This window comes from Paraburkholderia sp. SUR17 (assembly GCF_029536165.1).
In the GTDB taxonomy this organism is placed as follows: domain Bacteria; phylum Pseudomonadota; class Gammaproteobacteria; order Burkholderiales; family Burkholderiaceae; genus Paraburkholderia; species Paraburkholderia kururiensis.
The window spans coordinates 1-113662 of sequence record NZ_CP120509.1 but is presented as its reverse complement, the minus strand read 5'-3'; the positions used below and the strand labels follow the sequence as shown (position 1 = coordinate 113662).

Sequence of the window (113662 nt, the reverse complement as noted above, 5' to 3'; positions counted from 1 at the left end):
GCGACCCGCAGTTGACTTCGGTGCTCACGAAGGTCGGCGCGCTCGCGTCGAAACAGTTGCAGCCCACGACGATCGTCGTTTCCGCGCTGCCGCAGGACTTTGCGTATCTGAACCAGTCCGTGAAGCGCGGCATTGCTTCGCAGCGAGCCGGGTCGGTGCGGATGGAAAACGTGGCCGTAGGCAGTTGCCAGCCCTACAGCATCCAGCTCAAACCGACCGAGTAACCGGAGGCCGACCTATGCTTCGATTCCTGATCTGCACGGCCACACTCGCATGCGGCACCGCATTCGCGGCCGACCCTGCAAACGTTAGCGCGCCGCCTTCACAGACGCAGGCCGCGTCAGGTGGCTCGTCGTCGGCCTTCGTCATCAAGCCGACCACGGCCGCCGCCGCGCCGAACCAGCTCTTTCCGCCGGTGCCGTCGCTCGCCTCGCTGCCGGGCTCGGGCTCGGCCAGCGACGACGAAGACACGTCGGCGCCGGTTGCCACCACGGGCTCGTCGCGTCGCTCGAAGAAATCGCGCCATGTGGTCGCGAAGAAAGCGCCGGAAGTCCAGGTGCGCGTCGTCGTCACCGACGAATCACGCACGCAGCTTGCCGCGATGGAAAAGAAGCTGGACGCCGCGTTGCTGGAACGGCCGCACGACAAACGGTCGGTTGCGACCGAAGGCGTTTCGGTCGCCATGACGCGCTGAGGGTGGAGGGTGGCCGTTCGTTAGCGGCAAGAAATCATCGACGGCAAGAAACCGTCAGGCAATATTGGGGGTCCCCGCCATGCAACACGTTCTGTTCGCGGCGAAGCGCTTCGCCGCATCCAGTCTCGTTTCGCTCGCCATGACCGTCGCCGTGCTGTCGCCCGCCGCCGCACATGCGGACGACAACCACGCGGACGACAACTGCTTCGAACGCGCGGGCACCTATCAAGGCGTGAACCCGCTCATCCTGCGTGCCATCGCGTGGTTCGAATCGAAGGGCAATCCGAATGCCGTGCATCGAAATGCGGACGGCAGCGTGGACGTAGGCCAGACGCAGATCAATTCCGTGCACTTCGGCGAGTTGCGCCGCTATGGCGTGCCGCCCAATGCGCTCAAGGACGCGTGCGTGAACATCTACGTAGCGGCGTGGATGCTCAAGCAGAAGATGATTCGCCACGGAAACACGTGGCAGGCGATTGGTGCCTACCACTCGGAAACGCCGCAGCTACGCGACCAGTACGCGCGCAACATTCATTCGGTACTGGTCTCGTGGGGGATGTCGGATTAAGCCTCCCCATCAAGCCTCCACATCCTCCAGACTAAAAATCTCGGTCTGGTCGTTATACGAGAAGATCTCGGCATAACGGCTCCAGTCGATCACCGTATCGAGCGTCTCCTCCGCCGCCTGGTCCGACAGGAAGTCTTCCAGCTCCTGCTCGAAGCGCACGCGCGGCGCGCGGTGACCCGGCCGCTCGTTGAGCACCTTCCTGATCCGCGCCGCCAGCGGCACGTTGCGCAGCAGGTGCTCCGCGAACATCATCTTGCGCTCCTGCGTCCCGAACTCCGCGAACACCCGCCCCGGCGGCGTCAGGAACACGTCCCCCTCGCGCACGTCCGCAAACCCCAGGTGCTGCAGCATCTCCGCGATCGGGAACAGGTCGTCCACCTCCAGGTGCAGCGAGCGCGCAATCTCCGGCATGTCCGCCCGCCCGTGGTACGGCGGCATCGCCAGCGTCTCGATCAGCCCCGCCATCAGGTTCGTCGACACCTGCGGCAGCCAGCTGCCCAGCTCCAGCTCCAGCTCCTTCTTGCCCCACCCGCCCGTCTGCCGCGCCGTCATCTTCGCGTAGATGTCGTCCACCAACCGCCGGAACGCCGGGTCCAGCCGGTTGCGCGGATGTCTGAACGGCACCCTGATCTCCGCCAGCACCCGCCCCGGGTTCGACGACAGCACCAGGATCCGGTCGCACATGAACACCGCTTCCTCGATGTTGTGCGTCACGATCAGCACCGAGCGGATCGGCAGCCGGCCCTGCGTCCACAGGTCCAGCAGGTCCGTGCGCAGCGTCTCGGCCGTCAGCACGTCCAGCGCCGAGAACGGCTCGTCCATCAGCAGCAGCGTCGGGTCCACCACCAGCGCACGTGCAAACCCCACCCGCTGCCGCATGCCCCCCGACAGCTCCCGCGGGTACGCGTTCTCGAACCCGTCCAGACCAATCAGGTCGATCGCCGCCAGCGCCCGCTCCCGGCGCTCGCGCGCCGCCACCCCGCGCGCCTCCAGCCCCGCCTCCACGTTCTGCAGCACCGTCAGCCACGGAAACAGCGCAAACGTCTGGAACACCATCGCCACCCCCTCGGCCGGGCCCTTCAGCGGCCGCCCCAGGTACTCCACCTCCCCCGAGGTCGGCTCGATCAGCCCCGAGATGATGCGCAGCAGCGTCGACTTGCCCGAGCCCGAGCGGCCCAGCAGCCCCACGATCTCCCCCTCGCGCAGCGTCAGGTTCGCGTCGTCGAGCACCAGCAGCTCGCCCTGCGCCTTGTTGAAGCCACGGCTCACGTGCTTCACGTTCAGGATCTCGGCGCCCGGCACCGGCGCCACGTTCGCCGCAGCGGTCTGTCCGCCTGCGGCCGTTACAGTTTTCGGTTCCTGCATGATTCGCTCTCCGCTTCGCCCATTCAGTCGAGCCGCAGCCTCGACCCGGCGTACGCGTACAGCGGACGCCACAACAGCCGGTTGAACAGGGTGACGAACAGCGACATCACCGCCACCCCAAGGATGATCTTCGGGAAGTCCCCGTCGGCCGTGGTCTGCGCGATGTACGCCCCCAGCCCGTGCGCCACCAGCTTCGTGTCGCCCCACTGCACCGCCTCCGCGACGATGCTCGCGTTCCATGCCCCGCCCGAGGCCGTGATCGCCCCCGTGATGTAGTACGGCAGCACGCCCGGCAGCATCGCCTGGCGCCACCACTGCCAGCCGCGGATGCGGAAGTTCGTGGCCGCCTCGCGGTAGTCGTTCGGATACGCGCTCGCGCCCGCCACCACGTTGAACAGGATGTACCACTGCGTGCCCAGCACCACCAGCGGCGAGAGCCAGATGTCCGGGTTCAGGTGAAAGCGCACGATCGCCATCACGAACACCGGAAACAGCAGGTTGGCCGGAAACGCCGCGAGGAACTGCGCGAGCGGCTGGATCTTCTGGGCCAGCGCCGGGCGCAGCCCGATCAGCACCCCCAGCGGCACCCACACCAGCGACGACAGCGCGATCAGCACCACCACCCGCAGCAGCGTGATGAAGCCCAGCACGAACACGTGCAGCACCTCGTCCATGCCTACGCCCGTGTGCACGTACGCAATCACCCGGTACAGCACGTAGGCGGTGAGCAGCACCACGACGATGCCCCACACGATGTCGGCCGTGCGCGTGCCCAGCGTGCGCGTCACGCCGAACGGGCTGGGCCGCTCGAACGCGGGCAGCTTGAGCGGCACGCGCGCAAGGCGCGCCAGCAGCCAGCCGAACGGCACCAGCATGCGGTGGATGAGCCGAGTGCGCCGGATCAGGTCCAGCAGCCAGGAGCCGGGCGCCGTGCCCGAACTGGTGGTCTCCATGCGGAACTTGTCGGCCCAGGCCACCAGCGGGCGGAACAGCAACTGGTCGTAGGCGAGGATCACCACCGTCATGGCGAGGATCACCCAGCCCACCGCGTGCAGGTTCTTCTGCGCGATGGCCTGCGCCAGGTACGCGCCGATGCCCGGCAGCGTGATGGTGCTGTTGCCCACCGTGATGGCCTCGGAGGCCACCACGAAGAACCAGCCGCCCGACATCGACATCATCATGTTCCAGATCAGCCCCGGCATCGAGAACGGCACCTCGAGCTTCCAGAAGCGCTGCCAGGCGGTCAGGTGAAAGCCGCGCGAGACCTCGTCCAGGTCGCGCGGCACGGTGCGCAGCGACTGGTAGAAGCTGAAGGTCATGTTCCAGGCCTGGCTCGTGAAGATGGCGAAGATGGCCGCCAGCTCCGCACCCAGCACGCGCCCCGGAAAGAGCGCGAGGAAGAACGTCACGGTGAACGAGATGTAGCCCAGCACCGGCACCGACTGCAGGATGTCGAGCACCGGCACCAGCACCATGCCCGCGCGCCGGCTCTTGGCCGCCAGCGTGCCGTAGGTGAAGGTGAACGCCAGCGACGCCACCATCGCCGCGAGCATGCGCAGCGTGGTGCGCATGGCGTACTCGGGCAGCATCGACGGCTCCAGCACGATCGCCTGGGTCTGCAGCGTGGACATCGGCGCCAGCGTCTGGTGAAAACCGATCGCCGCCATCGCGATCAGGCACAGGATCAGCGGGAACGCCACAAAGTCCCAGCCGTTCGGCAGCAGCCGCCACGCCGACGCGTTCGCCGTGCGGTTCAGGTTGAAACGAAAATCCACCATGACTCAATAAAGACAATCGCCCAGGAACTGGCCACGCTGGCGTGGACTCGCGTCGAGCCCTCGCGCTTGCGTTTTGCCGGATCCTTGCTGCTGGCTGATGTTTTCCGCGAGAGTCCATACGCACGGAGCACGCGCTCAGGCAAGCGCGATACGTGCGAACGAACGGACTCGCAGCCGGACCATTCAGGCGACGCGGCACGCAAGCCAGCAAACAAGCATGCGAGCGCAACGCCAGATGGCGCGAATCAAAGGTGCACGGGGAGAATGACTGCGACGCGCACCGTCTGCCTGCTGGCAAGACGGCGGCCGGAAAAAGGGAGCGCGGACGTCTTGCCGGTCAGGCGATAAAACCGTTCGAAGATCGACAACTGCTACTGTCCAAGGCATCGGCCCCTTTTGTGACGAAGCCGGAATTCTAGACATTCCGCGAACGGGAAGTCAACACGCGATTCAGCCCCGGCGCGGCTCACCGCAGGCCGTTCCGGCACCGAACGCAGCGCGCCACCACCTGCACAACCCTTGATCTCGAACAAGCCCGCAGGGCGTCCGCTCGAATACACCACTGTGATAACGTCGCAGGACATCGGGCCGGCCCCGCCCTCGCCGGCCCAAGCCTCTTCGCAAGGACTTTTCATGCGCTTTCAAGTTCGACACGCTCTCGCCACAATTGCCGCCGCGCTCGCGTTCGCCGCCGCGCACACGGCCGTGGCGCAGATGCCCAAAACGGTACAGCTCGAAGACCTCACGTGGACCGAGTTGCGCGACGAGATTCGCGCCGGCAAGACCACGATCCTGATTCCTATCGGCGGCACGGAACAGAGCGGGCCTTACGTCGCGCTCGGCAAGCACAACGTGCGCGCGAAGATACTCGCCGAACGCATCGCGCAAGGTCTCGGCAACGCTATCGTCGCGCCCGTGATCGCTTATGTGCCCGAAGGCGGCTATGCGCCCGCCACCTCGCACATGCGCTTTCCCGGCACCATCACCGTGCCCGACGACGTGTTCGAGAAGACGCTCGAGTCCGCCGCCAACAGCTTCAAGGTGCACGGCTTCACCAACATCGTGTTCCTCGGCGATCACGGTGGGTATCAGAACGACATCCGGCGCGCGGTTACGCAGCTCAACAAGTCGTGGGCCGGTTCGGCGCGCGCCTTCGTGCCGGCCGAGTATTACGGCATGAGTTCCGACGGCTACGCGCAAATCCTGCGTCAGCACGGCGTCACGGATGCCGAGATCGGCACGCACGCCGGACTCGCGGACACGTCGCTGCTGCTCGCGGTCGCGCCGCAGATGGTGCGGCTCGACAAGCTGCGCACCGCCCCGAAACCCAGCGCGGCCGACGGCGTCTACGGCGGCGACCCGCGCCGCTCCAGCGTCGAACTCGGACAGCTGGGCATCGACGCCATCGTTTCGCGCACCATCGAAGCAATCAAGAAAGACACCGCGGGCCGCTGAAGCCCTGCGCCGCACACACGCGCCCGTTTATCCACCGTCTACCCATCCAACAACCGACAAACGGACTCCACCATGCAATTGCGTCAACCCTTCTTTCCCCGTCGGTCCCGGCTCATTGCCTTCGCCGCGTTCACCGCTTTCGCCGCCGCCTCGTTCGCCGGCCTCGGAGCCGGCCATGCCGTCGCGGCGTCCACGGCTTCGGCCACGTCGGCCACTTCGGCCGTCACCACTGTGCCCGGCATGCCGCCCGTGCCGAACGCCGGCAACCTGTACAGCGAAGCGGAGTCCGGTCACATGAGTTCGGCCGTTGCCGGTGCGCTCGCGCGCGTCTATGTGCCGAACCTGCGCTCCAACGACGTCTACGTGATCGACCCCGCTACCTACAAGGTGGTCGATAAATTCCCGGTAGGCCGCAGCCCGCAGCACGTCGTGCCCTCGTGGGACTTGCAGACGCTGTGGGTCGCCAACAATGCCGAAGGCCGTAACGACGGCAGCCTCACGCCCATCGATCCCAAAACCGGCAAGCCGGGCAACGCCGTACTGGTCGACGACCCGTACAACATGTACTTCACGCCCGACGGCAAGGAAGCCATCGTGGTAGCCGAAGCGCACGCGCGCCTCGACTTCCGCGACGCGCACACCATGGCGCTCAAATCGAGCCTCGACGTGCCGCAGTGCAAGGGCATCAACCACGCGGACTTTTCCATCGACGGCAAGTACGCGCTCTTCACCTGCGAATTCGGCGGCAAGCTCGCGAAGATCGACCTCGTGAACCGCAAGGTGGTGGGTTACCTGGAACTGGACCGCAAGGGCATGCCGCAGGACATCCGCATCTCGCCCGACGGCAAGGTCTTCTATGTGGCCGACATGATGGCCGACGGCGTATTCGTCGTAGACGGCGACAGCTTCACGAAGGTCGGCTTCGTCAAAACCGGCGTGGGCACGCACGGCCTCTATCCGAGCCGCGACGGCACGAAGCTCTATGTGGCCAATCGCGGATCGAACCTCGTGCACGGCCCGCGTCACGGCAAGGGCAGCGTCTCTGTGATCGACTTCGCCACGCGCAAGGTCGTCGCGAACTGGCCGATTCCGGGCGGCGGCAGCCCCGACATGGGCAACGTCAGTGCAGACGGCAAGACGCTGTGGCTCTCGGGCCGCTTCGACGACGTGGTCTATGCGTTCGACACGACCACGGGTGCAGTGAAGTCGATTCCCGTGGGCATGGAGCCGCACGGCCTCACGGTGTGGCCGCAGCCCGGCCGCTATTCGCTGGGCCACACGGGCAACATGCGCTAAGCGACGGCAACCCTCGGCCGAAGGCGGAAGCGCTGAAACGGCGTGTCCGCCTTCGCGATTACGCCGCGGCCTCAGGCGCGCTTGTTGCGCCAAAGCGGAAAGCAACCCTCGCCAACGGAGCACGCCATGCCGTACGCCTCGAACGACGACCTTCCGCCATCCGTGCGCAATCACTTGCCGCCTCACGCGCAGGACATCTATCGCGAGGCCTTCAATCACGCCTTCGCCGCGCACGCCGGCGACCCGGACCACGAAGAGATCGCGCACCGCATCGCGTGGGCTGCGGTGAAGCGCTCGTACGTCAAAGACGGAGATGTGTGGGTGCGGCGCTGACCGGCGTTATGCCTCTGCCAGTCAGGCCTTCAATGCAGACGATTCACGCCCGTACCGCACGTGCCGCGTTGCGGCCACGCAGCCATTCGAGCGCGAGCAGCAGCGACGTCGAAAAAAGAATCAGGATGGTCGCGAGCGCCGCAATGGTCGGCGTGATGTTCTCGCGGATGCCGGTGAACATCTGACGCGGCAGCGTGGTTTGGTCCGCGCCGGCCAGGAACAGCGTGACCACCACTTCGTCGAACGACGTCGCGAACGCGAACAACGCCCCCGAAATCACGCCGGGCGCGATGACGGGCAGCGTGATGCGGAAGAACGTCTTCACCGGATTCGCCCCCAGCGAAAGGCTGGCGCGCACGAGGTTGTGATTGAAGCCTTGCAGCGTCGCGGCCACCGTCGTCACCACGAACGGCACACCCAGCGACGCATGCGCGAGGATCAGCCCCGTGTACGTATTCGCGAGACCGAGCGGCGCGAAGAAGAGGTACATGCCCACGCCCACCACGACCACCGGCACGATCATCGGCGAAATGAGGATGGCCATGAGCAGCGCCTTGCCGCGGAACTCGGCCTTCGTGAGACCGATGGCGGCGAGCGTACCGAGCACCGTCGCCACGATGGTGGCGGAAGGCGCAATGATGAAGCTGTTCTTCGCCGCCATGCGCCAGTCGTCGGAGGTGATCAGGTTCTCGTACCAGCGCAGCGACCAGCCCGGCATCGGATAAACGAGGAACGTGCTCGACGAGAACGACAGCGGCACGATGGCGAGCACCGGCATGACGAGGTACAGCAGCGTGAGCACGGCCATGCCGCGCAGCACGAAATACCACACGCGTTCAACCAGCGACGTATGCGGCGCGAACAGGGGTCTGGCGAGTTTCATTGCATGGTTCTCCGTCGCCGGGTTCAGCCGAGGCTCAGCTGCGAACGCGTGAAGCGTCCGTAGATCACGTACAGCACGGTGGTGGCCGCGAGCAGCAGCCCGCCGAGCGCACACGCCATGCCCCAGTTGATCGTCACGTTCGTGAAGTACGCAACGTAGTAGCTGACCATCTGGTCGTTCGGTCCGCCGAGCAGCGCCGGCGTGATGTAGTAGCCGATCGCGAGAATGAACACGAGCAGCGCGCCGGCCCCGATGCCCGGGTACGTCTGCGGCACGTACACGCGCCAGAACGCCGCGAAAGGATGGCTGCCGAGCGAAACCGCCGCGCGCTGATAGGTGGGCGGAATCGACTTCATCACGCTGTAGAGTGGCAGGATCATGAACGGCAGCAGGATGTGCGTCATCGAGATATAGACGCCCACGCGGTTGAACAGCAGCGAAAGCGGCGAGGAAATCAGACCGCTGCCCATCAACGCCTTGTTGACGAGCCCCTCGCCCTGGAGGATCACGATCCATGCGGCCACGCGCACGAGAATCGACGTCCAGAACGGGATCAGCACGAGAATCATCACGAGGTTCGCGCGCCGTTCCGAGAGCGTGGAAATCCAGTACGCGAGCGGATAACCGAGCAGCAGCGCGAGCAGCGTCACGGCCACGCTGATCGTGAAGGTGCGTGTGAACACCGTGAGGTAGATCTGCTGATCAGGGTCCGCGGGAATGATGTGGCCGAACGCGTCCTGGCGATGGTCGAGCGAGGCCAGCAGATAGAACGGCGAGTACATGCTGCTGTTCTTCGCGATGGCCTGCCAGTACGTGACGTCGTTCCAGCGGTCGTCGATTTCCGCGATTTTCGCGTGGACCTGGGCGGGCGCGAGCGCATGGCCGGCGTCGTCGGTGAGCGGCATCGCGCGCGTGGTCTTCGCGACCAGCGAACGGAAGCCGGGAATCTCGGTGTTCAGCCGGCGCGCGAGCGCACCCATCGCCTCGCCGTCCTGGATCGCGGTGAGGTCGGTGGCAAGCGCGGCGTAGGCGGCGTCGGAGGGCGGGCTCTTGCGGTCCCAGTCGTGTAGCACGCCAATCGTGTGCGGCAGGGCCGTGGCCACTTCGGGGTTCTGCACGGCGCGCGTCAAGAGCGCGGCAATCGGCACGACGAAAATCAGCAGCAGAAAAATTGCGAGCGGCGCCACGAGCAGCAGCGCCATCGTCCGCTTGCGCGCCTCGGCAGCCTTCAGCTCGCGCTTGAGCCGCGCAGTCGATCCGCCGGCCTCGTCGGCGGGCATCGTCATCGTCGTCACACCCTGACTCCTCTCATGCTCTTCACTGCGCGAACCGCTCGCCTTTCAGCGAAGGTTCGCACCGTTGCTTCCCGGGCGCAGCGCGGCCGCGCCCGGTCCTTCCTGGTTACTTGCGGGTTACTTGCTGCTTACTTCGACGCCCACGACGCGAAGCGCTGCTCCAGCTCGTCGCCGTGGTCGGTCCAGAACGAGATGTTTTGCAGCACTGCGTTCTTGCCGTTGGCGGGCGAGTTCGGCAGGTTCTCCAGCGTCTTTTCGTCGAGCGCCTTGATGGCGGCCACGTTCACCGGACCGTACGCGATGTGCTTCGCGTATTCCTGCTGCGGCTTCGGCGAGAGCGAGTAAGCGATGTACTTCTCAGCCAGATCCTTGTTCGGCGAGCCCTTGGGAATGGCCCAGTAGTCCAGGTCGTAGATGCTGCCGTTCCACACCACCTTCAGGTTCTTGCCTTCCTTCTGCGCGGCGCTGATGCGGCCGTTATAGGCGGTGGACATCACCACGTCGCCGGCCACGAGGAACTGCGGCGGCTGCGCGCCGGCTTCCCACCACTGGATGTTCGGCTTCAGCTCGTCGAGCTTCTTGAACGCGCGGTCCTGGCCAGCCTTCGTGGCCAGCACCTTGTAGACGTCTTTCGGTGCCACGCCGTCGGCCATCAGCGCGAATTCGAGGTTGTAGCGCGCACCCTTGCGCATGCCGCGCTTGCCCGGGAATTTCTTCACGTCCCAGAAGTCGGCCCAGCTGGCGGGCGCGGTCTTCAGCTTGTCGGCGTTATAGGCGAGCGCCGTGGACCACACGAAAATGCCGGCGCCGCACGTTTGCGGCGCTTCGGGAATGAGATCCGACTTCTTCGCGATCTTCGACCAGTCGAGCTTCTCGTAGAGGCCTTCGTCACAGCCGCGGCCCAGGTCGCCCGATTCCACTTCCACCACGTCCCAGTTCACGTGCTTCGCTTCGACCATGGCCTTCACCTTGGCCTGCTCGCCGTTGTATTCGACGGCGGTCACCTTGTTGCCCGTCTGCGCCTCGAACGGCTGGTTGAAGGCGGCCTTCTGCGCGTCGCCATTGGCGCCGCCGAAGTTGACGACAGTCACTTCCGCCGCAGCGGCGGCCGTTGCGCCGAATGCCAGGGCAAGCGTAGCGGCGGCTGCCGCGAAGCGCGTCATCCCGATCGTTTTCATGTCAGTTCCTCTCTGGTGGTCTTTGGTACAGGGTTGTTGTGTACAACTGGGACTCAGGCGAACACGCGCAGATGCTCCGGCGCGAATTCGAGTGCGACCGGGCGGCCGGGCGCAAAAGCGTCGAGCGCATCGGTGCCGAGCGGCACCTTCACGAAGCACTCGTCCTGTTCCGGCAGGCCGCAGCGCATGCGCACGTGGTCGCCGAAATAGATGAGACCGCGCGCCTCGCCGGCGAGCGTGTTGCCGTTCTGGCCTGCGGCACCTGCAATACCGGACGCGAGCTTCATGCGCTCGGGGCGAATGCACGCCACCGCGGGCACGCCTGCCTTCGCACCGCCCACGTTGCGGCCCACGAGCCGCGTGCCGTCTGCAAGACGGAACGCGCAGAACTCGCCGTCGACGCTCTCCACCGTGCCGCGCAGCCGGTTGCTGTCGCCGATGAAGTTCGCGACGAATTCGTTGCAGGGCGATTCGTAGAGGCGGTCGACGGTATCGAGCTGCTGCACCACGCCCTTGTCGAACACCGCGACGCGGTCGGACATGGTGAGCGCCTCGCCCTGGTCGTGCGTGACGTAGACGAAAGTGACGCCGAGCTTCTCGTGCAGCGACTTGAGTTCGTACTGCATGTGCTCGCGCAGCTGCTTGTCGAGCGCGCCGAGCGGTTCGTCCATCAGCACGAGCTTCGGTTCGAACACGAGCGCGCGGGCAAGCGCAATACGCTGCTGCTGGCCGCCCGAAAGCTGCGCCGGATAGCGTTTTGCGAAACTTTCCATGCGCACCATCTTCAGCGCGTTGTTGACGCGCTGCGCGCGTTCTTCCGCCGATACCTTGCGTACCGAAAGCGGATAGCCCACGTTCTGCTCAACGGTCAGGTGCGGGAACAGCGCGTAGTTCTGAAACACCATGCCGATGTTTCGCTTGTGCGGCGGCACGTTGTTGAGCAGCTTGCCGTCAAGCCAGATTTCGCCGCCGGTCGGAAATTCGAAGCCGGCCAGCATCATCAGGCAGGTCGTCTTGCCCGAGCCCGACGGGCCGAGCAGCGTGAGGAATTCGCCCTGGTAGATGTCGAGGTCAAGTTGCTTGACCACGAGCGATTCGCCGTCATAGGTCTTTCGCACACCGCGAAAGCTGACGATCACGTCCCCTTTTTTCATTGCCCCAGTCTCCTCCTCACAATGCAGTTTCCTTACCATTGGCTCCCTCCGCAAGGCGGGTTTGAGCTAATGGCGTGATCCACTATAGCCGCTTACGGTTCTACAATATGGAACCATTTCATTATTCTGGATAGAGCCACTTGGACACGATCATTCTCGCGGACTGGCTGTCGGCGCGGATCGACCGCGCATGCGGAGAGCCGATGTATCGCCAGGTGCTGCGGCTCATGCAGCAGGCCATCCTCACGGGCCAGCTCGCGCCGGGCACCAAGCTGCCGAGTTCGCGCACGCTCGCAACCGACCTCGGCATTGCGCGCAACACGGTGCTGCACGTGTACGACCAGCTCACCGCCGAGGGCTACGTGATCTCGACGACGGGCAGCGGCACGTACGTGGCGGACACGCGGCCGGACAAAGCCGCGGTGAACGTGCGGCGGGAGCAAGGGACTGCGGGCGGGCCGGCTTCGGCAAGTGGCTCCACAGCGCCAGCAGCAGGAACGGCAAGCAAGGCAGCACCCGCCCCAGGCACGGCCACCGAACGCTCGACGGACGCTACGACTGCAACGCTATGCACGCCGCAAGCCGCCGTGCGCCACGAGCCAGGCGCCATGTCGATGCGCGGGCAACGTCTGATCGATCAGGCTGGCGTCTCGCCCAAGCAGTGGGGCGCCTTCATGCCGGGCGTGCCCGACGTTGCCGAATTTCCCGCGCGCACGTGGAGCCGCCTGCAAGCGCGGCTATGGAAAGAGGCGAACGCAGACCTGCTCACCTACGCGCCCGGCGGCGGCTATCGGCCGTTGCGGCGCGCGCTCTCCGACTACCTGCGCGTGGCGCGGTCGGTGAACTGCACACCGGACCAGATCATCATCACGACCGGCATCCATCAATCGATGGACCTTGCCGTGCGCCTGCTCACCGACGTGGGCGATCGCGTATGGGTGGAAGAGCCGTGCTACTGGGGCGCGCGCAGCGTGCTGCAATCGTCGGGGCTCACGCTCGTGCCGGTGCCCGTGGACAGCGAAGGGCTGAACCCGCGCGAATCCGATCTGCTCGATCCACCGCGGCTCGCGCTCGTCACGCCTTCGCACCAGTATCCGCTCGGCATGGTGATGAGCCTCGCGCGCCGCCGCACGCTGCTCGAATACGCGCGGCAGCACAAGGTGTGGATCATCGAAGACGATTACGACAGCGAGTTCCGCTATGGCAGCCGTCCGCTCGCGTCGCTGCAAGGGCTCGACGAAGCGGGCCAGGTGATCTACGTGGGCAGCCTCGGCAAGATGCTGTTTCCGGGCCTGCGCATCGGCTACATGATCGCGCCGCCGCACCTCGTCGACGTGTTCCGCACGGGCGTGGCCGAGCTTTATCGTGAAGGCCAGCTGATGCAGCAGGCCGTGCTCGCCGAATTCATCATGGACGGCTACCTGACCTCGCACGTGCGCCGCATGCGGGCGCTCTACGGCGAGCGTCGCCAAATGCTGATCGACGCCATTACGCGGCACTTTGGCGACGCGCTGCCCGTGATGGGCGACGAAGCCGGGCTGCACCTCGTACTCGGCCTGCCCGACCACGCCGACGACCGCGCGGTGGCCGCGGCCGCATTCGACGCGGGCGTGATCGTGCGTCCGCTCGCGGCGTATTACAGCGGCAACGGCGACATGAGCGGCGCCGGCAAGCGCGATGCAGGCGGCAACGGCTCTGCACCGCAGCGCGGCCTGCTGCTCGGCTACGCGTGCGTGCCCAACGAGAAGATCGATCCTGCCTTCGCCACGCTTGCCGGCGTGATCGAGCAGCATGCATTCGGACGCACACGAGCAGCGTCAAATCGGGCGTCGGGCCGAACAACCCAGGCAACGGCGAGGCACGACAACACCGAAAACGAAGCCGTAAGAACCGAAGCATCGACCGAAGCCCAAACCGGCCCGGCATAAAAAAATCGCGCCGCCGGGCATTCGCCCGTGCGGCGCGATGCTTCGCCTCGCGCGGGGCGCTCTACTTCAAACCGAAGTCCACGCGCGTAGGCGCGCCCTTGTCGCTGATACCGTCGGCGTTGAGCTTCGGCGCGACGATGAACACGCGGCTCGAATCCACCTTGCCTTCGAAATACTGCTGCACGCTCTGTGCGCGACGTTGTGCGAGATCGCGCAGGCTGGCCTCGTTGATGGGCGCGTGTTCCGCGAGCGCGCTCTTCATCTCGTCGGCGGGCAGGGACTTCGTGAGACCGATGAAATTGCGCGGCTTCTTGAAGTCCGCCGCCTTGTAGACCTTCGCGAGATAGCTTTCGTACTCGGCCGGGTCCACCTTGATCGACATCGGGTCCACGCTTTCTCCCTTACCGATCGTGTCCTTGAGCTTTTGCTGGCGCACGAGGCGGTCCACGTACAGGTTGCGCAGCGCGGGCTCGTCCACGGCCGGATCGACACGGCCAATCAGATCGATCTTCACCGACGGTTTGTCTGCCAGCGCCTTCGCGATCTTGTCGAGCTTCTGGTTGTCGGCCTCCGTGAGATCGGCCGACCCCGGCGCAAATTCGACGTAGCCCAGTTCCTCGCCGCCCCCGCCGAACGCATTCGCGAGCAGCGTGAACGGCGAAGTCACGGCCTTCTGCAAAAGGTTGAGCACCGCATGCCAGATCAGGCTGCCGAAGCTGAACTGCGGATTGTCGAGCGAGCCCGACACCGGAATGTTCACGTCGATCTGCCCTTTCGAATTCTTGAGCAGCGAGATGGCGAGGCGCACCGGCAGCTTCGTCGCCGTGTCGTTCTCGACGTGGTCGCCGAACGTGAGCTGGTCGATGAACAGGTGATTGTTCGCAGTCAGCTGGTTGTTCTCGAGCTTGTAGTGCAGATCGACATTGAGCTTGCCCTTCGTGATCGGATAGCCCGCGTACTTCGTGGAATACGGCGTGAGGTTCGTGAGTTCCACGTCGTGCGCCGTGGCCGTGAGGTCGAGCTGCGGTTTTTCGATGAGCGGATTCACCGAGCCGCGAATGGCCACCGGCCCGTTGGCCGCCAGCTTCGCGGCCACGTCCACGGGCGCGGGCGTGGTGGACTGCGTGCCGAATGCGCCCACCTTGCCCTGAATGTCGACCAGGTTCGCCGTGTAGTTCGGCTTCACGAAGTTGTCCGTGTAGGTCACGCGGCCGCTACGCAGCAGCAGTTCGCCGAAGTGCATGCGCACCGGGCTTTCCGGCTCTTTCGCCGCCACCACGGTGACCGGCGGCGCCGACGCGGGCCGCGCGCCCGAGGCCTGCTTTGCCGTTGCCGCCGTCGTTGCCGCGGCAGCCGATGCCGCCGCCGCTTCCGCCGCCGTGGGCGGCGAGAGCGGCACGGGCGCCTTGCCGCTGTTGTCGCGCGTGAGCGACTGCGCCTCGCCCGTCTGATGCGCCACCACGTCCTTGAGATTGAGCTTGCCTTGTGCATCGAGCAGCACGCGGCCATAGAAGTTCGAGAACGTGACGCGCGCTGCGTCCACGTCGGTGCCGCGCTCGTCGTAGTTCGCCTTCAGGTTCGTGAGCGCGAGCGAGCGCCAGCCCGCGAACGGGTCCGACGTCGCCTTGTCCAGCATCCGCACGTCCACGAGCGCCGCGTCGCCGCGATACGACGCCTTGAGGGCCTTGCCCTGCGTCGCGGCGAGGTCGCCGTTCGCGGTGACGAACGCGCTCGCAATCGTCACGTTGAGTACGTTGCCGAAGTACGGCTCCAGCGCGGCCACGTCGAGACGGTCCGCGTTCACGCGCACCGCGGCTTTCAGCGGCGTGGGCGTCACGTCGCCGGTCACGCCGAGCGTGCCCTTGCGGTTCACGGTGGCATGCAGTTCAACGGGCAGCGCGTGACTCATGTTGTCCGTGATCTGCTGCACCTTGAGTTGCAGCGGCGCGACGTTGAGCTTCACCGGGCGTGCGGTGGTGCTGTCCGTGAAGTTCGCTTCGGAATCCGCGAGCGAGAGCGTGCCGATGCGGTAGTGCCATTCGGGCGCACCCGGTTGGGCGGTCTTTCCGGTTGAGTGGGCCGCGGGATGCGCCGGGGCCGCTTCATGCGCGGTTTCGTGCGTGCCCGCGAGGTCGGCCAGGTCGATGCTGCCGTCCTTGCGACGCTCAGCGTTCACCTTCAGGCCCTTGAGGTCGACGGCGTCGATGTCCGCTGTTTGGGCGGCCAGATCCACTTTCTTCACCTGGACGCGGCCGTCTGCCAGTGCGATGACGGGCTCGTTGCTCGTGCCGCTTGATCCGCGTGCAGCGCCTCGCATGGCAACCTTCAGCGACTTCAGTTGCATGTCGCTCGCGCCTACCTGGAGCTGGAACGGCGTGGCGCTCCAGTTCGCGCTGACGTTCGCGTTGGCGGTAAGCGTGCCGTCCAGCACCTGAGCGGCCGTCACACTGTCGAGATACGGCTGGCGCGGGGCGAGCGGCAATGCGTTGACGTCGATCTTGGCGTCCGCCGTCTTCGCCACGAGGCCCAACGCGCCGCTCACGGCGAGCGAGCCGCCGCCGTCGAATGCCAGGTTCAGCCCGTAGTGCGCGTTCGTTTTGGCGAGCGTCGAAAAATCCGTGAGCGTGGCCGAGACTTGGGTAGGCCCGAACACGACAGGCCTCGACGGCGTTTCGTCGGTGAAGCGCAGGATGCTGTCGTTAAGCGCGAAGCGCTTGATGGCGAGGTCGAGCGGCGCGGCGGTGGTGGTGGCCGCTTCGGATTTCGGTGCAGACGCGGCGGCAGCGGCCGAAGCAGCGCCCGACGACGCGGACGCACCCGAAGCGCCAGTAGAAGTAGCAGTAGAAGCGGAAGCAGTAGCAGCAGCACCCGGCGCCGCCCCCGCAGCCGGCGCGCTGGCACTACGCGGCGCACTCGCCGACGTCTGCGGCGAGCCCGCGAACATCCGCTGCACGCTCAGCACGCCGGCCTTGTCACGCGTGAGCGTTGCGTCCGCGCCGTCCAGCCGGATCTCGTCGAAGTGATAGACGCTCTTGAGCGGCTCGAGTGTGGACGCCGCCACGTGCACCGCGCGCGCCGCGAAGAACGGCGCCTTGTTCGGGTCCAGCACGTTGGCGTCGTCCAGGTCCACCGTGCCGGAAACCGTGAGCGAAGGCGTATCGCCCGACATCAGGAAGTTGAGCTTGAGGTCCGTGGAAAGCTTGCCGGACTCCACCGTCACCGGCAGTTTGGCCGGCACGTACGAGATGAGGCGCGGCACGTCGAGCGCATCGAGCCGCAGCGACACCTGCGACTGGCGCGACGCCGCAAACGGCAGCGTCTTGCCGTCGATGGCGAGCTGACTGCCGTCGATACGCGCGCGCAGCAGCGGCTCCACGAAGATGTCCGTCTTCGAAGCCAGCGTTGCAATGAACGGCACGCCGAGCGACCAGCGGTCCACCACGTGCTGCTCGCCAAGCAGCCGGTCGTCGAACTCGACGCGACCGTTCTCCAGATGAATGTTGGAAATGGAAAACGGCGTGGGCTTGCTGGAGGGCTGCGACGGCGTGGAGAACTTCTCGATCAGGTCGCTGAAATTGAAGCGCTGGGCGTCATAGCGAACGATGTGAAAACGTGGCGAATCGATCTGGAGTTCGTCCACGATCGCGGCGCCGCGAAAGAGCGACGTCCAGGAAGGCTTCACGATGAGCCGCTCCACGTCCGCGAAATCGCCCGAGCCGCCGCGCTCGCCGATATGCACGCGGTCCGCCTCGAATCGCAGCGTGTACGGATTGAGCGCAATACGTCCGATGGAAACCGGCCGGTCGAGCTGCTTGCTCAGTTGCTGGGCGGCAATATTGCGGATCAGCGGCGGCGCCGCGAAGAAGCCGAGCAGGCCGAACAGCACGAGAAAGACGACGAGCCCGATCGTGATACGCCGGGCCCGCCGGCTGTGCGCTGCATCGCGCACGGCGCGCAGCGAGGAAGTGAGAGATGCTTTGTTGATGCTTGCCATGCCTCGGATGTGGTCACAGGTGGAACGCGTGGGCGTTGCCCGCGAAGGGCGGGTCCGCGAAGACAGCCGCGCCGGCCAGGCCGGCGAGCCAGCGAGGCTCGCCGCACGGCGGCGGCAGACATGTCGCAACCAGGGCAAACCGTTGGTGGTTCAGGTTCGTGGAAGTATATGTCGCGGGCTTGCAGGGGGACAGCGTGAGCATTGTGAATAAATGCAAAACGCAAGCCGGAAGGGGGAGCCGGCCACCGAGGCGAGCGGTGGCCGGGCAGCGCGGTGGCCGGGCAGCGCGGTGGCCGGGGCAGCGCGCCGGGCGCTGTGTACTGGGCTATTTGCCCGGCTGTCTGTTGCGGTATGCGGTCCGTCGTCGCGCGCCTTATTGCCGCTCGACGGCGGGCGGCTCCCAACTGCCGTCCGTCGCCTGCGGCTTCGGCGCGTAGAGCCGCAGCACGAGCTTGAAGTCGCTGCGCGGCGCGGGAACCCAGTTGGGCGTTTTCTTCGAGCCCACCGCGGAAACGTAGACGTCCACGGACCCGTCGCGGCTGCGTCGCAGGCCGTAGCGGTCGCTCAGCGAAACGTGCGCCGGCGCGCTTTCGCCGAGCGCGCCGTCCTTCGTGTACGCCGTAATGGACCAGAAGCCGCGCACCGGCGGCAACTGCTTCGCGGCGAAGTGGATGACGTAGCGGTTCGCGCCGTTCAGCGCGTGGCCGTCGCTGTCCTGCGAGACCACCGCTCGCACTTCGTCGTCTTTCGTTCCGAGGCCCAGTTCCGTGAAAGCCGTGTAGGCACGCAGCGCGTAATCCGAGCCGTACGCACCCGCGTTGTCGCTGGCCCAGCTCCAGCCATTGGCCGACAGCAGATTCGACGGCGCCGTTGCCACGCGATCGCGGCCATCGCTGAAGCCGGCGGCCACGGCATCGCTCGCGGCGGCGGGCAGCGCCACCGGCTGCCCCGGCGTCACGCCGAGGTCCGAGAGAATCTTGAGCGCGTGCGGGTCGTCGGGGGCGGGCGGATTGTCGGGCAGCGCCTGCGCAAGGCGGCTGAAGAACCCGTTCGCGTCCAGCGCGGCGGCGCGGGCCACCGGGTTCACGGTGGCAGCCGAATCTGTGCCGGCGCCGCTGTTGCGCGCCACCTGGGGTGCGGGACGCGCGTCGCCCGTGTACGCCGAAAGCGGCGCCACGCGGATGGCGCGCTGGAGCTTGCGCACGGCGGCAAGGTCGCGGCCACGCGCAGTCTGGATGCGCACGGAGAGCCACACGTAGCGGGTCGGCACGTCGATGCGCTTGACGCCCGCCGGCAGGTCGCCCTTCCAGCCCGCCGCCGCAAAGGCGACCGTCTGGGCCTTGATGCCGGTCACCCGCGTGGTACCGGCGTCGCCAGTGGACCACACCACGTTCGTCCACATGTCGAGCGCGCGGGCATCCACGTAGCGGCCGCGCGAGTCGGGCAGGGAGACGATCACGGGCTCGTCTGCGACGTCGAGCCAACCTGTGGAATCGAAGGTATCCAGGCTCGGCATGGTCGGATTCGCTGCGCCAACGGGCGGCAGCGCCTGGGCATGGCGCAGCGTGTTGACCGCCGCCTGGCCCGGCCCGCTGCCTACGGCGGCGTCGCGCGCAATGTCCATGACGACGAGCGGATAGCCGAACACATAAGAGTCGGACACTTCGTCCTTGACCCAGCCAGTGCTTTTTTCGGTGGGCGCGGGCGCGGAAGCGCATCCCGCCAGAAAGGCAAAACCTGCGAGCGCAGCGCAAGTCCATTGAAACGAGTAGGGTTCGCGACGATTTTTTATCATTCGTTGATTGTGCGGATCAGTCTGGTCCATAAGATGACGCCGATGGAAACAGGCTGCGCCGCGCGGCCCCGCGGCCGTCTCCTCGCCTCGCCTCGATCTTCTCCCATCGCGCCGGGTTGTATCGTATCCCTCGCGACCAGGCATGAAAAGGCGTCAATACGGAATTATCCCTGCCTCGCCAGCGCAAAAATGAGGCGCTCCCGGCATGTGGGTCCCCACTTACCTGCTATCCATGCGTCAGTTAGGTTGACCGACGCGGCTTGACCTTCCCATGACTGGAAGGTCGATACTTGCGTTTTATGTGCTGTTCATGCGGGCGGTTTCCCGTCTGCGCGCTCAGCGGCCAACACCGCTTGCTACTGTGGCATTGCCACCCTCCAATCGCCATGACCGACCTCTCCGCCGAACTTCCCACCGAGGCGCGCGCCGAACCCACGGTGTCAGAACTGGAAATTACCGGCATGACCTGCGCGAGTTGCGCCACGCGCGTCGAGAAGGCGCTGGCGAAGGTGCCTGGCGTGGCGCGTGCGTCGGTGAACCTCGCCACGGAAAAAGCCACCGTCGAGACCAACCGCGAAGTTGCGCCCGACGCGCTCGTAGCGGCCGTGACGAAGGCGGGCTACGGCGCCGTTCCGCTCTCCACCGCCGTCGCCGAATTGGCCATCGGTGGCATGACCTGCGCGAGCTGCGCCACGCGCGTCGAGAAGGCGCTGGCGCGAGTGCCTGGCGTGGCGGGCGCCTCGGTCAACCTCGCGACGGAACGCGCCACCGTCAATCTGCGCGGACCGGCCAGCGCGAGCGAACTCGACGCGCTGGTCGCCGCCGTGCAGAAGGCGGGCTATGAGGCAACGCCGGTCGTAGAAACCGAAGCGGCACCCGCCGCCGACGGCACCGATCGCGCACGCGCCGCCGTGCGTCGCGAACTCGCCTGGGTCCTGATGTCCGCGCTGCTGACCCTGCCGCTCGTCGTTCCCATGATTGCCGCGTCGCTCGGCGCGGACGTGATGCTGCCCGCCCTGCTGCAACTGGCGCTCGCGAGCGTCGTGCAATTCGTGTTCGGCGCGCGTTTCTACCGTGCCGCCTGGAAAGCCGCGCGCGCCGGCGCCGGCAACATGGATCTGCTCGTCGCGCTCGGCACGTCTGCCGCGTATGGCGTGAGCGTCTACCAGATGGTGGTCCATCCGGACGATGCCATGCACCTGTACTTCGAGGCCTCCGCGGTGGTCATCACGCTGGTGCGCTTCGGCAAATGGCTGGAAGCGCGCGCGAAGCGCCAGACCACGGACGCCATCCGCGCACTCAACGCGCTGCGCCCCGACCGCGCCCGCATCCGCACAGGCAACGAGGAGCGCGAGGTGCCGCTCGCGCAGGTGCGTGTGGGCACGGTGGTCGTGGTGCGGCCCGGCGAGCGCGTGCCGGTGGACGGCGCCGTGCTGGAAGGCCGCACGCATATCGACGAGTCACTGATCACCGGCGAAAGCCTGCCCGTGCCGAAGCAGCCCGACGATCCGGTCACGGCGGGGTCGATCAACGGCGAAGGCGCCATCGCGGTCAAAACCACGGCGATTGGCGCGGAAACCACGCTTGCCCGCATCATCCGTCTGGTCGAAACCGCTCAGGCAGGCAAGGCGCCCATCCAGCGGCTAGTGGACCGCGTGAGCGCCGTGTTCGTGCCGGCGATTCTCGTCGTGGCCGCCGTGACACTGGGCGGCTGGCTGCTCGCCGGCGCGTCCGCGGAGACTGCGATCCTCAACGCCGTGGCGGTGCTCGTGATTGCGTGCCCGTGCGCGCTCGGGCTCGCCACGCCGGCCGCGATCATGGCCGGCACCGGCGTCGCCGCGCGCCAGGGCGTGCTGATCAAAGATGCCGAGGCGCTCGAAATCGCGCATCGCATCAACGTGGTCGCGTTCGACAAGACCGGCACGCTGACCGTGGGACAACCCAGCGTCACGGTCTTCGAACCCGCGCCCGACACTTCGGCCGACGAAGCACTGGCGCTCGCCGCCGCCGTGCAGCGCCAGAGCGACCATCCGCTGGCGAAAGCGGTGATGCGGCGCTGGGAAGAGGCCGTTGGCGGCGCGCACGAGTCGTCTTCGGCGGTCGCGCTCCGGGCGGCCGCGTCTCTGACGGCGGCGCCTCTGACGGCTGCATCTCTGACCGCCGCGTCTCTGACGGCCACACCTCTGCCGGCCACCCACGCCCGCGCTGTGCCCGGCCGCGGCGTGGAAGCCGAGGTGGACGGACGGCGCATCGCCATCGGCAGCGGCGTCTGGCTCGATGAACTCGGCATCGCGATTCCCGCACAGCTTGCCGCGCGTGCGGCCGAACTCGAGCATGCGGGTCAGACGGTCTCGTGGCTCTTCGCGCACGGCGCGGCTTCGGCAGCGCCGTCGCCTTCTACGCCAACGCCCAGGCCGCAGCCCGCCGCCGTGCTCGCGTTGATCGGCTTCGGCGATACCGTGAAGCCGTCCGCGCGCGCCGCCGTTGCGCAACTGCGGCGCCTCGGCATTCGCAGCGTGCTGATTACCGGCGACAACCCGGGCAGCGCGGCGGCAGTGGCCAACAATCTCGGCATCGACGAAGTCCACGCGCGCGTGCTGCCCGACGACAAGGCACGCGTGATCGGCGACCTGAAAATCCGCACCGCAGGCATCGTGGCCATGGCCGGCGACGGCATCAACGACGCGCCCGCGCTCGCCGCCGCCGACCTCGGCATTGCCATGGCCACCGGCACGGACGTCGCCATGCACGCAGCGGGCATCACGTTGATGCGCGGCGACCCGCTGCTCGTCGCCGCCGCCATCGACATTTCGCGGCGCACCTGGCGCAAGATCCGGCAGAACCTCTTCTGGGCCTTCGTCTACAACCTGATCGGCATTCCGCTCGCTGCTTTCGGGCTGCTCAATCCGATGCTCGCGGGCGCCGCAATGGCGTTCTCGAGCGTGAGCGTCGTCACCAACGCCTTGCTGCTGCGCGCCTGGCGTCCGCAGAGCCAGGGGTAAGGGCTCGCCTGGTTCCGGCCAGAACCGGGCGTGGTTCTGGCTTGCTTTGGTCCTCGCCCTGGTTGTGGCCAGGGCTTCCACCCTGCCCCTGGTCGGTCCCGCATTCAAGAACCGCCGCGGTCTGCCGTAATTGACAAGATCGTGACGTAACCCTGCGGGGCTGCCGCGCGCGCCGTCGGCCCAACCACCGGGCCGACGTACTGGGCGCCGCGCGGCCATGCGGCGCCCGCCGCTCCCCGCGTCTTCCGAGCGCCCAGGAGGCCCATGAAAGTTCTGTTCCCGCGCGGCATGAGTGTCGGTGCGCGGCTTGCCGCGTTGTCCTGCGTTCTGGTGGCGTCGATATTCGTCGTCTTCACGTGGGCGCTCACCCACACGGCTGGCCAGCAGGTGAGCCGCCAGGTGCTGGCCCGTATCGACGACCGCGACCGCTCCGTCGCCGCGATGATCCATCTCTTCGACGACGCCCTTTCCGCCGAAGTGGGCCGCGCGATGTCGCTCTTCGCGAGCTTTTTGCCCGGCGAGATCAGCGTCGACGAATCCCAGAAAGTAGACATCAACGGTGTCGCCACGCCGACGATGAAGGCCGGCGACAAAGTGCTGAACCTCGATTTCTCGATTCCCGACCAGTTCCTCGCGAAGAGCGGCGCTATCGCCACGCTCTTCGTGCGCAGCGGCGACGACTTCGTGCGCGTGACCACCTCGCTCAAGAAGCAGGACGGCTCGCGCGCCATCGGCACACTGCTGGACCGCAAGGGCCCCGCGTATGGCCCTGTGCTCGCGGGCCGCACCTTCACCGGGCTCGCGCCGCTCTTCGGCAAGCGCTATATCACGCAGTACAAACCGGTCATGGATGCCGCGGGTCGCGTGATCGGCGCGTTGTTCGTGGGCGTGGACGTGGGCGCGCAGATTCAGTCTGTGGAAGACGGCATCCGGCAGATGAAGATCGGCAACAGCGGCTACTACTTCGTGGTGGACGCATCGAAAGGCCCGAACAACGGCAAGTTCATCGTTCATCCGGCCGCCGCTGGCCAGCACTTCGACGACGCGAACGCGCCCTACTCGCAGATGCTGGAGGCGAAGGAAGGCCGCATCACCTACACCTCCGCCGACGCAACGCTCGGCGAAACGAGCCCGCGCGAAAAGAGCGTCTCGTTCATCACCGTGCCGGAATGGCAGTGGCTCGTGGGCGGCGTCGCGATTCACGACGAAGTGATGGCCGACGTGACCGCGACGCGCGACCGCTTCGCCGCACTGGGCTTCGCGCTCGTGATCGCGTTCGCGGTGATCTTCCTCGTGGCGGCGCGGCGACTCGTGAGCCGGCCGCTTGACGAAGCGGCCAAGGCCGCGGCACGCCTCGCGGCGGGGGACCTGAGCGTGCGTCTCGCACATGGCAAGGGCCGCGCGGAGCGAGGCTTCACTGCCGGCGATGCGGCAGGCGCCGACGCTTCGCACGCTCGCGCGGACGAGATCGGGCGGCTCATGCACGCCATCGATGGCATTGGCGAAGGGCTCGCGCGCATCGTCACGCAGGTGCGCCACGCATCGTCCGATATGGCCGACGGCACCACGCGCATCGCGGCCACGAGCGGCGAGATCGCTTCGCGCATCGCGACCCAGGCGAGCAGCGTGGAAGAAACGGCTGCCAGCATGGAACAGATCACCTCGACGGTTCAGCAGAACGCGGACCACGCGGCGCGCGCGAATTCCGTGGTGAGCACCGCCGCCGACGCCGCGCTGAACGGCGGCCGCGCGGTGGAACGCGTGGTGGCCACGATGAGCGACATCAACCGCTCGTCGCAGAAGATCGCCGACATCACGAACATGATTGAAGGCATCGCGTTCCAGACCAACATCCTCGCGCTCAACGCAGCCGTGGAAGCGGCACGCGCCGGCGACCACGGCAAGGGCTTCGCGGTGGTCGCCGCGGAAGTCCGCGCGCTCGCGCAACGCAGCGCGGCGGCGGCGAAGGAGATCGACGCGGTCATCGCCGAATCCACCGCCACGGTGCAGAGCGGCTACCGCATCGCCGAAGAGGCGAGCACGACGATGCAGGGCATTGTCGAGCGCGTGGACGAAGTGCGCCAGATCATTGCGGACATCAGTGTCGCTTCGCGCGAGCAGTCGGGTGGCATCGAGCAGGTGAACCTCGCGGTCACGCAGATCGGCGAGGCGACACAGCAGAATGCGTCGATGGTCTCCGAGGCGGAGAATGCGGCCGCCGGCTTGCGCGACCAGGCTGCGCAGCTTGCACAACTGGTGAGCGTGTTCAAGGTGGATCCGCAGGCGCGCGGCTGATTCGATTCTCCACATCAATATAGTGCGCGGCGGCTTCGGGCCGCGCACGGTCTTGTCCGTTGCCGCTACATGACAAGGCGATGACATCTTCGTTCCAACCTGAGCAAGACTGTTCTCCATGCACAGCGGCTTTTCTCGCGCGGCCGCCTTCTTACACTCCTGACGCAGTTTCATTTCCCCTGCAGCACAGTTCAGGAGCTATTCCAGTGAAGAAAAAGATTTCGTTTGCGCTTGCGACCGCGGGTGCATTCGCCGCATCGGCCGCGCATGCACAGAGCTCGGTCACGCTCTACGGGTTGATCGACGCCGGCATCATGTACACGAACAACGTGGTGAGCGGCAAAACGAGCGGCCCGCTCTGGCAAGCGACGAGCGGCAACATCAACGGCAGCCGTTTCGGCGTGCGCGGCAGCGAAGACCTGGGCGGCGGCCTCAAGGCGCTGTTCGTCCTCGAAAACGGCTTCAACGTGCAAAGCGGCAAGCTGGGCCAGGACAGTCGCTTCTTCGGCCGCCAGGCCTACGTCGGTCTTTCGAGCAGCCAGCTCGGCACGCTCACGCTGGGCCGCCAGTACGACTCGCTGGTTGACTACGTGGCGCCGCTCTCGGCTACCGCGGGCACCTTCGGCGACGCGAGCTTTGCGCACCCGTTCGACAACGACAACCTGAACCACTCGCTGCGTATCAGCAACGCGGTCAAGTTCGCGAGCAACGACTACGCGGGCATCAAGTTCGGCGGCCTGTACGCGTTCTCGAACAACACGGACTTCGCGATGAACCGCGCCTACAGCTTCGGCGCGAGCTATACGAACGGCCCGCTTTCGGTAGCCGGCGGCTTTTTGCAGATCAATGGCTCGAAGGGCGCCACGGCGAGCAGCTCGGGTGCCGTGGACCTCGCCGAATCGGCGGCGAACGGCAAGGGCGGCTTCGCGCTCGGCGCGGACCGCATGCGTTCGTTCGGCGGCGGCATCAACTATGCGTTCGGACCGTTCGTGACGGGCTTCGTCTACACCCGCAGCGAGTACGAGAACTCGGGCTCGTTCGGTTCGACGGGCGGCACGGTGAGCTTCAACAACTTCGAAGTGAACGGCAAGTACGCTGTCACGCCGGCGCTGAGCCTCGGCCTCGCATACACGTACACGAACGGGCACGTGGACAACACGTCGACGTTCGGCGCAGATCCGAAGTGGCACCAGGTCGACCTCCAGACGGTCTACAAGCTCTCGAAGCGTACGGACGTCTACCTCGAAGCGATGTACCAGCACGCGTCGGGCAAGAACTACGTGGCATTCATCAATACGGCCGTCGGCGCGTCTTCGACGGCGAACCAGGTGGTCGGCACGGTGGGCATGCGCACGCGGTTCTGATCGTTGTGGGCGACCGCAGCGCAGGCTTGTGCGACGGGTAGTATCGCGACGCCTGCGCGCGGCGACCGGTTGCGAGGCGCCGGCTTGCCGGTGCCTCGCATGACCTCGTCCGCCGCGTTTCATGCGACGACGATCGCGGCGACGATGGACAGCCACATCGCGATCACGCCCGCCAGAAACGCGCGACGCGCAATCGCCACCCGCGACTCGTCGGTCTCATGCCGCATGGGCGAGGTGGCCAGCCACGGCACGAAACCGAGGCACGCGAACCCGAAGAGCGCGAGCAGCGTGACCACCACGTCGCCGGCGCGCCACGGCGTGGGTTCGTGAATGCCCCACCAGGTGAGCGAAATCATACCGATGGAAAACACCGTCGATGCCGCCGAGCTCAGCGCGACAACAGATCCCGTGGGAAATTGCATGGACGCCTCCGTGATGGGGCCGCAGGAAGGTACGGCCTGATTATCGGTGCGCCCGTTCGTCACCGACAATCGGCCCAACGGCTAACGGAGTTATCCCCATTTTTTGTTGGCAAGGCTGTGGAAAACGCTCGGACATGCCGGGCAAGACACTGATGGGCAACGATTTTTGTGTCGCGTTGCAGCGACGGGCAGACGGTCGCCAAGAGGCAGCAGACGGCAAGCGCTGACGGGTTTTGGACGCAGCCGCACCACTCGACGTACGGAAGAAAATACGCCTCCACCTGGCGCATGCCGGTTTTCCACATATTTTGTTGGCAAGGGTGTGGAAAACCTGGGCACAGCGACCGCAAGTGTATGAACCGTAAGCGAACGTGCCGACGGCGTGTCTCGCGAGCAGCCACACGAGGCCGCTCGATTTGAAGACACCGGAAGGGACCAACAATTAAAAAGGCCGGCTTCCCCTCAGCGGGAAAGCCGGCCTTGCGGCGTTCTTGCCGTGTCTATCTACCCGGCCCTACGGTGAGCCAAACGCGCAGTTCGACAAAGACGGCTGCGCGGGAGCCAATGCGCCCGCGCAAAACGGGGAATCGATTCGATCAGTCGCCAAGAATGCCGAACAGCGAGACCTGCGAGCGGCGCAGGCGCTCGGCTTCGCGGTGGCGCGCTTCGTACGAATAGTCGGAGTCCATCGGCAGGTGCGGCGACGCGAAGAGATCGCTCACCTTCTGGAACAGTGCGAGGATAAAGCTCATGGCGACTCCCGGTTGGTGCTGAGTGATTAAGGGTTTTCCCTGACCTATGAAGTATAGGGTTTTCCCTAGTTAGACGCTAGTGCGCCGCAGCATTTTTTTGGAGATCTTTGAAAAAGCCGGCGTAGACGAGATTGACGCGTTGCAGCGATACAACATACAGGCACCATGGATCGCGGCTGGGCTCGCGCACCCGAAACAGGGACAAATCTCTTTATTTCGCGCCCTTTTTCCAGACGGTCTGCACTCCACCGAATGGCCGACTGTCGTCACGTCACGCCGTCGATGTATCGTTGCGTCTCGCCGCCCAATTGCCGTTTCAATGGATCCTCAGTCTCATGCAAGCCCCTCCGAATTCCCGCCCGAGTCTTCACCTGAATGCCGCATTCACGGCACTTTTGGCCGCCGCGCTCTTCGGTGCCACGACTCCGCTTGCCAAGGCGTTGCTCGGGTCGATTTCTCCGTTCATGGTGGCGGGGCTCTTCTATCTGGGCAGCGGCATCGGGCTCGCCGCCGTCATGTCGATACAGCGAGCAAGGCGGCAGGCAAAGGAAGCCACGCGTAACGACCACATCGCGTCCGCTGAGATTCCATGGCTGGCGGGCGCGATCGCCGCGGGCGGTGTGGCCGGCCCCGCCCTTCTCATGCTCGGCCTCACCACGACACCGGCCGCCACGGCGTCGCTGCTGCTGAACCTGGAAGGGGTGTTCACCGCGGTAATCGCGTGGGTGGTGTTCCGCGAGAACGTCGATCTGTCGGTCTTTCTGGGTATGGTCGCCATCGTGGCGGGCGGCCTGTTGCTCTCCTGGCAACCGGGTGCAGGCGGCATGACAACGGGCGCACTCTTCGTGGCGGCCGCGTGTGCCTGCTGGGCCATCGACAACAACCTCACCCGCAAAATCTCCGCCCACGACGCAACGATGATTGCCTGCCTCAAAGGACTGGTGGCCGGCTCGGTCAATCTGGCGATCTCGCTGGGATCAGGCACCCATCTGCCCGAACCCGCAACGGCGCTCGCGGCAATGGTCACCGGCTTCGCAGGATATGGCGTAAGCCTTGCGCTCTTCGTTGTGGCGTTGCGCCACCTCGGCACCGCGCGCACTGGCGCGTATTTCTCGGTTGCCCCGCTGTTCGGCGTGGCGTTGGCCCTCATCTTCTGGCCGCAGATGCCGCCGTGGCCGTTCTGGGCCGCCGCCGTTCTCATGGGGCTGGGCGTCTGGTTGCATCTGCGCGAGCGTCACGAACATGCTCACACGCATGAGCCGATGCAGCACAGCCATCGTCACCGGCATGACGAACATCACCGGCACACGCACGACTTCGACTGGGACGGCAACGAGCCGCATACCCACCCACATCAGCACGATGCGATCGCCCATACGCATGCGCACTACCCGGATATCCATCACCGGCATTCGCACTGAGGAAGGCCGTTGGGCGCAGCGGCGTATCTGCGTGACTCGCCGTACATCGGCCGCTGGCGGAATTGAAAAAGGCCGCACACGGCGGCCTCGGAACAGCATCGACGGAAAGAAACGTTACGCGTTGGCGGGGCGCCCGGTCTTGACGAGTTCGACCGCCGAAACGGCGTCCACGAGCCCCTTTTCATCTTTGGCAGCGAGCAGCAGCAAGCCCGCACGCAGCAGTTCGCTCTTCTTCGCCTGCACGCCCGCGGACAAACAACGCTGCTTGAGTTCGGCAATCTTCGCGTAGTCCGACTTCGGCATCGTGAAGCTGTCGCGCACCACCTTTTCCTTCTTCGCGCGGCGCGCCTTTTCTTCTGCAGCCGCCTTCGCGGTGGGTTCGTTCGCGGCTTTGGTGGCTCCGGTGGCTTCGGTGGTCCTGGCAGCCTTGGTGGGTTTCTTCGATGCGGCCTCGGCAGCCTTCTTCTTCGCCGGCGTCTGCGCAGTCTTTTCCGCGTTCTTTTTCGCGACGGCTTGCGCGGCAGCCTCGGCTACCGCTTCAGTGACCGCTTTGCCCGCCTTCTTCTGCCCCGTAGCCGGCGCCTTCTTCCCCTTCACCGGCGCGGCCTTCACCGATGTCGCCTGCTTCGCCGTCGCGGCGTCGGCCGCCGGCTTCGACGTGGCGGCGCGGCGGCTCGCCTTGGCGGCAGGCTGCTCGCTGTTGCCCGTTGCCGGTTCCTCTGCGCCTTTCGGGAGCTGGAACGCCTTCTTCGTTGGCTGCTTGCTTTGCGGTGTGCTCATCACGATCCCCGTCGTTAATTGGTATAAACAGTATATACGGTTTCTGGCGCGAACTTTTCCGGCCCAGGTCCGGTTCAGGCAACGCGGGCCGGATCATCCGCGAGGCACCGGAAAAAGCATGGCAGGCCGACACGGACTCGCCACGTCGAGCCCGTGGGACGAGTCGCGATTGAGAGGTAGGCAGAAACCGCCACGCGAAAGCGTCGCGCGGCATCCGGCGGACACAATCGGCGGTCAAGGCAAGGCAGGCAAGGAGCAACGCGAGCGCCAACCCTTCCAGCACGCAAGCCGCAAGCCGAAAACCGAAAGGTGCCAGCGATCCGACGATCAAGGCCTCGATAGACCACAGACATCTAATGTCGCGTGCCTTCCGCCATCGACATGAGAAGCGCCGTCACGTTCACGTCTTCGTCGAGTTCCGGCCAGTACAACTGCTTGCGGTCCATCGATATCGCGAAGTGCTCGCGCTCCGCCTGGGTCGCCGCTTCCAGCACGGGAAACCAGTGCAGCGGAAACTGAATGGCCCGCCCGTCCAACAGGTCGAGCACCAGGTGTGTCCTGTCGAAGTGCACATTGACTGCGTCGCCGCCCATGGTCGTCTCCGGAAGGAGGAAAGCGACTTAAAAGATAGGCGGCAGCGGCGGGCGGTTCAAGGCGAATATCGCGTGGCGGCGCGGGCCGGGTCAATGCGTCGCCGACGACGCTTTCGTCTTATGCGCGTGCTGGGATTTCGCGCTGTGCCGCGCGCTTGTCGCGGCGGAATGTTGCGTGGCCTGCGCGGGTCCACCGGCTCCCACGGAAGGCGCAGTCGCGGCGTTCGTCCGCGCAGCCGTCAGTGCGGCCGGCTGCGGCACAGCGACCGTCGCCGAATCGGTATCGAGCAGCGTAGCGAGCGTCGCTTGCTGGCTCATCAGCATTTGCTCCATGCGCTGCTGCTGCGCGGTGGTGTCGCGCGTGAGCCGCATCAGCAGCAGCGTCTGCGCGATGCCGATCGCCACCGTTGCGAGCAGCGCGCCCACCACGATGGAAAGCATCCACTTCATTCGCCGCGAATGATCTGCGGCGGCGCGGCGCTGATCGGCGATCACGCCATAGAGCGCATCCACCGTATCGGCAAACGCCGTCGTGCGGGCGCGGTCCAGTTCCGGGCTGACGTGATGCGCGGTATTGCCCGCGACTGTCTCCAGCGGCGCACCTGCCGTGCGCGGCGCAGCGAACCGCTGCGCCGAAACACCGGGTTTGGCGGTCGTCGACCCATTCGCGGCCATGGCCTGCTGACGCGCCTGAAGCACCGATCGCAATGCGTCCGACGCCGGCGCAGCGGTGTTCGCGATCGAAGCGAGCGTCTGCGCACGCGAGGAGGCATTGCGTTGCGTTACGGTCGGCGGCGACGCACTACTCGCGTCCTTGCTCGCAGAACGTTCGAGGGCGTGGGCGGCCGGCCCGTCGGGGGAAGAAGGTTCGGGGTCCGCATCGCTCGGCGCAGTGGCCGCACGATCATTGGCAACCGCGGTTTCATTTGCATGTCGTCCGGTACTGGCGGCGAGCGTGGCCGTCGCCGGAGCTTCGCTGCGAGGTGCGCCGCGAGTCGTATCGTTTGCCCGGGCGGCAGTCACCGCATCCGCGCCCTCATCCTCAGCGGCTTTCTCGCTCACCTCATTCGCGACACCCCGGGCAACCGTGGCGGGCACCACCTGCTCGTCTTGCGCACCATCGATCTGCTCCGCAGCAACGGCTTCCGCTTTCGACGCACGCATCGAGCGCCGTGCCGGCTTCGCCTGCTCGGCCGTTACGGCGGCCGATGCATCGTGCTGGGTCGCCGTCACCGCCGCCAGCACGACCTCCGGCAATTCGAAACCCGAGAGCGTGCCCTGCCTCACGTCGATCTGCATCGCTTCGACCAGTTCGCGCGTGGGGTCGTCGGGAAAGAGGTCGAGCGTGCTGTCGTCGCGCGGCACGTCGGTGAGTTGTGCCAGACGCTGCACCGACTGGGCGGCGCGCGCGAGCTTGTTTTCGGTATCCGTGGAAACGGTGGAAGCGCGCCGTTTCGTGGACGCGGCGCGCGAGGTGCGAGTGGTTCTGGGTGCTGCGGAATCTGCCATAGGGAACGTGCGATTGTCGCCGCGCGGCGGCCTCACCGTGGCCCATGCCTCGGTTGGGCCGTCCCGCAATGCTGTCTGGACTTGCTGCAATTTCAAGGCGGCATTGTCGCACGTAGCCGCGCTTCTGCCGACCTCATTCGGCACTCGCTTGCCAGTCGTTTGCCACTCGCTTGGCATTCCAGCATCCTCCGAAACACCGCCAGCACCATGCCGCTGAGGCCCGCCCACAGGCGTCGCGCGCCATGCCCGCGATGAGACGCGCAAACCGAACGGCGTACAATCGCAACCTTCCCGATCTACCGCCGTTCGCATGCGTGCGCGCAGTTCCCACGCACGCGCCGACGCGACGCTAATCCAGATGAACGCATCCACGCCGGCAGCCGCGCTGCGCGATCATTTCTCTCAGGTGATTCTGCCGCTGTGGCGCAACGCCGGCTTCAACGCCGCGCTGCGTCTGCCCTACGAAGCGGTGACGGCGGACGATCACCGTCCGCTGCCCGTCACCCGCTATCGCGCGATGGCGTGCGCGCGCCAGCTGTTCGTCTTCTCGCTCGCCAACGACGCCGCCCACGCGCACACGCTCTTCGACGCCCTGCGCCACACGTTCGAAGATCGCCGTCACGGCGGCTGGTTCTACAGCGTCGGCCCGGACGGCGCGCCGCTCGACACCACGAAAGATCTCTACACGCACGCGTTCGTCGTCTTCGCGTGCTCCGTGTATGGCGCGCAGTTCGGCAATCGCGACGCGCTGGGTATCGTGCACAGCACGTCCGCGCTGATCGAAGAGCGCTTCGCCGCGCACGGCGGCCTCTTCAATGCGGCGCTGGGCGAAGACTTTCGCAGCGTCACCGGCACGCCGCTGCAGAATCCGCTGATGCATCTCACGGAAGCCTGGCTTGCCGCGCGCGAAGCCACGCGCGATGCCGCGTTCGACGGCGCCATCACGCGCCTCACGCAAGCCATCGCGCGCACGTTCGTGCACGCACCCACGGGCTGCATCGCGGAGTTGCCCGTCGGCGCCGAGGGCAATCGCCTCGAGCCGGGACATCAGTTCGAATGGTTCTATCTGGTCTCGCGCGCAAAAGGTCTGCTTGGCGACTCGGGCCTCTACGAGGCCATGTCGCGCGCCTTCACGTTCGCGCAACAGCACGGCGTGGACGCGTCGACAGGCGGCGTCGCCGCGGCGCTCGATGAACACGGCGGCATGCTCGATGCCACGCAGCGCATCTGGGCGCAGACCGAATATCTGCGCGCGCTCGCCACGCACAGCGACGCCGCGGTGCGCGCAGCGCTGCCGCAGCAGATCGAGCGCTTTCGCGAGCGCTTTCTGCATGCGCGCGGTTGGTTCGAGTGCAAGACGCCCGCAGGCGACGTCGCGCGCGCGGACATGCCGTCCACCACGCCGTACCATCTCGCCACCGCTTACGCCGCGCTGCCTTGAGCGCCGTCAGCGCAACGACAGTCACATGAGGGCGCTCTTATCGAGTGCCCTCATCTAGCGGACTAAAACTCAAGCCAGCGCTTCGATTCAACGCACAAGCTCGCCCCGCTGAAGTCCGCTAGCGTCAACTAAACGAGCCCACCGCACGCAAACGAAACGCGTGGGGCCATTCGCGCTCAAGCCGCCGCGAACGCGCCCGCGGGCTCCACTCGCCGCCCTGCCGACATGCCGCCGCTGCGCGCGTCGCCCAGCACGGCCTCCGAAATCTCGAACACCGAAACCGCCTGCTTCAACTGCTGCGTCTGCTGATGCAGCGACGCCGCGGCGGCCGCGGCCTCTTCCACCAACGCCGCGTTCTGCTGCGTCATCTCGTCCATCTGCACCACGGCCTGGTTGACCTGCTCGATGCCGGTGCTCTGCTCCATCGACGACGCGGTGATGTCCGCCATCATCTGCGTCACGCGCGAAATCGACGCCGACACGTTGCTCATCGCTTCGCCCGCGCGCTCGACCAATTCCGAGCCGCCCTGAATCTGCGCGACGGATTCGCTGATCAGCGTCTTGATCTCCTTGGCCGATTGCGCGCTGCGCTGGGCCAGCCCGCGCACTTCGCCGGCCACCACGGCGAAGCCGCGGCCTTGCTCGCCCGCGCGCGCCGCTTCCACGGCGGCATTCAGCGCGAGGATGTTGGTCTGGAACGCAATGCCGTCGATCACGCCGATGATCTCCGCGATCTTGTCCGAGCTGCGCGCAATGCCGCGCATTTTGTCGACCACTTCGTTCACGACTTCGCTGCCGCGCGACGTGGCATCGAGCGCCGTGTTCGCGAGTTCGTTCGCCTCGCGCGCGTGGTCGGCGTTGCGGCGCACGGTGGAGGTCAGCTCCTCCATGCTCGCCGCGGTTTCTTCCAGCGACGCCGCCTGGTTCTCGGTGCGCGCCGAAAGATCCGCGTTGCCCGTGGCGATTTCGTCGGCGCCGATATGGATGGAGTCCGCCACTTCACGCACCACCTTCACCGTGCGCGCCACGCTGGCCTGCATTCTCGCGAGCCCGGAGAAGAGACGGCCGATCTCGTTGGTGCCCTGAGCCACGACCGGTTCGTTCAGCTTGCCTTGCGCGATGCGCTCGAAGTGACGTCCCGCGTCTTCGAGCGGACCCACCACGCCGCGCCGCAACGCGATGTAGACCGCAACCGTCAACGCGACGAGCACGAAGAGAATCGCGAGGCCCACGCCGTCGAACAACGCAAGACGGCTGTCGATGGAATCGAGCGACGCGCGGCTCGCCGCCGTGCTGAACTGCACGAAATTGTGTTGCTCGGCGAGATACGCGTCCTGGAAGGACTGCGTCGGTTGATCGAGGAACGCCTGGATGTTGCCCGCGTCGAGAAACTGCGCGAGTTCGGTCAGCGCGCCATGCAGCTTCTGAAAGCGCTCGGCGAGTGCCTCCGCGCGCGCGGTGTTTTCGGCGCTCATCTTGCGTGCGCCCGTAAATGTGGCGAACGATTTTTCCGCGAGCGCGAGCTGCTCGCGCGCGTGCTGAACGATTTCGGTGGGCTCGGTCCCGCCGCGAACCATCCGCGTGCCCGCACGCGAGAGGTTGATGCGTGCGTCCATCAGATGCTGGGTGGTCTCGTTCACCGCATCCATCTGCCGCAGCGCGATGTTGGAGAGATCGCCTACGTCATCGTGCGTGCGCGTGAGCGACCAGAATCCCAGCCCCTCGGTCACCACCTGCAACACGCAAAAAGCGGCCAGAACACATAACAGACCGGATGCGACCTTGATCTTGCTGAACATTGAACACCTGACTTGCGAGGAATAGGAAAGCGGTGAGACGCCGCAGCGCGACCCGCCACCAGCGCTCACGCCCCGGTTTACGGCAACGCAAACGTTGGCTTGAGCACAAAAAACGGGGCGGCATGGAGAGTGCGCGAAGCGGACGCTGCGACCAAGCCGTCCTTGTCCGATCGCAACGCGCCTCCTATAGTCCTGAGAACGTCAACAGGGCCAGTGTGAGGGACGTCGCAGCGGACGGACCGGCCCCGAGGAACGACAATGACCGATTTACTGGATCGCGCGCGCGGCGCGCTGCATGCCCAACCGTTCAGCATGCTGCTCGGCGCCGAACTCACGCATGTGGGGACGAGGGATCTGACGCTGTGCCTTCCCGTGCGCGACGAATTGAGGCAGCAGCACGGCTTCGTGCATGGTGGCGTGCTGAGTTATCTGGCGGACAACGCGCTGACGTTCGCGGGCGCGCTGGCGCTGGGGCCGAAGGTCGTGACGGGCGAATACAAGATCAACTATCTGAGGCCCGCGGTGAGCGGCGTGCTGCTTGCGCGTGCGCAGGTCATCTACGCCAGCCGTCAACAGGCGACGTGCCAGTGCAGCGTGTTCGTGGTGGACGCGGGCGAGGAAAAACTGGTGGCCGTCGCGCAAGGCACCATTAACCGGCTGCCGGAAGAAAACGGGCGCCTCGCCGCTTCGGCGTAGGCGCCCATGCATCGCGTGCCCGCTCACGTAACCGCGACAGTTGCCGCGAACGCTTGCTCGCTTATTTGTTCGATTATTTGCTCGTTCACTTACTCGATTACTTGCTCGACTGCGTGCCGCTACTTATTGCGGCCGCTCATTCAGCGGCATACGTGCGCTGCTGCTGCTCGCCCAACCCTTGAATGCCGAGGCGCATGGTCTGCCCCGCCTTCAGATACACGGGGTTCGGCTTCACGCCCATGCCCACGCCGGGTGGCGTGCCCGTGGAGATGACATCGCCGGGTTGAAGGCTCATACATTGCGAGAGATACGAGACGAGCTTCGCCACGGTGAACACCATCGTGCGCGTGTTGCCGTTCTGGTAGCGATGGCCGTCCACTTCGAGCCACAGGTCCAGGTTCTGCGGGTTCGCCACTTCGTCGCGCGTCACGAGCCACGGGCCGATGGGGCCGAACGTGTCGAAGCCCTTGCCCTTGTCCCACTGCCCCGCGCGCTCGATCTGCCACTCGCGCTCGGAGACGTCGTTCACCACGCAATAGCCCGCCACATAGTCGAGCGCATTCGCTTCGTCGATGTACTTCGCGGGCTTGCCGATCACCACGCCCAGTTCCACTTCCCAGTCGGTCTTCTTCGAGCCGCGCGGAATCTCCACGTCGTCGTTCGGACCCACCACGGCGCTCGTCCACTTGTTGAAGACGACGGGCTCCGTGGGCACCGGCAGGTTCGATTCGGCCGCATGGTCCGCATAGTTGAGGCCGATGCAGACGAACTTGCCGATGCGCCCCACGCACGGCCCGATACGCGGATTGCCTTCCACCACGGGCAGCGAGGCGACGTCGACCGCGCGCAGCTTCGCGAGGCCCGCGTCGGTGAGCACGTCGCCTGCAATGTCGGGCACTACGCTGGACAGGTCGCGAATCTTGCCCTCGGCATCCAGCAAGCCCGGTTTTTCCTGGCCTTTCGGCCCATAACGAAGCAGTTTCATCGTTGCGTGTCCTGTGTGTTCAGTGGAGAAAAGTGCTCAATTCGCCCAGCCGCCGTCGATCACATGGGCCTGGCCGGTGGTGAAGCCCGATTCGTCCGAAGCCAGATACAACGCCAGCGCCGCGATTTCCTCGGCCTTGCCGACGCGGCCCATCGGCTGGCGCGCGACGAAGGCCGCGCGCGCGGCGTCTACCGTGATGCCCTGCGCCTTGGCCTGCGCGGCGATCCGCTCTTCGAGCGAGGGCGACGCCACGGTGCCCGGACAGATCGCGTTGCAGCGAATGCCGCGCGTCACGAAGTCGGCCGCGACAGACTTGGTCAACCCTATCACAGCCGCTTTCGACGCGCCGTAGACGAACCGGTTCGGCACGCCCTTGATGCTCGACGCCGCCGACGACATGTTGATGATCGACCCGCCGCCCTTCTCCAGCATGCCGGGCAGAAACGCGCGAATGGTGCGGTACATCGCCTTCGCGTTGAGGTTGAACGCGAAGTCCCAGTCCTCTTCGCTCGCTTCCAGAATGGAGCCTGCGTGCACGAAGCCCGCGCAGTTGAACAGCACGTCGATGGGCCCCACGTCGCGCGCCAGCGCTTCGATGGCCGCTGCATCGAGCACATCGAGTTTGTGCGCCTCCACGGGCTTGCCCGCGAGGCCATCGATGCGAATGTCGGTGGCAATCACGCGCGCGCCTTCGCGCGCAAACAGCTCGGCAGTGGCGAGCCCGATGCCCTGGCCCGCTGCGGTAATCAATGCCGTCTTTCCGTTGAGTCTTTGTACCATGCACGGCTCCACTCGAAATTGCGCGCGCGACATACTGGCTATTGCAGCACGCGCTCCACGCGAGACATACGTCAGCGAGCTGACAGACGATAGAACGCAGCGGCATTGCCGCCGAATACGGCGTCGCGCTGTGCAGCGGAAAGGCCGGCGAGCAGCGTCTGCGCAGCGTCGTGCCAGCGCAGATAGTCGCCGTTGAGATTCAGCACGGGCCAGTCGCTACCCCACATCAGGCGCGCAGCGCCAAACATGGCCAGCAGATGATCGACGTACGGACGCAGCGTGGCCTCGGTCCAGCCCGGCGCCGCTTCGGTGGCGAGCCCCGAGAGCTTGCACTGCACGTGCGAAAGCTGCGCGAGCCGCGCAATGCCGTCGGCCCAGGCGCGAAAGCCCGCGCCGCCGTCGCCATGGCCGTCGCGGATGGGCGGCTTCGCGCCGTGGTCGATCACCACGCGCAACCGCGGATGGCGGCGCACGAACGTTTCGAGCGCCGCCACGTGGCGCGTAAAGATGAGCGCGTCGAACGCGAGATCGTGCTCGATCATCGCGTCGATGGCGGGCGCGATGGGCGCGGTGGCTATCCAGTTGTCGTCGGGCAAGTCCTGGAGCATCGGGCGCAGGCCCTTGAATTTCGGCTCGCGTGCGAGTTCGGCGATCCACTGCGGCGCGTTCGCATCGTCGAGCGGCACCCAGCCCACTACGCCCGCTACCGACTCCTCTTCGCGCGCCAGATCCAGCAAATAACGCGTTTCGTCGACAGTCGGCGCGGCCTGCACGACCACCGTGCGCGCCACGTGCGCCTGCTCGCGAAGCGGCGCGAGGTCGGCGGGACCGAAGGTGCGATAGAGCGTGGTGAGTTCCGGCGTGAGCCAGCCGTAGTCGCCCCGCTCGGGCTTCCAGAAGTGCTGATGGGCGTCGATGCGCGGCACCGCGCTCGAATGCGCGGGCGGCGTCGATGCGGCCGTCACGGCGCGTCCCCCGGCACGGGCGCCCGCGAATCGAGCAGTCCTTCCTCGCGCAGCGCGCGCCACAGCGCAGCGGGAATTGCGCGCTCGAACGAGCCCACGTTTTCCATCAGTTCGGCCGGCGTGCGCGCGCCCGTGAGCACTGTGGCCACCGCGGGATGCGCATACGGAAACTGCAGCGCCGCCGCCGCGAGCGGCACGTCGTGCGCGCGGCACACGGCCTCGAGCCGCGCCACGCGTTCGATCACTTCGGGCGGCGCATCGCCGTAATTGAACTTCAGGTCGCCCTGCACGCCGCGCGCGAGAATGCCCGAATTGAACGCGCCGCCCAGCAGGATGCTCACGTTGCGCGCGGTGCAGGCGGGCAGCAGGTCTTCCAGCGTGCCCTGCTCCAGCAGCGTGTAGCGGCCCGCGAGCAACGCGCAGTCGATGTCGAACTCCGCCATCGCTTCGAGAATGACCTGGCCTTCGTTCACGCCCAGTCCCACGGCCTTCACGGCACCGGACGAACGCAGTTCGTCCAGCGCGCGAAAGCCGCCGCCTTCGGTCAGTTGCTTCCAGTAGTGCGCGTTGCGCTCGCCGTGCGTGTAGCGGCCAATGTCGTGCACGAGCACGATGTCGATATCGACCATGCCGAGCCGCTGCTGGCTGTCTTCGAACGAGCGCAGGATGCCGTCGTGCGTGTAGTCGTAGATGGCCTGGAACGGCAGCGGGTTTTGCCAGCCTTCGCTGCCGTCATAGGGCGTGGTGCGCGGCACAAAGCGGCGGCCCACCTTCGTGGACACGACGTAGTCCGCGCGCGGGTAGCGGCGCAGCGCCGTGCCGAGCCGATGCTCGGCCTTCGTGTGTCCGTAGTGCGGCGCCGTATCGAAGTAGCGCACGCCTGCGTTCCAGGCGGCATCCACGGTGGCTTGCGCCTCTTCGTCCGAGAGATCGCGATACAGGCCGCCGAGCGGTGCGGTGCCGAGACTGAGCCCGGTGACCTCCACGTCGCGGCGACCGATGCGCCGCGTGCCGGCCACTTTGGGGTGCAGCACTGCTGTCATGGTGTCTCCTCCGGGTTCGATCAGTTAGGCACGACGGCAAACGCGCCGCGCGGCTGCGCACTGGCGGGCAGGCACGCGGGCCCCACGGGCTCGAACGTCTTGTAGGTCAGGATGAATTCCTGGTGACCGAGCGCCTCGGACTTCGACGGCGCACCCTGCGCCACCGCCAGCGTCTGTTCGAACACCTCGCGCCCGACTTCGTCGAGCGTGGCGCGGCCTTCCAGAATGCGGCCGGCGTCCACGTCCATGTCGCCCGACAGATTACGGTAAGTGACCGGGTTTGCACACACCTTGATGACCGGCGAAATCGCGGACCCGACCACCGAACCGCGCCCTGTCGTGAACAGGATCACGTGAGCGCCGCAGGCAATCAGCTCGGCAATCTCGGCGTTGTCGCTAATGTTGGGAAAGCCGAAGCGCGGCTCGCCGTCGGGCACGACGTCGAGCAGATAGAGCCCGCCCGTGGGCGGCACGTCGCCCGGCTTCACGATGCCGACGATAGGCGATGCCCCGCTCTTCGCATACGCGCCCAGCGACTTCTCCTCCTGCGTGGTGAGCCCGCCGTCGGCGTTGCCCACCGCGAACGACCCGTGGCCCAGCACCGTGTAATAGCGCGCGGCCTTCTCCACGGAGGCCACGATCGCGTCGCCGAGTTCGGGCCGGGCCGCGCGGTTCTTCATGTGGTACTCGCAGCCCACCAGCTCGCCCGTTTCTTCGAAGATGCAGGTGGCGCCGTGTGCGATCAGGTGGTCGAACGCGCGGCCCACGGCGGGGTTCGCCGTGATGCCGCTCGTGCCGTCCGAGCCGCCGCAAATGGTACCGATCACGAGTTCGTCGAGCGCCATAGGCACCGTGCGTTGCGCCGCGAGTTGCCGGCGCGCGTTGCGCACCCAATCCACGCCGTATTCGATCGTGCTGCGCGTGCCGCCTTTCTCCTGGATGGTCAGCACCTCCACCGGCCGGCCGCTTTCGCGCACCACATCGGCCAGATAGTGCTTGTTCATGCTCTCGCAGCCCAGCGAGACGAACAGCACCGCACCCACGTTCGGATGCGTGGCGAGCTGCTGCATCATCTTTTCCGCGTAGCTGTTCGGATAACAGCCGGGAAAGCCGATCAGATGCACGGGCGGTTCCCCGGCCGCTGCATCTGTCGAGCCCGCCTCGCTCACGTCGAAGCCGCCCAGCGGCGTGCGGAAGTGCGCGGCAATCTCGCGCGCCACGTGGTGCGCGCACTCCACAAGATAGGCCACGGCCACCACGTTGCGCACGCCCTTGCGGCCGTCGCTGCGCAGCCAGCCCTGCAGCACGGGGCGCGCCTCGCCCGGGCCGCCGGCCGACGCTGATTCGATTACGTCTCTATCGCTCATGATTCGATCCGGCACGGCGCGGGCCGCATTCGGTCAGTGGTTCACGAACTCGTGGCCCGAGTCGTGGGTGTAAGTGGGCAGGTAGTCGCTTTCCAGGTTGTGGGTATGCAAGTGCTCGCCGCGCTCGGCAGGCGCGGTCATATGGCCGATAGGCGCGCCGTAGCGCACCACCTTCTCGTCTTTCGCCAGCGCGCGGCGGGCCACCTTGTGGCCCACGTCGATGGTCTTCGCGAGCGTGACCCGCTCGCCTTCTATATCCAGCTGCGTGCCCGCTTCCAGACGCGCCCCCGCAATCAGGCAGTTGTCCTCCGGGCTCAGCAGGATCAGCCGCGGGTCGGTAGGCAGTGGGCCGCTCAAGGGTTTCTCCGTGATGCTCGGGTGCGCTTTGGCTCTACGTTGGACATGGGTGCGTGAATTCATTAATGAATCTATTATTCATAGGCAAACCTATGGACGTCAAGGCAAGTGCACCGCACCATGCGTCCGTGTTTTCCCTGGCGGCGGCCTGACGCCTCGCCTCTACACTCACGCGCCGGGATAATCCGATGAGCAAGGCAACGGGAACGCAACCGATGAACAACGGGGACGGGAAGGACAGCGAAGGCGCGGCAGAGCGGGACGAACGGGATCTGCCGGAGGAAAGGAACCAGCGGGACGAGCCGAAAGACGAGTCCGACCGCTACCGCGCGCCGGCGCTCGACAAAGGGCTCGACATTCTGGAGCTGCTCTCGGACCAGCGCGGCGGTCTCACGCGCGCCGAGATCACGAAGCTGCTGGGCCGCAACGCGAGCGAGATGTATCGCATGCTCGAGCGGCTCGTGGCGCGCCAGTACGTGGTGCGATCCGAAGGCGGCGACCGCTATTCGCTTTCGCTCAAGCTCTTCGCGCTCGCGCACCGGCATCCGCCCATGGAGCGGCTGATCGCTTACGCGCAGCCGCTCATGCACCGCTTCGCGAACACGGCCGAGCAGTCGTGCCACCTCGCCGTCTACGATCGCGGCAACCTGCTCGTGATCGCGCAGGTGGACGGCCCCGGCACGTGGGGCATCGCGGTGCGGCTCGGCTCGCGCGTGGGCCTCGTGGACACCGGCTCGGGCCGCACCATGCTCGCGTTTCAGGCGCCTGAGCAGCGCGCGCACATGCTCGCGGAGCACACCAAGGTGAAGGGCGAAGTAACCATCGACCACGACGCCCTGGAAGCCGCGTGCGAACGCGTGCGTGCCGCGGGCTTCCTGCGCAAGGAAAGCCAGCAGATCTTCGGCGTGACCGACGTCACCTTTCCGCTGCTCGGGCCTTCGGGCCAGGCCATTGCGGCGCTCACGTGCCCGTTCCTGAAGCGGATCGACGAATACGTGGCGCCCTCGCTCGACGACGCCACGAATCTGCTGCGCGAAACGGCCGAGGCGCTTTCGATGTTTCGCGAGCAGGACGCGCCGGCGGCAGGTTAGCGCGGGGCGCAGGGCCTGGCGTCGGGGCGTTCCGCTCGCCGTGCCCGGTCATCAGCAGCCTCGCCTGCGCCGCGCGCCGTTCCACGTCCCGGCACGCCATCGAATCCGGTTAGAATGTCGCCCCTCCCAAAACCGCGCCGCGCCGGGCAGCCTTGCCGGGCAGCGCGCCTCATCTCGTAAGACATGGCGAAACTTCTCACCGACCACGAATTCCAGCGCTTTTCCGAACTCCAGCAGAAACAGGCCAGCTTCACGATCACGTCCGAAGAGGCGGACGAGCTGCGCGACATCGTCGCCCGCGCGCAGAAGAAGCGCGACGACCGCGCCGCCGCGATGCAGGCCATCGAAACGTACATCCAGCAATTCGAGATCACACCCGACGAACTGTTTTCACCCGAACAGATCGGCGAGGCCGCGCGCACTTATGGCCTGATTCCGGCCGCGAAGAAGGAGCGCGTGCTGCCGCCTTCGCTCACGTTCAACGGCAAGCCGTATCAATGGGTGCGCGCGTTGCCCGACGAAGTGCGCGAGCCGCTCTTCGAGGCGTTCAAGACGGGACAATCGGTGAAGTCGTTCATCGCCACGCCGAAGGACGGCGTGCGCTGCGCCGCGACCATCGCGCGTCTGGAGCGCGAAACCGGCGTCGAGTACGCCGCGGCATGGCTCGAAGAACTGGCCATTACGCGCGGCCAGGTGAACGAAGCCGCGGCGAAGCTCGCGGCGTAATTCATGGCGTCATCCACGGCACGATTCGCTGCGTAACTCACGGCGTAACCCAGGGCCGTAACGCGCGCCGCGATGTAAGCGGCCCCGGCCTCCCCCGCCACATTCACGCCGCTGGCTGGGCCGCCTGTTCCGGCTCGTCCAGCGGCAGTCTGAAGGCGACCACGCCGGGGTCGTCGGTGGATGTCACCGTGAAGCCCACCGCTTTCGCAAGCGCAATCATGCCGGTGTTCTCGCGCAGCGCCTCGCCCACAATCCAGTGCGTGCCGCGCGAGCGCACATAGGCAATCAGCCTTTCCATCAGCAGCCGGCCCAGCCCCTTGCCCTTCTGGTCCGAGCGCACCGCCACGGCGAACTCGGCCGTCTCGTTGTCGGGGTCGGCCACGGCGCGCGCCACGCCGAGTGTGCGTATCGAGCCGTCGGGCTTCGTCTCGGTGGCAATCAACGCCATCTCGCGGTCGTAGTCGATCTGCGTCATGCGGGCAAGCTGCGAGTGATCGAAGCTCCCCACCGCCGAAAAGAAACGCAGCCGCAAATCTTCGGGCGTCATGGACTCCACGAACTCGCGATGCGCCGCCTCGTCTTCGGGACGAATGGGCCGCACCGTGAGGCGCTCGCCGTGCCAGTCGATGGTCTCTTCCAGCCACCGCGGATACGGCACGATAGCGAGGCGGCTGCGCTTACCCGCCAGCACGATGCGCGGCGCCACGATCACCGTGCGTTCGGGCAGCACGCGCAGCGTGAGTTGCAGACCGACGATCTCGCGCACGTCGCACACGGCCTGCGAAAGCCGCGTGAGCGCCGCGAGCGTAGGCTCCGGCGGCACGCGCTTCGCATACGGCGTGCGGGACACGATGTCGCGCGCCAGCACCGGGTTCAGCGGCGGCAGGCCGTACACGCAGAGCGGCGGCGAGACGCCGTCGATGGAAGGCGTATCGAAGCGGAAGATGGGACCGAAGTTGTCGTCGTCGTGCAGGGAGACGGCCACGTCCACGATGGGTCTCGACGCACGCGATGTCGTGGCGTCGCGCGTGTTCTGTTGCGCTTCCCCGGAATCGGCGGGCTCCACGTCGAGGCCGAAGCAGCGCAGCAATGGCGCCGCGGCTTCGCCCGTCAGCTCCGTGGTGCCCGCGGCCAGCGCGGCGCGCGCTTCGCGCAGCGCGGCGTCCACTGCGCCCGGGTGGTGAATGGGTGCGCTCTCGGGTGTCTGCATGAGCAGCTCGCGGCCCAGCCGGTAATCCACGAGACGCGCGAACGCACGCGCGAGCCTCGCCGGCGTGCTGTGCACCGGAATGCCATGTGCGTGCAGCGCGTTGCGCGTGGCGGCATCCACGCCGCCGAAGAAGCACGCGAGCAGGCCGCGATAGGCGTGCCGCTGGTTCTCCATCAATGCCTGCGCCACCTGCGATGCGGGCGCGCTGTGCGTGGACGCATGCACGACGAACGCCGTACCCGTCTCGCGATGCACGGCCAGCGCCTTGAGCGCGGCGCCGAAATGCTCGGGGCGCGCGTCGTTGCCGAGCACGAGCGGGTTGCCCGCGTTCGCGTGCGGAAGGACGTCGGCGATCGCGGCCCGCGCCGCCTCGGGCCAGCGCGCGAGCGTGCCGCCTGCCGCGGCGAAGGCATCGCAGGCGAGTGTCGCGACGCCGCTGTCGCTCGCGATCAACGTGGCCGTATCGCTCGCCGCCACGCGGCCCACGCCGAGCGTTTCGATTTCGTCGAGCAGGTCGTCGAGGGCATCCACGCGCACCATGCCGGCACGGCGGAACGCGGAGGTGTACATCGCGTCTGCGGGATCGGCGCGGCCCGTGCGCAGCGCAAGCACCGGCTTGTTGCGGGCTGCCGCCCGCGCCGCCGACATGAACTTGCGCGCGGCGTGCACGGTACCCAGTTCCAGCAGGATGGCGCGCGTGCCGGGGTCGCTCGCGAGGTAGTCGAGCACGTCGCCGGCATCCACGTCCGCTTCGCCGCCCAGTGCGATGGCGTGCGAGAAACCGAGATCGCGCGCACGCGCCCAGCCCAGCACGCCGTTGGTGAGCGCGTTCGATTGCGAGACCCACGCCACGCCGCCCGCCTTCACCTGGCACGACGGCGCGCCCATGTGCGCGCCCAGCGCGGGAGACACGACGCCAAGGCTACCCGGCCCGACGATACGCAAAAGGTGCGGACGCGCCGCAGCCAACGTGTGCCGCACGTGAACGCGGTCGTCGTCGGTGGTTGCTTCGCCTACGATGATCGCGGCGCGCGTGCCCATGCCGCCCAGCCGGTGCACGATGCCGGGCCACGTGGCGGGACGCGTGCAGATCACGGCCACCGTGGGCGCCTCCGGCAGGTCGCCGGCATCGGGGAACGCGGTATGGCCGCCCAGGCTGCCGCTGTCCGTGTATTTGGGATTGACGGGCCAGAGCGGCCCCGTGAAGCCGCCCTCCGACACGCGCGTCCACACCATGGCGCCCACGCTGCCGGGCCGCAACGAAGCGCCGATCACGGCAATGGACTTCGGCCGGAAGACGGCATCGAGATTGCGTACAGTCACGGCGTCTCCTTGTCGCTGGCTGGCTCGATACGATGCCCGATCATGAGCCATCCGCCCTGTGGCGTACATACCCTTTCGCGGCCAGGGCGGCGAGCGTCAACAACGCAAATGCAGCGCCCGCATAAAAGGTGGCCTGCGGCCCCAGGCGGTCCCATAGCTCGCCCGCCACGACGCTGGCGATCAGCAGCGCGACGCCGCTCATCAAATTGAAGAAGCCGAACGCGGTGCCCTTCAGGTCCGCGGGCGCGGTCTGCGCGACCATGGTGGCGAGCAGCCCTTGCGTCATCGCCATATGCAGGCCCCACAGCAGCACGCCGAGGAGCACCACGGGCCACTGCGTGCCGTGCGCGAGCACCATGTCCGCGGCGATCAGGACGAGCAACCCCCAGGCGAGCAGCTTCGTGTGGCTCATGGAATCGGCGAGCTTGCCGAACGGATAGGCCGCCAACGCGTAGACGATGTTCATGGCCACCAGCACGAGCGGCACGAACGCGACCGGCACGCCGCTCTTCATGGCGCGCAACACGAGGAACGCTTCCGAAAAGCGCGCCAGCGCGAACGCGGCGCCGACGAAGACGACCCACCAGTACGCGCCGCCCAGTTTGGCGAGGCTGCTGCGCGCGAACGGATTGACGCGCGGCGCGCGCTGCGTGGCGGCCGGTTCGCGTATGCCGGCAGCGAGCAGCGCCACGGACGCCAGCGCCGGAATGCCGGCCAGCCAGAACGCGAGCCGGAAGTTGTCCGCCGACAGTTCCATGATGACGACGGCAAGCAACGGGCCGATGAACGCGCCGACGGTATCCAGCGCCTGGCGCAGTCCGTACGCGGCGCCGCGCAGATGCGGCGGCGTGATGTCGGCGACCAGTGCGTCGCGCGGCGCGCCGCGAATGCCCTTGCCGGTTCGGTCGGCGATGCGCGCTGCGAGCACCACGCCGGAGGTGGGCGCCAGCGCGAAGAGCGGCTTGCTGAGCGCGCTCAGTCCGTAGCCCGCCACCGCGAGCCATTTGCGATGGCCAAGGTAGTCGCTCAGGAGGCCGGACAGCGTTTTGATGAGCGGCGTGAGCGCCTCGGCAATGCCGTCAATCACGCCCACGATGGTCGCGCTCGCACCCAGGCTGCCCACGAGGAACATCGGCAGCAGGCTGTGCACGAGTTCCGACGATGCATCCATGAAAAGGCTCACGAAGCCGAGCGTCCAGATGGCGCGCGGCACGTGGCGCTGCAAGGGCGACGCTTGGGGCGACTCGGTGGCGTGGGGCGGCTGGGTCATCGGAAGGCGGTCCTCGTTGGGCGTGAACGGGAACGCGCAGTATCGCATTCCGGTGCTGCGGTTCTGGCGCCCGCGGTTCGCCCTGCGACGGAGTCGCGCAGCAGCTCAACTTTGTGCTGAAAGAGGCCGTTACCCCGGTTATCCGTCCTCGATGGACGCGCTCACGCGGGGTACTGCTCATGAAGATTCGTACGTTCGTGCTTATGCTGGCGCTCGCGCCCGGTCTGGCCAGTGTGCCGTCCGCCTTTGCGCAGACTCCGTCGCAAGCAGCAACGGCAACGGTCGCCGCCGATGCCGGCGCCGACAGTCAGGCGCTATTCGGCGCAACGCGGCTTTCGGCCACGCAGGAAAGCGCGGGAAGTGCTACGTGGAACACGTGGAGCGGGCCAACGCTTGCCGCCGTGGGCGCCGACGCCCTGAGCCGCGTGAGCGGCAACGTCGGCGTGAACGTGGCGGCAGGTGCGCTCAATGTGCAGGCGAATCAGATCGCGGCGGTGTCGGGCCCGCAGGTCGAAGTGGATACGAAGCAGCAGACGCAAGCCGCTGTGCTGCTCGAACAGACGGCGGCGAAATCCGCGGCGTTGGCGGCTTCGCTCGGCGTGGGCGCGCTGGCCGGTGCGAGCGGCAACATCGGTGTGAACGTGGCCGCGGGTGGGGGGAACGTGCAGGTGAATCTGCTGGCGGTGCGCTGAAACGCACGCGGGCGGCGGCAGCAGATAGCGGCGGGCGGCGGCATGCCGCCGCCCGCAACGCGAGGCGCTCGCGCCTACATCGCCTTCTTGAACGGCGCGCCCGAGTGTTCGCGCAGCTCGTTGAACACGATCTTCGGCCACGCCTTCTGGGCCACCTCGATCTCCGAAACGTGCGACGCCAGATACGTGGGCGCATTCGACGCATCGAATGCCATACGGGCCGCGTAGGCGTCCGTGAAGCGGCGCAGCTCGCCGGCGTCCTCGCAGGTCACCCAGCGCGACATGCGGTAACGCGCCGGCATGATCCGCACGTCCACCTTGTACTCGGCCGAGAGCCGGTGTGACACCACCTCGAACTGCAACTGGCCCACCGCGCCCAGGATCATCGACCCGCCGTGCAGCGGCCGGAACACCTGGATCGCGCCTTCTTCGCCCAGCTGCTTGAGCGCTTCGCCAAGCTGCTTCGCGCGCATCGGGTCAACCACTTCGATGGTCTGGAAAATTTCGGGCGCAAAGAACGGCAGACCGACGAACTGCAGGTCTTCGCCCTCAGTCAGCGTGTCGCCCAGACTCAGCGTGCCGTGATTCGGAATGCCGATGATGTCGCCCGGATACGCCTCGGCCACCGTCTCGCGCCGCTGCGAAAGAAAGCTCACCACGTTGTTCGCGCGGAAGGTCTTGCCCGAACGCGTCACCTTGAGCGCCATGCCGCGCTCGAAGCGGCCCGAGCACACGCGGATGAACGCCACGCGGTCTCGGTGCGCGAGATCCATGTTGGCCTGCACCTTGAACACCACGCCCGTGAACTTGGGTTCGCTCGGATCCACGGCGCGCTGCACCGTCATGCGGGCCGACGGCGGCGGCGCGAGGTCGACGAGCGCATCCAGCACTTCCTTCACGCCGAAGTTGTTGATCGCGGAGCCGAACAGCACCGGCGACTGCTGGCCGGCAAGAAACGCCTCGCGGTCGAACGCGGGCGTGGCGCCCGAGATCAGATCGATCTCTTCCTTCGCGCGGTTCCATGCAAAGCCGAAACGGCGCTCGCCTTCCTCGTTGCTGATGGCCTGCAGCGTTTCCACCGCGCCGCCCGCCGTGTCCTGGCCCGCGCGGAAGAGCCGCACCTGGTCGCGCTGAATGTCGTAGACGCCCTGGAATTCCTTGCCCATGCCGATGGGCCAGGTGAACGGCACGGCCGCCACGCCCAGGTGCTGCTCGATCTCGTCGAGCAGTTCGAGCGGCTCGCGCACCTCGCGGTCCAGCTTGTTGATGAACGTGACGATAGGCGTGCGGCGGCTGCGGCAGACTTCGAGCAGTTTGAGCGTCTGCGCTTCCACGCCGTTCGCGCCGTCGATCACCATGACCGCCGCGTCCACGGCCGTCAGCACACGGTACGTGTCTTCGGAAAAGTCTTCGTGGCCCGGCGTGTCGAGCAGGTTGATCACGGCGTCGCCGTACTCGAACTGCATCACGGAACTCGCCACCGAAATGCCGCGCTGCTTTTCGATTTCCATCCAGTCGGACGTCGCGTAGCGGTTGCTTTTGCGGCCTTTCACGGTGCCAGCAATCTGAATGGCACCCGAAAACAACAGCAGCTTTTCTGTCAGCGTGGTTTTACCCGCGTCCGGGTGCGAAATGACCGCGAACGTGCGGCGACGTTTGAGTTCGGAGAGTGACATCGGCAAAGGAAGCGACGGGGGCGCGCTCGCGTCCGGTGCGCGGGCGGCCTTGGGCATCACGGGTTCTGGCGCAGGCTCCGCGAGCCTTGCGGCACAAGAGGCGGCGGCATGACCGGACGATGCCGCCAGCGGCGAAAATTCGCCGGAAAGGCGCGATGATACACGTCATTGGCCGCCGGTTCTGCAAAAACCATGGGCGCCTGAAGCCACAGCGCCGTGGGGCCGGAAAACGCATTTTGGGGAGCGAAGGCGGGGACGTCCGGGCACAAGCGCGGCGTGCCCATGTTCATCGTGCCGAGGCACAGGCGCGACACCTCGAGGCCGGACCAGCCAGGACGAAAGTATTCCATGACGGCGGTTTTCCTGATGCGGCGCGCGCAATGACGATAAACGGCGCATGCCCAGCCGAAGGCGTCGCCAGCGCCGTGGCAAACGCCTTTGGTATGCCGGGCCCTTCAAATCCTTCGCCGATATAAAGCTGCGTTTCCGTATTAGCGCTCATGGTCGTATCCGCAATTCAGAGGAATGCGCGGATTGTGCTATTCCCCATGAGCCCAGATGAATCGATGTTTTCTCATCGCGTTATGAGGCACGCTCATCACCGGGTTTGCCCGCAGCCACGCGAAAGGTGAGGGTTTGCGGGAGTGTGGCGCCTATGCAGCGCATAGGGAAACGCCATACGAAATTCGGCCTGAAAATCAGCCCAAACTCCCCATGATCCGCATAAATGGCGCGGTGGAAAGGCGATGCGATATCACGAAAGAATTCGAAAGGTGAGAGTTTGCGGGAACCCAATCGGGGATTCCGCGCGCGTGGCCCGAATATGCTGAACGCCATCCGAGGCGCGCCTTTGATGCTCAATCGACCATTACGTCGGTCAATCCGCCCGAAAGGAAAAGAATGAAATGGAAAGAATGGGTAAAAGAGGCAAGAAAACTACGCGAGATAACGGAAAACCCGCGAAAGACAGTCCGCCGCATTCGCTCGCCGAGCGGCGGACCTTCAAATCTGCTGACGAAAACCGGCAAGATTCGCTCGCAGGGCAATCATGCGAGTGAACCCGTCTCATGAAGACTATTCGATAAGGAAGCGATCGCGATTCTTGCCGACCAGCCACGCGGGGGCGCGGCCACGGCCGCTCCAGGTCTCGCCGGTCTTGGGATTGCGGTACTTGGCGGGCAGAGGGCGCTTGCGTGCCACCGAACGTTTGCCCGAAAAGCCAAGTTCTTCGGCAGTTATGCCATATTCCGCAATCTTTTCTTTGATTTCGGCAATGGCTTGCGCGAGTTCCTTTTCGCGTGCAACGGCAACTTCCTTATGGAGCTTTTCGAGTTGGGCGGTCAGTTGCTTATAGCTTGGCATGAGCATTTATCTCCGGTCTGCAAGGTAAGTGCCGCGATGCGTCGCACAAATGTACGCCATAAAGCGGCATGGACCGGATCGTAAACGATTAAGCGCCGCTAAGCCACCAATTGGCATGCGGTAGAACGCGCGTCAATCGTCGATTGCGTCGTAAAGGCGGCGTTCGAAGTCGGCGGCCATGGGAAACGGTTCGACCGTGCGCAACTGAATCAGCATCACGCCGATCATGTTCTCCACGGGATCGGCAAACCAGCTGGTGCCATAAGCGCCAGGCCAGCCGAAAGAGCCCGTGGAGCGATAACCGAGCGGCAACTGCTGAGCCGGATCGTCCACGACAGCGAGGCCCAGCCCGAACCCCTGGCCGGCCCAATGCACGTGCCCGAACGCGGGAATACGACGCTGGTCGCGCGTGAGGAAGTTCGAGCGCATCAGGTCCACGGAGCGATGCGAGAGCAGACGAATGTCGTCCACACGGCCGCGGTCCAGCAGCATGCGCGCAAACATCAGATAGTCCTGCGCCGTCGAAACGAGCCCACCGCCGGCGCTTTGAAAGCGCGCGGGGTTGGCCCAGCGGCTGCGCGACGGATGATCTTCGACGACGCGCCGCATCGTGCCCGGCGTGACGCCGTAAGCCGTGGCAAGGCGCGGCAGCTGCGTCTCGTGCACCCAGAACGAGGTATCGCGCATGCCGAGCGGCACGAAGATGCGTTCGCGCAGGAATGCCTCCAGCGTCGTGCCGCTCACGCGCTCGATCAGTACCCCGAGAATGTCTGTGGCGATGCTGTAGTTCCAGCGCGTGCCGGGATGAAAGATCAGCGGCAGCCGCGCGGCCTCGGCAAGCCATGCATCGGCATTCGCGAAGGCATCGCGGCGATCGAAGAGCGTCTTGTAGGCCTCGGAAAGCGGCCCCATCGACGTGAAGTGATAGGCATAGCCCGCCCGGTGCGTGAGCAGGTCCAGCACGGTGACCGGCGTGCGCGCCGGTTCGGTGTTGTCGAGCGGGCCCGCGGGATCGCGCAACACCTGGGGCGACGCGAGTTCGGGCAGCCAGCGCGACACTGGATCGTCGAGCGCGAGCCGGTCTTCTTCCGCGAGCATCATCACGGCCGCGCTCGCGACCGGCTTCGTCATCGACGCGATACGAAACAGCGTGCTGTGCTCCATGGGCGCCTGCGACGATTCGTCGCGCGAGCCGCGCGCGTCGAACCACGCGGTTTCTCCATGCCGCCATGCGAGCGTGACGACACCGGCCACGTCGCCCCGGTCGACGTAGCCCTGCATGACCGTGCCGAGTTTTTCCAGTCGCGCAGCGGAAAATCCTGCTCGTCTCATCGAGGCCCCCTGAGTGTTCCAGTCGCCCGGCCCAAGGCCGGCATTTTCTTCAGTATGGCTGCGATGCTTGTCGGCCGTGCAGTCTTCAACGCCGCGCAGGTGGCACAGGTGCGCGGCGTGCCGGCCTATTTGGTTCGTGCTTCCAGCGCCTGAAGCGCCTCGTTCAGCCGCCGGATGCGGCTCGCCTGCGACGGCACGAGATCGGCCGACTGCACCCGCGCGAGACGATTGCGCCAGTAGGACAGCGGAATACGGTCTTCCGCCGAGATTCTTGCGATGACTTGCTCCAGATGCTCAATGTCTTTTTCGAGTTGATGGTGATTCATTGCTTTCCCCGGAATTGCAATCAAGACCGCTGCACACACGCTCACGTGCGTTCGTGAGGTTTCGGCCGTGCCCTCGTAGCGGAAAACTGTGCCGTTTTGTCCTTAGCCGCAACTGCGATGCGGAAAAACCTGCCCTCTCTGTGTTTGCCGGCGCACGTGTAAGCCACTATAAAACGGCGCCCCCGCGACAAACGTTGGCCTCCGCACCGAAATTCTCGTTTTCTCCGCCAAACTGGCCGGGAAATGTGCGGAAAGGAGCGGAGAGATTAACGGGCGGTAATTTCCTTGTATATTCCTCATTTGGGGAAAATATGAGCAGCACGGAATGCACGTGTTCGCCGGACCGCCATCAACATCGGGGGAACCGTGGAGCCAAGCGAGGTTGAATATGATCGCCTGCTGCACCGGATTTATGACACCGTAGGCCATCCACAGGCCTGGCAGGCGTTTTACGCGCAGCTTGCTGCGTTCGTTGACGCGACCACTATCCACGTGCTCGCATTTGACAAACGCCATCAGGCACTGTCATTCAGCGACGGATTTAACTTGCCGCCTGCCGGTGAAATCCTATATATCCAGCGATATCACCGAATCGATCCAAGACTCGAACTGTTCTGGTCGTATCCGGTCGGCAAATGGTTCCATTGTCATCAACATTTTGACGATGTATTCGTGCAGCAAAACCGGTTTTTTCAGGAATTCGTGATTCCGGTGGGACGGCGCTATGTCTCTGCTTGCAAAATCCTGGAAAATGAAACGGTAACTGTCATTTTCGCGTGTCTTCGTACAGCCGCGCAGGGACCATTTCCTCCTGCAATGGCGGCATTTCTCGAACGGCTCACGCCGCATCTGGAGCGGGCAGCGCAATTGCAGGCCCAGCGCTATGTGTTTTCGACTGACGCGCTCGTGGGGCACGCTTTCGTCAACCGGTCGAGGCAGCCCGTCATATTGACTTCCACGGAAGGCGAACTCCTGCGCCACAACGAACCGGCGCAGCACCTGCTGCAAAGCACGTCCCTCGTGCGCATTGCCGGCCGGCGTATCGTGCTGCCCGAACCGTTCTATAGCCGCTTTCTGGAAGATTGCGCGGAAACCGAAAGGCGCGTGCGCAGCGGTGAGCCGCGCGCCTATGAAGACGCCGCCCACTATCGCGTCATGCGCATTCCCGGCGAAGCGGCGCCGCCGGCAAGACGCCAGGGCCACGGCCACGGCGCCATGACGAGCCAGGGCGGCACGGACGCCGCCAACAGCGGCCTGCCCGCCGTGGAGCCGGGCGCCGACAGCAGCGACATGCTCTACGTCTTCTACAACCTGATCGTGCCCGGCGAGGTGTCGGCCACCTTCGGGCTGCGCACCATCGCGATGCTGATCTTCTATCACCCTCGCTCGGCGCCCCCTGTCGACGAAGATCTGCTCGCCGCCGCCTTCGATCTGACGCCCGCGGAAAGCCGCATCGCGCATCTGCTCGCCGACGGCCTGACGCCCAAGGACATCGCCACGCGCGTGGGCGTGCAGCCCGACACGGTGCGCAAGCAGATGCAGTCCATCTACCAGAAGACGGGCACGAATCGCCAACCGGATCTCGTCCGGCTGCTGCTCCATCTGCCGGGCGCAAGCGCGGTCGGGTACGTGCAGGCCGCGCGTGACTGGAAACTATGACGAAAGCTTTGATACGACGCTTCGAACCGACGTCATGGCCCGAAGCGTTGACCGGAAGCTCTGAACTGAAACGCTGAAGAGGCTGAAGCGAAGCGCGCTATTTCGCCTGGCAGGCGAATACGAGCGTGCGCGTTTGGCCTTCGATGGAGCGGCCCAACGCGTCGAACGCGCCGCCACCGCAGCGGGCGCGGGCCTGCTGCTCGCACGAGTCCCAGGTACCCGTGCCCGAGCAGTCCACCTGCGTGGTGGGCCGGCCGTCCGAGAGGAAAAGCGGCGGACCGCTGCTGCACCCGGCAAGCAGGGCAAGGGTGCTCAGCGCCGCGGCAGTTGCCAATGCGCCAATCCTTGCAGTGGGCTTTCTCTTGATCCAGCGTGGGCAAAACGAACGATTGCGTGCCATATGTCAGACCCCGGTCTGCTCGTTGTTATTCGACGCAGATTTTGCCACGTTGTGCCCCGCGCGCACTGCACCGCATCATTCGGGCGCCGCCAGGGTTTTGTACGGCAGCGGGCCATTCGGGGTATCGGTCACGCGCATGAAGACCTGTTCGACGTCCGGTATGGCCTCGAGCTCGCGCTGTAGCGTTTGCCGGTCGAACGATGCCGGGGCGCAACCCTCCGCGTACACGAAGCGCCGCTGCACAGTGATCCAGACGCTCGTGCCCGCCAGCGAATGGGCCGCGGAGCCCTTGAAATAAGCGCGAATCGCGTCGGCAATGGGCGCGTCGTAGAGATAGGAGTTGGGCTTCGTGCACTTATGGGCAAGCCAGCACGTCGTGCCGCGTTCTACGCGGTAGTGCGCGTCGTCTTCGGCCTCCGCCTTGGTCATGAGCGGACCAAGCGGCAGAGGGCAACCACGCACGTCCTGGGAGAGCGCGAAGAATGGATCGTTGTACCAGTTCTTGCGCTCGGTCATGGACGGTGCCGACGAAGCGGACGCGTCGGAGGCAGCCGGTCCCGCCGAAACGCTGGAAATAGCGGCAGGCGTCTGAGGGGGAGTCTGAAGGGGCACCTGAGCAACCGCGGCAGACGCCGCCCACAGCATGCTCGCAACGATCGCCGCCGCGAGCATAGGTTTGGCTATTGCGTTCGCCACCGCGCCCGATCGTCGATGCCGCGCACGCGACCTCGCTCCGGACCGCTCAATCGCGCTCGCTTGCCCATTCCGTTGCAACGCCGCTGCTTGCCTCATCGCTGTCTCCCGATGGCGGCAAGGAAACGCCGCCGGTCACACTTCGATGCCGTATGCCGCAATCTTCTTGTAAAGCGTCGCGCGTCCCATGCCGATACGCGCGGCCGCGGCCGCAACGTGTCCGTCGCATGCCTCAAGCGCCTCGCCCAGAAAGCGCTTCTCGAAAGCCGCCATCGCATCGGCCCATGACTGCTGGGCGGGCGCTTCGGCCACGGCCGTTGCCGTTGCCGCGGCAGCATCGCGACCGCCAGCCGCCACATTAGCCGCGGCGGCCGGCGCGGCGCTCGCGCCATGCGAAGCGCCGGCCACGGCGATGAACGGCGCGAGCGCCCGCGCATCGATGCGCTCGCTGTCCGACAGCATCACCGCCCGCTCCAGCGTGTTGCGCAACTCGCGCACGTTACCGGGCCACGCATGCGAGCACAACAGCCGCAACGCGTCCTCCTGTAGCTCGAAATGACCGCCGCGTCCCGCTGTGGAAAGGTCCTCCAGAATCGCGTAAGCGAGCGACTCGATATCCGACAACCGTTCGCGCAGCGGCGGCGCATGGATGGTCAGCACGTTGAGGCGATAGAAGAGATCGGCGCGAAAGCGTCCGGCGGCGACGAGCGCGGGCAAGTCGGCCGAGGTCGCCGCGATGATCCGCACGTCCGCGCGCACGATGCGATTCGAGCCGAGCGGTTCGAACTCGCGGTCCTGCAGCACGCGCAGCAGCTTGCCTTGCAGCGCCAACGGCATATCGCCGATCTCGTCGAGAAACAGCGTGCCGCCGTCGGCAAGCTCGAACTTGCCGACGCGGCCCTTTCGATCCGCGCCGGTGTACGCGCCCGGCGCCGCGCCGAAGAATTCGACTTCGAGCAGCGTGTCCGGAATGGCGGCCACATTTACCGTAACGAGCGGCTTGTCGGCGCGCGACGACGCGCCATGAATGGCATGCGCAAGCAGTTCCTTGCCCGTGCCAGTTTCGCCCAGCAGCAGAACCGGCGAGTCGACCTGCGCCGCCCGCCTCGCCTGACGCTTCACCTCGAGGCTCGCGGGGCTCGTGCCGACAAAGCTCGCAAACGTGTACTTGGCCCGCCGCGCCTGGGCGAGCGACTGGCGCGTCGCGATCAACTCCTGCTGGACCCTCGAATAGTGGGAAAAGAGCGGCGTGAGCGCCTTGAGTTCGTCGAAGAGCGCAAAACCCACGGCGCCGATGGTCGTGCCCGCATCGTCCTTCAGCGGCAGACGCGTGACGACGAGCGGTTCGCGGTCCGTCTCGAGGATGTCGAGCAGAATCGGTTTGCCCGTGTTCACGACCTCGCGCATGAGGCTGTTGGGAATCACGGTCTCGCAGTCGAGGCCGATGGCCTGCTGCGGGTCCGCAAAACCGAAGCGCGCGGCGTAGCGCTTGTTGATCCACACGACGCGCGCGTCGGCATCCACGATGAACGTGCCTTCGCTGAAGTTTTCGAAGGTGCGGAAAAGCGAATCCATGGCGCGGCGCAGCACATCGCCGTAGGTGGCGGGCAGGCCAGCCCAGTCGTTCATCATGCTGTCAGCGTCTCCCGGCATGCTGGATGTCCCGTTGTCTCCAGTTCGAGAAAATCGTATCCCGCAGCGGAGACGGGCAGCAAGCCCGTAAATACACGGATATCGGTGTAATCTGTGGCCCGCGTATGCTCCGCGGCGTCTCTCTATGGAGACAGCCTGGTACGGCCAGCGATGTGACTCGCCGCTCGACGTGACGGGCGGCTCGCTGTGCCAAACACCGCACAGCCGCCTCAGGCGGGGTGGCCCGACGGTACCCGAATGCCAGCGGCACCGTTTACAGGCCGACAGGCACGGAACCTGCATACAGCGGCGCGCTTCATCGCGCCGCAACATGCCCCACCGCACCCGCGAAGCCGGCGCGTACACGTAAAACAACCAGGAGACTCAATGTCCTTTGTCATCGTCCTTGCCGCTCTGGCGTTTCTGATGTTCGCCGCCTATCGCGGCTACAGCGTGATTCTCTTCGCGCCCATCGCGGCTCTCGCCGCCGTGCTGCTCACCGACCCCGCCGCCGTGGCGCCTGTGTTCTCCGGCATCTTCATGGAGAAGATGGTCGGCTTCGTGAAGCTGTATTTCCCCGTGTTTCTGCTCGGCGCCGTGTTCGGCAAGGTGATCGAACTGTCCGGGTTCTCCGAATCGATCGTGGCGGCCGCCATCCGGTACATCGGCCGCTCGCGCGCCAATGCCGTGATCGTCGCGGTGTGTGCGTTGCTGACCTATGGCGGCGTGTCGCTCTTCGTCGTGGTCTTTGCGGTGTACCCGTTCGCCGGGGAGCTCTACCGCCAGAGCAACATTCCGAAGCGTTTGATGCCGGGCGCGATTGCGCTGGGCGCGTTCTCGTTCACGATGGACTCGCTGCCGGGCACGCCGCAGATCCAGAACATCATCCCGACCACGTTCTTCAAGACGACCGCCTGGGCCGCGCCCGCGCTCGGCGTGATCGGCTCGCTGTTCATCATCGTGGTGGGTCTTACCTATCTGGATTGGCGGCGCCGCAGCGCGATGGCCAAGGGCGAAGGTTACGGCACGGCGCTCGTGAACGAACCGGAGCGCGTGGAGACGGCAAGCCTGCCGCATCCGCTGCTGGCCGTCGCGCCGCTCGTGCTGGTGGGCGTGGCGAACTTCGCGCTCACGCGCCTGATTCCGCAGTGGTACGGCGCGGCTACCTACGCCGTGGCGCCGGAGGTATTGCCTGGCGTGCACGCGCCCGTTACGGCGACCATCAAGCAGGTCGTCGCCATCTGGTCCGTTGAAGGCGCGCTGCTGCTGGGCATTCTGCTGGTCGTGCTGACGGCGTTCAACCGCGTGCGCGACCGCTTCGCAACGGGTACGAAGGCCGCCGTGGCGGGGGCGTTGCTGGCGTCGATGAATACGGCGTCCGAATACGGCTTCGGCGGCGTGATCGCCGCGCTGCCGGGCTTCCTCGTGGTGGGCGACGCGCTGAAGAGCATTCCGAATCCGCTCGTGAACGCAGCGGTTTCGGTGAGTTCGCTGGCCGGCATCACGGGGTCGGCGTCGGGCGGCATGAGCATCGCGCTCGCGGCGATGTCCGACACCTTCATCAAGGGCGCCGAGGCCGCACACATTCCGCTCGACGTCCTGCACCGCGTGGTGGCCATGGCCAGCGGCGGCATGGACACGCTGCCACACAACGGCGCCGTTATCACGCTGCTCGCGGTGACAGGGCTCACGCACCGCGAGTCGTACCGCGATATTTTCGCGGTCACGGTCATCAAGACGCTCGCGGTGTTCTTCGTGATCGCTGTCTATTACATGACCGGGCTAGTCTGAGGCCGCGCCCGTTCAGACGTTCAGAACTTCGGATGGCACTCGAATCGCAGCACCGCGCCATGCTGCTGGAACGCTTCGATGCCGTCCGTTCGCTCGTAGGCCACGCTAGTCTGCATGCCGCGGCTTTCGCAGTAATCGTTGGCTTCGGTCACCGCGCGTTCATGGGCGCGTGCCCATGCAAGCCGCCCGCCCGTGGCCGAGGCCGACACGGTGTAGGTGCCCGGCTTGTCTGTCGCGCTCACGTCCGTGGCGGAGGCGCAGCCCGCCAGCACCGCACTCGCGGCCATCAATGAAACGACCTGCGGTCCCAACGATCGCGCAAGGCGACGCATGGGACCCGTCTCGCCGGTAGAACGAGCCGCCATCATGCACACGGCCCCGTCGCAACGTGCCGCCTCGTGAGGTCGCGACATTCCAGCGCCGCGCGCAGCTTCACGTGATCGACAATCTTCTGGCTCGTCACCCGGCCCACCGCGCTGCGAATCCGTTGCGCCGTGCGCAGCAGCGGTTGCGTGTCGTCCGCGCGGTGCGCCCAGGCGCGGGCCGCGAACCAGCCGACAATCGTCCAGCCCAGCAGGATGTTCACCATCGTGATGGCGAACGCGTCAGCGTGTTCGCGCGCGTCCGCTTCGATGGAAGGAATCAGGTACAGGCTCATTGCGGCAATCACCGCGGCCCCTTCCAGAATTTGCAGCATTGCATCACCTCGTGATCGAACGTCGTGTCTCGACGAAGCGGGCCGCACATGCGGCCCGCTCCTGTTGCTTCAGCGATCAATGGGCCTTGTAGACGTCGTTCGCAACCGAGGCCACGTGGCGCGCGCCGGACTGCGACGCGCCGTCCGCCACGCCGCCGAACGCTTCGGTAGCCGCGCCGGCCACGGCGTTTTGCTCGGACGCCACCGTTTGCGAGCTTTGTCCGCGTTGCGAAGCGGGCGCGCCGTCGGCGGGACGATAGAACGGAGCCGGGCCGTACCCGCTTGCGAACGCGGGAGCAGCAACAGCGGCGGAAACAGCGACGAGTACAGCGGCGATCAGCTTGGTCTTCATGACAACCTCCAAAAGGATTTTCGATTTCGAACCGCTGCGCCGTTCGGTGGCTCAGGCACTTCAGGCAGCAGCGACGTTGGAAGGGAGTTTAGAGCAGCTCTATCGAAAATTTATGCCGATAGACTGAAATCACAATTGCGACCGGATGAACAATCGTGGTCACGACGAGCGCGGGCGCAGCAGGCCCGCGCCTTGGGCGTTTACACGGGGTGCAGAAAGCGCGGCGTCAGCCGTAAACGAAGTAAGCAGCCGCCTGCCCGGGCGGTTCAGGCCTGCACAGACCGGTCCTTAGGGCCACGAAGGGTCACAAACAGGAAAGGCAACTCCATACACGAGGCCACAAAAAGGGGGCCACGCAAACGGCCACCAGCAGGGGCCACACCATGTCCGACGGACCGTCCATACTCGATTCCATCCTTGCCACACCACCGTGCGGCAAGACAACCGTCGCCGGCTCGATTCGCGCGTCGCTGCTCTCCACGTTGTTCGAAAACACGCAGCCGCTGCTGCTCTCGGGCATTGCAAGCACGTTCGTCGCGTGCGTCGCGCTCGCGCGCCTGCATCACTTGTGGGCCGCCCTCTGGATCGTCGCCGACCTCGCGATACTGGCCGCACGGTTCGCCATCATTCGCTGCTTCGCTACGTGCAGCCGCAAGGAGGTCGTGGACCCCGCCCCGTGGGCGCGCTGGTACGCGCCCGCCGGGCTGGTGGCGTGCATTTCGTTCGGACTGGGAACCATGGCGTGCGTGATGTCCGGCGACGCCCAGCTCGCCACGCTCGCCATCATGGTGACGGCCGGCATTCTGGGCGGCATCGCGTCACGCAACGCGGCCGTCCCGCGCCTTGCCATTACGCAGCTATGCTTCGGCGCGCTGCCTATCGGTCTGGGCGGCCTGCTCGCCTGGCGCGGCGGATGGTGGATTCTCGTGCCGCCGCTCGGGCTCTATCTGGCGGCGATGGTGTCCGTGGTGCGCCGCCATTACACCGGCCTCGTGGCGCTGATGACCGCGGAGCAGAAGCACGCCGAACTCGCCGCACGCTTCGACGCGGCGCTCGCTCACATGCCGCTCGGCCTGTGCACGCTCGACGACGCGAATCGCGTCGTAATCGCCAACCGTCGCACAGCCGAGCTGTTCGGCGCCACAGTGGAGGCGCTGAAACTCAACGTGCCGCTGCCCGAGTTCATCGGGCACGTGGGCCTCGTGAGGTTCGGCGAAACGCTGCGACAGGAGCTCGTGAAGCGCTGCGCCGCGTGGCTTGCGCGCGAAGCCGGTCCGCTCGACCTCGAACTCACCGACGGCCGCCAGCTCGAGATGACGCGCAACCCGGTGCCGGACGGCAGTTCGGTGATCATCATCGAAGACGTGACGCAGCGGCGCGAGGCGCAGGCCCAGATTCTCTACTGGGCCTCACACGATCCGCTGACCGGTCTGCTCAACCGGCGCGACCTCTGCGAGCAACTGGAACGCCTGCTGGGCGTGCGCGATCAGCCACCAGGCGTCACGGTGGCCGTGATGTACCTCGACCTGGACGGCTTCAAGCAGGTCAACGACGCGCTCGGCCATCACGCCGGCGACGAAGTGTTGCGAATGGTGTCGGAGCGGTTGCGCCGCCTGTTGCGGCAGGGCGAGATCGTGGCGCGCCTCGGCGGCGACGAATTCGCGATCGTGGTCGAGAGCGCCACACGCGCGCTCGGCGCGGCGCTGGCGCGTCGCATCATCCAGCAGATCTCGGGGCCGTACAGGCTGCAGAGCGGTACGTTGGCGCGCATCGGCGTGAGCATCGGCATATCGTTCGCCGCGGCGGACGACACGATGGAAGTGCTGATGAAGCGCGCCGACGCCGCGCTCTACCACGCCAAGGAAGCCGGCAAAGGCACGTTCCGCTTCCACGTGCTCGACGCCGCCGCCGAAGAGTCCGCCGCTGCGGACAACGTCGTCGGTCCGTGAGGCTCGTACGCTTCGCTGCGGGGCGCTTTGCACAAGTGACGTGATGCGTGGGGCGGCCTTGAGCCGCGTTGTATGCGGCCTCGTGCGAGGTCAGCGGCGCAGCATACCTTCGCCGCCACTGCCACCGCGCCCGCCGCAGACTTCGACATCGATCTCTTGATGGTGCTGCCTTCGCGCCACACCGCCCGACAGGCTGTGGCGCGGCGTGCGGCCCCGTATGGCGACGCGTCGAGCTTCAGAACGCGACCGTGGTGCGCAAACCGACGATGGCTTCGTTGCCGATGCGCTCCGCCGTGTTTTGCGGATTCGAAATGCCGCCCGAGGGTCGGAACACATACTGGAAGTCGGCCTGCACTTGCCACCAAGGCGCGATCTGATACTGGTACGTCGCCTCGACCACCGTTTCGGCGCTGCGCGAAGGCGTGCCCGGCGTGAAGGCGGCGGCGTCGCTTGCCTCGCCCCGCGCATGCGAACCGATGTGCGCGTAGCCCACCGCAAGACCTGCCACGTCGTTGTCACGTCCTTTGAACGGCGCCTTCAGCGTGACACCCGCGTTCATGCCGAAGTCGACGAGATTGCGGTCGCCGGGCGCACCCATGAGCCGCGCGAATACACCGATCGACCGCGGGCTGTCGGGCCCTGCGCGCCACACCATCTGGTCCGCGACGGCGTAAAAGCTGTAGTCGCCGCGATGCGACGCCGGTGTGCCCGTGCTCGCCGGGTTGGCGAGCGAAAGGCCGGTGTTGTCGAACCGCTGATCGTCGAAACGCTGCGTGTTGTACCAGAAGCCGAGCTTGTAGGTGCCCGGCAGGCCGGCGGGCTGCGGCGCGGAAGCATCCGACGACGGCTGGTTGATCGCGTACTGCACCTCGCCGATGAAGAGCGCGCCGTTGTGCAGGTTGAAGTTGGTGCCATGCGCGTTGAGCTTCTGCGCGTCGCCGGTGCCATCGCCCGCTGGATTGCCGTCGAATACGCCCGCGAGCACCGTCACGGAATCCGACACGGCCGCACGCACGCGAACACCGAGCGACGAGAGCGGATAGGCCGGCCCGCCCGCGGGCATGTCGCTGGACGGCAGCACGGGCCAGCCGAACGAGGCGTTCATGAAGGTGTTGCCGTACTGCGTGGACATGAACTCCTGGTCGAGACTCTGCTGCCCCACCTTCACGTCCACCTTCCCGCCCAGCAGCGATTGCTGATACCAAAGTTCCCAGAGCCGCGTGGTGGCATCCGCTTCGATACCCGTCGCGCTCTGCAGCGTCTGCAGATTGCGCGACGTGAGGTTGGTGCCGTGAATCTGGAACGCGGACACGTTGAAGGTGCCGCCCGGCAATCCGAAGGCCTTCTGCGTATCCAGCCCCAGGCTGAACTGCGTCACGCCCTGGTAGGCGCCGCCGCGTTTCACGCCGCCGGAGAGGTTGTTCAGGTACTCGCTCGTTTCCTGCAGCCCGAGCGTGATGCCGTAATTACCGAGCCACGGACGCAGACCGCCCATGTCGCCAAAGAGGTTCGAGCGGTCCCACAGCCCGGTGGGGGCGGCTGCGGCTTGTTCCGAGCCCGCTGTTGTGCCGCCGGCCGACGTGGCGGGCTGTGCAGGCGCGCCAGTCGCGGTGGAACCCGACGCCGCTGCCGCAGCGCCGTTGTTGTCGTCGGCCCATGCGCTGGGCACGAGACCCGCGCACAGCAGCACGCTCAGGCTCGCGGGAGCGCCCGCACGCAGCAGGCTCGTCTTGAGTTTGTTCTTCATGGTGTGATGGCAAGGTTATCCGCCGGCAACCCGGCAGGTTTCGATCAGACACGTTGCGTATGGCGCGGCCATGAAAACAGCAGCGGCTTGTGAGACGAGCGCGAGAGCGCCGTGATGAAGCGCGCTAACCCGACTGCGGCGAGCTAGCGGCAAAAGAGAAACCCTGCCCGCTATTTCGCGGCCATGCCGCCGGCCTCAGCCGACAAGGAACATCCACTACAGGAGCCTGCGTTCACGAGGACTTCCTTTCCGTTGAAAACGGGCCGGATTGTATGCGGGGCGCGAACGGGACAGCAAGCAAAAATGACGTAAACGCACGGCGGCGCGAATTATTCACCTGACCGTACTCATTTCATTTTGCTTTCGCGCTCGAACGTGCCCAGCGCGATGTGTGACGCGAGAAACAGAGCCAGCAAAATACCTTTGTTCTGCTTATCGAAGTCGTTGACTTGTTATTCGGCGGGCGCCTAAAATTCGAGCATCTTCACAAGCGGGGCGAATGCCTTGGATACCTGCAGTAGTCGATCTTCGAACAGATTCACTGCCTGACCGGCAGGACGTCCGCGCTCTCTTCTTCAAGCCGCCGTCTTGCCAGCAGGCAGACGGTGCGCGTCGCAGTCTCTTCCTTCGTGCACCCTTGTTCGCGCCATGTGGCGCGCCGCAACCTGCGTCCGCTCGTTGCGTGCATTCGCATGGCAGTTGCACCCCCGGCTCGCGCCGGGGGTGCCGTTCGTACGTGCCTTGCCGCCTCGCTGCATGTCGGGCGGCAGGCGCGAGCGTGAACCAATGCGTCCGTCGCGCGCGGTTTGAACCAGCGTGAAAGACGCAGCGATAAAGGAGCCGGAATGTCCGACAGCGACCCTGAACCCTTATGCCCGAATTGCCCCACATGCCCGCTATGGGCGCTTTCCTGTTTAGCTGAGGAAAGCGAGTAGACGTCCTTCACTGCGCGCGCAAAGCGCCTTTCTCCGTCTGCTGGCTTTCCGCCCAATGCGTCCCCCAAGACGCACGGAGAAACATCATGAACTTCGGCCTGCTCGTCTCCCAACTGCCGCGCGTGCACGAATCGCACGCGCACTACGACACCCTGCTTTCGCTGCAACCCCGTGAATCGCGGCTGCTTGTACGGCTCTGGCTACGGCTCTGGCGCAGCCTCGTGAACCGCGTCGCCTGACGCGCCGCAAGCGCACATTCATCTCATTCGACAAACCGCTACTCGGGGAGAAAAACCAATGTCCACGCCAGCGAATGTTTCACCACCACGCAGCCTTCAGCGCAGCGCCGTTCTGGACGATGCCCACCTGGGCGACATCAAGGGCGCACTCGGCACCATCGCTCACCATGACACTGCGCCGCGCACGCATTGGGGTGCCCGGCTGCGCACGCTGCTCGCCATTCTGGGTCCCGGCCTCATCGTGATGGTAGGCGACAACGATGCAGGCGCATTCGGCACCTACACGCAGGCGGGGCAGAACTACGGCACCTCCTTGCTATGGACGATGCTGCTGCTCGTGCCGGTACTGTTCGTCAACCAGGAGATGGTATTGCGCCTCGGCGCAGTGACAGGCGTGGGCCACGCGCGCCTCATCTTCGAACGCTTCGGCAAGTTCTGGGGCGCCTTCAGCGTGATCGATCTGTTCTTGCTGAACGCACTCACCATCGTCACGGAATTCATCGGCATGACGTTCGTGCTCGACTTCTTCGGCGTGTCGAAGGTTGCGGGTGTCTGCATCGCGGCGGCGCTCACCATGGCCGCCGTCAGTACCGGAAATTTTCAGCGCTTCGAGCGTTTTGCGGTGTTCCTGTGCGCATTGAGCCTGTTGCTCGTGCCGGTGCTCGTGACCATTCATCCGCCCCTGAGCCAGATGACGCACGATTTCCTCGTGCCCGGCTGGCCCTCGCACGGCAAGCTCGCGGACGTGATGCTGCTCGTGATCGGCATCGTGGGCACGACCGTGGCGCCGTGGCAGTTGTTCTTCCAGCAGAGCTACGTGATCGACAAGCGCATCACGCCGCGTTTCATGAAGTACGAGAAGATCGATCTCTGGATCGGCATTGCGTTCGTACTGATCGGCGCCGTGGCGATGATGGTCTTCTGCGCGGCACTCTACGCAGGCAAGCCCGAAGCGGGCAACTTCACGGACGCAGGCGGCGTGATCGCGAGTCTCGAAAAGTACGCGGGCCGCACGCCAGCCGTGTTGTTCGCCATCGCGCTGTTCGATGCCGCCATCATCGGCGCCGCAGCCGTATCGCTCTCCACGGCCTATGCGATCGGCGACGTATTCAAGATTCGCCACTCGCTGCATCGCGGCGTGTCGGACGCGAAGGGCTTCTATCTCGTGTACTTCGGCATCGTTGCCGCCGCTGCGGCGCTCGTGCTGATTCCCGGCAGTCCGCTCGGACTGCTCACGGAAGCCGTGCAAACACTGGCTGGCGTGCTGCTGCCCAGCGCCACGGTATTCCTGCTTCTGCTGTGCAACGACAAGGCCGTGCTCGGACCGTGGGCGAACACGATGAAGCTGAATGTCTTCACCGCGGCCGTCATCTGGGTGCTCGTGATGTTGTCAGTCATCCTCACGGCATCGGTGATGTATCCGGACATCAGTGGTCACACGATCATCGCCGTGCTCGCGGGCGGCACACTGCTCGCAGTGGTGGGCGGTATCGCGACGATCGGGTTGCGCTACGTTCGTCGTGAAGCGGTGGACACAGCAACGGCGAGCGCCACGGCACACGAGCAATCGTCTCGCGACACCTGGCGCATGCCGCCGCTTCACGAGTTGCCGCCGCCCAGCGTGACGCTTGCAAGCCGCGTATGGATGGCCGTGCTGCGCGGCTACCTCATGATTGCCGTAGGGCTCGTGGTCGTGAAGATCGTGCAGATGATGTTGCTCAAATAGCAAAGGTCATACGAACGACACAGAGCACGCCCGTAGCAGAACGCAGCTTAAGGGATGCTTAAGAACGGCAGCGCGCGCATCGGAAAAGCGCGAAAAGTTCGTGGAACACCAAGGAAGAGAGCGTAAGCACTTGCACTAAGCAGGGTATGTTCCGCTTGTCGAACCCTGCCCGAAGCACGCATAATGCTTGCACACCGCGCGATTCCTGCGACAGGGCGTACGGTGCTCGGATGTAGTACGAGGATTTTGTACCGGCCACCTGGCCGGTATTTTTTTGGGCCTCACACAATACTTCGCAGTCCCACGAACAATCCCCTCTCAAGTTGTTCGATCCGGAGCCGATAACACGGACAGGTTGCTGGTCCACGGACCGACAAGTACATCGCCGGCAACCTAACTCGTTATCAAACGCACATCCGCACTCCAATCGAGGGGATTCATGCTTAATATCAATACCAACATCCTGTCGCTGACGACGCAGACGAACCTGTCCGGCTCGCAAAGCGCCCTGTCGCAGGCCATCAACCGTCTGTCGTCGGGCAAGCGCGTGAACACCGCCGCTGACGACGCCGCCGGCCTCGCTATCGCGACCAGCCAGACCGCTGCCATCAACGCGCTGAATCAAGGCGTGATGAACGCGAACAACGGCATTTCGATGGTGCAAACCGCTTCGGGCGCGATCTCGTCGACCGTGGCCAACCTGCAGCGTATCCGCCAGCTGGCCGTGGAATCGGGCGACGGCTCGCTCGGCTCGGCAGCGCAAGCGAACCTGCAGACTGAAGTCACGACGCGTCTGACGGAAATCAACCGCGTTGAAACGCAAACCACGTTCAACGGCCAGAATGTGCTCGGCGGCCTCGGCAGCGTGGACTTCCAGATCGGCGCATCGGCGAACCAGACCATCACGGCGAACTTCGGTTCGACCACGTGGAATGCGTCGGGCCTGGGCGTCTCGGGCATCGACATCTCGACCACCTCGGGTGCACAGAACGCGATCACCGCAATCGACGCAGCGCTCTCGCAAGTCAACAACTTCCAGGCAACGCTGGGTGCAACGCAGAACACGTTCCAGTCCGCTATCAGCAACACGCAGACGGAATCGACCAACCTGAGCGCTGCCAAGTCGCAGATCGTCGATGCGGACTTCGCTTCGGAAACGGCGAACCTCTCGAAAGCACAAGTGCTGCAGCAAGCCGGTATCTCGGTGCTCGCGCAAGCGAACTCGCTGCCGCAGCAAGTGCTGAAGCTCCTGCAGTAAGCATCGAACGCGCGACGCGCTTATTGCTTGCGTCGCGCGATATTCAGCGCGTGGGGCCGCCCTGGGTGGCCGGCGTGCTGTCGAAGGTGGACGGTGAAAGCCGCCCACCTTTTTTCATGGGAGCGCGCTTCGATGATGTCTCGCGTGAAGCGAACGTATGCGTCGCGCCTCGGCTTCACTCCATACGCAACGCCGATACCTCGCTGGCGAGCAACGCGCGCAATTCGCTTTCATCGGGCTGCGTTCCCCAGTTGCGTGCGCCCGCCACCGATGCAATCGCGAACCACGAGTTGGGCGGAAACCATTCGTGAAGCAACGCGCCGTCGCGCAGGATGCGAAGGCGTCCCGTCTCTTCGCTGTACTCGGCACACATCTCCACGTTGTCGAATTGCGCGGTCACCGTCCGGTTCCTGGGTGGCAGCATGGGGCACTCCTGTCGGCTGATGGATCGTAGGCAGGGTGCGACAAATGCCCGCACCATGCGACGTCCGGCCCGAGGGGCCGTGGACGGGAGTCTACGCATCGGAGCGTTTGACAGGTGCAACGTGTCTGCGAGTTTGGTAACGCCGGGTTACGGTATGCGCGAAAACGCACGCAGACGGCACTAGGCCAGGGTCGGCTCGCCGCCCGTAACGTGCACGGCCACTTCGACCTGATGCTCGCCGCCGCCGAGAATCATGCCGCGCAGCAGGGACACGTCGCTATAGTCGCGCCCTGTGGCGAGCGTGACGTGATCGAGATCGGCGAGCACGTCGTTGGTCGGATCGAGATCGATCCAGCCCACGCCCGGGCAAAACACGGAGACCCACGCATGCGACGCATCGGCACCGATCAGACGCGGCGCGCCTTCGGGCGGGTCAGTTCGCAGATAGCCGCTCACATAACGCGCGGGCAAACCGAGCGTACGCAGGCAGCCGATCATCACCTGTGCGAAGTCCTGACACACGCCGTGCTTGAGTTCGAACGCGCGCGCAGCCGGGGTATCGAAGGTGGTCGCGGCGGGCTTGTACTTGAAGTCGGCGTAGATGCGATGCATGAGGTCGATCGCGCCCGCTGCAAGCGGCGTATCCGGCGTGAAACTGTGCTGTGCATAGGCACGCAGCTCAGGCAGAAGCGCGATGTTGGGTGATGCAAAGCAGAACTCGGTTTCGGGATAAAACGCGCCGCCCGCGCGAAAACGCAGCGCCTGCGCGACTTCTTCCCAAGACGGCGTGGCCTCGGGATCCAGCGATGCCCAGCGCGGCGACAGCAGCACGGTGGTCTCGCTCGTCATCTTGAGGTAGTCGTGCGGCGAGTCGAACGAGAAATAGAGCAGGTCGTTGCCGAACGCATCCACGCGGCTCGTCCGATACGAAGGCTCGGGTTCGATGCGCTCGCTGTGCGCCATCACGCGCTGCCACACACACGTGAGCGGGCGGATCGTCGCGAGATGCTGCGCGGTCTCCACGAGCGTGGAATAGCGGTACACGGTGTGATGCGAGACAGTCAGCACGACATCGCCGCTCATGGCGCCACCTGCTCGGCAAGCGAATTCGCGTGGCTGAAGTAACGCGCGCTGATCTCGTTCGAAGCCGCGGCAACGTAGGCGCCCAGCTGTTCGCACAGATCGAGCAGCACCGGAAAGCGGCCGCTCTCGCCAGGCTCGCACAACTGCTCGAGCGTGGGCAACGCCGCAACCGGTGGCATGAGTTCCGCGAACGGCGCGCGTCGCGTGCCACCTGCGGCCACGGCGATTTCATCGAGCTTCTTGCGCAGGCGGTCGTAGACGCCATAGAGGCCGCGCGGGTTGGTGGGGTCGATCACGAGCAGATCGAGCAGCGCCGGCACCTCGAAGCGCCCCGGATAAAGCGAGCGATACGTGAGCGTGCAATCGAACAGTTGTAGCAGCAGATCGAAGCCGGCGGGCGTAGCGAGCCGGCCTTCGCTCGCAATGACGTGCAGGAACGTCGTCATCGTGGCCACGCGCTCGATGTGACGACCAACGAAAAGCAGCCGCCACGCTTCGTCACGCGTCATGCGGTCGCCCTGCGCGCCGCTGATGGCCGAAAGCTGCGTGGCGAGGTCTTCCAGCGCCTTCATCAGCTTCATGCGGTCGTATGGCTCGTAGCGGTCGCGGGCGGTGCCATTGCCGCCATTGCCGCCGTTAGCGCCATTCCCACCGTTGCCGTTGCCCGAGCCGGGCCCGCCGTTCTCGAACATCTGACGCTGCCCGCCTGGCGCGAGCGACAGCCCGCTCAGCGCGTCGCGAAAATCATTGCGCGCCGCGAGGATGGTGCGCCAGTGGTCGTTGGAAAGCCGCCCTCGCACCTCCCCGCTCGCCCTCGCCTGGCTCGCGAGATTCTGGCCGATGCTCGCGTACCCCGCGTTCTCGTGCAGATTCGCAACGAGCACGCGCTCGAACGCGTGAGGCGAACTGTGCGCAAGCGTATCGACGGATGGAATCAGCCCGCACTGCGCCGCGAGTTCCGTTAGCGTTCCGAACATTTCATCGGCGTCGTTGCTTTCGAGCGACCCGAGTATCAGCCGGCACAGCCGCACGTTGTTTTCGGCGCGCTCGCCGTAACGGCCGCCCCAGAACAGGTTTTCCGCCGCACGGCTCGATACCATGCGATGCCGGCGCGCAAGGTCGCCCGGCTTCATCGGCGATGGCAGCAGCGAGAAAGTGGAACCGGGCTGACTCGACAGCACCCAGGTGTCCACACTGCTGCCGCCGAACTGCATCGAAACCGACGTCTGGTGCTCCGCCGCAAGACGCGTGAAGCCGCCAGGCAGCATGTGCCAGTCGCCGTTCAGGTCGGCAATGGCGTAGACGCGCAGCACCGAGGGCCGGCCGCCCAGCGTGCCCTCCTCGTAGCGCGGCGTGTAGGAATACGGCAATGGCTGCTGGATGGTGAACGCGTCCGCGGCCTGTTCGATGCGCTCGGCCCAGTCCGCCAGGCGCTGTGGCCCGCGCGCCATGCCGGCCGGAATGTTCGGCGCGCCGGGACCCACGCGGCCTTGCATGCCCGGCCACGTGGGCACGAGAAAAGCTTCGGAGAGCTGCGCGAACGCCTGCTGGCGCGCCGCTTCCTCGCCGCACCACCATGTGGGCACGCTGGGCAGCGCAAGCGGTTCATTGAGCACCGCCGCGGCAATGCCGGGCAGGAAGCCATGCAGCGCGGGCGACTCCACGAAGCCCGCGCCCGGCATGTTCGACACCATCACGTTGCCGGCGCGCATCACCTGGAGCAGCCCCGGCACGCCGATGGTGGAATCGGCCCGCAATTCCACCGGGTCGCAGAACGCGTCATCCAGCCGGCGCAGCAGGCCGTGCACGCGTTCCAACCCGCCCAGCGTCTTCAGGTACAGCATGTCGTTGCGCACCGTGAGGTCTTTTCCCTCCACGAGCGTCAGGCCCAGGTAGCGCGCGAGAAACACGTGCTCGAAGTAGGTCTCGCTGAAGGGCCCAGGCGTGAGCAGCGCGATGTGCGGCGAGTCGCCCTTTGCCTTGCGCTCGTCTTCGCGCATCGTCGCGCGCGCCGCCTGGGCCAACGTGGCGATGAGCTGCGAATACATGGGCGCAAGGCGCCTCACGCGCAGCGAGCGGAATGCATCGGTAAAGAGGCTCGAGACGATCAGCCGGTTTTCCAGCGCATAACCCAGGCCCGAAGGCGCTTCGGTGCGCTGCGACATCACGGTCCATTCGCCCGTGGGCGCGCGCGCCAGGTCCACTGCCACAATCTGCAGATACTGGCCGCCCGGCGGCGTAAAACCCTTCACCGCGCGCAGATAGCCAGGGTGGCCGTACACCAGCGCGGGCGGCAACAGGCCGCGCTGCAGCAACGTCTGTTCGCCATAGACGTCGGCCACGATGGCGTTAAGCAGCTTCGCGCGCTGCGCCACACCGCGCTCGATCACCGCCCATTCGTCTTCGTCGATCAGAAACGGCAGCAGGTCGAGCGCCCATGGCCGCGGCTCGCCCTTGTCGGCATAGACGTTGTACGTGATGTCGTTGCCGCGGATCTGCTGCACGACCGACGTCGCCGCCTGTTCGAGCCCGGCCACACCGTCTTCGCCCAGCAGGCCGAAGAAGCGCCGCCACGGCTCGCGAATCGCGCCGGACGTATCGCGCAGCTCGTCCCAGTGCCCGCCGCGGGCAGGCAGGATGCGCAGCAGCGCGAGTGCTTCGGCGTGGTCCGCAGTGGACTCGAACGGCAGGGTCGATTGAAAAGCCAAGGTCTTGGGTGCGTTTGATCGCGTGTTGGAGCCAGTACGTCAGTCGGGTCGAGTCAGTCGGGTCAAGTCAGGCGCGGCGAAGGTCCAGCGTGAACGGGAATTCGAGGCTGCGCGTGCACGGTTCGACTTTCATCGGTCCAGGCGTATGGCCGATGGTGAAGAAACGCGCGCGCCGCCGGCTTTCCGCCTCGTACGCGTTGACCGGAAACGTCTGATAGTTACGCCCGCCCGGATGAGCGACATGATACTGGCAACCGCCTACGGAACGCCCGCTCCACGTGTCCACGATGTCGAACGTGAGCGGCGCATGCACGCCGATAGTGGGATGCAGCGACGTCGCCTGCGACCACGCACGAAAGCGCACGCCGGCCACGTGTTCGCTCACGCGGCCCGTGGGTTGCAGCGGCAGCGGTTCGCCGTTCACGGTCACCACGTGGCGGCTTTCGTTGAGGCCGAGCACGCGCACTTCGAGCCGCTCCACCGACGAATCCACGTAACGCACCGTGCCGCCCATGGCGCCCTCTTCGCCCATCACGTGCCAGGGCTCCAACGCGTGGCGCACGGTCAGCGCGATGCCATTCGTGTCCAGTTCGCCGACCAGCGGAAAGCGGAACTCGAAATGCGGCGCAAACCATTCGCGCTCGAACGCGTAACCTTCTTCGCGCAGATCGGCGAGCACGTCGTCGAAATCCATCTGCACGAAAGTGCCCAGCATGAAGCGGTCGTGCAATTCCGTGCCCCAGCGCGTGAGGCGCGTGGTGTACGGCGTCTTCCAGAAACGCGCCACCAGCGCGCGCAACAGCAGTTGCTGGACAAGGCTCATGCGCGCATGTGGCGGCATTTCGAAGCCGCGCAGTTCGAGCAGGCCGAGGCGGCCGGTGGGACCGTCGGGCGAATAGAGCTTGTCGATGCAGAACTCCGCGCGGTGCGTGTTGCCCGTCACGTCGATCAGGATGTTGCGCAGCGTGCGGTCAATCAGCCACGGCGGCAGCCGCGTGCCCGATGCGTCGCCATACGTGCCGAGCAGATCGAGCTGATGCTGGATCTCGGCGAAGGCGATCTCGAGTTCGTAGACCTGATCGTTGCGCGCTTCGTCCACGCGCGGCGCCTGGCTCGTCGGTCCGATGAAAAGCCCTGAAAACAGGTACGAAAGCGACGGATGGTTGTGCCAGTAAGCCACGAGGCTCGCGAGCAGATCGGGACGACGCAGGAACGGGCTGTCCGCAGGCGTCGCGCCGCCCAGCACGAAGTGATTGCCGCCGCCCGTACCGGTGTGGCGGCCGTCGACCATGAACTTCTCGGTGCACAGATACGATTCGTGCGCCACCTGATACAGGTGCTCGGTGTGGTCCACGAGTTCATCCCAGTTCGAGGCGGGATGAATGTTCACCTCGATCACGCCGGGGTCCGGCGTGACTTGCAGCAGCTTCAGGCGCGGGTCGCGCGGCGGCGGATAGCCTTCGATCATGACCTTCATGCCCAGCTCGGCGGCGGTGGCCTCCACGGCGGCGAGCAGGTCGAGATAGTCGTCGAGCACGGTGAGCGGCGGCATGAAGACGTGCAGCAGCTTGCGGCCGCTGCCGAACGTGTCGTCTTCCACCTGCGGGCCCGCCGCGCGAGCCGGGTCGCGCGCTTCCACGCACAGCGCCGTGCGCGTGACCCACGCTGCCGATTCGCCGCGAGCCGGTAGTTGGCGAGGCGTGCCGTCTGCGGATGAGTCCCCATCGCCCAGGCCCGCGCCCCGCGCATAACGCGCGCCGCCTGCCGGACCGCCTTCTGCAAACGCCGACAGTCGCTCAGCCAGCCCCATGTCTTCGAGCGCGACTTCATCGGCCAGTGCCAGCGCTTCGTCGCCGGTAGCGGCCACGCCCGCGTCCTGGTACTGCATGCGCAGTTCCGCCGCGGACCGCAGCGGCACCGGCGGCGCAAACGGATCGTGCGCGTGCTGCCACGGGTAATCGCTGGACGTGACCCATGGCAGCGAATCCAGCGGCAGACGGTAGCCCATCGGCGAGTCGCCGGGGATCAGGTACATGCGTTCGTCGCGGAAGAACCACGGCCCGCTCACCCAACGCGGACCTTGCAGCGACGGCTGGCCGCGCGCCGCCTCGCGTTCGCGCGCGAGCGGCAGCACGTAGCCCGTCACGGCCTGCAAACCGGCATCGAATACGCGGCGCAGGCGCATGCGCTCCAGCTCGTCGTCGAGACGCGAATCGAACGGATCGACGTTGACGGGCAGGCGTCGCTCGCGCCACAGGTAGTACCAGACGTCCTCGTAGCCGGGCTGGATGTATTGCGCGTCCAGCGCGAGTTTGCCCGCGAGGTGGTTGATGAACCGTTGGGCGTCGTCGGACGTGTAGTACGCCGGCTCGCGTTCGTCGGCGAACAGCGTGGGGTCTTGCCAGCACGGCTCACCGTCCGTGCGCCAGTAGAGCGACAGCGCCCAGCGCGGCAGTTGCTCGCCCGGATACCACTTGCCCTGACCCACGTGCAGAAAGCCCGCCGCGCCGTAGCGCGCGCGCAGCTTGTCCATCAGCGCCACGGCATAGCCGCGCTTGGTGGGGCCGAGCGCGTCCGTGTTCCATTCGGGCGCGTCGCGGTCGCGCACTGAGACGAAGGTCGGCTCGCCGCCCATCGTGAGGCGCACGTCCATTTCCGTGAGGTTCGCATCCACCTGCGCGCCCATCTTGAGCACGCCGTCCCAGCTTTCCTCGCTGTAGGGCTTCGTCACGCGCGGCGTTTCGAGCACGCGCTGGATCGACATGGTGTGCGAAAACTCCACCTCGCACTCGTCCACCGCGCCCGAAATGGGCGCCGCACTGCCCGGCTCCGGCGTGCAGGCCACGGGAATGTGGCCTTCGCCCGCGAGCAGCCCCGAAGTTGGGTCAAGCCCGATCCAGCCCGCGCCCGGCAAGAAGACTTCGCACCATGCGTGAAGATCCGTGAAGTCCACTTCCGCACCGCTCGGGCCATCGAGCGATTTCGTATCGGGCTTCAACTGCAGCAGGTAGCCGGACACGAAGCGCGCCGCCAACCCCAACTGGCGCAGCGTTTCGACGAGCAGCCAGCCCGTGTCGCGGCACGAGCCCGAGGCATTTTGCAGCGTCTCTTCCGGCGTCTGCACGCCGGGCTCCATGCGGATCAGGTAGCGAATCTCGTGTTGCAGGCGCTGATTGAGGTCCACCAGAAAGTCGATGGTCTTGCGCGGCGAGCGGTCGATGCTCGCCACGAATTGCGCAAAACGCGGCGTCGGCTCGCGCTTCACGAGATACGGCGCAAGCTCTTGCATGAGTTCCGCCGGGTACGAGAACGGAAAATGCTCCGCATGGGGTTCGAGGAAAAAATCGAACGGGTTATAGACGGCCAGTTCGGCCACCAGATCCACCGTGACGCGGAATTCGCGCGTGCGCTCCGGAAACACGAGCCTTGCCTGGTAGTTGGCGAATGCGTCCTGCTGCCAGTTGATGAAGTGCTCGGCGGGCTCCACGCGCATCGAATACGAGACGATGGGCGTGCGGCAATGCGGCGCGGGCCGCAGCCGCACCACCTGCGGCGAGAGCCCGACGAGCCGGTCATAGCGATACTGCGTGACATGGTTCAACGCGACACGAATGGACACACCGGACTCCTCGATTGATTCCCGAATGAACCCCGCGAAGCGGGAAGAAACGAAAGCGGCGGCACCGGAGAAGGTCCATACCGCCGATAGCGACGAAGGCGATCACAAGCACGTGCGCACCGTGCAGCGGCACGATGATGCACGGCCAACGCGTGATTACGGTGACGCAAAGATGCGCCACACGGCCGGCGTGTGAAATGATTGCGACGACTGACCACGGAAGCCAAAGAATGAAAACGTTTCATTGCGACCGCTGCCAGCAGCTTGTTTTCTTCGAGAACGTTCGCTGCGAGCGATGTGCCGCGCTGCTCGGCTACGTGCCGCAAAGCGGCGAGATCAGCGCGTTCGAAGACGCGGGCGACGGGCTCTGGCGACGCCTCGGCGCCGGCCAACCCGGCGCATCGACCGCGCCGGGCGAGTCCGCCGAAACGAGCGACGGCCCGCTCTTTCGCCAATGCCACAACTACGCGGTGGAAAACGTCTGCAACTGGATGATCCCCGCCGATTCCCCCGACACACTGTGCCGCTCGTGCCGCTTCACGCGCACCATTCCGAACCTCGACCGGTCCGACAACCGGCTCTACTGGTATCGGCTGGAAGCGGCCAAGCGGCGCCTGCTCTACACGCTCATGGCGCTGAACCTGCCCGTACGCCCGCGCGCGGAAGACCCGAAGCGCGGGCTCGCCTTCGAGTTCCTCGAAGACACCGCCGAAGACAAGAAGGTCATGACCGGGCACAACCGCGGCGTCATCACGGTCAACATCGCCGAAGCGGACGACGCGCATCGCGAACAGACCCGCTCCGCGCTGGGCGAGCCGTACCGGACGCTGCTCGGCCACTTTCGCCACGAGACGGGCCACTACTTCTTCGACCGGCTCGTCACCGGCCGGCGCGGGCTCGCGCAGTTCCGCAAGCTCTTCGGCGACGAACGCGCCGACTATGGCGCAGCGCTCGCGGCGTACTATCGCGACGGTCCGCGCGCCGACTGGGCGCAGTCGTACATCAGTGCATACGCCACCATGCACCCCTGGGAAGACTGGGCCGAAACGTGGGCGCATTATCTGCATATTGTGGACACGCTGGATACCGCTACCGCGTGCGGACTCGTGCTCATCCCCGAGCGTCCGCACGAACCCACTCTCACGGACCGCACGCCGGTGGACGAAGCGAGCTTCGACGACCTGATGGCGCGCTGGTTTCCGCTCACCTATGTGCTCAACAGCCTGAACCGCAGCCTCGGCATGCCGGACGGGTATCCGTTCACGCTGCCGCCGCCTGTCATCGACAAGCTGCGCTTCGTGCATCGCGTCGTGGTTGCGGGCGCCGCGAGCACTGCGGCACCTGTTGCTTCGCGGCCCTGACCGCTCCTGTTGCACGCGTCACGCCGCCTGCTGCTGCTCCATTTCGGGCGCGAGCGGCACGAGGAAATCGCGGCTGATGCAGCTTGCCAGTTCGTTCACGCGCGCGAGGAAATCGACAAGCCATGCGTGCAGCCCGCCGCTCAGAATGTCGCCGATGCGCGAATCGCGCACGTCCGCGTAGAGCTGCGCGGCAAGCTGCTCGGTTTGCGCCGAGCGCGCGTTGCGCACGCGGCCAAGAATCTGCTTCGTTTCTTCGAGGCTCGCGGCAAGCGAACGCGGCCAGTCGCCGAACAGAATCAGCAGACCCGCCACGCGCTCCGGCGTAATGACGTCGCGATACACCTTGCGATAGACCTCGAAGCCCGACACCGAACGCAACACCGCCGCCCAGTGGTAGTAGTCGAGCGAATGGGCAAACGACTGCGCGGCGGGTTGCGCGCTCGCACCACCCAACTGTTCCAGCTGCTCCAGCATCTCGAACTTCACGTCGAGAATGCGCGCGGTGTTGTCCGCGCGCTCGATGAACGTACCGAGTCGCAGGAAGCAGAACGCGTCGTCCTTCACCATGGTGCCGGCCTGCACGCCGCGCGAGAGATGCGAGCGGAACTTGACCCACTCGAAGAACTCGCACGGGTCGCGCTCCAGCACGCCTTCGGCCAGCATGCGCTGCGCGTCGAGCCACGTCGTGTTGATGGTCTCCCATAGCTCCGTGGTGATGGAGCCGCGCACCGCACGCGCGTTTTCGCGCGCCGCCCGCAGGCAACTGATGATCGACGAAAGATTGGCGAGATCAGCGGACATGAACGCAATGACGTCGCGACTCTTCATGCCGGCGCCCTGGTGGGCGGCCGCGAAGTTGCCCGCGAGTTCCGAAATGGAGAGCATGGCGCGCCAGCCCAGCCCCGCGTACTCGTCCGATTGCGGCAGCAGCGACATCTGGTAATTCGCGTCCAGCATGCGCGCAGTGTTTTCGGCTCGCTCGGTATAGCGGGCCATCCAGAAGAGGTGGTCGGCGGTACGGCTCAGCATGGGTGCTCCTGAATGGCGTTGAATCGATCTGGCGAAGGTGCCGGAGGCATGGCCGTCGGCGGGCGGGCGAGCGTTATCGCTCCAGCACCCAGGTATCTTTCGTACCGCCTCCCTGTGACGAATTGACGACAAGCGACCCTTCGCGCAGCGCAACGCGCGTGAGACCGCCCGGCACCATGCGCACTTCGTTGCCCGAGAGCACGAACGGACGCAGATCGATATGACGCGGCGCGATGCCGGCTTCCACGTAGGTGGGGCACGTGGAGAGCGAAAGCGTGGGTTGCGCGATGTACTTGTCGGGATGCGCGATGAGCGCAGCCCGGAACGCCTCGATTTCGGCGGTCGTGGAGGCAGGGCCTACCAGCATGCCGTAGCCGCCCGCGCCGTGCGTTTCCTTCACCACGAGTTCGGGCAGATGGTCTAGCACGTACTGCAGGTCGCCTGGCTTGCGGCACATCCAGGTGGGCACGTTGTTGAGAATGGGCTCTTCGCCCAGGTAGAAGCGCACCATGTCCGGCACGTAGGGGTAGATCGACTTGTCGTCGGCCACGCCTGTGCCTACTGCGTTGCACAGCGTCACGTTGCCGGCGCGGTACACGTCGAGCAGACCGGCCGCGCCCAGTGTGGATTCCGGGCGGAACACGAGCGGGTCGAGGAAGTCGTCGTCCACACGGCGGTAGATCACGTCGATGCGCTGCGGCCCTTGCGTGGTGCGCATGTAGAGATGATGGTCGTCGACGAACAGGTCCTGGCCTTCCACCAGTTCCACGCCCATCTGCTGCGCGAGGAACGCGTGCTCGAAGTAGGCGGAGTTGTACATGCCCGGCGTGAGCACGACGATGGTGGGGTTGTCCACGCCCTCGGGCGCCGCGGCGCGCAGCGTGTCGAGCAGCAAATCCGGATAGTGAGCCACGGGCGCCACGCGGTTGCGCGCAAAGAGGTCCGGGAAGAGCCGCATCATCATCTTGCGGTTCTCCAGCATGTACGAGACGCCCGAAGGCACGCGCAGGTTGTCTTCGAGCACGTAGAACTCGCCCTCGCCGGCCCGCACGATGTCGATGCCGGCCACGTGCGCGTAGATGTCGCGCGCCACCTTTACGCCCTGCATCTCCGGGCGATACTGCGCGTTGCCGACGATCTGCTCAGCCGGAATCACGCCTGCGCGCACGATCATCTGATCGTGATAGATGTCGTAGATGAAGCGGTTCAGCGCATTCACGCGCTGCCGAAGGCCGTTTTCGAGCGCGGCCCACTCGTGTGCGGGAAAGATGCGGGGAATGACGTCGAACGGAATGGTGCGTTCGGTGCCCACACCGGTTTCGTCTTTTGCGCCGTACACCGCGAACGTGATGCCGACGCGCCGGAAATTGAGATCCGCTTCGGCGCGCTTGTTGCGAATCTGCTGCTCGCTCTGCCCGGACATCCATGAGAAGAACTCGCGGTAGTGAGCCCGCGGGTCGCCTGCCTGCGGAAAGGCCGCTGCCGATACGCCGCGCACATCGAGTTCGCTGCGTTCGAACATCTCGCTGAAGAAAGCTTGCGTCATAACCGGTCATCCAATCGTTGTGCCCGCCATGGTCCGGCCCGGTTGCGCCCGCGATTCAACCGCACCGCGACCGCTCTTCGCTCAAGCGCTCTTCGATCGACGCAATAACACTGAACAGCGCTTGCGCTGCTCAGTATGGTGCAGCATGCGCGCATGCCGCCGCAATCTTTATCGCCCGATCGAGTAACCGCTATGCGGCGGCCCGCGTTCAATCGCAGTCCGAACCGCGTTTTCATCGCTTGCACCGTGCATGGACGGGTTCCGTGCCGGCGCAAACCAGGCTCGCGATGATGGCAACCAGGCGTCGAGCCCATTCACGCAACTTCCATGCCGATTTAAGCGAGCGATAAGGAATCGCTAAAGACGCGCCGAATGCGCAGTTTGAGCCGCAACTGTTACTGCCAGCAGTCGGCTGCGTGCACTGCGTTGGTGCCCGATCGTTAAGGCGTGCCCCCGCACAGCACATGAGGCGGTTTGAGCTTCCCCAACTCGCGGCACGATTTAACAACCCCGACATGCGATGCGCCTTCGCTGCCCATGACACGGCTCGCGTCCGCCGCGTTGCGAGTTTTGATCCGGTTCACGCGAGCTAGTTAAAAGCGTCGCGTTTATGCATACCGCTTAAACCCGATTGATTCACCTCGCACACTTATTAATTGCGACAAATCGTCGCAATATGGAACCGGTTCCAACTATAATCTTGCCCGGCGCGAGACGGCGAAGCATGGAGCACTTCATTCAGCCGGCTCGTTGCAGCCGCACGGCCTGTTTGCAGTTGCTTGCAGCCGTCGTTCTTGCTGCGCACTTCCCGACAGGCCGTCCCAGAGCACAACGCCAACTTGCGGATGCCCACCATGAAACTTCGCGCCTCAACCGCCGCCGTGCTGCTTGCAGCCACGCCCGCGGTGTATGCCCAAACCAGTGTCACGCTGTACGGCCGTGTGGACGGCGGTCTCGAATACCTGAATCACGTCGCCAACGCATCCGGCGGCACCTCAACGCGCTGGAGCGCCGAAGGCGGCGACTGGGGCACCAGCATGCTGGGCCTCAAGGGCGTTGAAGACCTGGGCGGCGGCCTCACGGCGCTGTTCGATCTGGAAACCGCTTTACAGATCATGAACGGCACCACTGGCGGCGGCCGCATGTTCTCGCGGCGCGCCTATGTCGGCTTGAGCGACGAACGCTGGGGCCGCGTGCAGATGGGCCGCAATCTCTTTATCGATAGCGACGGCGTCTGGGAATTCGACCCGCTCGTACAGCAGGCCGTATCGTCGGCGTCGCTAGTGCGCGGCCGCAACTGGCAGCAGACGAGCAACAACGTGGAGTACCACAGCCCGGTGTTCGGCGGCTTCGACGTGCAAGGCCAGTACGCGTTCGGCAACCAGTCGCGCGGCTTCAATTACGGCGCGCCTGACGACTTCGGCCGCTCGGACGGCATCATGCTCACGTACCACTCGCCGCTCTTCGACGTGCGCGGCATCTACGACGAGCTGCGCGATCCGAACGGCCGTTTCAGCAATATCTTCACGGCGTCGCGCGAATATTTCGTGGGCGCCAACGTGCGTGTGTCGAAGTTCAAGTTCCAGGGCGCTTACACGCATTACGCGGCACCGGACACGCCCGCAGGTCTCGCCGACAGTGCAGACCACTACTGGCTTGGCGCAACGTATCAGGCGAACCAGCGCTGGGCCGTAACGGCCGCGGGCTTCTACATCAAGGTGGGCGAAGGCGCAGGCGATGCCGCGCACGACCCTTCAGGCCACGCCACGCTCTATGTGCTGGGCACGACCTACAACCTCAGCAAGCGAACGTTTCTTTACGGGACCGTGGCGTATCTGCGCAACAGCAGCCACGCAAACTTCTCGGTGTTCGCCACGCCGCGCGACGCGAATCCGAACACGAGTCCGCTCGCGGGCGAATCGCAGACGGGGGCTTACGTGGGGATGATGCATAACTTCTGACGTAGCCGCGAGGCTGCTCGAATGCTGACGCACGTTGTGGCTTCTTGCGAGGGCGGGGTCGTTTTTTGCTGCCGCCCGAATGCAATGCAGTGGATCCAAAGTTGGCTGCGGCGGCGACGATGTTTCATCGCGCCGTTCGTGCCTGTCATTACGCTTTCGTCATGACGTTTTTATTAACGCGGCCTTTGCCGGGCTTTCACCGGCACATCACGGCACATCCTCAAAGGACGATCAATTGACACGAGATGAACCACCGATCGCCAGCAGCAGCGAAGCGTCCGCGTCCCCCGCGTCCCCGTCCGGTACGCACTACACGCGGCGCCATTGGCTGCAAGCCACGCTCGCTCTGGCCGCGGCGAGTCTGACCGGCTCCGCCACGCTCACAGCGCTCGCACAAAGCCCTGCCAGCGGCGCAGACAGCGGCCAGGCGCTCGACGCGTTCATGACGCTCTCGCAGTCGCTCACGGGCAAGAGCGGGCTGGACCGCGCAGTCGGTGCGCGGCTCGTCGCGGCCCTGCAAAAGAAGACGCCTGATCTCGCGCAGCGCGTGCCGCAGATTGCCGGTGCGCTCGCGTCCGGCTCGCTGAAGCCCGACGACGAAGCGCTCGCGCTGAAAATTCTCACAGCCTGGTACATGGGTGTGGTGGACGACACAGTCGTCACGTACGAGCAGGCGCTGATGTTCAGCGTGGTGTCGGACACGCTCGTCATTCGCACCTACTGCCCCAACAAGCCCGGCTTCTGGGCGTCGAAACCTGTCGAGAGGCAATCCTGACCATGGCCGACACACTACAAGCCGATATCGTCGTGGTGGGCTCGGGCGTGGCCGGCGCGCTCGTTGCGCATCAACTCGCGCTCGCCGGCAAGTCGGTGATCATGCTCGAAGCCGGGCCGCGCCTGCCGCGCTGGGAAATTGTCGAACGCTTTCGCAACCAGTTCGACAAGATGGACTTCATGGCGCCGTACCCGTCCACACCGTGGGCGCCACATCCCGAATATGGCCCGCCGAACAACTACCTCATCCTGAAGGGCGAGCACAAGTTCAACTCGCAATACATCCGCGCGGTGGGCGGCACGACGTGGCACTGGGCGGCTTCCGCGTGGCGCTTCATTCCGAACGACTTCAAGATGAAGACCGTCTACGGCGTAGCGCGCGACTGGCCCATCCAGTACGACGACCTCGAGCCGTGGTACTACCGCGCGGAGCAGGAGCTGGGCGTGTGGGGTCCCAACGACGAAGACCTCTATTCGCCGCGCAAAGCGCCGTATCCCATGGCGCCGCTGCCGCTCTCGTACAACGAGGCGACCATCAAGTCGAAGCTCAACGCCTACGACGCGGCCTATCACGTCGTGACGGAACCCGTGGCGCGCAACAGCGTGCCCTACGACGGCCGCCCCACCTGCTGCGGCAACAACAACTGCATGCCGATCTGCCCGATCGGCGCGATGTACAACGGCATCGTGCACGTCGAGAAAGCCGAGATGGCGGGCGCGAAGCTGATCGACAACGCCGTGGTCTACCGGCTCGAAGTGGGCTCGAACAAGCGCATCGTCGCGGCGCTGTACAAAGACCCTCAGGGCATTTCGCATCGCGTGGAAGGCAAGTATTTCGTGCTTGCGGCCAACGGCATCGAAACGCCGAAGATCATGCTCATGTCCACGAGCCACGATTTTCCGAACGGCGTGGGCAACAGCTCGGACATGGTGGGCCGCAATCTGATGGACCATCCCGGCACCGGCGTGTCGTTCTACGCGGACGAAAAACTCTGGCCCGGCCGCGGACCGCAGGAAATGACCTCGCTGATCGGCTTTCGCGACGGCGCGTTCCGCTCGCAACAAGCGGCAAAGAAGATCCACCTGTCGAACCTCTCGCGTATCGACCAGGAGACGCAGAAGATCTTCGGGCAGAAGAAGTTGCTCAAGCCCGCCGATCTCGACGCGCAGATTCGCGACCGCTCGGCGCGCTACGTGCAGTTCGACTGCTTCCACGAAATCCTGCCGCAGCCGGAAAACCGCATCGTGCCGAGCCGCACGGAAACGGATGCCATCGGCATTCCCCGCCCCGAGATCATCTACGCCATCGGCGACTACGTGAAACGCGGGGCCGCTCACACGCGCGAGGTGTACGCCACCGCGGCGAAGGTGCTGGGAGGCACGGACGTCGAATTCCACGACGACTTCGCGCCGAACAACCACATCACGGGCTCCGTCATCATGGGCAGCGACCCGCGCAATTCGGTGGTCGACAAGGATTGCCGCACCTTCGACCACCCGAACCTGTTCGTTTCGAGCAGCGCGACCATGCCCACCGTCGGCACCGTGAACGTGACCTTGACCATCGCGGCGCTCGCGCTGCGCATGGCGGACCAGCTCAAAAAGGAAGTCTGACGTGCTCAAGAAGACCCTGTTCCTGATGCTCGCGGGCGCCCTGGCGGTCTCCGGTATGGCGCGTGCGGACGACTCCGCGCAATCCCCGCCCGGCGGCGACGCCGCGCTCGTGAAGCGTGGCGAATATCTCGCCGTGGTGGGGGACTGCATGGCCTGCCACACCGCCGCAAAGGGCAAACCGTTCGCGGGCGGCCTGCCGCTCAACGTGCCCATGCTGGGCACCATCTACTCCACCAACATCACGCCGGACAAGAACACCGGCATCGGCACGTGGTCGTATGAGGACTTCGAACGTGCGGTGCGCAAGGGCGTGTCGAAGGACGGCCACAACCTGTACCCGGCGATGCCCTACGTCTCGTACGCGAAGATCGGCGACGACGACATGAAAGCGCTCTATGCCTACTTCGAGCACGGCGTTCAGCCCATCGACCAGCCGCAGCGCGCAAGCGACATCCCGTGGCCACTCAACATGCGCTGGCCGCTCACCGTGTGGAACTGGGTCTTCCTGAAAGAAGGCTCGTATCAGCCTAAGCCCGGCAAGAGCGTGGAGTGGAATCGTGGCGCGTACCTCGTGCAGGGTCTCGCACACTGCGGCACGTGCCACACGCCGCGCGGCGTCACGATGCAGGAGAAAGCGCTCGACGAAACGGGCAGCGGCTTTCTTTCGGGATCCGTACTTTCGGGATGGGACGGCTACAACATCACATCGGATGCAAACAGCGGCATCGGATCATGGACCGACGCGCAGCTCACACAATATCTGCGCACGGGCAGCGTGCCGGGCGTCGCACAGGCCGCGGGCCCGATGGGCGAGGCCGTGGAGCACAGCTTCTCGCATATGACCGACGCGGACGTGAAGGCCGTGGCCACCTACATTCGCACGGTGCCCTCCGTGAGCGACGGCAGCACGAAGCCGCGTTACGCATGGGGCCAACCCGTGGACGACGTCGCGACACTGCGCGGGGTCGGCTTCAACAACGCGACAGATCCGGCGCGGCTCTATCTGGGCAATTGCGCGACTTGCCACCAGGCTCACGGCGAAGGTTCGCCCGATAGCTACTACCCGTCGCTGATGCGCAACTCGACGGTGGGCGCGCCGAATCCGAACAACCTCGTCCAGGTCATTCTGCACGGCGTGCAACGCAACGCGGCGGGCAACAACGTCAGCATGCCGGCGTTCGCGGCCGACCTGAACGACGCGCAGATCGCGGCCCTCACCAATTACGTGACGGCGCACTTCGGCAATCCAGCCGCGAAGGTGACGGAGAAGGACGTCGCGAAGCTGCGGTAATCGTTCACGGTTACGCTGCCGGGTTCTCGCTTGCGGGATCGTACGGCAGCACCTTTTCCTGCTCGTCGGGCCGGTTGCGCGCAACGATCGCGCGCGCCGGCGCCGTGTCGCTGAGGTTGAACGGCTGATGCGGTACGCCCGGCGGAACGAACAGGAAGTCCCCCGCTTCCGTGATGACGGACTGACGCAAGCCTGGCCCGTAACGGGTTTCCACGCGGCCTTCCAGCACGTAGATGCCTGTCTCGTAGCCGCAATGCACGTGAGGCTCGGCGTGTCCGCCGGGCGGTACCACGACGAGGTGCATCGAAAGCCCGCGCGTGCCCGCGGTCACTGCCGAGAGGCCGACGAAGTAAGGCAGGCGCTGCACCGTGCTGATCTCTCTGTCGGGATGTACCACGACGAGGGGCGCATTGGCGTCGTCGATATCGTCTTGCATGAACACTCCTTTTTCTGCCGTTGCAAAGGGTTCGTCACGAGAGCGGCCGCACGAGTGCAATAAACCCGCATTCCTGTGCAATGCCGCGAAGCGCCGCCTCCAACTAGTGCCTCTCGTCTAATCCAACGTATTTCGTTAGATGTACTGCGCTCTTTCACGGGACATACTCTATGCTCCCTCTTCATCTATCGGCATCGGGATAGTCCTGTACGAAGCCCGCCGATCGAACAACAACTCGAAATGGAGGGAGACAAACATGAAGCGTTCAATACGTTCCCGATTCGCTGCGCGCGCGTTTGCCTGGGCCGTGACCGGTGCCTCGCTCGCAGGATGGACAGCGCTGCTCGCCATTAGCTCGACCCCGCCGGCACTCGCCCAGACCGCCCCCACCAGCGACTATGCGGCCACGCGCTATCCGATCATCCTCGTGCACGGTCTCTCCGGCACGGACAAATACCTCGGTGTACTGGATTACTGGTACGGCGTGCAGCAAGACCTGCAAAGCCGTGGCGCCACCGTCTACGTCGCCAATCTCTCAGGGTTCCAGAGCGACACGGGACCCAACGGACGCGGCGAGCAGTTGCTGGCTTACGTGAAGCAGGTGCTCGCGGCAACGGGTGCAAGCAAGGTCAATCTGATCGGTCACAGCCAGGGCGGGCTGACCTCACGTTATGTCGCAGCGGTCGCGCCGGATCTTGTTGCATCCGTCACGACCATCGGCACGCCGCATCGCGGCTCCGAATTCGCCGACTTCGTGAAGAACCTGCTGGCCACCGACCCCACCGGCCTCTCCAGCGTCGCGGCGGCACAATTCTTCAACCTCTTCGGTACGCTTACCAACAGCACCAACAATTCCAATCAGGACGCGTTAGCCGCGCTCAACACGCTGACCACCACCAGCGCCGCTGCATTCAACACACAGTACCCGAGCGCCGGGCTCGGCGCACCGGGTTCATGCCAGACAGGCGCACCCACGGAGACAGTAGGCGGCAACACACACCTGCTGTATTCGTGGGCGGGCACGAATGTCCAATCGGCAGGCACGTTGTTCGGCGCAACAGCCACACGCGACGCGAGCACGATTCCGCTTGTCGATCCGGCCAATGCGCTCGACCCGTCCACGCTCGTTCTGCTCGGCACGGGCACTGTGATGATGAATCGCAATTCAGGTCCGAACGACGGTCTCGTCTCGATGTGCAGCTCGTTGTACGGCAGCGTGCTGAGCACGAGCTACAAGTGGAATCACCTCGACGAAATCAACCAGCTGCTCGGCGTGCGCGGCGCGTATGCGGAAGATCCGCTCGCCGTGATTCGCACGCACGCGAATCGTCTGAAACTGGCCGGCGTGTAACCATGCCCCTGCGTTCGCGCAGTACGCCGCGTGGGCGGCGCATCAGGTCGGTCACGGCAATCGGGCTCGCGGTCTGCGTCGTCTTCGGGCTCGCAGCGGCGGGCGTGGCGTGGTACGGGACGACAGCCGCAAACGAAAGCGCCAATCACGCTTCCACCGGCAACTCGTCGGGCCCCGCCCACGCCGCCGTCGCGCAGATGCGCAATGCTGCGGCACAGCTGCCGAATCTGCCCACGTCCCTCGCGGGTTCTTCCGCGCCGCGTTTGCCGCTTGATGCCGGCGGCCATCTCGCGAAGTCGCGCGCGGTGCGCGACTTCTTCGACTATTGCCTGAGCGCACAAAGCGATCTGAATTCGGGCGCGCTCGACGCACTGGTAAAGCGCGAAATCGCGGCGCAGCTCGACGGCACGGCCGCGCAGGCTGAAGCGCTCGACGTGTGGCTGCGGTATCGCGCGTATCTGGCTGCGCTTGCGTCGCTACCGGATGGCGGCGCAGATTCTGCCGGCAAGCTCGATATCGCTTCCGTTCAACTCGCGCTCGATCAACGCGAAGCCATTGCGAGCCGCACGCTCGGCGAATGGAGCGCGCCCTTCTTCGGCGCCGAACTGCAGCACCAGCGCTACGAGCTTGCACGTCTGAAGATTGCACGGAACTCCACGTTGACGGAGGCACAGAAGGCGCAGCAACTCGCGGCGCTCGATCAATCGCTGTCGCCCGAGGAACGCGCCACGAAGGAACGCGTACAACGACAACAGGCAGCCATCTCGCAGATCGCGCAATTGCAGGAGTCGGGCGCCTCGCCCGAAGAAACGCGCGCGCAACTCACGCAAACACTCGGGCCCGAAGCCGCCCAGCGAGTGGTCCAGATGGAGCAGGAAGAGACCGACTGGCGCGACCGCTACGCGAGCTACGCTGCGCAGCGCGCGCAGATCGAAGCCCAAGGGCTGGCGCCGCAGGTCCGCGATGCCCAGATCGCCCAACTGCGGCAACGCGTGTTCACGAGGCCCGGCGAGGCGCTGCGAGCCGCGTCGCTCGATGGCGGCGGCGGTTCCCACTGATGGCTTCGCGCGGAACCGGCGGCCGCCGGCGTGAACCATGCAGCAGTTATCCCCACATTTTGTTCGCAAGCTTGTGAACAACCTTTGCACAAATCCGCCAAGGCGTTGAGCGGAAAGGCCTATTCGTCGCGGCGGCAAATTGCATCACGACGCCCTGCGGGCAATGGACCACCACTTGCCATCATTTGCGCCGACACACGCGAAGCGCCGTGCCCCACTCACGCCACAAGCGAAGTCGTCAGACGTCTTGTCACGATGTTATGCAAAAACATGTGCATGAAATGTAAACGTGATGGCAATCAAACATGCATCGTGAACGCCTCCTTATTACCCTGGTAGATTGCCTGGATTTCCCTCAAGTCGATGGGGTTAATGCCGTTAAGACCTGTAGCGATGAACAGGACGTGCGTTTTGCCCGCGTCCTCAATGCAAGGAACGACATGCGCAACAACCAGCCCATCACCCAGCAGGAATACGATTACTCCGCGTCGCAAATGCTCGTCTCCGCGACCGATCTCAAAGGCCGCATCCAATACTGCAACCCGGCGTTCATCGCGGTTTCCGGCTATACGAAAGAGGAGCTGATCGGCAAGCCGCACAACCTGATCCGCCATCCCGACATGCCCGCCGAGGCATTCGCAGACCTGTGGACGACGATTCAGGCCGGCCGCCCCTGGACCGCCCTCGTCAAAAACCGACGCAAGAACGGCGATCACTATTGGGTCGCGGCCAACGTCACGCCGGTAACGGAGCGCGGTCAGGTGGTGGGGTATCTCAGCGTGCGCACGAAACCGTCGCGCGATGAAATCCGCGAAGCCGACGCGCTCTACGCGCAGATGCACGAAGGCACGCTGCGCGGCCGCAAGCTGCGGCGCGGGCTCGTGGTTCGCACTGGACTGCTGGGGCTCGTCGACGCGGTCATGCGCGTGCCTGTCGCGAAGCGCGCCGTGCTGGGCTACGGCGCCGGTCCCGGCGCGCTGCTCGCGGCTGGCGTTGCCGCGTGGCAAGGCATTCCGCCCACGCCGTTCTGGATGGCGTTCGCCGCCAGCTGCCTCGCAAGCCTTGTCACGTGGCGCGTGCTCGTGAGCCATGTCGGCAAACCCATCGACGAGATGAAGCGCGTTTCGGCCCAGGTGGCCGCGGGCGACCTGACCGCGGACGTCCAGGTCATTCGCCACGACGATCTGGGCGAAGTGCTGCTCGCCCTGAACCAGCTGAAGGCGAACCTCACGGCGATCGTGCTGGACGTGCGCCAGCAGATCGACGGCATGCTGGATGCCGCGCGCGAAATCTCGACCGGCAACCTCGATCTCTCGCGGCGCACGGAGCTGCAGGCGGCATCGCTCGAAGAAACCGCCGCCACGATGGACCAGCTGACGACCACCGTGCAAGCCAATGCCGAAGCCAGCGCACGAGCACTCGACCTCGCGCGCGAAGCGCAGGCGACGGCCGCCGAAGGCGGCGCGATGGCAGGCCAGGTGGAACGCACCATGGCCAGCATCACCGACGCATCGAAGCGCATTACCGATATCACGGGCGTGATCGACGGCATCGCGTTCCAGACCAACATCCTCGCGCTCAACGCCGCCGTGGAAGCGGCGCGGGCAGGCGAAGCCGGGCGTTCGTTCGCCGTGGTGGCGGGCGAAGTGCGGATGCTGGCGCAACGTTGCGCGGCGTCGGCGAAGGAAATCAAGGAAGTGGTGGAAGCGAGCGTGAACGAAGTGGCTCAGGGCACGCAGCTTGTCGCGCGCACCACGGCGCAGATGCGCTCCATCGACGAAGCCGTGGCCCGCGTCTCCTCGATCATCATGGAAGTCGCCAACGCGAGCGGCGAGCAGGCCGAGGGCATCCGCCAGGTGAATCAGGCCGTCTCGCATCTGGACAGCGCGACGCAACAGAACGCCGCGCTCGTCGAGCAGGCCGCGGCGACGGCCACGCGCCTCGTGGAGCAGGCGGACGTGCTCGACGAAGCCGTGCGTCTCTTCACGCTTCCGAGTGTGGCCAGCAACGGCAAACCGACAACGTCGGGCAGTGCGTTCCGTGCGAAGAAAGTCGAAGCACAGCGCGAAAAGGCGCCCGAGGCAGAGGAAATTCCCGCCTGACCGGCCGACCTTGATCCACTGAGCCCGGCGGCTGAACGCGGCGGCCGGCCCGATTGATCTGAAAGATCGGCGTAAGTCCCATCTCGACAGGGTAGGTCAATCGGGTCAGGATGCGATTGTCAGGGCCCGGCACGCGGGCTGGCTGACCCGAGTAACAACGGCGTTTGAACGGCCCATCCGGCGAAAACGGACGGGCCGTTTTTTTGTCCCATAGCGCCCGCCTGACGTTGCTGCCGCTCACGTCCCGCCGAACAGGTTCATCTGGCGCGCCGCCGGCTGTTCGTTACCTTCCAGCGCAAGCAACGCCTCCTTGCGCTCGATGCCGCCGGCATAGCCGGTCAGCTCTCCATTGCCGCCAATCACACGATGGCACGGCACGATGATGGCGATCGGATTGCGTCCGTTGGCGGCGCCCACGGCGCGTGCCGCGCCCAGCCCCAGGCCGAGGCGGTCGGCAATACGTCCATAGCTCTCCATCTGTCCATAGGGAATTTTCACGAGCTCGTCCCAGACGCTGCGCTGGAACGCCGTGCCGTGCGCGCGCAGCGGCACGGTGAAGCGCCGCCGCGTGCCCGCGAAATACTCGCCGATTTCGTCGCGCGCCTGCAGCAGCACGCGCAGCGTGGGCGCGGGCGAATCGGCTGAGCCCATGGCCGGGTCGGACGGCGCGTACTTTTGACCGACGAAGAACACGCCTGTCAGCGCGTCGTGCGCCGCGCGCAACAGGACGTTGCCGAGCGGGCTCGGCATGGTGAGCCAATGCGCTTCGCTATCCAATGTCATGCGGCTCCCGGGGCGCTGCCGCCCAATCCGGTCCAGATCTTTCAGATGATAGGCGCCTTTTGCGCGGGGAGCGCCTGGCTATGGCGCCCGGCTGGCAACCGCCGGACGGCACGCGGCAATGACACCGCCATGACATGGCGGCGGAAAACGACCACCGTCGCGTGCACCGTCGCGGGGCACGCAAAAATGCGGCAGTTGCGCGAAGACTCGCGTTACACTGCTTCGACAACGCGGCGCGGCAGTCACCGCGCGGTTCACGGCGGGCCGGCCCGAACGTCAGTCAGGCGCGCCGCGGGCGGGCAAACGCGAGCGATACGTGTATGCGCGGTCGCATACACAAGGTGCGATGGCCAACCCGCACAATGAATCGATCAACAACGGAAGAGGACAACAGCAATGCGCACGACCGGGTCTTCCGGGGCCATGACCCTGCTAACCGAACACGACGACGCGACGGGGCGCGAGGTACGCACGCTGCGGCTCGAATCGTCGGAAGACGGCAAGAGCATTCTTCTCATCGAGGTCGATGAACGCAAGCCGGGCGTACACCGCGAAGTGCGTTACGAGATCACGCCGGCCGAGCTGATTGCCGCTATCCGCGCCCAGGGCGCCGAACTGCCCGGCGAATCGCACAGCCGCTAAGCGCACGAGGAGCATGCCATCCCGCTGGCGGCGCGCCACCCATGCCGCCAACCGTCGCTAACTGTCGCTAATCGTCCAACCCCAACACGCTTTCCGTTCGCTTCCTGCATGCTGCGCCGCACTTGAATTTCCGGCGCAGCGATCGCATTTCAGGGGACATTTTCATGCCTCGAAAATGCGTCCATAATTCTTGACTCCCCTACCCGCTTCCCGCCCGAAAGGCCCAGGAAGTAAGCCGATGCTACATGACCTCGTCGCGCAGTACGGGCCTGCCATCGTCTTCGCCAATGTGCTCGCCGCTTCGCTCGGGTTGCCCGTGCCCGCGCTGCCCACCCTCATCCTGTTCGGTGCCATGGCGGCCATGCATCCCGGATCAGTCGGCACGCAGGTGATTCCCGTGCTCGTGCTGTCCGTGTTCGCCACGCTGATCGGCGACAGCGCCTGGTTCCTGGCGGGCCGCATCTACGGCGGCAACACGCTGAAGACCATTTGCCGGCTGTCGCTCTCGCGCGATACCTGCGTGAAAAAGACCGAGCGTTTCTTTGGCCGGTGGGGCGTGCGCGTGCTCGCGGTATCGAAATTCGTGCCGGGGCTTTCCATTGTGTCCGTGCCGATGGCCGGGGCAATGGGCACGCCGTACCGCGCCTTTCTCGCGTTCGACAGCATAGGCGCCGTGCTGTGGGCCGGTCTCGGGCTGATTATCGGCGTGGTGTTTGCGCAGCAGATCGACATGCTGTTCGCAGGCGCGGGGCGCCTCGGGCGCATGGCGGGCGTCGTGGTGGCCGTGCTGCTCCTGCTGTATGCGTCGTACCGCTGGTATCGCCGTCGTCAGCTACTCAAGAAGCTTGCGGCTGCGCGCATCGAAGTGAACGAGCTGGGCAACCTCATCCAGGCCGGGACTTCGCCGGTGTTGTTCGATATCCGCTCGGATGAAAAGCGCAAGCTCGACCCGTACGTCATTCCGGGGTCGGTGTTCGCGGACGAGCGCCAGCTGGACGACATCATCCAGCGGTATCCGCGTGACCAGAAGCTCGTTATCTATTGCTCGTGTCCGAACGAAATTTCGGCGGCGTGGATGGCGAAACAGCTCAACGAAGCAGGTTTCAACGACGTGCTGCCGCTGCGCGGCGGGCTCGACGCCTGGCGCGATGCGGGCCAAACGCTCGAGCCGCTTGCCACGCCGCCGGCCGAACCAATGGCGGACGTCGGCATCGAGCCGAAACCGGTCTAGCCGCATCGCCCACGTGCGGGCGCAAGCCACTGGCGGCCCGCGCAGGCACCGCCAGGGGCGCTCCGGCGTGTGCGCTGCGGCGGTCCTGCCGAACGAACAAGGAGCGCAGTCTGATGAGTTCCATCGAGGAAGTGGAAGTACGCAACGACTCCGCCCCCGTGGTCGCCGAGGCACCGTTCTCGTCGCTCGCCACGCGGCGTCACCAGATGTTTCCGCAGCTCACCTGCGAAGAGATCGACCGGCTGCGCCGCTTTGGCGAAGTCCTGCATTGGGAAGCGGGCGAGACACTGTTTCGCACCGGCGAGCCGGGGCCCGGCATGTTCGTGGTGCTCAAAGGCTCCGTCAAGGTCTTCCAGCGCGATGGTCTCGGGCGCGAGCGGCTCATCAACGAACACCGTGAGGGCAACTTTCTGGCCGAGGTCGGCCAATTGTCCGGGCGGCCGGCGCTCGTGGACGGCATGGCGCTCGAGCACGTCGAGGCGCTGCTGATTCCGCCCGACCGTCTGCGCGCGCTGATCGTGGCCGAAGCGGAACTGGGCGAGCGCATCATGCGCGCGCTGATCCTGCGGCGCGTGGCGCTGATCGAAAAGGGCGCGGGCGGCCCGATTCTCGTGGGTAAGCGCCACGATCCGCGGCTAGTCGGCCTGCAAGGTTTCCTCACGCGCAACAGCCACCCGCATTCGGTCATCGACGAAAGCGACGAAGACGCGTTGCATCTCATCGAGCAGTTCGCCGCACGTCCAGAAGACCTGCCCATTGCAATCTGCCCCGACGGTTCCGTGCTGCATCACCCGAGCGCGCCGGAACTCGCCACCTGCCTCGGTCTGCTGCCCGATCTCAACGACTCGCCCGTGTACGACGTGGCCGTCGTGGGCGCCGGCCCGGCCGGGCTCGCCACCGCGGTGTACGCGGCGTCCGAAGGACTTTCCGTCATCGTGCTCGACGCCCGCGCGCCGGGCGGCCAGGCGGGCGCCAGCTCGCGCATCGAAAACTATCTCGGCTTTCCGACCGGCATCTCGGGCCAGGCGCTCGCGGGACGCGCGTTCGTGCAGGCGCAGAAGTTCGGCGCGCACGTGGCGATTCCCGTGAAGGTGAAGCGGCTGCATTGCGACGAGCTTCCGCATCGGCTGGAAACATGCAGCGGCAACGTGGCCGCGCGCGCCATCGTGATTGCGAGCGGCGCAGTGTACCGGCGGCCCGCCATCGAAGGGCTCGACCGCTACGACGGGCGCGGCGTGTATTACTGGGCGTCGCCCGTGGAAGCCAAGCTCTGCAAGCGCGAAGAGATCGTACTGGTGGGTGGCGGCAATTCCGCAGGCCAGGCCGTGGTCTACCTCGCCTCCCACGCGAAGCACGTACACGTGCTCATTCGCCGAAGCGGCTTCGAAGCCACGATGTCGCGCTACCTGATCGACCGCATCGCGTCGCTGCCCAACGTGACTGTGCATCCGCATACGGAAATCGCGCGGCTCGAGGGCGACGAAGCCGGGCTTTCGTCGGTGTGGCTGAAGTCGCCGCTGCGCGACGGCACCGATCACTTCGATTCGCGCCACCTGTTCCTCTTCACGGGTGCCGATCCGAACACGGAGTGGCTGCATACCTGTGGCGTGGAGCTCGATCCGAAGGGCTTCGTGCTGACCGGCGCAGAGGCCGATCCCGGCGGTTCGGCATGCGATCTCTCCACGTCGGTTGAAGGCGTCTATGCCATTGGCGATGCGCGCGCCGGCTCCACCAAGCGCGTAGCCGCTGCGGTGGGAGAAGGTGCGCAGGTGGTCGCGCAGATCCATCAGATGCTGGCCGTGCTTGCAGGCGAAGCGGTGCCGGCCGCTGCATAGGCACGCATCGGCACATAAGCGCAAAGCGGCCGCGCCGGCTTCACGGCGCGGCCGCGGCATACAACTGCTTACAAACCTCACACATTCCGCGTGCACCGCACGCGCTCTCCACGCGTTTTTGCGAGCACCTACCCATGGAGCTTGCTATGAGCGCAAACCTCACCCCCGACGTCCCGCAACGCAATCGCCTGCACCCGCTGGTCGCGGGGGCGGCTGTCTCCGTGATTCTCGCGAGCGCCGTCGGTGTCGCGGCCATGACGGGCATCCTGCCGCTCTCGAAGGCGAGCACCGCCGAACCGGCAGCCATGCAAAGCGCCAGCGCGCCGGTTGTCGGCGCCGCGTCGACGACTGCGTCCGCCGTCCAGGCCGCACAACCCGCGCCGACGTACGCGCAGACCGCACCTCGCACGGCACCCGAGCAGGCGCCGGCACGGCCGAAGCCGCATCACTATCGCGCGCCGCAAACCACCTACTCGAACGGCGGCGAGGCACAGCCCTATGCACAGCAGCGTCAGCCTGCAATCGATCCGTACGTGGGCGAAGTCGCCTCCATCACGCCGGTGCAGACAGCCGAGCCGACCACGGGACTCGGCGCACTCGGCGGCGCCGTGGCGGGCGGTTTGATCGGCAACCAGATCGGCAACGGACGCGGCCGCACGGTAGCGACCATCGCCGGCGCGCTCGGCGGCGGCCTCGCGGGCAACGGCATCGAGCATGCGGTGCGCAAGGCCACGACGTATCAGGTGCAGGTGCGCATGCAGGACGGCAGCTATCGCAACTTTACGTATCAAACGCCGCCTTCGGTCCAGGTGGGCGAGCGCGTACGCGTGGAAGGCGATTCGCTGGTCGGCGCCTGATCGTTCTAGCTATACGACACGTGCCTCGTCGCGCGGGCCGCTCTTCATGAGGGACCCGCGCGCACGCTTCAGAAGCGCAGGCAGCGGACAAGCGGCAATCGGGCTACAGTAACGCCAGCCCGCGCCTCGCCGCCCCGCACTGATGCACCTGGACACAGCCGGCACCGCGGTTTTCAACGACAAGAACGAATACCCGCGTGAAGCCGCTCCCGCTCTCCGCCGCCCGCACCCTGCATCTGGCCGCTCAAGGTCTTGCCACGCCGCCCCGCCGCAAGGCCACCAAGAACGACGTGCTTGCCGCCATCCGACGCATGGCGCAGTTGCAGATCGACACGATTCACGTCGTGGCGCGCAGTCCCTACCTCGTGCTGTTCAGCCGGCTCGGCCCTTATCTGCCGCAGTGGCTCGACGAACATCTGGCCGAACGGCGGCTCTTCGAATACTGGTCGCATGAGGCGTGCTTCGTGCCCATCGAGGACTACGGGCTGCTGCGTCATCGCATGCTCGACCCGGCCGGCATGGGCTGGAAATACGCGGCCGAGTGGCACGACACGCATCGCAACGAGATCGCGAATCTGCTCGAACACATTCGTGCGAGCGGTCCGGTGCGGTCCGCGGACTTCGCCCGCGAAGGCGGCAAAGGCAACGGCTGGTGGGACTGGAAGCCGGAGAAGCGGCATCTGGAGGTGCTCTTCACCACGGGCGAGCTGATGGTCGCCGAGCGCCGCAACTTCCAGCGCGTCTACGATCTGGCCGAGCGCGTGCTGCCCGAATGGAACGATGCGCGCGACCTGCCGTTGCGTGAAAGCGCCGAACGCGAACTTCTGCGGCGCACCTGCCGCGCGCTCGGCGTCGTGCGAGCCGATTGGGCCGCCGACTATTACCGGCTGCCAAAGCGCCCTTATGCAAACGACCTGCACGCCCTCGCCGACGAAGGCGAACTCGTGCCGGTGCGCGTGGACGGCTGGAAGCAGGACACCTTCGTGCATCGCGACGTGGCCCCGCTCATGGACGACGCCTCGCAAGGCAGCGTTGCGTCGACGGTGACCACGGTGCTTTCGCCATTCGATCCGGTGGTGTGGGACCGCAAACGCGCGCTGACGTTATTCGATTTCGATTACGCGATTGAATGCTATGTGCCGGCGGCGAAGCGCAAGTATGGCTACTTCGTGCTGCCACTGTTGAGCCGGGGGAAGCTCGTGGGTCGGGTGGACGCCAAGGCTCATCGGGCGGAAGGGGTGTTCGAACTGAAGTCGGTACATCTGGAACCGGGCGTACGCGTAAGCGGCCGGCTCACCGACGACCTGCGGCGTGCCCTGCAGCGCTGCGCCGACTGGCATGGCACACCGCAGCTTCAGGTGACGGCTGGCCCGCGCGAACTTGTGAAGGCGTTGCGCGCGAGCGGCTGAATTGTGGGTTCGCCGCCCTCTCGCTCGGCCGCTACGCGCTCAACGATCGATCTTCACGCGCAGCTCGCGCGCCGTCTCGAGCAGGCCTTCGTATCCGGACCGAGCGTGCTCGGGTAGATCCGGATCTCCCACCAGCGCGCCCAGCGTTTCGATCAGGCTGTACAGAATGCCCTTCGCGGCGCCCGCCGCCATGCTGCCCGACTTCACGCCTTCATCCACGTGAGAAAGTGCGGCGTCTAGATGCTCGAAATCGGCCGGCGTCGTGCCGCGCTTGTCTTGCGTCTTGTCCTGAATGTCGTGCTTTTGCGAACCATCGCTCGTCATGATGAACTGCCTCTCGTTGCTGTGAACCGGTATGCGGATGAACGACCGTAAGCCGATCGGTAATGTCGGTTATATACCGATCGGCTTCGGCCGTCCATTCGGTAGCGCAAGACGCGCGATGGTTCGCACGGCGATCTGCGTGCACGCTTTCCGGGTCCCGAAAATTCTCACCTTTGCGTGTTGAGGCGATTGCGCTTACCACGTGATGGGCGTTGATTGCCATGTTCGACGCTATCGCTCGTCGTGCTGAAATGCCTTGAAAAACAGGGGTCTTCGCATTCAGCGACGCAATGCGAAGGTGAGCGCCCGGCGTACGTATCCCTCTCGAAGCGGTCTTGCAGCGGCGGTCCTGAAAACGCTCACCTTTCGCGCACACGCGCTTCGAGCCGCCCGTGACTCCGCTCGATTGCAGACTCCGCTTGCCGCACCAGCGGCGCCGTCGGACCAACGGCCAGGCTTGCATCGAACGATGTCCCACCTCGCTCGCTCCTTTCCGGATTATCGAGAATACCCCTTGAAATCAAGGCTCTTTTGAGCAGCGGACGTGTGGCATCGGCTGCGGTCCATGTTCCGCCACGCGACGAAGCACAGCATCGCTGTTGCGCGTGAGGCAAGCAGCAAGCTCGTTCGCATTGCTACTAACCGCAGCACAGCGCACCGTGATGCGAGCCATCGCGCGCCCCCCGAAAATCCTCACCTTTCGTCGTTCGTAGGCCAACCGCAAGGCGCCGAAACGAGCGGTAACCACCGTCTGTGTCCGGTCGCTTGACGCTCCCTCATGCCGGTTTCAGACTGGACGCCCTTCCCCGCACACGCTCTCATCGCCATGCCGTCCACCATCCCGTTTGTCGCCGGCCGCTTTCACGACGCCGCCGCGCATTACCTGGCGGGGCGGCCCGCCTATTCGCCAGGCTTGATCCGCCGCGTCGCGCAAGCGTGCCGGCTGGACGGCACGCAACGGCTGCTCGACCTGGGCTGCGGTCCCGGTCAGCTATCGCTCGCGTTTTCGACATGGGTGGCAAGCGCAGTCGCCATCGACCCCGAGCCCGCCATGCTCGACATGGCTACGCAACTCACGGCGGGCGTTGCTCCCAACATCGAATATCGCCAGGGAAGCTCCTACGATCTCTCGCCTGAGTTGGGTCGTTTCCAGATCACGGTGATCGGCCGCGCGTTTCACTGGATGGATCGCGCCGATACCCTCGCGCGTCTCGATGGTCTGATGGATGCGAGCGGCGCCGTCGTGCTGTTCAACACGTCGATACTCGACGACCCGCTGAACCCTTGGTCGGCCCAGTACCGGGCGCTGCTGGATCAATACGCGAACCGCGACCCCGCGCGTGCGCAGCGCCGCTCGGAGGATTGGGAAAGCCACGACGACGTGCTCTCGCAATCGCCGTTCGCGTCGCTTGAACGGATATCGGTGGTGGAGCGAAGACGGGTCTCGGTGGAACAGTTGAAGGCGCGTCCGCTTTCCATGTCGAGCCTCTCGCGTGAGCGGCTGGGCGAAGCGCAAGACGAACTGCTGAACGCCATCGACGAACTTCTGCGCGAGCACGCAAACGTTGGCTGGCTCACGGAGCGCGTCGAGTCGACGGCTCATATCGCGACGCGATAGTCAGCCGACGCGCAGTCTGTACGTTGCGCAGCCAGTTGCAGACCGCGTTCGTCCAGCGGCTTGCCGCTAGAAGAGTCGCGGCGTGCCCACCCACACGAGCACGGCTTCTTCGTTGCCCGTGTTCGTCCAGCTATGCGGCACCGTGGATTCGTAGTGCGCGCTGTCGCCGGCTTGCAGCACGAAGGTCTTGCCTTCGAGCGTGAGCGACATCTCGCCGGAAATCACGTACAGGAACTCTTCGCCCGCGTGTGTCGTGACCTCGGACTCGTGCTGCCCCGTGGGCATGCGCACCAGAATGGCTTCCAGCTGCCGCCCGCCCGTAACGTTCGTCATGCGGGCGAACAGGTCGGCCGAATCGGCAAAGCCGAAGAACTTGAGGTCTTCCTTGCGGCACACCGAACGTTCTTCGCTGGGCGTATCGACGAAGTACTGCACCTTCACGCCGAGCGCAGAGGCGATACCGACCAGCGACGTAATAGAAGGCGTCGCAAGGCCACGCTCCACCTGCGACAGGAACGGCTTTGAAATCCCCGCGGCCGTTGCCGTTTCATCCAGCGTGCGTCGCAACCTGAGCCTTAACGAACGAATCTTGCTGCCCAGTTCGACGGCTGGGCCCATCTTTTCGCTACTTGAAGCCATGACAGGACGAGAAGCGCCGTAAAAATAGTTTGGTCTTGGTTAATCAAGTTTGATATTGAGCGCCCCGCGCTTCACGCGTTTTGATCGAGACGAACCTGCTATCTTGCCAGAAAGCCAACCTGAATTGGCTTCACAAAAAGGTAGTGCAAGCCCCTGGTTCGGCCCGTTTCAGCGCAGGACGGATGGCCAGATCAGCGCTGTTTCTACCGGACCGGCCGCTCCTGGGTTCCCGTAAATCCTCACCTTTCAGCCTTTCAGGACAAGGACGTCATCATGGCAAAGATCGGTTTCATCGGACTCGGCATCATGGGCGCGCCCATGGCGCTCAACCTTCAGAAGGGCGGCCACACGCTATTCGTCTACAAGCGCAGCGGCGAATTGCCGGCCGGTCTCGCGCAAGGCGGAGCAACGCGCTGCAAGTCGTCGAAGGAAGTCGCGCAAGAGGCCGAGTTCATCATCACGATGCTGCCGGATACGCCCGACGTGGAAGCCGTGCTGTTCGGCGCCGACGGCGTGGCAGAGGGGCTCGCGCCCGGCAAGACGGTGATCGACATGAGCTCCATCGCGCCGCTGCAGACCAAGGCGTTCGCGCAAAAGATCACGGCGCTAGGTTGCGATTATCTCGATGCACCGGTGTCGGGCGGCGAAGTGGGCGCCAAGGCCGCGACGCTCACGATCATGGTGGGTGGAAGCGACGCTGCCTTTCAGCGCGCAAAGCCGCTCTTCGATTTGATGGGCAAGAACGTCACGCTGGTAGGCGAGAGCGGCGCGGGACAGACCTGCAAGGTGGCCAACCAGATCATCGTTGCGCTCACCATCGAGGCGGTGGGGGAGGCGCTGCTGTTCGCCTCGAAGGCCGGCGCCGACCCGGCACGCGTACGCGAGGCGCTGATGGGCGGCTTCGCGTCGTCGCGAATTCTGGAAGTGCACGGCGAGCGCATGATCAAACGAACCTTCGACCCGGGCTTTCGCATCGAGCTACACCGCAAGGACCTGGGGCTCGCGCTCGAAGGCGGCAAGGCGATGGGCGTGCCGCTGCCGAACACGGCGACGTGTCAGCAGCTTTTCAGCCTGTGTCACGCGCACGGTACGGGGCAGCTCGACCACTCGGCGCTCGTGCGGGCGCTGGAAATCATGGCCAATCACACGGTGGCGTGACGCGGCGCCACGGCGGCGTTGAAGTCGCGTGTCGCGATGCGTGCCTCGCACGGGCGCAAGGCCTCGCAGGAACTCACACGCAACGCGATGCAAGGCACGCCGTCAATCAAACCGGCGCGGCGCCCCGAAGACGAGGCGCCGCACCGTGTTGAACCACTCCGTTCAACGTCAGCGAAACATTACTTCGCCAACGCACTGCGCAACGCCGCGTTCGCCTGGCTTACCGCGCCACGCGCCGCCGGCGTATTGGCCAGCGCGTTCAGCATCACGAAGTCGTGAATCGTGCCGTTGTATCGCACCGACGTGACCGGCACGCCCGCTTGCGTCAGCTTGCGTGCATACGCTTCGCCTTCGTCGCGCAGCACGTCGTTTTCGTCGGTGATCACGAGCGCGGGCGGCAGGCCCTTGAGATCGTCCAGGCTCGCGCGCAGCGGCGACGCCGTGATCTTCGCGCGGTCGGCCTCGTTGGGCGCGTACGCGTCCCAGAACCACTTCATCGCGGCCTTCGTCAGCCACGGGCCGTTCGCGAATTCGTTATACGAGCCGTCTTCGAAGTTGGCGTCCGTCACCGGATAGAACAGCACCTGGTAGCGCAGCTTCGGACCACCGCGCTCCTTCGCCAGCAGCGTGACCGCCGCCGTCATGTTGCCGCCCACGCTGTCGCCAGCCACGGCAATACGGTTTGCGTCGATGCCAAATTCCGCCGGATGCTTCGCCACGTACGCCGTCGCGGCATACGCCTGCTCGATGGGCACGGGGTACTGTGCTTCGGGCGAACGGTCGTAATCGACGAAGATCACGGCCACGTGCGCGCCGTTGGCGATCTCGCGAATCAGACGGTCGTGCGTGTTCTTGTCGCCCAGCACCCAGCCGCCGCCGTGGAAATACACCACCGCGGGCAGCACGCTCTTCGCGCCCTTCGGCTTGACGATGCGCACCGCGACTTTGCCGGTGGGACCTACAGGCAGTACGCGGTCTTCCTCTTGCGCCGGCAGCTTCGCCACGGACTGCGACTGCGCGCCCGCCAGCACGTTGCGGGCGTCGGCCGGCGAGAGCGTGTAGATGGGCGGGCCTGCGTGCGCGGCAAGGCTGTCGATAAAAGCCTGTGTGGTGGGCTCGAGCACCGGCGCGGCCTGCGCGGCGGTCGAAGCGACGGCCGCGCCGAGCGCGGCTGCAATGGCGAGTTTCTTGAAGGCGACCACGATGTTGCTCCTTGTTCGAACGGGCGATGACGGCGGGCCTACGCGTTGTCGTTGAGCGCGGCGTCACCGCGTCATCGCTCGAAGCTATCTACCAATAGGTAGATTGAGTGATCCAAAAAAAGGCCCTTCCCTGCAGCTCCGGAAGAACCCTCCAGATTTCGTGCGGCTACGTCTGTGCTCGGCGCGAGCCTTAGAGCACAACGAGCTTCACGTCGATGTTGCCGCGCGTCGCGTTCGAGTACGGGCACACGATATGAGCCGCTTCGACGATACGTTCCGCGGTTTCACGCGCGAGACCAGGCAGAGAGATGCGCAGTTCCACCTCGATGCCGAAGCCCGTAGGAATCGCGCCGATACCCACGCTGCCTTCAACGGAGCCGTCGGCCGGGAATGCGACTTTCTCGCGCGCCGCAACAAACTTCATGGCGCCGAGGAAACACGCCGAGTAGCCCGCGGCGAATAACTGCTCGGGGTTCGTGCCTTCGCCGCCCGCGCCGCCCAGTTCCCGCGGCGTGGTGAGCTTCACATCCAGCACGCCGTCCGACGACGTTGAACGGCCATCGCGGCCACCGGTTGCACGGGCATGAGCGCGGTACAGCACTTTTTCGATCGACATGATTGACTCCTGAGTTGAGAAGAGAACGTCCACTGTGCTTCGATTCGACTAAAAACTATCTACTACTAGATAGACAACAGAACACAAAAACACTCGTCATCGGCGCCTGCCAAGATCTTTGTCTTGCGGGCGCCGCCTACGCATTCGTCATGCAATCTTCACAGCATTGACCACGTCGTCGAGCCGCGCCTTCGAGTGAAACAGGCGGCTTGCCAGCACGCTGCCCTGGAACGACGCATACAACGCACGCGCAGCGCTTTCCACCTTGCCGTTCACGCGCAGCGTGCCGCGTGCTTCGCCTTCGGCCAGGACACCGGCCAGCCAGGCTTCGTTCGTCTTGAAGAACGCCTGCACGGCCTGGCGCACGTTGTCGGGCAGCGACTCGATGTCCGCGGCCAGCATGCCGCACAGGCAAATCTGGTCGCCGTTGCCCATCACGAGGCCGAACTGCTTCGCGTAGCGCTCGAGCTTCTTTTCGGGCGGCAGCGCTTCGTCGATACCGCGCAACGCGGAAAGCACTTCCGAGCTGTACACGTTCACCGCTTCGAGCACCAGGTCTTCCTTCGTCGGGAAGTAGTAGTGAATGCTCGACGTCTTCACGCCCACCAGGTCCGCAAGGTCGCGATAGCTGAAGCCGTTGTAGCCCCGCGTCATCAGTAATGACTGGGCGTGCTGCAGAACCTGATCGCGGACAGTTGGCGTTTCCATGGGTCGAACTATATCTATCGATTAGTAGATAGTCAAGTAGAAATTTTCGGTAACGCGAGCGAGGCACCTGTCCCTCATTCGCAGCGCCGCGTCAGGCGGTCGATCTCGCGCAGGAAAACCCTGGAAGCGAGGTGGCGGCACTCAAGTGATTTCAGGCCCTTGCCGTTAATGCCGGCCATATACCTCCGCGTTGCGAACCGGCGCTGCTCACCCGCGCCGTGCACCGCACGAGCGTTCGAACTTACCCACAGACACAAGCCCATCATGTTTTCACGTCTCTCCATCACGGCGCGCCTGTTCGCCACATTGGGGCTGGTCGGCATGCTCACCATCGCGACCGGGCTGCTGGGCCAGGTCGGCATGCGCAGCTCCAACGAGGCGCTCAAGGAAGCGTATTCGCACCAACTGGCATCGTCGATCGCCATTGGCAAAGCGAACCTGAATCTCACGATCGTTCGCACGACGTTGGACCGCGTGCTGCTCCATCCGGACTCGCCCGACCGTTCCGCGCTGATCGACAAGGCGCTCAACTACCTTGCGGTTTCCGACCGCGCCTGGGCCGACTACCAGCACGTTCAGCGCGGGCCGGACGAACAGGCGCTCGCCGACGCCGTGAGCAACGCGCGCAGCACGTTCCTTCAGCAAGCCATCCTGCCAATGATCGACGCGATGAAGCGCGGCGACCACGACGCAGCGGACAAAATCGCGATGACCGTGGTGCCGCCGTTTTCGGTTGCGCTCACGAAGTCGTCCGACGCCCTGGCGGCCTGGCAGCTCAAGGCCGGTCAGGACGCCTTCGATTCGGCCCAGCAGCAGTCCGCCACGCTGCGCGGCGCCGGCATCGCGCTGATCGTGCTGGGGCTCGTGATGTGCGTGGTGTGCGCAATCGGTCTGCAGCGCTCCATCTCGCGGCCGCTTTCGGAGGTGCTCGCGCACCTTCAGCGCATTGCGCGCGGCGACCTCACGAACCGGCTGGAAGCGCGTTCGCACGACGAGATGGGCCAACTCGTGAAGGGGCTCGGCGCGATGCAGTCCGGCCTCGTGGAGACGGTGCAGCAGGTCATGCGCGGCTCCGAATCGATCACGCAGTCCACGCGCGAGATCGCCGCCGGCAACAACGACCTCTCGCAACGCACCGAAGAACAGGCCGCGTCGCTGCAGGAAACCGCGGCCAGCATGGAGCAGCTCACGTCCACCGTGAAGCAGAACGCCGACAACGCGCGACAGGCGCACGGCCTCGCCGAACAGGCGTCGCAGATCACGGCGCGCGGCGCGACCGTGGTGAGCGACGTGATCGGCACCATGAGCGACATCGACCGCAGTTCGCAGCGCATCGTCGACATCATTGGCGTCATCGAGGGCATCGCGTTCCAGACCAACATCCTCGCGCTGAATGCGGCCGTGGAAGCGGCGCGCGCCGGCGAACAGGGCCGCGGCTTCGCCGTGGTGGCGAGCGAAGTGCGCTCGCTCGCGCAGCGCTCCGCGGTGGCCGCCAAGGAGATCAAGGAACTGATCGGCGATTCGGTGGACCGCGTCACCGCAGGCTCGCGGCTCGTGGGCACGGCCGGCGAAACGATGGAGGAAATCCGGCGCGCCATCGCGCAGGTGGCGGGCATCATGAACGAGATCTCCGCGGCGTCCAACGAGCAGAGCGACGGCATCGAGCAGGTCAATGTCGCGGTCTCGCAGATGGACCAGGTGTCGCAGCAGAACGCGGCGCTGGTCGAACAGGCGTCGGCTGCGGCGATGTCGCTGGAGGAACAGGCGAGCGCGCTGCAGCAGGCGGTGTCGAAGTTCCGGCTCGCTTACTAAGCGGCGCATTGAGCGCCCGCACGGAGGGGTGCACAGAAGGAGCACTGAAAGCCCGTGCGCTGAAGCATGGGCAGCGTTGCGGTATCGTAGTTCTTCCTATCCGTCAGAGGAGCAACGATGGCAACCACCCCCTACGCAAAGACCGCGCCCTCGCGCGAAGACGTGGCGGCGCTGCCCGGCGCCGCGGTCGTGGAGTTCGGCACCGACTGGTGCGGCTACTGCCAGGGCGCGCAGCCGCTCATTTCGCAGGCCTTCGCCCAACACGAAGGCGTGCAGCACCTGAAAGTGGAAGACGGGCCTGGCAGGCCGCTCGGCCGCTCGTTCAAGGTCAAGCTGTGGCCCACGCTGATCTTCCTGCGCGACGGCAACGAAGTGGCACGCGTGGTGCGTCCGAACAATGTCGATGAGATCGAAGAGGCGTTTGGAGCGCTGAACTGACGCCGCACGCCTCCCGAAAACCTTCACCTTTGATGCCGCCGAAGGGCTTGTACAACGAGGGTGGAGACCGTGCAGACCTAACGGCAGGCCGTCGAAACGTCCCGAAAACCCTCACCTTTGGGTCTAAACGGCGGCATCTGGGAGCGAACGGCGTCGCGCCGCCTCACCGTTGGGCCCGCTCCCGAAAATCCTCACCTGTGTGCTGCGCAGGGGCTTGCCTGGCACTGGTGTTGCAGGCTTTTTCCGGGAACGACGCTTCCAGATAGACCGCAAACACGAGGCACGACAAGCCGGAAAGCCCTTGTTTTAGGGCACTTTGTGCGTTTTCCTGCGTGGAAACCGGCTCGGGCCGCGCGGGTCGTGCCTCGTGATGGCACCGACCTGCCCCGGGCGACGGCGGGTACCTGCATGGCTTCCATGACGGGCGAGGGCCGCGTGTTTAGTCTTCGATGAACCTGAGATGCAGCGGTCCGCAGCAGCCGTCCCCCCGTAAATCCTCACCTCACGCGGCCCACGTCCCGAAAACCCTCACCTTTGCCGACGCCGCGGCGCTTTCTACCTCAACTTCACCGAAACAAAGCTGCGCGCGTTATTCCGCTGAATCAGCAGCGAAACGACCTTGCCTGAGCGCGCCACGATCTCGTTGGCCTGGTCCCGCGTTTCCACCAGCGTCTCGTTGAGCGAGAGCACCACGTCGCCGCGCCGAACCCCTGCTTTCGCGGCCGGATTCCGTACGTCGTCCACCATGAGACCCACGGGCAAGCCGGTCGAGCGCCGCTCGCTCTCACTCAATGCGTGCATGACGAGGCCGAGGCGCTCGGTGCCTGCCGCAGTCGGCGCGGCGAGACGCACCGGCACGGGGCCCGCCGCCGCGGCGCGCCCCGAAGCGAAGGCGCCATCGGCTACCGGCCCCGCGCCGGAGTCGTCTGCAACTTGCGCGGCGACTGGCGTGACGCCTGCTGCATCGTCCTCGCTCTTGGCCGTCGCAGTCGCGGCGGCGGCCAGCGTCGTGGTCATCCACCTGCGATTGCGGATCAGCTTCAACGGCGCCTTCGCACCGGGCGGCAGCGCGGCGGCTTCGTTCATGAATTCCGCGGACCGGTCGATCGGCCTTTCGCCGATACGCACGATCACGTCGCCCGCCTTGAGTCCGCTCGCCGCCGCGGGCGAGCCCGCCTCCACGGTATCCACGAGCGCGCCCGCCGCGCGCGGCAATCCGACCGCCGCCGCAAGCCCGGGGCTCACGTCCTCCACGTCTACGCCGAGTCCGTTTCCCGACGGCGGCTTTTGCGCCTGCGCCTGCAACTGCGTGCGCACCTTGTTCGCCGTGTTGATCGGAATGGCGAAGGTCAGGCTGTTGTAGCCGTCGGCATCGGCGTAGACCTGCACGTCGATGCCCACCACCTCGCCTGCACGGTTGAAGATGGGGCCGCCCGAGTTGTCGGGATTGAGGGCCACGTCGGTCTGGAAGAACGGAAAGCTGCTGCCGTCGGGCAGCACACGCGACGTCGTGCTGACAATGCCGGCCGTCACCGCATTGTCGACGCCGTCCGGCGAACCGATGGTCAGCACCGGCTCGCCAGGCCGCACGTGCGACGAGTCGCCCAGCTTCACGGCGGGCAGCTTCGTGGCGTCGATCTGCAACACGGCTACGCCGCTCGGCACATCCACCGCGAGCACTTTCGCCTTGAACTCGCGTTTGTCGGTGAGGCGGACGGTGACCTCGTCGGCATCGTCCACGACGTGCGCGGCCGTGAGGATCAACCCATCCGGGCTGACGATGAAACCCGAACCCGTGCCGATGATGGCGCGCGGTCCGTCCTGGTTTTGCCCCTGCCCTTGCCCCGGCTTCGGCGGCCGCGCGAAAAAAGCAGCGAACGGGTCCGCCGCATCCAGCGGATCCGCCGACGCCGCTTGTGCCTGCCGCGCGTCGCCGCTTGCCACGATGTTGACCACCGCGGGCCCGTATCGCTCGACGATGGAGGGAAAGTCGATTGCAGCCGTGCTGCTGCCGGCAGCGGCAGGCGCTACGCGTTTGGGCACTGGCGGCAGCCGCACCGCGTTCGCCGCGACGGCGAGCGGCGGCGCAGATGCACAGGCAACGAGGATGGCGGCGATCGCCGAGGAGCGAAGGACGGTGCGCGAGAGAGACAGGCGGGACACGGCGCACCTCCGGGTGCGATCGTTGTGGCCACGGCATTGGCGCAAGGCCTGCAAGCCGGGGCGTGTTTTTAATTCTATGTCGCGGCCCGAAAAAGCCGCCCCGGAAAAACACTACCTCGCCATTTGCGAAGTGCCTTGCGCGCGGCGCTCCTCATTTGTTCCGTGCGCTGGCCCACGTACATCCGCACATCGCCCCGCCGCGCACGTGAACCGGCGCACGTTCACGGATTACCCGCGCCGCCCGACTCGCACTCTCGCCATGAACTTGCCGCGTCACATCGCTCGACCGCGCCGAAGCGAGTTCCACATAGACAGAAACGTGCGCGAATTCCGCTGGCGTGCCGGGCAAGCGAAATTCCCGTGTGCGAGGGGGTGACGGGAGGAAGCTAGCGCAGCCTTCGCAAAGGCACGGACGTGAACGGGCATGAGACGCAGAACGTCTGCAATTCTTGCCCGCCGGTTGCAACTGTTCCCGGCCGGCCGCTTGTCGATGCCGGCGCCTGGACCGGTTCCGCTTCACGCCGCTTCACTCCGCTTCGTGCCGCTTCACTCCGGCGGCTCTTCTTCGGGTGCGAAAGGCTGTTCGATGTGGTCGGGCTGGATGTCCGCGTCCTCTTCGAGCGTGGAATCGCCATCCGCAGAGGCGCGCTCGCCCGTGCCGGATTCGTCGGTATCGCTTTGGCGCGCTGCCTCGCCGGTTTCCAGCGCGTGGCTGTCCAGCTCCGTATCGACATCGAACTCGTGACGCTTCGCGCCTGCGATATCGCTACCCGTATCGGACGAATCGCTCGGGCCCAGCGCGCCGGTGTCGTCGCCGTGGCGACCTTCGTCGGCCGGTTCGGGCAGATCGTTGTCGGGATTCAACGTACTCATGGCGGGTTCCTCGGTAATCGGCTATGTCGTGTGCCTTGCATGACGAGCAACGCGCGTTCCGCGCGCGGACGCCACGCGCCGAACTGTGGCGGCGGCATGGCCGTTGCTGTTCTTTCAAGGCATCCATTGCAACCTTCAAGGAGATCCAGCCATGCCCGACACCCGTCAATCCAACACCGCTCCCGCGAACCCGCAAAAGAGCCGCGATCACGGGCAACAGCAGCAGAACCAGCAAAAGCAGCCGCAACACCAGGGCGGGCAGCGCCAGCCATAGCTGCGCACGCGGCATTCATCGCGGGCGTGCAGAAGCGAATGCGCAGCCCGCGACGCTTGCCCAACACCCGTGTCGCACCCACACGACATTCGCCAACTCACTCACAGGAGCCGTATCCATGTCACCCACAAGCCGCCCCGACGCGCCGCTTCCCGAACAGGAACAGCGCAACGTTCCCGGCCATACCGGCCCCATGGACCCCCAGCCCGATCACGGCGAGCGCAGTTACAAGGGATCGGAACGTCTTGCAGGCAAGGCCGCCATCATCACCGGAGCCGACAGCGGCATCGGCCGCGCCGTGGCCATCGCATTTGCTCGCGAGGGCGCGGACGTGCTGATCGCGTATCTGGACGAGCACGAAGACGCGAAGGAAACGGCACGCTGGGTGGAAGAAGCCGGCCGCAAGGCCGTGCTCGTGGCGGGAGACGTGGCGGACCGCGAGCACTGCCGCGAGATCGTGCGGCGCGCGGTGGAGGCGTTCTCGCGCATCGACGTGCTGGTCAACAACGCGGCCTACCAGATGACGCACGAAACGCTCGAAGAAGTCACCGACGACGAATGGGACCGCACCTTCGATACGAACATCGGCGCAATGTTTCGGATCACTAAAGCTGCGCTGCCGCATATGAAGCCCGGGGCCGCCATCGTCAACACGGCGTCCGTGAATGCCGACAAGCCGCGCCCCACGCTGCTGCCCTACGCCACCACGAAGGGGGCCATCCAGAACTTCACGGGCGGCCTTGCGCAACTGCTGGCCGAGCGCGGCATTCGCGCCAACTGCGTGGCGCCGGGGCCTATCTGGACGCCGCTGATTCCGTCGACCATGCCGCCCGAGCAGGTGAAGCAGTTCGGCGCCAACGTACCGATGAAGCGGCCCGGCCAGCCTGCCGAACTCGCGCCCGTGTATGTGATGCTCGCCTCGAACGAAGCGAGCTACGTGTCGGGCGCGACCGTGGCAGTCACGGGCGGCGTGCCGATCATCTGATCCTCCGATCCAGATTCAGGGCGGCGCGGCCGGTTAGTGCCGGTTAGCGCCGGTCTGTGCCGGTCAGCCGCCGCCCTTGCGATCGGCGCGCGCGTCGCCTTCGGTGTGCGCGCTTGCCTCGCCCGCGCCGCGCGCCGGTTCATCGTCCGGCGATCTCACGCCGTTCACGTTCAGATATGGCGCGGCCTCTTCGGCGTTCTGCGCCGCTCGCCCACCCTGGCCCGGCAACTCCGGCATGTCGCCGGAGCCCAGCGGCACCTCGGCGGTCTGATGCGGATGCTGATTGCCGCGCGGCGGCATCAAGTCTTCTCTCGGCGTGGGTTGATCGAAGCTGCCAGGCGTGCCGCGCGCACGCGGCTCTGCCTGGTCGCTCGACGTCGTTTGGGTTTGTGAAGATGCGCGAGGCGCTTTCGATGCAGTCTCCTGCTGCGAAATAGCCTGTGGAGTGGCCTGCGAAATAGCCCGCGAAGTAGCGGTAGCAGCGCGGTCGCCGCGTTCCCGTTGGGACGGCGCGCCCGCGGCCCGCGTGGTGAGATTCGTCATGGTGGCTCCTTCGTGGCCACGGCGGCACAGCGGCACGCGAGGCTCGCCGCCGCGCTGACCTGCGCGGCGGCGAGCGCCTGCCCTCAGCCTCATGCCGGCCATGGCGGCTTGCTGCTGCTCATTGCTTCAGCTCATTGCTTCCAGTTCATTGCCTCAGCTCACTCGCAAGGCTCATTGCCCCTTCGTGTCGCTGCTCGCGTCGGCGCCGGGCATGTTGGTGCGATCCGTCATCGGCTTCTTCGCGTGATGCTTCTTCATCGTGCGCTGTGAGTCGAGGTGGAGTTCATGCTCGTGCCCGTGCTGGCGGTGGGACCGGCCACGGCGTTGGCCGGCGTGTTCGGTCCGTTCGCGTTGCCGCCTGCCGAACCGCCGCCGCCGTTCGCGCCGCCCGCGGCCGCGGTACCGCCTCCGCCCGCCGAACCTTGTGCGAACGCCGCGCCGCCCGCGCTCGTCACTGCCAGCAGAATCGAAATGAAGATCGCCTTCGTGTATTTCATGACATGTCCTCCGTAGTTGGAAAGGCCTGGAACGGGCCAGGGAACGGCCTGAAAAAGCAGCCGTAGCGGCCGCGAGGCAAAACCATCGCCCTCCCAGCAACTCAGCAATGCATGTGCCGCGCGAACCGCGCCGCACATCCGTCGCTCGCGGCATGACCCGGTAGCACCCCTATCGCAATACCGCAATACGGCCGGGCACGCGCGTTGCAACGGACAAGCAGTCCGCACTCGTGCAGAAGGGAGGTAACCATGGCAGCCCAGTCGAAAGAAAAGATCGAGCATCCGAATGAGGACCGCAGCGAAAAGCAGATCGACGAATCCGTCGAGCACACCTTCCCGGCAAGCGATCCGCCGGCTACCGGCGGCACGACGCGCATCGTTCCCGACGACGATGACGGGCTCGACGATTCGCCCATGGAGTCGCCCACTGCCCCCGCACAGCCGCGCACCGGCGGCACGAAGTAGCGGGGTGGCCGGAAGATGGCGACACACCATCGGCATGCCGTCGACCTGCATAAGGCGCGTCCACAATGAGCGGAGGCGACGAACCGCGTGCGCCCGGCAGCGGCGCGAATGCCGCAAGCGACCCGACTCGCGCCGCCGCGCCGCGCGAGCCCGACAACGCGCACGGCAAAGATGCCGGCAAAGACGCCGAAAAGAACGCGGGCAACGAGTCGCGCAACAGCAGCGAAGCCAACAACGGGACCGGCAACAACGGCGACCACGACCGCGACCGAAGCGACAAAGGCAACGGCGACGGCGACGGCAACGGCAAACGCAACAGCAACGAAGGCCAGGGCGAAAACAAGCCCGGCCGCCGCTCGCGCAAGCCCTTGCTGATTCTCGGCGCCGTGATCGTGGTGCTCGGTATCGTCGCGTTCGGCTGGTGGTTTGCCACGCGCAACCAGGAAAGCACGGACGACGCCTACACCGACGGCAACGCCATCACGATTGCCCCGAAGGTGTCGGGCTACGTCGTGCGGCTCGCCATCAACGACAACGTCTACGTCCATCAGGGCGACCTGCTGGTTCAGATCGACCCGCGCGACTACCAGGCCCAGGTGGATGCGGCACAGGCGCAGCTTGGTCTCGCACGCGCGCAGTTGAATGCCGCGCAGGTGCAACTGGACATTGCGCGCGTGCAGTACCCCGCGCAGTACGCGCAGGCCCGTGCGCAGATCGCATCGGCCGAGGCGAACCTGAAGCAGGCGCAGGCCGCGTACGAACGCCAGCACGCCGTGGACGTGCGCGCCACCTCGCAGCAGAACATCGACGTGGCCGACGCCCAGCGTCAGACCGCCGACGCAAACGTCGCCCAGGCGCGCGCGCAATTACAGACGGCGAAGCTCGTACCGCAGCAGATTCGCCAGGCCGCCGCCGCCGTGGAAGAGCGCTTGCAGCAGGTGCGGCAGGCAGAGGCGCAGGTCGAGCAGGCAAAGCTGAACCTGGCGTGGTGCGAAGTGCGCGCGCCATCGGACGGCTGGGTCACGCGTCGCAACGTGCAGTACGGCACCTTCCTGCAGGCAGGCACGACGATGTTCTCGCTCGTCACGCCGCAGGTGTGGATCACCGCGAATTTCAAGGAATCGCAACTGGACCGCATGCGCGCGGGCGACCGCGTGAAGATTGGCGTGGACGCCTATCCGCAACTCGAATTGCACGGGCACGTGGATAGCGTGCAGCTGGGCAGCGGCTCGCGCTTCTCGGCGTTTCCCGCCGAAAACGCAACCGGCAACTTCGTGAAGATCGTGCAACGCGTGCCGGTGAAGATCGTGATCGACAGCGGCGTGCCGCGCGATCACAGCTTGCCGCTGGGGCTTTCCGTTACGCCGACGGTTTATCTGAAGTAGACGAAGCGAGCTTTCGACCAAGGGCGGGCACATGAAATGCGCCCTTGGCGAGATCGCGCAAAGCGGGACGTCTCACCTCAAGGCCACGACGTCTCGCGCATCGGCAGCACCATCACTTCAGGAATCACCGTCTCCGGCGGCTGACGCAGCACGAACAGGACGGATTCGGCCACGTTCGCGGGGTCCTGCAACGTCGATGTATCGATGCCCGGAAAGCGGTCCAGCAGGAACGGCGTGCGCATGCCGCCCGCCACTACGGCCGACACCTTGATGCCGAACGGCCGCAGTTCCGCATGCAGGCTGTGCGAGAGCCCGAGCAGCCCCCATTTGCTCGCGTGATACGCGGCGGCATTCGGCCATGCGCGCTTCGCCGCCGTCGATGCAATGTTCACGATGTGTCCGCCGCCTGCGGTCTTCATGTGCATGACCGCGTGACGCGACACCACGAACGGCCCCGTCAGGTTCGTTTGCAGCACGCGCTGCCATTCGGCCACGGTGAGCACGTCGATGGGCTCGGTCACATCCACCGCGGCGTTGTTGACCACCACGTCGAGGCGGCCATGCCGCTGCACGATGCGCCCCACTGCGTCGGCCACCGCGTTGCTGTCCGTCACGTCGAGCGCAATCGCTTCGCAGCAGCCTGCGTCGTCTTTGCCGCCCGTGCTGCGCTCTGCAATGGTGGCGGCGGTACGCTCGGCACCTTCAAGTTTCAGGTCCGCGGCAATCACGTGCACGCCTTCGCGCGCGAGGCTCATGCAGATCTGTGCGCCAAGGCCGCTGCCGCCGCCCGTCACCAGGGCAATGCGTCCGTGCAGGTCGTGCCACGAGGGCGGGGTGGAACGCGTTTGTGCCATCTCGAACTCCATGCTGTAGGGATTGAAGGGAAGTCAAAGCGCACGGACGAACGCCGCGCGCGTACTGAACAAAGCGAAGGAAAGCGGGATAAAAGCCGCTCAGGCGACCGTCGTGGATTCAGGATCGCGCCGCGCGGCACGCGCCTTGGCAAGCGCGCGATACGCCACGGCCACCATCGAGGCAAACGCTTCGTCATACCAGGGATGCGCGCCGCTCACGGCCACCACAATCCCGTCTATCGCGACACTGCCCCACAGCGCGGTGTCGCCGCTCACGAGCAGATGGGGGCGCAGCGTCTGAAGCTCGTGCGAGCCCATGCCGGTGCGCCACGACAGACGCGCCTTGTCGAGCGCGAAGGCACGGTAGTCGGCGTCCCAGGCCGACACGTCGCCTTCCGAATGCTCGCCCACGATGGCCTCTTCGAACGACTGATCGCGCGGGTCCAGCGTGGGCGACATCACGACGATGTGAAGAAAACCGGCGCCGCATATCTCGCGATCGGCAATAGCGGCGCGCACGGCAGGCAAAGCCAGTTCGACGGCGCGCCGCGCGAGTTCGCGCTCCACGGCGCGTGTGGATTCACGAGAAGTGGCGCAAACAAGAGAGGATGGCGTGGTCAA

Annotated in this window: 96 protein-coding genes and 2 pseudogenes (1 of these 98 cut by a window edge); 45 read left to right on the top strand and 53 right to left on the bottom strand. The window is 65.6% G+C overall.

The genetic code is table 11. From position 1 onward, the window contains the following. The 3 genes from P2869_RS18075 to P2869_RS18065 form a co-directional block, all read left to right on the top strand. Positions 1-224, top strand: the 3' portion of a protein-coding gene (locus P2869_RS18075) for a hypothetical protein (RefSeq protein ID WP_051061909.1). The gene continues 160 nt to the left of window position 1, outside the view; the window shows 224 of its 384 coding nt (coding positions 161-384); its start codon lies beyond the left edge, outside the window; the stop codon is at positions 222-224. A gap of 14 nt (positions 225-238) precedes the next feature. Next, complete coding sequence (locus P2869_RS18070) at positions 239-694, top strand: hypothetical protein (RefSeq protein WP_017773220.1); 456 nt, start codon at positions 239-241, stop codon at positions 692-694. Positions 695-833: 139 nt separating this feature from the next. Further along, the gene (locus tag P2869_RS18065) at positions 834-1262 is read left to right on the top strand and encodes a lytic transglycosylase domain-containing protein (protein WP_233411937.1); all 429 of its coding nucleotides are present in this window, start codon (positions 834-836) and stop codon (positions 1260-1262) included. Positions 1263-1271: 9 nt separating this feature from the next. Here the strand turns inward: P2869_RS18065 and P2869_RS18060 are convergent, their stop codons facing one another. Further along, complete coding sequence (locus tag P2869_RS18060; protein ID WP_277599061.1) at positions 1272-2627, bottom strand: nitrate/sulfonate/bicarbonate ABC transporter ATP-binding protein; 1356 nt, start codon at positions 2625-2627, stop codon at positions 1272-1274. A 23-nt stretch (positions 2628-2650) separates the two neighbouring features. Next, positions 2651-4405 carry an ABC transporter permease subunit gene (locus P2869_RS18055; RefSeq protein ID WP_277599060.1) on the bottom strand — a complete coding sequence of 585 codons (1755 nt, stop codon included), beginning with the start codon at positions 4403-4405 and terminating at the stop codon, positions 2651-2653. Between the two features lie 633 nt (positions 4406-5038). On the opposite strand from P2869_RS18055, the gene P2869_RS18050 reads away from it, so the two are divergent. From P2869_RS18050 to P2869_RS18040, 3 genes are all read left to right on the top strand, one after another. Further along, on the top strand, positions 5039-5860 hold the full coding sequence (locus P2869_RS18050; protein ID WP_277599059.1) for a creatininase family protein: 822 nt from the start codon (positions 5039-5041) through the stop codon (positions 5858-5860). 72 nt (positions 5861-5932) lie between these two features. Then, positions 5933-7156, top strand: a complete 1224-nt coding sequence (locus P2869_RS18045) for a YncE family protein (protein WP_277599058.1) — start codon at positions 5933-5935, stop codon at positions 7154-7156. Between the two features lie 126 nt (positions 7157-7282). Next, positions 7283-7489 (top strand): ChaB family protein, encoded by a 207-nt coding sequence (locus tag P2869_RS18040; protein ID WP_017774274.1) that lies wholly within the window; start codon positions 7283-7285, stop codon positions 7487-7489. 43 nt (positions 7490-7532) lie between these two features. Here the strand turns inward: P2869_RS18040 and P2869_RS18035 are convergent, their stop codons facing one another. From P2869_RS18035 to P2869_RS18020, 4 genes are all read right to left on the bottom strand, one after another. Further along, positions 7533-8372, bottom strand: coding sequence for an ABC transporter permease (locus tag P2869_RS18035; RefSeq protein ID WP_017774273.1), 840 nt, complete (start codon positions 8370-8372; stop codon positions 7533-7535). 23 nt (positions 8373-8395) lie between these two features. After that, entirely contained in the window at positions 8396-9658 is a 1263-nt protein-coding gene (locus P2869_RS18030) for an ABC transporter permease (protein ID WP_176048829.1), read from the bottom strand. Positions 9659-9795: 137 nt separating this feature from the next. Next, positions 9796-10845 carry an ABC transporter substrate-binding protein gene (locus P2869_RS18025; RefSeq protein ID WP_017774271.1) on the bottom strand — a complete coding sequence of 350 codons (1050 nt, stop codon included), beginning with the start codon at positions 10843-10845 and terminating at the stop codon, positions 9796-9798. Between the two features lie 53 nt (positions 10846-10898). Further along, positions 10899-11999, bottom strand: a complete 1101-nt coding sequence (locus P2869_RS18020; protein ID WP_126875602.1) for an ABC transporter ATP-binding protein — start codon at positions 11997-11999, stop codon at positions 10899-10901. 140 nt (positions 12000-12139) lie between these two features. On the opposite strand from P2869_RS18020, the gene P2869_RS18015 reads away from it, so the two are divergent. Then, the gene (locus P2869_RS18015) at positions 12140-13927 is read left to right on the top strand and encodes an aminotransferase class I/II-fold pyridoxal phosphate-dependent enzyme (protein ID WP_277599057.1); all 1788 of its coding nucleotides are present in this window, start codon (positions 12140-12142) and stop codon (positions 13925-13927) included. A gap of 61 nt (positions 13928-13988) precedes the next feature. Here P2869_RS18015 and P2869_RS18010 read toward each other — a convergent pair whose 3' ends face one another. Then, complete coding sequence (locus P2869_RS18010) at positions 13989-17921, bottom strand: DUF748 domain-containing protein (protein WP_277599056.1); 3933 nt, start codon at positions 17919-17921, stop codon at positions 13989-13991. Between the two features lie 373 nt (positions 17922-18294). Next, positions 18295-19716 (bottom strand): DUF1254 domain-containing protein, encoded by a 1422-nt coding sequence (locus P2869_RS18005; protein WP_277599055.1) that lies wholly within the window; start codon positions 19714-19716, stop codon positions 18295-18297. Positions 19717-20102: 386 nt separating this feature from the next. On the opposite strand from P2869_RS18005, the gene P2869_RS18000 reads away from it, so the two are divergent. From P2869_RS18000 to P2869_RS17990, 3 genes are all read left to right on the top strand, one after another. Then, complete coding sequence (locus tag P2869_RS18000; protein ID WP_277599054.1) at positions 20103-22718, top strand: heavy metal translocating P-type ATPase; 2616 nt, start codon at positions 20103-20105, stop codon at positions 22716-22718. Between the two features lie 264 nt (positions 22719-22982). Continuing rightward, positions 22983-25013: a methyl-accepting chemotaxis protein gene (locus P2869_RS17995; RefSeq protein ID WP_277599053.1), complete on the top strand. Its 2031-nt coding sequence runs from the start codon at positions 22983-22985 to the stop codon at positions 25011-25013. A gap of 206 nt (positions 25014-25219) precedes the next feature. Then, positions 25220-26377, top strand: coding sequence for a porin (locus P2869_RS17990; RefSeq protein ID WP_277599052.1), 1158 nt, complete (start codon positions 25220-25222; stop codon positions 26375-26377). 119 nt (positions 26378-26496) lie between these two features. Here the strand turns inward: P2869_RS17990 and P2869_RS17985 are convergent, their stop codons facing one another. Both P2869_RS17985 and P2869_RS17980 read right to left on the bottom strand, forming a co-directional pair. After that, positions 26497-26799, bottom strand: a complete 303-nt coding sequence (locus P2869_RS17985; RefSeq protein WP_199540695.1) for a hypothetical protein — start codon at positions 26797-26799, stop codon at positions 26497-26499. A gap of 596 nt (positions 26800-27395) precedes the next feature. Then, the gene (locus tag P2869_RS17980) at positions 27396-27551 is read right to left on the bottom strand and encodes a hypothetical protein (RefSeq protein WP_017774262.1); all 156 of its coding nucleotides are present in this window, start codon (positions 27549-27551) and stop codon (positions 27396-27398) included. Positions 27552-27886: 335 nt separating this feature from the next. Here P2869_RS17980 and P2869_RS17975 point away from each other — a divergent pair, with 335 nt between their 5' ends. Beyond that, positions 27887-28972 carry a DMT family transporter gene (locus P2869_RS17975; RefSeq protein WP_277599051.1) on the top strand — a complete coding sequence of 362 codons (1086 nt, stop codon included), beginning with the start codon at positions 27887-27889 and terminating at the stop codon, positions 28970-28972. Between the two features lie 114 nt (positions 28973-29086). Here the strand turns inward: P2869_RS17975 and P2869_RS17970 are convergent, their stop codons facing one another. The 3 genes from P2869_RS17970 to P2869_RS17960 form a co-directional block, all read right to left on the bottom strand. After that, entirely contained in the window at positions 29087-29752 is a 666-nt protein-coding gene (locus P2869_RS17970) for a hypothetical protein (protein WP_277599050.1), read from the bottom strand. Positions 29753-30105: 353 nt separating this feature from the next. After that, entirely contained in the window at positions 30106-30345 is a 240-nt protein-coding gene (locus tag P2869_RS17965; RefSeq protein ID WP_017774259.1) for a DUF2442 domain-containing protein, read from the bottom strand. A 90-nt stretch (positions 30346-30435) separates the two neighbouring features. Further along, positions 30436-31854 carry a hypothetical protein gene (locus P2869_RS17960; protein ID WP_277599049.1) on the bottom strand — a complete coding sequence of 473 codons (1419 nt, stop codon included), beginning with the start codon at positions 31852-31854 and terminating at the stop codon, positions 30436-30438. Between the two features lie 358 nt (positions 31855-32212). Between P2869_RS17960 and P2869_RS17955 the strand changes: the two genes are divergently transcribed. Further along, positions 32213-33295 (top strand): AGE family epimerase/isomerase, encoded by a 1083-nt coding sequence (locus tag P2869_RS17955; protein WP_277599048.1) that lies wholly within the window; start codon positions 32213-32215, stop codon positions 33293-33295. Positions 33296-33471: 176 nt separating this feature from the next. Here P2869_RS17955 and P2869_RS17950 read toward each other — a convergent pair whose 3' ends face one another. Next, positions 33472-35094: a methyl-accepting chemotaxis protein gene (locus P2869_RS17950; RefSeq protein WP_277599047.1), complete on the bottom strand. Its 1623-nt coding sequence runs from the start codon at positions 35092-35094 to the stop codon at positions 33472-33474. Positions 35095-35352: 258 nt separating this feature from the next. On the opposite strand from P2869_RS17950, the gene P2869_RS17945 reads away from it, so the two are divergent. Then, on the top strand, positions 35353-35790 hold the full coding sequence (locus P2869_RS17945) for a PaaI family thioesterase (RefSeq protein ID WP_017774255.1): 438 nt from the start codon (positions 35353-35355) through the stop codon (positions 35788-35790). Between the two features lie 136 nt (positions 35791-35926). Here the strand turns inward: P2869_RS17945 and P2869_RS17940 are convergent, their stop codons facing one another. The 6 genes from P2869_RS17940 to P2869_RS17915 form a co-directional block, all read right to left on the bottom strand. Next, positions 35927-36775, bottom strand: a complete 849-nt coding sequence (locus P2869_RS17940; RefSeq protein WP_017774254.1) for an ureidoglycolate lyase — start codon at positions 36773-36775, stop codon at positions 35927-35929. Positions 36776-36811: 36 nt separating this feature from the next. Then, the gene (locus P2869_RS17935) at positions 36812-37555 is read right to left on the bottom strand and encodes an SDR family oxidoreductase (RefSeq protein ID WP_026121328.1); all 744 of its coding nucleotides are present in this window, start codon (positions 37553-37555) and stop codon (positions 36812-36814) included. Between the two features lie 71 nt (positions 37556-37626). Then, complete coding sequence (locus P2869_RS17930) at positions 37627-38481, bottom strand: amidohydrolase family protein (protein ID WP_277599888.1); 855 nt, start codon at positions 38479-38481, stop codon at positions 37627-37629. 35 nt (positions 38482-38516) lie between these two features. After that, positions 38517-39563: an aldo/keto reductase gene (locus P2869_RS17925; protein ID WP_277599046.1), complete on the bottom strand. Its 1047-nt coding sequence runs from the start codon at positions 39561-39563 to the stop codon at positions 38517-38519. A 20-nt stretch (positions 39564-39583) separates the two neighbouring features. Continuing rightward, a complete protein-coding gene (locus P2869_RS17920; RefSeq protein WP_277599045.1) occupies positions 39584-40930 on the bottom strand; it encodes a UxaA family hydrolase in 1347 nt (448 codons plus the stop codon). Between the two features lie 33 nt (positions 40931-40963). Further along, positions 40964-41287 (bottom strand): UxaA family hydrolase, encoded by a 324-nt coding sequence (locus P2869_RS17915; protein WP_199540686.1) that lies wholly within the window; start codon positions 41285-41287, stop codon positions 40964-40966. Positions 41288-41502: 215 nt separating this feature from the next. Between P2869_RS17915 and P2869_RS17910 the strand changes: the two genes are divergently transcribed. Further along, positions 41503-42378 carry an IclR family transcriptional regulator gene (locus P2869_RS17910; RefSeq protein WP_017774248.1) on the top strand — a complete coding sequence of 292 codons (876 nt, stop codon included), beginning with the start codon at positions 41503-41505 and terminating at the stop codon, positions 42376-42378. A gap of 183 nt (positions 42379-42561) precedes the next feature. Continuing rightward, on the top strand, positions 42562-43104 hold the full coding sequence (locus P2869_RS17905) for a hypothetical protein (RefSeq protein WP_277599044.1): 543 nt from the start codon (positions 42562-42564) through the stop codon (positions 43102-43104). A 103-nt stretch (positions 43105-43207) separates the two neighbouring features. On the opposite strand, the gene P2869_RS17900 is transcribed toward P2869_RS17905, so the two are convergent. Together P2869_RS17900 and P2869_RS17895 are read right to left on the bottom strand one after the other, a co-directional pair. Then, on the bottom strand, positions 43208-45637 hold the full coding sequence (locus P2869_RS17900; protein WP_277599043.1) for a GNAT family N-acetyltransferase: 2430 nt from the start codon (positions 45635-45637) through the stop codon (positions 43208-43210). A 40-nt stretch (positions 45638-45677) separates the two neighbouring features. Beyond that, complete coding sequence (locus P2869_RS17895) at positions 45678-46907, bottom strand: MFS transporter (protein WP_277599042.1); 1230 nt, start codon at positions 46905-46907, stop codon at positions 45678-45680. A 179-nt stretch (positions 46908-47086) separates the two neighbouring features. Between P2869_RS17895 and P2869_RS17890 the strand changes: the two genes are divergently transcribed. Continuing rightward, positions 47087-47599: a hypothetical protein gene (locus P2869_RS17890; RefSeq protein WP_277599041.1), complete on the top strand. Its 513-nt coding sequence runs from the start codon at positions 47087-47089 to the stop codon at positions 47597-47599. A 74-nt stretch (positions 47600-47673) separates the two neighbouring features. Here the strand turns inward: P2869_RS17890 and P2869_RS17885 are convergent, their stop codons facing one another. Next, on the bottom strand, positions 47674-49275 hold the full coding sequence (locus P2869_RS17885; protein WP_277599040.1) for a peptide chain release factor 3: 1602 nt from the start codon (positions 49273-49275) through the stop codon (positions 47674-47676). Between the two features lie 373 nt (positions 49276-49648). Continuing rightward, a pseudogene (locus P2869_RS31110) lies at positions 49649-49777 on the bottom strand (formaldehyde-activating enzyme); the annotation flags it as partial. 398 nt (positions 49778-50175) lie between these two features. On the opposite strand from P2869_RS31110, the gene P2869_RS17880 reads away from it, so the two are divergent. Beyond that, positions 50176-50346: a hypothetical protein gene (locus tag P2869_RS17880; RefSeq protein WP_160167474.1), complete on the top strand. Its 171-nt coding sequence runs from the start codon at positions 50176-50178 to the stop codon at positions 50344-50346. 3 nt (positions 50347-50349) lie between these two features. Here P2869_RS17880 and P2869_RS17875 read toward each other — a convergent pair whose 3' ends face one another. From P2869_RS17875 to P2869_RS17865, 3 genes are all read right to left on the bottom strand, one after another. After that, positions 50350-50637 (bottom strand): H-NS histone family protein, encoded by a 288-nt coding sequence (locus P2869_RS17875; protein ID WP_026121323.1) that lies wholly within the window; start codon positions 50635-50637, stop codon positions 50350-50352. Between the two features lie 132 nt (positions 50638-50769). Next, positions 50770-51969, bottom strand: a complete 1200-nt coding sequence (locus P2869_RS17870; protein WP_126875583.1) for a serine hydrolase domain-containing protein — start codon at positions 51967-51969, stop codon at positions 50770-50772. A 125-nt stretch (positions 51970-52094) separates the two neighbouring features. After that, the gene (locus tag P2869_RS17865) at positions 52095-52295 is read right to left on the bottom strand and encodes a hypothetical protein (RefSeq protein WP_017774240.1); all 201 of its coding nucleotides are present in this window, start codon (positions 52293-52295) and stop codon (positions 52095-52097) included. Between the two features lie 816 nt (positions 52296-53111). Between P2869_RS17865 and P2869_RS17860 the strand changes: the two genes are divergently transcribed. Continuing rightward, complete coding sequence (locus tag P2869_RS17860; RefSeq protein WP_176048824.1) at positions 53112-53954, top strand: helix-turn-helix transcriptional regulator; 843 nt, start codon at positions 53112-53114, stop codon at positions 53952-53954. Between the two features lie 97 nt (positions 53955-54051). Here P2869_RS17860 and P2869_RS17855 read toward each other — a convergent pair whose 3' ends face one another. The 3 genes from P2869_RS17855 to P2869_RS17845 all read right to left on the bottom strand — a co-directional run bounded on the left by P2869_RS17855 (position 54052) and on the right by P2869_RS17845 (position 56679). Continuing rightward, a complete protein-coding gene (locus tag P2869_RS17855; protein ID WP_017774238.1) occupies positions 54052-54288 on the bottom strand; it encodes a hypothetical protein in 237 nt (78 codons plus the stop codon). A 141-nt stretch (positions 54289-54429) separates the two neighbouring features. Next, complete coding sequence (locus tag P2869_RS17850) at positions 54430-55026, bottom strand: BON domain-containing protein (protein WP_277599887.1); 597 nt, start codon at positions 55024-55026, stop codon at positions 54430-54432. 156 nt (positions 55027-55182) lie between these two features. Beyond that, the gene (locus P2869_RS17845) at positions 55183-56679 is read right to left on the bottom strand and encodes a sigma 54-interacting transcriptional regulator (protein ID WP_277599886.1); all 1497 of its coding nucleotides are present in this window, start codon (positions 56677-56679) and stop codon (positions 55183-55185) included. 387 nt (positions 56680-57066) lie between these two features. Here P2869_RS17845 and P2869_RS17840 point away from each other — a divergent pair, with 387 nt between their 5' ends. Next, complete coding sequence (locus P2869_RS17840; RefSeq protein ID WP_277599039.1) at positions 57067-58470, top strand: GntP family permease; 1404 nt, start codon at positions 57067-57069, stop codon at positions 58468-58470. A 20-nt stretch (positions 58471-58490) separates the two neighbouring features. On the opposite strand, the gene P2869_RS17835 is transcribed toward P2869_RS17840, so the two are convergent. The 3 genes from P2869_RS17835 to P2869_RS17825 all read right to left on the bottom strand — a co-directional run bounded on the left by P2869_RS17835 (position 58491) and on the right by P2869_RS17825 (position 59519). Next, the gene (locus tag P2869_RS17835; RefSeq protein ID WP_126875580.1) at positions 58491-58757 is read right to left on the bottom strand and encodes a hypothetical protein; all 267 of its coding nucleotides are present in this window, start codon (positions 58755-58757) and stop codon (positions 58491-58493) included. A 77-nt stretch (positions 58758-58834) separates the two neighbouring features. Beyond that, complete coding sequence (locus P2869_RS17830; protein ID WP_017774233.1) at positions 58835-59167, bottom strand: superinfection immunity protein; 333 nt, start codon at positions 59165-59167, stop codon at positions 58835-58837. A 76-nt stretch (positions 59168-59243) separates the two neighbouring features. Continuing rightward, the gene (locus P2869_RS17825; protein WP_017774232.1) at positions 59244-59519 is read right to left on the bottom strand and encodes a hypothetical protein; all 276 of its coding nucleotides are present in this window, start codon (positions 59517-59519) and stop codon (positions 59244-59246) included. A 383-nt stretch (positions 59520-59902) separates the two neighbouring features. Between P2869_RS17825 and P2869_RS17820 the strand changes: the two genes are divergently transcribed. Next, positions 59903-61468: a diguanylate cyclase gene (locus tag P2869_RS17820; protein ID WP_277599038.1), complete on the top strand. Its 1566-nt coding sequence runs from the start codon at positions 59903-59905 to the stop codon at positions 61466-61468. Positions 61469-61703: 235 nt separating this feature from the next. On the opposite strand, the gene P2869_RS17815 is transcribed toward P2869_RS17820, so the two are convergent. Continuing rightward, a complete protein-coding gene (locus P2869_RS17815; protein WP_277599037.1) occupies positions 61704-63215 on the bottom strand; it encodes a carbohydrate porin in 1512 nt (503 codons plus the stop codon). A gap of 1021 nt (positions 63216-64236) precedes the next feature. On the opposite strand from P2869_RS17815, the gene P2869_RS17810 reads away from it, so the two are divergent. From P2869_RS17810 to P2869_RS17800, 3 genes are all read left to right on the top strand, one after another. Then, a complete protein-coding gene (locus tag P2869_RS17810) occupies positions 64237-64389 on the top strand; it encodes a hypothetical protein (protein WP_277599036.1) in 153 nt (50 codons plus the stop codon). 58 nt (positions 64390-64447) lie between these two features. Next, positions 64448-66115, top strand: a complete 1668-nt coding sequence (locus tag P2869_RS17805) for an NRAMP family divalent metal transporter (protein ID WP_277599035.1) — start codon at positions 64448-64450, stop codon at positions 66113-66115. Between the two features lie 439 nt (positions 66116-66554). After that, a complete protein-coding gene (locus P2869_RS17800) occupies positions 66555-67373 on the top strand; it encodes a flagellin domain-containing protein (protein ID WP_017774226.1) in 819 nt (272 codons plus the stop codon). Between the two features lie 175 nt (positions 67374-67548). On the opposite strand, the gene P2869_RS17795 is transcribed toward P2869_RS17800, so the two are convergent. From P2869_RS17795 to P2869_RS17780, 4 genes are all read right to left on the bottom strand, one after another. After that, entirely contained in the window at positions 67549-67797 is a 249-nt protein-coding gene (locus tag P2869_RS17795; RefSeq protein WP_277599034.1) for a hypothetical protein, read from the bottom strand. Between the two features lie 180 nt (positions 67798-67977). Beyond that, positions 67978-68880, bottom strand: a complete 903-nt coding sequence (locus tag P2869_RS17790) for a transglutaminase family protein (RefSeq protein WP_277599033.1) — start codon at positions 68878-68880, stop codon at positions 67978-67980. Continuing rightward, on the bottom strand, positions 68877-71588 hold the full coding sequence (locus tag P2869_RS17785) for a circularly permuted type 2 ATP-grasp protein (protein ID WP_277599032.1): 2712 nt from the start codon (positions 71586-71588) through the stop codon (positions 68877-68879). The genes P2869_RS17790 and P2869_RS17785 overlap by 4 nt, the downstream gene beginning before the upstream one ends. Before the next feature lie 67 nt (positions 71589-71655). Next, entirely contained in the window at positions 71656-75207 is a 3552-nt protein-coding gene (locus P2869_RS17780; RefSeq protein WP_277599031.1) for a transglutaminase family protein, read from the bottom strand. A 25-nt stretch (positions 75208-75232) separates the two neighbouring features. Here P2869_RS17780 and P2869_RS17775 point away from each other — a divergent pair, with 25 nt between their 5' ends. Further along, entirely contained in the window at positions 75233-75403 is a 171-nt protein-coding gene (locus P2869_RS17775; RefSeq protein WP_277599030.1) for a hypothetical protein, read from the top strand. A 34-nt stretch (positions 75404-75437) separates the two neighbouring features. Beyond that, positions 75438-76568, top strand: a complete 1131-nt coding sequence (locus P2869_RS17770) for a putative zinc-binding metallopeptidase (protein ID WP_277599029.1) — start codon at positions 75438-75440, stop codon at positions 76566-76568. An 18-nt stretch (positions 76569-76586) separates the two neighbouring features. Here P2869_RS17770 and P2869_RS17765 read toward each other — a convergent pair whose 3' ends face one another. Next, complete coding sequence (locus tag P2869_RS17765) at positions 76587-77597, bottom strand: alpha-E domain-containing protein (protein ID WP_017774220.1); 1011 nt, start codon at positions 77595-77597, stop codon at positions 76587-76589. A 73-nt stretch (positions 77598-77670) separates the two neighbouring features. Then, the gene (locus tag P2869_RS17760) at positions 77671-79119 is read right to left on the bottom strand and encodes a circularly permuted type 2 ATP-grasp protein (protein WP_233425694.1); all 1449 of its coding nucleotides are present in this window, start codon (positions 79117-79119) and stop codon (positions 77671-77673) included. Between the two features lie 878 nt (positions 79120-79997). Between P2869_RS17760 and P2869_RS17755 the strand changes: the two genes are divergently transcribed. The 4 genes from P2869_RS17755 (at position 79998) to P2869_RS17740 (ending at position 84783) form a co-directional block, all read left to right on the top strand. Beyond that, positions 79998-81104: a porin gene (locus P2869_RS17755; RefSeq protein WP_026121317.1), complete on the top strand. Its 1107-nt coding sequence runs from the start codon at positions 79998-80000 to the stop codon at positions 81102-81104. A 256-nt stretch (positions 81105-81360) separates the two neighbouring features. Next, positions 81361-81879 carry a sugar dehydrogenase complex small subunit gene (locus P2869_RS17750; protein WP_277599885.1) on the top strand — a complete coding sequence of 173 codons (519 nt, stop codon included), beginning with the start codon at positions 81361-81363 and terminating at the stop codon, positions 81877-81879. 2 nt (positions 81880-81881) lie between these two features. Continuing rightward, positions 81882-83492 carry a GMC family oxidoreductase gene (locus P2869_RS17745; RefSeq protein ID WP_277599028.1) on the top strand — a complete coding sequence of 537 codons (1611 nt, stop codon included), beginning with the start codon at positions 81882-81884 and terminating at the stop codon, positions 83490-83492. 1 nt (position 83493) lies between these two features. Next, positions 83494-84783 carry a cytochrome c gene (locus P2869_RS17740; protein ID WP_277599027.1) on the top strand — a complete coding sequence of 430 codons (1290 nt, stop codon included), beginning with the start codon at positions 83494-83496 and terminating at the stop codon, positions 84781-84783. A gap of 10 nt (positions 84784-84793) precedes the next feature. On the opposite strand, the gene P2869_RS17735 is transcribed toward P2869_RS17740, so the two are convergent. Next, complete coding sequence (locus tag P2869_RS17735) at positions 84794-85219, bottom strand: cupin domain-containing protein (RefSeq protein ID WP_277599026.1); 426 nt, start codon at positions 85217-85219, stop codon at positions 84794-84796. Between the two features lie 256 nt (positions 85220-85475). Here P2869_RS17735 and P2869_RS17730 point away from each other — a divergent pair, with 256 nt between their 5' ends. The 3 genes from P2869_RS17730 to P2869_RS17720 all read left to right on the top strand — a co-directional run bounded on the left by P2869_RS17730 (position 85476) and on the right by P2869_RS17720 (position 89730). Then, on the top strand, positions 85476-86570 hold the full coding sequence (locus P2869_RS17730; RefSeq protein ID WP_277599025.1) for a triacylglycerol lipase: 1095 nt from the start codon (positions 85476-85478) through the stop codon (positions 86568-86570). A 2-nt stretch (positions 86571-86572) separates the two neighbouring features. Beyond that, positions 86573-87628, top strand: a complete 1056-nt coding sequence (locus P2869_RS17725) for a lipase secretion chaperone (RefSeq protein WP_277599024.1) — start codon at positions 86573-86575, stop codon at positions 87626-87628. Between the two features lie 440 nt (positions 87629-88068). Then, entirely contained in the window at positions 88069-89730 is a 1662-nt protein-coding gene (locus P2869_RS17720) for a PAS domain-containing methyl-accepting chemotaxis protein (protein ID WP_277599023.1), read from the top strand. Between the two features lie 237 nt (positions 89731-89967). Here P2869_RS17720 and P2869_RS17715 read toward each other — a convergent pair whose 3' ends face one another. Next, entirely contained in the window at positions 89968-90513 is a 546-nt protein-coding gene (locus tag P2869_RS17715) for a methylated-DNA--[protein]-cysteine S-methyltransferase (protein ID WP_277599022.1), read from the bottom strand. A 396-nt stretch (positions 90514-90909) separates the two neighbouring features. Here P2869_RS17715 and P2869_RS17710 point away from each other — a divergent pair, with 396 nt between their 5' ends. The 5 genes from P2869_RS17710 (at position 90910) to P2869_RS17690 (ending at position 96487) form a co-directional block, all read left to right on the top strand. Next, positions 90910-91155: a hypothetical protein gene (locus P2869_RS17710; protein ID WP_026121314.1), complete on the top strand. Its 246-nt coding sequence runs from the start codon at positions 90910-90912 to the stop codon at positions 91153-91155. A 238-nt stretch (positions 91156-91393) separates the two neighbouring features. Continuing rightward, a complete protein-coding gene (locus tag P2869_RS17705) occupies positions 91394-92386 on the top strand; it encodes a DedA family protein/thiosulfate sulfurtransferase GlpE (protein ID WP_017774207.1) in 993 nt (330 codons plus the stop codon). Between the two features lie 113 nt (positions 92387-92499). Then, positions 92500-94221, top strand: coding sequence for an FAD-dependent oxidoreductase (locus tag P2869_RS17700; protein ID WP_277599021.1), 1722 nt, complete (start codon positions 92500-92502; stop codon positions 94219-94221). 146 nt (positions 94222-94367) lie between these two features. Continuing rightward, positions 94368-95078: a glycine zipper 2TM domain-containing protein gene (locus tag P2869_RS17695; protein WP_277599020.1), complete on the top strand. Its 711-nt coding sequence runs from the start codon at positions 94368-94370 to the stop codon at positions 95076-95078. Between the two features lie 197 nt (positions 95079-95275). Beyond that, positions 95276-96487, top strand: coding sequence for a winged helix-turn-helix domain-containing protein (locus P2869_RS17690; RefSeq protein WP_277599019.1), 1212 nt, complete (start codon positions 95276-95278; stop codon positions 96485-96487). 39 nt (positions 96488-96526) lie between these two features. On the opposite strand, the gene P2869_RS17685 is transcribed toward P2869_RS17690, so the two are convergent. Further along, a complete protein-coding gene (locus P2869_RS17685; RefSeq protein WP_017774203.1) occupies positions 96527-96811 on the bottom strand; it encodes a hypothetical protein in 285 nt (94 codons plus the stop codon). Positions 96812-97637: 826 nt separating this feature from the next. Here P2869_RS17685 and P2869_RS17680 point away from each other — a divergent pair. Next, entirely contained in the window at positions 97638-98429 is a 792-nt protein-coding gene (locus P2869_RS17680) for a class I SAM-dependent methyltransferase (RefSeq protein WP_277599018.1), read from the top strand. Between the two features lie 66 nt (positions 98430-98495). Here the strand turns inward: P2869_RS17680 and P2869_RS17675 are convergent, their stop codons facing one another. After that, on the bottom strand, positions 98496-99068 hold the full coding sequence (locus tag P2869_RS17675) for a cupin domain-containing protein (RefSeq protein ID WP_026121313.1): 573 nt from the start codon (positions 99066-99068) through the stop codon (positions 98496-98498). A 273-nt stretch (positions 99069-99341) separates the two neighbouring features. On the opposite strand from P2869_RS17675, the gene P2869_RS17670 reads away from it, so the two are divergent. Continuing rightward, positions 99342-100226 (top strand): 2-hydroxy-3-oxopropionate reductase, encoded by an 885-nt coding sequence (locus tag P2869_RS17670; RefSeq protein WP_277599017.1) that lies wholly within the window; start codon positions 99342-99344, stop codon positions 100224-100226. A gap of 179 nt (positions 100227-100405) precedes the next feature. On the opposite strand, the gene P2869_RS17665 is transcribed toward P2869_RS17670, so the two are convergent. From P2869_RS17665 to P2869_RS17655, 3 genes are all read right to left on the bottom strand, one after another. After that, positions 100406-101428: an alpha/beta hydrolase gene (locus tag P2869_RS17665; RefSeq protein ID WP_277599016.1), complete on the bottom strand. Its 1023-nt coding sequence runs from the start codon at positions 101426-101428 to the stop codon at positions 100406-100408. A 190-nt stretch (positions 101429-101618) separates the two neighbouring features. Beyond that, positions 101619-102044, bottom strand: coding sequence for an organic hydroperoxide resistance protein (locus P2869_RS17660; RefSeq protein ID WP_017774198.1), 426 nt, complete (start codon positions 102042-102044; stop codon positions 101619-101621). Positions 102045-102191: 147 nt separating this feature from the next. Then, the gene (locus P2869_RS17655; RefSeq protein ID WP_042300648.1) at positions 102192-102752 is read right to left on the bottom strand and encodes a TetR/AcrR family transcriptional regulator; all 561 of its coding nucleotides are present in this window, start codon (positions 102750-102752) and stop codon (positions 102192-102194) included. A 264-nt stretch (positions 102753-103016) separates the two neighbouring features. Between P2869_RS17655 and P2869_RS17650 the strand changes: the two genes are divergently transcribed. Further along, positions 103017-104564: a methyl-accepting chemotaxis protein gene (locus P2869_RS17650; RefSeq protein ID WP_126875557.1), complete on the top strand. Its 1548-nt coding sequence runs from the start codon at positions 103017-103019 to the stop codon at positions 104562-104564. A gap of 117 nt (positions 104565-104681) precedes the next feature. Further along, complete coding sequence (locus P2869_RS17645) at positions 104682-105002, top strand: thioredoxin family protein (protein WP_017774194.1); 321 nt, start codon at positions 104682-104684, stop codon at positions 105000-105002. 555 nt (positions 105003-105557) lie between these two features. Here the strand turns inward: P2869_RS17645 and P2869_RS17640 are convergent. Together P2869_RS17640 and P2869_RS17635 are read right to left on the bottom strand one after the other, a co-directional pair. After that, entirely contained in the window at positions 105558-107165 is a 1608-nt protein-coding gene (locus P2869_RS17640; protein ID WP_277599015.1) for a trypsin-like peptidase domain-containing protein, read from the bottom strand. A 546-nt stretch (positions 107166-107711) separates the two neighbouring features. Beyond that, the gene (locus P2869_RS17635) at positions 107712-108038 is read right to left on the bottom strand and encodes a hypothetical protein (protein ID WP_017774192.1); all 327 of its coding nucleotides are present in this window, start codon (positions 108036-108038) and stop codon (positions 107712-107714) included. Positions 108039-108189: 151 nt separating this feature from the next. Here P2869_RS17635 and P2869_RS17630 point away from each other — a divergent pair, with 151 nt between their 5' ends. Continuing rightward, positions 108190-108312, top strand: coding sequence for a hypothetical protein (locus tag P2869_RS17630; protein ID WP_017774191.1), 123 nt, complete (start codon positions 108190-108192; stop codon positions 108310-108312). A 118-nt stretch (positions 108313-108430) separates the two neighbouring features. Continuing rightward, a complete protein-coding gene (locus P2869_RS17625) occupies positions 108431-109297 on the top strand; it encodes an SDR family oxidoreductase (RefSeq protein ID WP_277599014.1) in 867 nt (288 codons plus the stop codon). A 63-nt stretch (positions 109298-109360) separates the two neighbouring features. Here the strand turns inward: P2869_RS17625 and P2869_RS17620 are convergent, their stop codons facing one another. Both P2869_RS17620 and P2869_RS17615 read right to left on the bottom strand, forming a co-directional pair. After that, positions 109361-109840: a hypothetical protein gene (locus tag P2869_RS17620; protein WP_277599013.1), complete on the bottom strand. Its 480-nt coding sequence runs from the start codon at positions 109838-109840 to the stop codon at positions 109361-109363. 171 nt (positions 109841-110011) lie between these two features. Continuing rightward, positions 110012-110337 (bottom strand): annotated as a pseudogene (locus P2869_RS17615) (hypothetical protein). A gap of 249 nt (positions 110338-110586) precedes the next feature. Between P2869_RS17615 and P2869_RS17610 the strand changes: the two are divergent. Beyond that, positions 110587-110802, top strand: coding sequence for a hypothetical protein (locus tag P2869_RS17610; RefSeq protein WP_017774187.1), 216 nt, complete (start codon positions 110587-110589; stop codon positions 110800-110802). A 65-nt stretch (positions 110803-110867) separates the two neighbouring features. Beyond that, positions 110868-112187, top strand: coding sequence for an HlyD family secretion protein (locus tag P2869_RS17605; protein WP_277599012.1), 1320 nt, complete (start codon positions 110868-110870; stop codon positions 112185-112187). Positions 112188-112264: 77 nt separating this feature from the next. Here P2869_RS17605 and P2869_RS17600 read toward each other — a convergent pair whose 3' ends face one another. Next, entirely contained in the window at positions 112265-113041 is a 777-nt protein-coding gene (locus P2869_RS17600; RefSeq protein ID WP_277599011.1) for an SDR family oxidoreductase, read from the bottom strand. A gap of 99 nt (positions 113042-113140) precedes the next feature. Next, on the bottom strand, positions 113141-113662 hold the full coding sequence (locus tag P2869_RS17595) for a hypothetical protein (protein WP_026121311.1): 522 nt from the start codon (positions 113660-113662) through the stop codon (positions 113141-113143).

What these genes read in the sequence shown, in the direction of transcription:
- P2869_RS18070 (WP_017773220.1), top strand. Translation starts at nt 239, where the DNA reads ATGCTTCGATTCCTGATCTGCACGGCCACACTCGCATGCGGCACCGCA.
- P2869_RS18065 (WP_233411937.1), top strand. Translation starts at nt 834, where the DNA reads ATGACCGTCGCCGTGCTGTCGCCCGCCGCCGCACATGCGGACGACAAC.
- P2869_RS18060 (WP_277599061.1), bottom strand. Translation starts at nt 2,627, where the DNA reads ATGCAGGAACCGAAAACTGTAACGGCCGCAGGCGGACAGACCGCTGCG.
- P2869_RS18055 (WP_277599060.1), bottom strand. Translation starts at nt 4,405, where the DNA reads ATGGTGGATTTTCGTTTCAACCTGAACCGCACGGCGAACGCGTCGGCG.
- P2869_RS18050 (WP_277599059.1), top strand. Translation starts at nt 5,039, where the DNA reads ATGCGCTTTCAAGTTCGACACGCTCTCGCCACAATTGCCGCCGCGCTC.
- P2869_RS18045 (WP_277599058.1), top strand. Translation starts at nt 5,933, where the DNA reads ATGCAATTGCGTCAACCCTTCTTTCCCCGTCGGTCCCGGCTCATTGCC.
- P2869_RS18040 (WP_017774274.1), top strand. Translation starts at nt 7,283, where the DNA reads ATGCCGTACGCCTCGAACGACGACCTTCCGCCATCCGTGCGCAATCAC.
- P2869_RS18035 (WP_017774273.1), bottom strand. Translation starts at nt 8,372, where the DNA reads ATGAAACTCGCCAGACCCCTGTTCGCGCCGCATACGTCGCTGGTTGAA.
- P2869_RS18030 (WP_176048829.1), bottom strand. Translation starts at nt 9,658, where the DNA reads ATGACGATGCCCGCCGACGAGGCCGGCGGATCGACTGCGCGGCTCAAG.
- P2869_RS18025 (WP_017774271.1), bottom strand. Translation starts at nt 10,845, where the DNA reads ATGAAAACGATCGGGATGACGCGCTTCGCGGCAGCCGCCGCTACGCTT.
- P2869_RS18020 (WP_126875602.1), bottom strand. Translation starts at nt 11,999, where the DNA reads ATGAAAAAAGGGGACGTGATCGTCAGCTTTCGCGGTGTGCGAAAGACC.
- P2869_RS18010 (WP_277599056.1), bottom strand. Translation starts at nt 17,921, where the DNA reads ATGGCAAGCATCAACAAAGCATCTCTCACTTCCTCGCTGCGCGCCGTG.
- P2869_RS18005 (WP_277599055.1), bottom strand. Translation starts at nt 19,716, where the DNA reads ATGATAAAAAATCGTCGCGAACCCTACTCGTTTCAATGGACTTGCGCT.
- P2869_RS18000 (WP_277599054.1), top strand. Translation starts at nt 20,103, where the DNA reads ATGACCGACCTCTCCGCCGAACTTCCCACCGAGGCGCGCGCCGAACCC.
- P2869_RS17995 (WP_277599053.1), top strand. Translation starts at nt 22,983, where the DNA reads ATGAAAGTTCTGTTCCCGCGCGGCATGAGTGTCGGTGCGCGGCTTGCC.
- P2869_RS17985 (WP_199540695.1), bottom strand. Translation starts at nt 26,799, where the DNA reads ATGCAATTTCCCACGGGATCTGTTGTCGCGCTGAGCTCGGCGGCATCG.
- P2869_RS17980 (WP_017774262.1), bottom strand. Translation starts at nt 27,551, where the DNA reads ATGAGCTTTATCCTCGCACTGTTCCAGAAGGTGAGCGATCTCTTCGCG.
- P2869_RS17975 (WP_277599051.1), top strand. Translation starts at nt 27,887, where the DNA reads ATGCAAGCCCCTCCGAATTCCCGCCCGAGTCTTCACCTGAATGCCGCA.
- P2869_RS17970 (WP_277599050.1), bottom strand. Translation starts at nt 29,752, where the DNA reads ATGAGCACACCGCAAAGCAAGCAGCCAACGAAGAAGGCGTTCCAGCTC.
- P2869_RS17965 (WP_017774259.1), bottom strand. Translation starts at nt 30,345, where the DNA reads ATGGGCGGCGACGCAGTCAATGTGCACTTCGACAGGACACACCTGGTG.
- P2869_RS17960 (WP_277599049.1), bottom strand. Translation starts at nt 31,854, where the DNA reads ATGGCAGATTCCGCAGCACCCAGAACCACTCGCACCTCGCGCGCCGCG.
- P2869_RS17955 (WP_277599048.1), top strand. Translation starts at nt 32,213, where the DNA reads ATGAACGCATCCACGCCGGCAGCCGCGCTGCGCGATCATTTCTCTCAG.
- P2869_RS17950 (WP_277599047.1), bottom strand. Translation starts at nt 35,094, where the DNA reads ATGTTCAGCAAGATCAAGGTCGCATCCGGTCTGTTATGTGTTCTGGCC.
- P2869_RS17945 (WP_017774255.1), top strand. Translation starts at nt 35,353, where the DNA reads ATGACCGATTTACTGGATCGCGCGCGCGGCGCGCTGCATGCCCAACCG.
- P2869_RS17940 (WP_017774254.1), bottom strand. Translation starts at nt 36,775, where the DNA reads ATGAAACTGCTTCGTTATGGGCCGAAAGGCCAGGAAAAACCGGGCTTG.
- P2869_RS17935 (WP_026121328.1), bottom strand. Translation starts at nt 37,555, where the DNA reads ATGGTACAAAGACTCAACGGAAAGACGGCATTGATTACCGCAGCGGGC.
- P2869_RS17925 (WP_277599046.1), bottom strand. Translation starts at nt 39,563, where the DNA reads ATGACAGCAGTGCTGCACCCCAAAGTGGCCGGCACGCGGCGCATCGGT.
- P2869_RS17920 (WP_277599045.1), bottom strand. Translation starts at nt 40,930, where the DNA reads ATGAGCGATAGAGACGTAATCGAATCAGCGTCGGCCGGCGGCCCGGGC.
- P2869_RS17910 (WP_017774248.1), top strand. Translation starts at nt 41,503, where the DNA reads ATGAACAACGGGGACGGGAAGGACAGCGAAGGCGCGGCAGAGCGGGAC.
- P2869_RS17905 (WP_277599044.1), top strand. Translation starts at nt 42,562, where the DNA reads ATGGCGAAACTTCTCACCGACCACGAATTCCAGCGCTTTTCCGAACTC.
- P2869_RS17895 (WP_277599042.1), bottom strand. Translation starts at nt 46,907, where the DNA reads ATGACCCAGCCGCCCCACGCCACCGAGTCGCCCCAAGCGTCGCCCTTG.
- P2869_RS17890 (WP_277599041.1), top strand. Translation starts at nt 47,087, where the DNA reads ATGAAGATTCGTACGTTCGTGCTTATGCTGGCGCTCGCGCCCGGTCTG.
- P2869_RS17885 (WP_277599040.1), bottom strand. Translation starts at nt 49,275, where the DNA reads ATGTCACTCTCCGAACTCAAACGTCGCCGCACGTTCGCGGTCATTTCG.
- P2869_RS17880 (WP_160167474.1), top strand. Translation starts at nt 50,176, where the DNA reads ATGAAATGGAAAGAATGGGTAAAAGAGGCAAGAAAACTACGCGAGATA.
- P2869_RS17875 (WP_026121323.1), bottom strand. Translation starts at nt 50,637, where the DNA reads ATGCCAAGCTATAAGCAACTGACCGCCCAACTCGAAAAGCTCCATAAG.
- P2869_RS17870 (WP_126875583.1), bottom strand. Translation starts at nt 51,969, where the DNA reads ATGAGACGAGCAGGATTTTCCGCTGCGCGACTGGAAAAACTCGGCACG.
- P2869_RS17865 (WP_017774240.1), bottom strand. Translation starts at nt 52,295, where the DNA reads ATGAATCACCATCAACTCGAAAAAGACATTGAGCATCTGGAGCAAGTC.
- P2869_RS17860 (WP_176048824.1), top strand. Translation starts at nt 53,112, where the DNA reads ATGGCGGCATTTCTCGAACGGCTCACGCCGCATCTGGAGCGGGCAGCG.
- P2869_RS17850 (WP_277599887.1), bottom strand. Translation starts at nt 55,026, where the DNA reads ATGCTCGCGGCGGCGATCGTTGCGAGCATGCTGTGGGCGGCGTCTGCC.
- P2869_RS17845 (WP_277599886.1), bottom strand. Translation starts at nt 56,679, where the DNA reads ATGATGAACGACTGGGCTGGCCTGCCCGCCACCTACGGCGATGTGCTG.
- P2869_RS17840 (WP_277599039.1), top strand. Translation starts at nt 57,067, where the DNA reads ATGTCCTTTGTCATCGTCCTTGCCGCTCTGGCGTTTCTGATGTTCGCC.
- P2869_RS17835 (WP_126875580.1), bottom strand. Translation starts at nt 58,757, where the DNA reads ATGGCCGCGAGTGCGGTGCTGGCGGGCTGCGCCTCCGCCACGGACGTG.
- P2869_RS17830 (WP_017774233.1), bottom strand. Translation starts at nt 59,167, where the DNA reads ATGCTGCAAATTCTGGAAGGGGCCGCGGTGATTGCCGCAATGAGCCTG.
- P2869_RS17825 (WP_017774232.1), bottom strand. Translation starts at nt 59,519, where the DNA reads ATGAAGACCAAGCTGATCGCCGCTGTACTCGTCGCTGTTTCCGCCGCT.
- P2869_RS17820 (WP_277599038.1), top strand. Translation starts at nt 59,903, where the DNA reads ATGTCCGACGGACCGTCCATACTCGATTCCATCCTTGCCACACCACCG.
- P2869_RS17815 (WP_277599037.1), bottom strand. Translation starts at nt 63,215, where the DNA reads ATGAAGAACAAACTCAAGACGAGCCTGCTGCGTGCGGGCGCTCCCGCG.
- P2869_RS17810 (WP_277599036.1), top strand. Translation starts at nt 64,237, where the DNA reads ATGAACTTCGGCCTGCTCGTCTCCCAACTGCCGCGCGTGCACGAATCG.
- P2869_RS17805 (WP_277599035.1), top strand. Translation starts at nt 64,448, where the DNA reads ATGTCCACGCCAGCGAATGTTTCACCACCACGCAGCCTTCAGCGCAGC.
- P2869_RS17800 (WP_017774226.1), top strand. Translation starts at nt 66,555, where the DNA reads ATGCTTAATATCAATACCAACATCCTGTCGCTGACGACGCAGACGAAC.
- P2869_RS17795 (WP_277599034.1), bottom strand. Translation starts at nt 67,797, where the DNA reads ATGCTGCCACCCAGGAACCGGACGGTGACCGCGCAATTCGACAACGTG.
- P2869_RS17790 (WP_277599033.1), bottom strand. Translation starts at nt 68,880, where the DNA reads ATGAGCGGCGATGTCGTGCTGACTGTCTCGCATCACACCGTGTACCGC.
- P2869_RS17775 (WP_277599030.1), top strand. Translation starts at nt 75,233, where the DNA reads ATGAACCCCGCGAAGCGGGAAGAAACGAAAGCGGCGGCACCGGAGAAG.
- P2869_RS17770 (WP_277599029.1), top strand. Translation starts at nt 75,438, where the DNA reads ATGAAAACGTTTCATTGCGACCGCTGCCAGCAGCTTGTTTTCTTCGAG.
- P2869_RS17765 (WP_017774220.1), bottom strand. Translation starts at nt 77,597, where the DNA reads ATGCTGAGCCGTACCGCCGACCACCTCTTCTGGATGGCCCGCTATACC.
- P2869_RS17760 (WP_233425694.1), bottom strand. Translation starts at nt 79,119, where the DNA reads ATGTTCGAACGCAGCGAACTCGATGTGCGCGGCGTATCGGCAGCGGCC.
- P2869_RS17755 (WP_026121317.1), top strand. Translation starts at nt 79,998, where the DNA reads ATGAAACTTCGCGCCTCAACCGCCGCCGTGCTGCTTGCAGCCACGCCC.
- P2869_RS17745 (WP_277599028.1), top strand. Translation starts at nt 81,882, where the DNA reads ATGGCCGACACACTACAAGCCGATATCGTCGTGGTGGGCTCGGGCGTG.
- P2869_RS17735 (WP_277599026.1), bottom strand. Translation starts at nt 85,219, where the DNA reads ATGCAAGACGATATCGACGACGCCAATGCGCCCCTCGTCGTGGTACAT.
- P2869_RS17730 (WP_277599025.1), top strand. Translation starts at nt 85,476, where the DNA reads ATGAAGCGTTCAATACGTTCCCGATTCGCTGCGCGCGCGTTTGCCTGG.
- P2869_RS17725 (WP_277599024.1), top strand. Translation starts at nt 86,573, where the DNA reads ATGCCCCTGCGTTCGCGCAGTACGCCGCGTGGGCGGCGCATCAGGTCG.
- P2869_RS17720 (WP_277599023.1), top strand. Translation starts at nt 88,069, where the DNA reads ATGCGCAACAACCAGCCCATCACCCAGCAGGAATACGATTACTCCGCG.
- P2869_RS17715 (WP_277599022.1), bottom strand. Translation starts at nt 90,513, where the DNA reads ATGACATTGGATAGCGAAGCGCATTGGCTCACCATGCCGAGCCCGCTC.
- P2869_RS17710 (WP_026121314.1), top strand. Translation starts at nt 90,910, where the DNA reads ATGCGCACGACCGGGTCTTCCGGGGCCATGACCCTGCTAACCGAACAC.
- P2869_RS17705 (WP_017774207.1), top strand. Translation starts at nt 91,394, where the DNA reads ATGCTACATGACCTCGTCGCGCAGTACGGGCCTGCCATCGTCTTCGCC.
- P2869_RS17700 (WP_277599021.1), top strand. Translation starts at nt 92,500, where the DNA reads ATGAGTTCCATCGAGGAAGTGGAAGTACGCAACGACTCCGCCCCCGTG.
- P2869_RS17695 (WP_277599020.1), top strand. Translation starts at nt 94,368, where the DNA reads ATGAGCGCAAACCTCACCCCCGACGTCCCGCAACGCAATCGCCTGCAC.
- P2869_RS17685 (WP_017774203.1), bottom strand. Translation starts at nt 96,811, where the DNA reads ATGACGAGCGATGGTTCGCAAAAGCACGACATTCAGGACAAGACGCAA.
- P2869_RS17680 (WP_277599018.1), top strand. Translation starts at nt 97,638, where the DNA reads ATGCCGTCCACCATCCCGTTTGTCGCCGGCCGCTTTCACGACGCCGCC.
- P2869_RS17675 (WP_026121313.1), bottom strand. Translation starts at nt 99,068, where the DNA reads ATGGCTTCAAGTAGCGAAAAGATGGGCCCAGCCGTCGAACTGGGCAGC.
- P2869_RS17670 (WP_277599017.1), top strand. Translation starts at nt 99,342, where the DNA reads ATGGCAAAGATCGGTTTCATCGGACTCGGCATCATGGGCGCGCCCATG.
- P2869_RS17660 (WP_017774198.1), bottom strand. Translation starts at nt 102,044, where the DNA reads ATGTCGATCGAAAAAGTGCTGTACCGCGCTCATGCCCGTGCAACCGGT.
- P2869_RS17655 (WP_042300648.1), bottom strand. Translation starts at nt 102,752, where the DNA reads ATGGAAACGCCAACTGTCCGCGATCAGGTTCTGCAGCACGCCCAGTCA.
- P2869_RS17650 (WP_126875557.1), top strand. Translation starts at nt 103,017, where the DNA reads ATGTTTTCACGTCTCTCCATCACGGCGCGCCTGTTCGCCACATTGGGG.
- P2869_RS17645 (WP_017774194.1), top strand. Translation starts at nt 104,682, where the DNA reads ATGGCAACCACCCCCTACGCAAAGACCGCGCCCTCGCGCGAAGACGTG.
- P2869_RS17635 (WP_017774192.1), bottom strand. Translation starts at nt 108,038, where the DNA reads ATGAGTACGTTGAATCCCGACAACGATCTGCCCGAACCGGCCGACGAA.
- P2869_RS17630 (WP_017774191.1), top strand. Translation starts at nt 108,190, where the DNA reads ATGCCCGACACCCGTCAATCCAACACCGCTCCCGCGAACCCGCAAAAG.
- P2869_RS17625 (WP_277599014.1), top strand. Translation starts at nt 108,431, where the DNA reads ATGTCACCCACAAGCCGCCCCGACGCGCCGCTTCCCGAACAGGAACAG.
- P2869_RS17620 (WP_277599013.1), bottom strand. Translation starts at nt 109,840, where the DNA reads ATGACGAATCTCACCACGCGGGCCGCGGGCGCGCCGTCCCAACGGGAA.
- P2869_RS17610 (WP_017774187.1), top strand. Translation starts at nt 110,587, where the DNA reads ATGGCAGCCCAGTCGAAAGAAAAGATCGAGCATCCGAATGAGGACCGC.
- P2869_RS17605 (WP_277599012.1), top strand. Translation starts at nt 110,868, where the DNA reads ATGAGCGGAGGCGACGAACCGCGTGCGCCCGGCAGCGGCGCGAATGCC.
- P2869_RS17600 (WP_277599011.1), bottom strand. Translation starts at nt 113,041, where the DNA reads ATGGCACAAACGCGTTCCACCCCGCCCTCGTGGCACGACCTGCACGGA.